This window comes from Nonomuraea sp. NPDC003201, from assembly GCF_053590415.1.
The window spans coordinates 13,474-114,192 of record NZ_JBSFTC010000007.1; the positions used below are offsets into that span (position 1 = coordinate 13,474).

Sequence of the window (100,719 nt, forward strand, 5' to 3'; positions counted from 1 at the left end):
GCCCGTCACTCACCAGGCCCGTCACTCACCAGGCCCGTCACTCACCAGGCCCGTCACTCACCAGGCCCGTCACTCACCAGGCCCGTCACTCACCAGGCCCGTCACTCACCAAGCGCGCCACCCACCAAGGTGGTCACTCACCAAGCCCCACCCCACCGAACCGATCGGACCCCGCCCAATGCTCGAATGGCTCTCCGCCTTGCTCACCGGGTTGGCCATATGGCTGTGGTTCTCCCCCCGAACCCCAGCAGAGCGCCTCTCCCGACTACGTCCGCCAGCCAAGCCCAAGCCTCAAGAGCCACATCCACACCAGCAAACGCAAGCGCGCACTGACGAGCCACTCTGGCAAGATTCCCCACCAACCGGAATCACCCGCAAGACGATCACCATCGCCACTTGCACCGGCCTGTTCACCGCACTCCTGATCGGCGGCATCCCCGGAACCATCGCCGGCCTCCTGATCACCCCAGCCGCCGCAGCCTTCCTCCACAAGAAACAACCCCAGCAGACCCACCCCGACCGCCGCCGAATCGCGGCCGACCTCCCATTCGCCGCCGACTTGATGACTGCATGCCTGCTCGCCGGCCGCCCGGCGAGCGACGCCACGGAAATCGCCGCCAACGCGATCGGCGGGCCCCTCAGCCAACGGCTGAAATGGGTCAGCACCCAACTACGCCTGGGCGCCGATCCTGACCCCACCTGGGCCACGCTCGCCAAGGACCCAGCCACGGCCCAACTCTCCCGAGCCATGAGCCGAGCGGCTCAAAGCGGCGCACCGGTAGCGGACGTACTAACCCGCCTGGCCGACGACGCCCGCGAAGCAGCCAAAGCCGATTCCGTCGCCTCAGCCAGAAGCGTCGGCGTAAAAGCAGTAGCCCCGCTCGGCCTCTGCTTTCTCCCGGCATTCGTCCTGCTGGGAATCATCCCCGTAATAGCCGGCCTGGCCTCCACAATCATCATCCCCTGAAGCTCCTACACTTCCAGAACAAGCTGATCAGGAAGAGCCGTAGAATCACCCTCGCCAACCCCGGACTCGCGAAAATCAACCCTCAACATCAAGTCCGCCCAGCACATCGGAAGAAAGCCCACACAACCCCACCCTCTTCCGAGTTCCCCGGACCACGGGGTCGCTGATCACCAATGAGGGGTAACACCTGCGGCCCAGCAGCAAGCCTCGCGATCGAGGAACACAAGGCCATCCAGACAAACGACCACGCCAGGCCGCCTCACGCCACCCACCGGCATCGAGTCCTCACCGAGGCAGCGACCGCCGAAGAATCCTTCCAGGCCAGCGCGCCGTCGCATGGGCAGCCGACCAAACGCAACCACCCCCATATCGGGTATGGCCTGAGCTTTCAGTGCAGGTCGGAGAGATCAGGCCAAGCTGCATGCAGGTTCGGCGAGCGATTGAGTCTGAATCCTCAGCCGATCACTGCGCACGATCGTGAGTGGGGTCTTTGCAGCATCGTGGTCGGTGGGATGCGAAGTGCTCGTTCATATGCCGTCGTAGAGCTGCCATCTCGTCGCCCTCGCTGCCAAGAGCGGCGAGGTCTTGTCTTATCTCGATCTGGACGTTGCTGATCTCGGCCTTCAACTGAGCCATGCTGGTCGCGGTGCCGTCGTTGCCGTGGCACTGGCCCGCTTTGAGCGTGCGGAGGTGCAACAGCAACTCGAGGATCTGTGCCTCTAGGTCCATGAATTCCTGCCTTTGTGCCAGCTCAGACGGATTGTAGGGTCTGGTGACGGGCCGGATTTGACTGTATGAGCACACGATGACAGAAAGCCCACGCCCATGGCAGTCATCGCTGGTAGCAAGGGTGGAGTTCTTCATGCGCAAGCTGATGTTGTTTCTCCCGCAGGAGATAATCGGACACCGCAGGTGTGGACGTAAATAGGCCCATGACCGGCGGAAGCGGAGAGAAGTGACGAATTCGTAGCCTGGCGGCGTATCGAAGATCCACAACAAAAAGGGTCTGCGCCGGATACGTCAATGAGCAAGAGGCCCATCCGCCGAAGACCTCGCCGACACCTTGAAGACCGGTCTACGCGGAAAACCGACTGGCACATCGTCGGTGGCGAGGCAGGGCGGATCTGACCGATGTAACAAGCGGCAGCGTTGGAGCGGCCGCCCGCCCACGGATCTCTGCAACGCTCTTTCTGGATGCTTCCCGCGCGTCCAACCCCGCCTCTAAGCCGCAACGACGCTTCTCGCGTCCTCTATATCGCCTTCTGGGCACTTAGCCCCGGGCTCTAGCGGCCAAACCCATCCATCTGCCCTTTTGCGCTTCTTCCCGCACAATTAACACCCCTCTGGACGAGCAACTCGTTCCTCAGGGTTCTCTATATCTCCGCGCGTCTACCCGATGCCGCTCCTGATGAGAGAGTGCCGTCGTTGGGCCCGGGCAACGCCGTCTCCAGGGTCCGGGCAGCGCCGCGTCCGAGCACAGGCAGCACCGAGTCCGGACAGCGCCGTCTCCGGGCTCAGACAACGCCGCCGCCGAGGCACGCAACTCGTTCCTCAGGGCTCTATACGTCGCCGCGTGTCTACCCGATGTCGCTCCTGACGAGACAGCGCCATCTCCGGCCCAGGCAACGCCGTCTCCGCGGTCCAGACAGTGCCGCGTCGGAGTCCAGACAGTGCCGTATTTGGGTCCGGGCGGCGCCGTCTCTGGTGCGGGCAACGCCGTATCCGCGGTCCAGGCAGCGCCGCGTCCGAGCCTAGGCAGGGCCGTCTTCGAGTCCAGACATCGCCGCGTGGCGGGCTCAAACAACGCCGCCGCCGAACTCGCAACCCGTTGCCTGGGCTCTCAATGCCGCCAACACCGTCTCCAAGCCCGCGACGTGACCTCCAGGCCCAACTAAGTGCTCTCCGGGCCCAACCCCACGCCGTGATCCGCTCCGAGACGCTTCATCCACAAACGCTGGGCCGCGGAAACTCGTCCATCCACAGAACGCCGTTCGGTCCATCTCCTGCGACCCTGCTTCGGCCAACCTAAGGACTCCCGCCGGACAAGACCCCGGCTCCGAGCACCACCTGGAGGCACGATGCACAGTCCCGCCACCATGCCAGACGACATCAAAGCCACCCCAGAACGCAGTCACACCACATCGAGCAACAAAACAGCCGGCAAGTTCTCACTCAGCCGCATCCACATCACCCGAAGCGCCCCATCAGCCCTCAACACCGCCGCAGAGGCCACTGCTCAGACCGCCTGGCCGTCAGGGGAGACCTCGGCCAAGTCTCTGAGGGAAGCCTCGACCCCGCTCAAGATCAGCGCGAGCATGCAAAACGGATCATCCGAGCCGGCCTCGGTCGGGCTCGCCACCCGCCCCGCTCCGACGCGACCCAACCGATGGCTTCATTACGCGACGGTCAATCGTGAGCGCGGTATGTCCACAGCCGAATACGCCGTAGGCACGATTGCAGCCTGCGCCTTCGCCGCACTTTTGTTCAAGGTGGTGAGCAGTCCAGAGGTCCAGGAAATGCTGAAAGCCCTTATCGATCGAGCACTCAATACCACCACCGGATGACCGTCCGCCAAGCGCGGACCTCCCTGGGCAGGAAGCGGGCGGCATCGCGGGGCTCGGTCACGGCCGAGACCGCCGCGATGCTGCCCGCGCTCATGGTCGTCCTCGCAGCCGCGCTGTGGGCCGTCCAAGCCGTCAGCGCCCAGCTCGAGTGCGTGGACGTGGCCCGCGCGGCGGCACGAGCCGCGGCCAGGGGCGAGCCCCTCGACCAGGTCATCATCCGAGCCCGTACGGCCACCCGCCCGGGGGCGCAGGTAGCCGTAACCCGCGACACGGAAACCACAAAGGTTCAGATCACTGTAGAAGTACGACCACCCTGGGCCCAATCATTGCCCGCAGTACGAATATCCGCCGCGGCTGTCGCCGACACCGAGCCTGGATATTCCCCATAGCCACAGGCAAACGAGCCCGGCAGGCGAGGAGGTCCCCATCAATACTAAAGAAAAGGGCTCAGCCACACTCTGGGGCGTAGCTCTCATGGGTCTTCTGATGGCGGTGGCCACGGCGTTCGCCACGCTGGGCTCGGTACGCGTGGCACGCCATCGCGTAAACAGTGCCGCTGATCTGAGCGCCCTTGCCGCGGCCAAACTAGCGATAATAAATCCAGAAACCGCCTGCGCCCGAGCCGCTACTCTGGCCAGCCAGAACGGCGTGAAGTTGGCCCAGTGCAAAATCACTGACGAAATCGCCGATGTTTGGACCTCGCTGTCGATCTCACTACCGGTATTAGGCCCCCGTACGCTCATGGCCAGATCTAGGGCCGGTCCAGCGGAAATGGCTCCTTGATCGTCGTCGGTGGCGTACACGCCTGGTGATCAAGCGCGCATGCCGGAAAGCAGGAGAAACAACGGCACGCGACGCCGCCGCGCCAACTCATCAGCATCCCCAGCGAAGCGATCCTCGAAAGGTGCACACTCGCGCAGCGAGGTCAGCGAAAATCCTGCCTTCGTGAGCGCGACAACATAATCCTCTACAGTGCGGTGGAACCACGTGACGGTGCTGCCCATCCACTCCCTTTCCCGCGGTCCTTGGAGAAAGTAGTCATCCACAACCCAAGACGTTCTCTTCTCCCGAAGGCCGGAGTCGTGCGAGGTCAGAACCGGATGAACGACCGTGAGAATGATGCGTCCGCCGGGTGACAGGCATCCATGGAGGGTGGCCAGCACCGGCTCGATATCCTCGACATAGTGAAAGGCCAGCCGCGAAACAACCAGATCGAACGAAGAGGGTGGAGCGGAGAAGTCCTCGATGTCAGCCATCTCGACGCGGCCGGCCGTTCCGCCTAACGCTGTGTTGGCAGCCTCGACCATCGCCGCGGAGCCGTCCAAGCCCAGGTAGCTACGACAGCCGGCCTCCAGCAGGACTTGTCCGATGGCCGCATCCCCGCACCCGAGATCCAACACCCGAAGCCCCGCGACCTCACCCAACTCCGCCAGGAAAGCCGGTTCCTCCATCACATGGTTGGGGCTCGACACGCCACTATGCCGATGATCGAGGTACCGCCCGACGACTTGGGGTGCGTCGTAGAAGGACCCACCGCGCTTGGTTCCAGTCACGGCCTCGAAGTGTAGATCGGTGACCCTGTCGGAGCCCTCGTTGCCGAGGATCTGGTGGCGGAGGGTGGGGCGGGCTGGCTGGCGTGGGAGCTAATGGCGAAGGAGGGAGGTGGGTGGGTGGGGAGTCGGGCGCGAAGATGAGGTCGGTGTTGTCTGAGGAGCAGGTGGCGAGGGCCGAGATCGCTCTCGGTCTGTGCTTGAGGTCGTCTGTGCTTGAGGTCGTCTGTGCTTGAGGTTGTCAGCGTCTGAGGTTGTCAGCGTCTGAGGTCGGTCTGTGCCTAGGGTCGGTCTGTGCCTAGGGTCGGTCTGTGCCTAGGGTCGGTCTGTGCCTGGGGTTGGTCTGTGCCTGGGGTTGGTCTGTGCCTGGGGTTGGTCTGTGCCTGGGGTTGGTCTGTGCCTGGGGTTGGTCTGTGCCTGGGGTTGGTCTGCGTCTGGGGTCGGTCTGTGCCTGAGGGCCGCTTCGGGTGAGTTGCCCCGCGTTGCGCCTTCCTTGTCGCGTTCGTGAGCCGTCGACCGGGTGTGCTTCGCTGGCGAATGGGTGGCATGGTCTTTGGGGCGTAAATGTGGTGAATGGCGACATTTCGGTTGATGTGAAACGCGCGAATGAATCGACTGATTGGCCGAAAACGGGTGTGGCGGTTGGGGATTGCGGGGTTAGGTCGCGATCCCGTCACGAGTTCTTAGACGTGGTGTCCAAGAGTTGTGTATGTACCGTAAGGTTCCGCTTACCCTCAGTCCATGCCCTATGTGACAAGGCGCCTGTGAGCGCCGGAGCGAAGTCGCTAGGGTGCGGGGAGGGGGACGGTCGGTGACCGTATCGGCCGGGCGGACTGCACTTCCGGTCGTCGCGTGAACGCCCCAGGGTGGTCAGGCGGCGCGAGGCTCTCGATGGAGGGAAGCGTCGTGACGGTAGTCGGCAGAGTGGTGGCCACAGGGATGATCGTGGCCGGCTCCATCGCGCTTGGCGGGACCGCTCAGGCCGCCGCGGTGACCTGGCGGGCCGACACGTCCGGGCAGATCACCTCGCCCGCTGACGGCCAGGTGCTTTCGAGCTCGTCTGTGACCGTTTCCGCGCAAACAGGCGTGATACAGCTGACCGTGGGCCTCTACGTCGAGGGGCCCTCCACGCCCAGCCAGAAGGTCGCCGGAGGGGGAGCGAGCCAGACGATCTCCGGCACGTTCGACGCCGGCAACGCCCCGAACGGGACCTTCACCGTGACCCTCAAGGGAGAGCTCACGGGGAGCCAATACGCGAGCAGCACGTTCAAGCTCCGGCGGCCGCCCGGGGCGCCGGGCAACGTGAACGCGACCCGGCAGGGCAGCGCCAAGGTCCGGCTGACCTGGAGCAAGGGTTCGGAGCCCGACCTGCAGTCGTACGAGGTCTCCAACAGCCAGTCCGGCATCGTGGGAAGGTTGCCCGCCGACAGCGCGTGCGCCGGGTCCACGTGCCAGGCGGTGCTGGCCGTGCCGGCCAAGGCGAAGGGCCAGAAGGTGGGGTTCACGGTCAAGGCGTTCAGGGGTGACGGCGACGGCGGGTCGATCGGGTCTGGCAATTCGGCCGCCGCGTACGTCGCCTTCCCCGCCGCGCCGACGCCCACGCCGACGAAGAAGAGGACCACCGGCACCCGGACCCCGAAGACCACCAAGAACGTCGACCCGCTCCCCACGCTGCCTGCCAAGAGACAGACCCTGCCGACGACGAAGCCGACGACACACAAGCGGACGACAGCCAAGCTTCCGGAAATACCCGACGCCGACCCGAACGGGAACCTGCCGATCCCCACGGCCGACGAAACGGGCGGTCTGCGCCCATCTGACGTGAAGGGTGGCGCGGACACCGCTCCCGTCCAGCCCGACGTGAAGGCGCAGTCGAGCGAGTCACCGATCGGGAACCTCGGCCAGTACGGCCTCTACGTCGCAGCGGGCGTCCTCCTGTTGCTGTTCGGCGCCCATGCGGGGGCCTGGGCGCGGCGGCGGGCGCTCGCCACGGGTGAGAGCTCCACGCCTGGTACGACGGCAGCGGCCACGGGTGTGAGCACGCCGCCGGTCGGCGGGGTTCAGGCCGCTCACGCGAACGAAAGCGTTTCGGTCACCACGGCCCCGCCCCGGCGGCGGCCCGCCGTGATCCTGGCCGTCGCCAAGACTCGGGTTCCCGATCAGTCCCGGGATCAGCGGCCGGTGTCGGATGAGAGTTCCGAAGGGGTGACTCCGGAACGGTCGTCGGCACCGCCCGCGCTCGACCGGAAGCGTGAGGAGGCCTCCGCCGCGTTCGGGGTGGTGGAGGAGGTGCGAGACGTCCCGGAAACCCGCCAGGGGCCCGTTCGCATCACCTTGCCCAGTTCCGCGGTCACGGATGTCCCCAAGCCCGATGTATCCCCCGTTCGGCCCGCCGCGCGGATGGAGGATCGCTGGGACGATTATCTGCCGCCGTCTCCTCGGTCAATGGAGGACAGCGGATTCTGGGAACGTCCGCAGCCGGGGGCGGCCGATTTCTGGTCCGGCGAAGATGATGACAAGGGTGAAGGCGAGGAACGCGCCTTTGTGGGTCCTCGGCATAGGGACGGCGAAAGCTAAATCGGCTATTTGATTCGGCTTATCGATCGACCGGGTCCGAGGTCTTGGTTGGCGTGCGATAGCGCAGGTGGAGACGGGTTCGGGGCGCTCGGGATGGCAGGTCCAGAGGGTCGCGGGGTGCTCGGGACAGCCGCTCCGGAGGGGTTCCAGGTGATCGGGCTAACGGGTCCGGCGGACCCGCTTTACGGGCGGCAGGCGCTTGCTCGCGCGGGAAAATGAGCGCCAGGTGACGCGCTCTCGGTGGCAGTTCTTGTGTGGATGTCTTGGCGTTTTACTGAGAAGACAGCAGGGTGTTGAGGAGGCGGACGGCGCCTCGTTTGTCGAGGGGTTCGTTGCCGTTGCCGCATTTCGGGGATTGAATGCAGGAGGGGCAGCCGCGTTCGCATTCGCATGAGGTTATGGCTTCGCGTGTGGCGGTCAGCCACTCGGCCGCACGGGCGTAGCCGCGTTCGGCGAAACCCGCCCCGCCCTCGTGGCCGTCGTACACGAAAACGGTGAGCAGCCCCGTGTCGGCGTGCAGTTCGGTGGAGACGCCGCCGATGTCCCAGCGGTCGCAGGTGGCGAAGAGGGGGAGCAGGCCGATGGAGGCGTGTTCGGCGGCGTGGGCGGCGCCACCGAGGTCGATGCCCGCTTCGGCGAGCGGCGCGACCGCCGAGGCGGGGAGCGTCCACCAGACGGCGCGGGTGCGGAGGGTGCGGGGTGGCAGGTCCAGGGGCTCGTCGCCGAGCATCTCGCCTGATTGGAGGCGTCTTTTGAGGTACGAGACCACTTGCCGGGTCACCTCCACCTCGCCGAAGTGGAGCGTGCCTGGGCCCAGGGGATGGGAGCGCTGGGTGGCGAGGATGGAAATGTCGGTGATGTCGCGAGCGAACGTCGTGAAATCCGGGGTCGCGCCGGACACCAGGGCGACTCCGGCCTCCAGGTCCAGAAGCTCCACCAGGAAGGTCTCGCCCTGATGGAGGTAGACCGCGCCCGTGTGCACCGTCGTGTGCGCGGACGGCTCGTCCACGCTGCCCAGGAGGCGGCCGGTGGACGACTCCACGACCTGGATGGGAGCGCCTCCGCCGCCTCGGATGTCGGCGAGGTCGGTGGCACGCTCCCGCCTGGTCCAGAACCAGCCCGCGGGGCGCCTCCTGAGCAGCCCCTGGGAGACCAGGTCATCGAGGACCGTTGAGGTGGTGGTGCCGAAGATGGGCAGGTCGTCGTCGGTCAGCGGGATCTCGGCGGCCGCGGCGCAGAGGTGGGGGCCCAGGACGTACGGGTTGTCGGGGTCGAGGACGATCGCCTCAACGGGCTGGCCGAACAGGGCCTGGGGGTGGTGGACGAGGTAGGTGTCCAAGGGGTCGTCCCTGGCGATCAGCACGGCGAGCGCGTCCTGGCCGTCGCGGCCCGCCCGGCCCGCCTGCTGCCAGAGGGAGGCGCGGGTGCCGGGCCAGCCCGCGATCAGCACGGCGTCGAGGCCTGAGACGTCCACGCCGAGTTCGAGGGCGTTGGTGGTGGCCAGGCCCATGATCGTGCCGGAGCGGAGGGCCTTCTCCAGGATCCTGCGGTCTTCGGCGAGGTATCCGGCGCGGTAGGCGGCGATCTTGTTGGGGAGGTCGGTCCAGTCGGGCTGGGCGGGGGCGTCTGGGAGTGCCCACCTGAGGGAGCTCTCCGAGGCCGGGGCGGCTGCCGGGCCCTCATGCTTTGACGTGCTGACCGCCGGGGTTGTCGCGGAGAGTCCGCTGGTGGTCCGGGATGGTTCCGGCGTGGCGGGGCCTGTCGGCTCGGCTGTGCCCGGCTGGTGGCTGAGAGCGGGATCCGCTTCCGGCTGGATGGCGCGGGCTGGTGGTTGGTGGTGGGTGGTGAGGTCTGCTTCCAGCAGGCCCGGCTGGGTGGTGTCGGCTGTGCCCGACCGGTGGTTGAGGGCGGGATCTGCTTCCGGCGGGGCCGGCTGGGTGATGCGGGGTGGCTTCGCTGCGTCCAGGTGGTGGTTGAGGGTGGGGTCCGTTTCCGGCGGGGTTGTGTTCGGCTGGCGGGGGGTGGAGGGGCGGGGGTGACGGGTGGAGAGGGAGAAGGCCACGTCGGCGAGCTTGGCGCGGGCCGTCAGGGCGACCGTTTCGGCGCCGCGGCGGGAACGTACGAAGGCGAGTGTGCGGACGTCGGCCAGGACGAGGTCCGCCAGCAGATCCGCCGCCTCCGCCGTGGCCGTCCGCCGCACAGGAGCCCCTCCCTCGCCCCGTAGCTCGGTCAGGGGCGGCTCCCACAGCGCGATGGTGGTGGAACCCTTGGGTGAGGCGTCCACGGTCACCTCGTCCATCTCAAGCCCCGTCAGCCTCATCCCGAACGCGCCCGGCTCGCTGGCGGTCGCCGACGCGAGCAGGAACGTGGGACGCGAGCCGTAACGGGCGCAGACGCGGCGCAGGCGGCGCAGGATCTGCGCGACGTGGGAGCCGAAGACGCCGCGGTAGCCGTGGCACTCGTCGATGACGACCATGCGCAACCGGCGGAAGAACGAGGACCACTGGGCGTGGCGGGGGAGGATGCTGCGGTGCAACATGTCTGGATTCGTCAGGACGTAGTTGGCGTGCTGGCGCACCCACGTACGTTCCTCGAACGGCGTGTCGCCGTCGAAGCAGGCCGCGCGGAGCTGGGTGATGCGCAGCTCGCGCAGGCCGCGCAGCTGGTCGGCGGCCAGGGCCTTGGTCGGGGTCAGGTACAGGATCGTGCCGCCGTCGAGGCAGGAGGCGACGGCGGGAGTGAGGTACGCCAGCGACTTCCCCGACGCCGTACCCGTTGAGATGATCACGTTTCGGCCACGGAATGCCAGGTCGGCGGCCTCGTACTGGTGAGGCCAGAGTCCTGTCACCCCGCGGTTCGCCAAGCGCGTAACAAGTACTTCTGGCGTCCATTTGGGCCATCCCGCTTGACCCGCCCGACGTGCTGGAACATGCTCCACATGGGTGACACGCTCATGACGTGCGGGAACACCGAGCAGGTGGCGGAGGAGTGGACCCGCCTGTTGTGGGGAGGATGCGGAGGAAGTCACTGTTTCCAGTCTTGCATCGATGGGCAAAGTCGCCGGGAATCGTGATTTCGTATAGACACAAGCCAGACGCATGGTTGAATGCCGCGCGTCAGGGTCGGACGATCTGGGGCCACGCTCCAGATTGCCAGTCCCAAGAGAGTAGTTTCGCAGGCGAGGCGCTGGAGGATCTGTGGATCTGAAGTTGGATCACCGCACCGAAGACCGACTCACCATCGTGGAGGTCGAGGGTGAGATCGATGTCTACACGGCGCCGAGATTGCGTGAGCTCCTCATCGACCTGGTGAACAAGGGCAACTTCCACCTGCTCGTCAACATGGAGAAGGTGGATTTCCTCGACTCCACGGGCCTTGGCGTCCTGGTCGGGGGGCTCAAGCGGGTTCGTGCGCACGACGGCTCGCTCGAGCTTGTCTGCACGCAGGAGCGCATCCTGAAGATCTTCCGGATTACCGGTCTGACCAAGGTCTTCGGGATCTACGCTTCGGTCGACGAGGCCAAGGAAGCTCACGGCAAAGACAAGTAGCATGGCTACCGTCGAGCTGACGTTCAGCGCTCTTCCCGCCCATGTGCGGACCGCGCGGCTGGTGGCGACGGCGATCGCTCGCCGCACCGGCGTGGAGGAGTCCCTGTTGGACGAGGTCAGGCTCGCTGTGGGTGAGGCCTGCTCCCGGGCAGTCGAGGCGCACCGCGTCCACTGTCCGGGCGAGCCCATCCGCATCGAGCTGCGTGACGACTCCGGGCGTTTCGAAGTCACGGTCAGCGACCAGGCCCCCAGCGATGAGATCAAGCAGGAGCAACCCCTCGATCTGGGCATGCTCTCTGACTCGTTCATGTCAGGCTTCGGCCTTGCGGTCATCGAGGGCCTGGCCGACGACGTCGAGATCTTCCCCAGCCCGAAGGGCACGAACATCCGCATGAGCTGGCCCGCGACCGCCAAGGTCTGAGCGGGCTCCGCCGTCCCGCCTCGTTCCGCCGGGCGTCCCTTTGTGGCGCCCGGCGTGCGGCCGTTCTGTGATCAAAAACCCCATCTTGTACGGCGGAGCACGGGCGGCGCCACCCGCCGCACGTGGCTGAGCGCCTCCAGGGAGACGCCCGCTGACCCGCACGTGGCCGGCCACCGTCACGGCGCACGGGCACCGTGGCTTCCGCCTTTCGCCGGCCCGACGGGGCGAGTGGGGTTCGTGGAGCGGAGTCGGCCTTACTGGTGGCCCCGACGGGCAAACCGGGTTTGTAGGCGGGCTGTCGCGTGGGGTGAGTGGGTTCGTGAGGCGGAGTCGGCCCTACGGGTGGCCGCGACGAGCGGTCGGAGTTCGTGGGCTGGCTGTCGCGCGGGGCGAACGGTTCGCGGGGAGGCCGGTCCTATGGGTGGGCTTAGCAGGCGGGCAGGCGGACAGGCGGACAGGCGGGTTCGCGGAGTGGGCGGGTTCGTGGTGGGGCGGCCGCGTGGCAAGCGGGTTCCCGAGGCGAGCGGCCCTGCGGGATGCGACGAGGCTGGCCATAGCGCGACGGCCACTCCGAACGAAGGCCTCAGCGCGTGGACCGGCTCGTGGGGCTGACACGCCCATGGCATGGACGGTCGTATGGCGTGAGCATGCCCGTAGCGGGGCGGCCAGTGGGGGAACATGTCCCCGGCATGGACGGTCATATGGCGTGGACGGTGGTATGGGTGAACACGCCCGTGGCGGTGGGGCGGTCGTATGGCGTGCAACACGCCCGTAGCGTGGGGCGGTCGTATGGCGTGGACAAGCCCGTGGCGTGGGGCGGTCATGTGGGGTGAATGAGCCTCTCGCGGGAACGCGGCCGCGGTGTGGGTGGCCATGTGGGTGAATGGGTGCACAAGGCGGACGGTGGTTCCGGTCGTCGCGTGGCGGGGCCCTCGACGGGGGCGGTGGGCGATTCCGGTCGTCGGATGAGGTGTGGTTCGCGGCGTGGGCGGGCCCTCGATGTGGCCTTGTTCACGGGGACCCGGTGGGGTGGTCGCGGGTAGGGGGCCCGCGTGCCGTGTCCTGGGCGGCGGTGCCGTGGTCGGGTGGCGGTGGTAGGTGGCGGTGACCATGGTGGGCGGTCGTTTCGGTGGTCGGCCTCCGCCTCTCAGGTCCCTCCAGCATCGCTCCAGGCGGCCCAAGTTTCGGTCCGTCACTATCCAGAGGTTTTCATGACCTTAAACCCGGGGAAATTTCGCCTGTCAGGCCGCAAACCGGCCCGCTGTCAGGGGATTACTGGACGCGCGCACAAATAGCCACCTCGAGAGCCTTCATATCCGTTCAGTGCCTGCGTAGACTCCCGGCACCGGCCAAGGTGATCCGGCGGAACGCGGATTCAACCGGAAGCGGCACCCACAACCCGGATGGTGCCGCAACACCCGCCGAGGAAAACTGCAGCACCGCCCGGGCAGGACGACCGGTCTTGCCGAGGAGAACGATGAGCAGGCACATGCTGGCAGCGGAGCCAGCGTCCAATCTGGCCCTGAGTGGAAACAATCTCACCATCGTGATCGTGGTCGCCGCGGTCGCACTGATCGCACTAGCCGTCGCCGGCGGCCTGGTGCGCGAAGTGCTGTCCGCCGGCCAAGGCACGGAGCGCATGCAGAACATCGCGCGTGCCGTACAAGAAGGCGCCGCCGCTTATCTGGCGCGCCAGTTCCGCACATTGGCGATCTTCGTCGTCGCAATACCTATCCTGTTGCTCCTACTACCGGGGGAAACGGACGTAGTCGTCGGACGTTCGATCTTCTTCGTGGTTGGTGCGGTTTTCTCCGCGCTGACCGGGTTCATGGGCATGTGGCTGGCCGTGCGCGGAAATGTCCGTGTCGCCGCCGCGGCCAACGATTCGGGCGAGAAGCGCGCCATGCGCATCGCGTTCCGCACCGGCGGCGTGGCCGGGATGTTCACCGTGGGCCTCGGCCTGTTCGGCGCGGCCGTGGTCGTGTTCATCTACCAGGGCAACGCCCCTGGCGTGCTCGAGGGGTTCGGGTTCGGGGCGGCGCTGCTCGCGATGTTCATGCGAGTCGGCGGCGGCATCTTCACCAAGGCCGCCGACGTCGGCGCCGACCTGGTCGGCAAGGTCGAGCAGGGCATCCCGGAGGACGACCCGCGCAACGCCGCGACCATCGCCGACAACGTGGGCGACAACGTCGGTGACTGCGCGGGCATGGCGGCCGACCTGTTCGAGTCGTACGCGGTCATGCTGGTCGCCAGCCTCATCCTGGGCAAGGTGGCCTTCGGCGAGCAGGGGCTGGTCTTCCCCCTGATCGTCCCCATGGTCGGCGTGATCACGGCGATCATCGGCATCTTCGTCACCGGAATGCGCGACCGCGACCGCAACGGCATGTCGGCGATCAACCGCAGCTTCTTCATCTCGGCCGCGATCTCCGCGGTGCTCGTCACCGTGGCCGCGTTCCTGTATCTGCCCGACAGCTTCAGCGGCCTGACCGGCGCCACCGAGCAGTCCGACGCCAACCCGCGGCTCATCGCCATCGGCGCGGTGCTCATCGGCCTGGTGCTGGCCAGCGCCATCCAGCTGCTGACCGGCTACTTCACCGAGACCAACCGCCGTCCCGTACGCGAGATCGGCGAGAGCTCGGCCACCGGCCCGGCCACCGTCATCCTGGCCGGCATCAGCGTCGGCCTGGAGTCGGCCGTCTACTCCGCCCTGGTCATCGGCGGCGCGGTCTACGGCGCGTTCCTGCTCGGGTTCGGGAACGTGACGATCGCGCTGTTCGCAGTGGCACTGGCGGGCACCGGTCTGCTGACCACGGTCGGCGTCATCGTCTCCATGGACACGTTCGGGCCGGTCTCCGACAACGCCCAGGGCATCGCCGAGATGTCGGGCGACGTCGAGGGCGAGGGCGCCCGCGTGCTCACCAGCCTGGACGCGGTCGGAAACACCACCAAGGCCATCACCAAGGGCATCGCGATCGCCACGGCCGTGCTGGCGGCGACCGCGCTGTTCGGCGCCTTCCGCACCGCGGTGGAGGGCGAGCTGGCCAAGGCGAGCGGGGCGGTCAAGTCCGCGCTCGGCGAGTTCGCCACGTTCAGCCTCAGCGTCGACCAGCCGAACGTCCTGGTCGGCCTGATCATCGGGGCCGCGGTCGTGTTCCTCTTCTCGGGGCTCGCGATCATGGCGGTCGGACGGGCCGCGATGCGCGTGGTCTTCGAGGTACGCGACCAGTTCCGCAACAAGCCGGGCATCATGGACGGCTCGGAGACGCCGGAGTACGGCCGGGTCGTGGACATCTGCACCCGTGACTCGCTCCGCGAACTGGCCACGCCCGGTCTGCTGGCGGTCATGACGCCGATCGCGGTCGGGTTCGCCCTCGGGTACGCGTCGCTGGGCGCCTTCCTCGCGGGGGCCATCGCGTGCGGCACGCTGATGGCCGTCTTCCTGTCGAACTCCGGTGGCGCGTGGGACAACGCCAAGAAGCTGGTGGAGGACGGTCACCACGGCGGCAAGGGCTCGGAGGCGCACGCCGCCACCGTCATCGGCGACACGGTCGGCGACCCGTTCAAGGACACGGCCGGGCCTGCCATCAACCCGCTGATCAAGGTGATGAACCTGGTGGCGCTGCTGGTCGCGCCCGCGGTGGTGCTGTATGCGGGCAACCCGGCCCTTCGGATCGGCGTCACGGTGGTGGCGGTGGCCGTGGTGGTCGGGGCCATCGTGGTGTCCAAGCGGCGCTCCGTGAGCACCGAACCGGCCAACAACGACAACCGCGAGCACCAGCCCGTGGCCTCGTAACACGCCGCAATACCCTGGAGAGACGCCCGCCCTACTGCGTAGGGGCGGGCGTCTCGTCTTTCCGGGCTCCTCCGGGCCTTCGGACGTCCGGGGCCGCTGGTCGTCGGCTCCTGCGCTGGGCGACGCGGTCGAGGGTGTCTCGTCGGGTGGGATGAGGTGTGGCGAGGGGATGAGGTGGGGGTGCTGTGGGGCGCGGACGTCGACGTGGGAACTGGCGGGACGAACGGGATGCGGGCGGATCGGGTGGGGTGTGATCGGCTCGTCGGGCGATTCGGGGCCGGGCAGGTGCGGTTTGCGGCGCGTGGACAGTGGGCGTCTTGGTGGCGGGCGTGCCGGGGTGCGCCGGGTGCAGGCGTGCCGGGGTGTGCGGGGTGAAGGCGTGAGGGGGTGTGCGGGGTGTGCGGGGTGCGGGCGTGCCGGGGTGTGCGGGGTGCGGGCGTGCAGAGGTGCGGGCTCGGCGGTGGTGGGGGCGTGCAGGGGCACGAGGGCGATGGGAGGGTGTGCGCGGCGTCTTGGGTGTGGTGGCGATATGCGGGGTATGTGCTGCGCGGCGTGCGGCGGGTGCAGGTGCATGGGCCTGCGGGTTGCGGACCCGGCGGCAGGGGACGGGGTGGTGGGGGTGAAGGCGGGAGTGGGGGCGGGGTGGCTCGGTGGGAAACTGGGCGCGTGAAAGGTGACAAGCAGCCCAGCGGTGGGAAGACCCTGGGCCTCATTCTGCTGGGGATGCTCGTCATCCTGGCCGTGATCGTCGGGCTGGCCGTCTGGGCCTCGAGGACGGGGTGATCTGGTGCGGACCTTGATTGTGCTGCGGCATGCGAAGGCCGCCCACGTTCCCGGGCTGGCCGATCGGGAGCGGCCGCTGACCGGGCGGGGCGAGCGGGACGCCAAGCGGGCCGGCGACGAGATACGGGCGGCCGGGCTCAACCCGGACGTCGTGCTGTGCTCGCCGGCGCTCAGGACCAAGCGCACCGCCGAGATCGCCTTTCCCGAGGCGGAGATCGGCTACGAGCGGGACATCTACGAGGCGTATCCCGATGAGCTGCTGGAGCTGGTCCGCCGGGTCGATCCCGAGGCGAGCACCGTGGTGCTGTGCGGGCACAACCCGGGCGTGCACGAGCTGGCCGTGGGGCTGGCCGGAGGGGAGTACGTGTTCCGGCCGGGCGCGTTCGCGGTGATCGAGGTGGAGTCCGACTGGGATGAGCTCTGGATGGGTGAGGGGCGTCTGGTGACGCTCTGGGACCCTAAGGAGCAGGAGGGCTGAAGAACACCAAGGGGCGTGTGAAGGCCCGCAATGGACACGAAGGCTCAGGGCAGAGGCTCACAGGGGGCGCGGAGACCCAAAGGGCACCGAGGCCCTCAAGAAGCACCGAGGGCCCACAGGAGTGCCGAGGGCCCACCAGGGGGCGCTGGAGCCGGCTGGAGGGCTGGAGGGCCCATCCTGGGGCCCCAGGATGGGCATTGCCGGGTGAGGGTCAGCCTGCGGTGAGGGTGGCGCCGTCCTCTGCGTCCGCCGCCTCCACCTCGTCCCTGGAGATCCCCAGCAGGTAGAGGATCGAGTCGAGGTAGGGGGTGTTGACCGCCGTGTCGGCCGCCTGCCGCACCACCGGCTTGGCGTTGAACGCCACCCCCAGCCCGGCCACGGCGATCATGTCGAGGTCGTTGGCCCCGTCCCCGATGGCCACCGTCTGCGAGATCGGCAGGCCGGCCTCCTTCGCGAACCGCTCCAGCGCCCGCGCCTTACCCGGCCGGTCCACGATCTCGCCCACGACGCGACCGGTCAGCCGGCCGTCGATGACCTCGAGGACGTTCGCCGCCGAGTAGTCGATCCCGAGCTCCTCCACGAGCCCGTCGGTGATCTGCGTGAACCCGCCGCTGACGATGGCGAAGCGGTAGTCGAGCCGCTTGAGCGTGCGAACCAGGGTGCGGGCGCCGGGCGTGAGCACGACCTCCTTGCGCACCTCCTCGAACACCTCGGCCGGCAGCCCCTCCAGCAGTGCCACCCGGCGCCGCAGGGACTCGGCGAAGTCGAGCTCGCCGCGCATGGCCTGCTCGGTGACCTTGGCGACCTCGTCCAGGCAGCCGGCGTGCGCCGCGAGCAGCTCGATGACCTCGCCCTGGATGAGGGTCGAGTCGACGTCCATGACGATCAGCCGCTTGGCGCGCCGCGACAGGCCGGTGCGCTGCACGGCCACGTCCACCGCCAGGACGGCCGCCTCGGCCGCCAGTTCGACCCGCAACGAGCTGGGGTCGGCGCCGGAGACGGACAGTTCGATGCAGGTGACGGGCCATTGGGCGAGGCGTTCGATGCGGTCGATGTTCGCGCCGGCGGCGGCGATGCGCCCGGCGATGCCCGCGATGGCGGCGGGCTGGAGCGTGGCGCCCAGCACGCTGACCGACAGGCGGCCGCGGCGGCGCTGCTCCTTGGTCTGGGAGCCGGTGGAGAGCTCCACCTCCATGCCGAGGTCCTCGGCCACCTGCTCGACCGCGGTCCACATGGCGCCGAGGGTCGTGCCGGTGCCTGTCGGGGGGCCGCCGGCGTACGTGACGAGCACGCCGAGCGTGAGCCGGCCGCGAATGACGACCTGTTCGATGTCCGCCACAGTCACCGGAAAGGCAGACAGAACGGAGAAAAGCCGCGAGGTGACGCCGGGCCGGTCGGGGCCGGTCAGGGTGATCAGGAGGCTGCGCTGGTCCACATCCAGCCACGGTACTGCGCCCGGCCCGATGCTCGCGAAGCAGGGCGGGCATTCGGGCGCGGGCGCGACCGTGGCTGTCCTGGCAGGTGACGCCTAGGTGAACGTCCTGCGGACGTACGGACAACATTTCATCGGCCGTAACGTTCCAAGGGACGCGAAGAGCGTCGGGTTAGCGGACGATCTTGGTCTTGACCGTCTTCACGTAGCCGTGCTCGGGGATGCCGAGCCGGTCGAGCTCTTCCTTGCTCATGTTCTCCATGCCCGTCTGGACGTCGTAGGAGATCACGCCGAGCTTGGCGATCTGCGTGCCGGTCGCCGTCTTCTTGAGCTTGGTCTCGAAGATCAGGGAGATGGCGTCACCCTTCTCCAGGACCTTGGGCAGGAAGCAGAAGAAGGCACGGCCCTCGAGCCCGCACTCGGTGCCCTTGACGCTCGAGCGGTACATGATCCGCCTGAGGTCGACCCCCTTGGGGAACTCGCCGCCGACAAAGTAGGCGTCGGCCTGGTAGGGCCCCTTGTTGGTGGCGATGATGCCGAAGTTGAGCTTGCCGCCGGCCTTGGCCGTCTTGGCAGCCTTCACTTTGACGTCGAAGGCCGAGAACGGCTCGCCGGCGGCCGTCGTGGCAGAGGCGGAAGCCGGAACAGCCGGGACAAGCAGGGCCGCCGCCAGCAATGCCAGCGACGCGGCCTTGGTCAGGTTACGCATTAAACGTCTCCGGTGAGGAAGTGGTCACGGGGAGGCGTACACACTTGAAGCCCCCGTAAATGCCCGCTGTTCCTATCATGTTGGCAAAATCTATGTAAAGGCTATTTCTTCAGAATCAAGTGCGTGTCACCGAACTCGTGCCACAGATATGCGTTCTGTAGCGCCTCCCCGTAGGCCCGCGCGAGCGCCGTCTCGCCCGCGATCGCGGTCAACATGAGCAGGTGGCTGGAGCGCGGCTCGTGCAGCCCGGTGATCAGCCCCGTGACGGCCCGTACGCCGCTCTGAGGCGTGACGATCCGCCTGGTCCACCCGGCGGCCGCGCTGACCAGCCCGTCCGCCCCCACGGCCGTCTCCAGCGCCCGTACGACGGTGGTGCCCGCGGCCACCACCCGGTTGCCGCTCTCGTGCGCCAGGTTGACCAGCCGCGCCGTGGCCTCCGGCACCTCGTACCGCTCGGCGTAGGGCGGCTCGTCCTTCTCCGGCGAGGCCACCCCCGTGTGCAGGGTGATCGGCGCGATCCCGATCCCGCGCGCCACGAGCGCCGTCACCAGCTCCGCGGTGAACGGCCGCGCCGCGCTCGGCATCTCCGCGCTTCCCGGCACGGTCGCGAACACGGTCTGGTACGCCTCGATCGGCCAGTCCCCGCTCACGTACGAGTAGCGGATCGGCGCCCCGTGCGCCCGCAGGTACGGCTCCACCTCCTGGTCCAGCGACGCCCGCCACAGACGCGGCGTCTCCCGCTCGATCAGCCGCAGCGTGGCCCGCCCCGGCAGCGGCAGCCACTCGCCGGGCTCACCACCGCCGTAGGGCTCGGAGGCGGTGGCGGTACGGCGGCGCAGCTCGACCAGCCAGGTGCCGTCCTCCCTGGCGGTGGAGAAGTGCACGGCCAGCCGGTCGAGCCGGACGGCCGCGGGCAGGGTCGCCGAGTTGTTCACGACGATCAGGTCACCGGGGTCGAGCAGCCCCGGCAGGTCGACGAAGTGGTGGTGCGAGGGGGCGAGGTCGCCGCGCGAGACCATCAGGCGTACCGCGTCCCTGGACATCCCCCGCGCCTCGGGCGGCTCGCTCGCCGACAGGCCCGGCGGCAGCGCGAAGTCGAGCGCGACGGTCATTGCAGGCTCACTCTGCCGCTGGCCGGACGGGACCGCACCAGGTCGTGCAGCGCCGCGGCCACCTTGGCGGGGTCGGTGGCGCCCGCGGCCTCGTCGGCGCCCACGGCGTCGGCGAGCATGCGGGTGTTCATCTCGCCGGGGTCGGCCCACCAGACCCGGACCGCGGGCTCCTCGGCCGACAACACGTTGGAGAGCTGCTCCAGGGCCGCCTTGGTGGCGCCGTAGCCGCCCCAGCCCTCGTACGCGCCCGTGGCGGCGTCCGAGGTGATGTTCACGACGGCCCCGCCCGCCGCGCGCAGGGCGGGCAGCGTGGCCTGGATCAGCGCGAGCGGGGCGGTGACGTTGGTCTCCAGCAGCACCCTGAACGCCTCCAGCGGGTAGCCCGCCAGCGGCGGCAGCGGCGTCACGCCGAGGTCGCTGGCGTTGTTGACCAGCAGGTCCAGCTCGGGTGCCGCCCGGGCCAGCCGCTCGACGTGCGCGGGCTCCGTCACGTCGCCGGGGATCGCGACGGCGCCCAGTTCGGCCGCGGCCCGCTCCAGGTCGTCCGCGCCGCGGGCGGTGAGCACGAGGTTCCAGCCGGCGCCCGCCAGAGACCTCGCCAGGGCGAGTCCGAGACCGCGGGAAGCGCCGGTGATGAGTGCGGTGTTCGTCATGGTGCCGACGTTAGGAACGCCGCGGGCCGCGCACATCGGGCCGAGGTCCCGCCGCCGCCTGGGCACATCGTCCTAGGACCATAAGCTGGGTCCCGTGACCTCCGACCGAGACGAGATCCTGCAGGCGGTGAGCTCCGCGGTGCTCGCGGTCACCCGCCATCTGTCGGTCCGGGAGGTGCTGCAGGTCATCGTACGCTCGGCGCAACGGCTGCTCGACGCCCGCTACGCCGCGCTCGGCGTGCCCGACGACGAGGGGTCGTTCGGCGAGTTCGTCGCCGAGGGCATCACCGACAAGCAGTGGGACGCGATCGGGCCGCTGCCCAGACAGCATGGCATGCTCGGCGCGATGCTTCGCGAGGGGAGTCCCGTCAGGCTGCCAGACCTGCGCAAGGACCCGAGATTCGAGTGGTGGCCGAAGGCCCACCCGGTGATGAAGGACTTCCTCGGCGTCCCGATCCGCGACGGCGACCAGGTGCTCGGCATCATCTTCCTGGCCAACAAGCGCACGCCGGGCGGCTTCACGCAGGCCGACCAGGAGCTGCTGACGCTGTTCGCCGCGCACGCGGCCATCGCGCTGGCCAACGCCAGGCTCTACGAGCGCGGGCGCGAGCTGGCCATGCTGGAGGAGCGCAACCGGGTGGCCCGCGAGCTGCACGACGCCGTGACGCAGAAGCTGTTCTCGCTCAGGCTCACCGCGCAGGCCGCCTCCGCCATGCTCGACCGGGCGCCCGAGAAAGCCGCCGCCGAGCTCGAACGCGTCCAGCGCCTGGCCGGGGAGGCCCTGTCCGAGCTGCGGGCGGTGATCGTCGAGCTGCGGCCGGCCGAGCTCGACCGGCACGGCCTGGCCGAGACGCTGCGCAAGCACGTGCGCCTGCTGGACCGGCTCCATCCGTCCCTGGTCACGTTCGAGTGCGTGGAGCTGCCGCCGGTCGACCCGGCGGTCGAGGTGGCGGTGCTCAGGGTGGCCCAGGAGGCGCTGCACAACGCGCTCAGGCACGCGGAGGCCGCGAGCGTCTCCGTGCGCCTGGCGTACGCGGATGGCAGGCTGGTGTTGATCGTGCACGACGACGGCAACGGCTTCGAACAGGCGGAGTCGCGCGGCCTGGGCCTGGTGTCGATGCGCGACAGGGCGGAGTCCGTGGGCGGGGCCATGACCGTCGAGTCGGCCCACGGCCGGGGGACCACGGTACGTGTGGAGGTGGGCGTTTGATCCGGGTGCTGATCGCCGACGATCATCCGGTGGTGCGGCAGGGGCTGCGTACGTTCCTCGACCTGCAGGACGACATCACGGTCGTCGGTGAGGCGGGCGACGGGGCGCAGGCGGTCGAGCTGGTCGGGGAGCTGGCGCCCGACGTGCTGCTGCTGGACCTGAAGATGCCGGTGCTCGACGGACTCGGCACGCTCGAACGGCTGGCCGGGTCGGCGACCAGGGTGGTCGTGCTGACGTCGGTGAGCGACCGGTCCGACGTCGGCCCGGCCATGCGGGCGGGGGCGTCGGGGTTCCTCTACAAGGACGTCGATCCGACCGCGCTGGTGCAGGCCGTGCGGTCCGTGCACGGAGGGCAGGTGTTACTGGCGCCCGAGGCCGCCGAGGCGATGCTGTCGGCGCCGGACGGCCCGCCACCGGTGCCGCTGACCGACCGCGAACGCGAGGTGCTCGCGCTCATCGCGGCCGGCCGGTCCAACCGGGAGATCGCCAGGAGCCTGGCCGTCGCGGAGAAGACGGTCAAGACCCACGTCTCCAACGTGCTGATGAAGCTGGGCGTCCAGGACCGCACCCAGGCCGCGCTGTACGCCGTACGGCACGGCCTGGGGTGAGGGTCAGGTGTCCTTCTTCTTGTTGCTCTCTTCGTGGCTGGCAGGCGGGTTGTACGTCTTGACCGGCGGAGGCGGCGACCAGCTGCGGCCCGGCCGGCGCGGCGGGGAGACGATCTTGGTGTTGACCTTCTTGAGCCAGTAGTAGCCCTTGATGCCGAGGCGCTTGAGCTCTTCCTCGTCGATGTTCTCCATGCCCTGGTCGACGTCGAACGACATCACGCCGACCCGCGCCGTGGCCGTGCCCTTGGTGCCCTTCTTCAGCGTCACCTGGAAGTTGAGCCAGTCGGTCTTGCCCTTCTCCAGCCGCAGCGGGCCCCAGCACCAGAACCAGCGGTCCTCCCAGGTGCACTTGGTGCCCTTCGCGGCGCCCCAGCGCAGGGTGGGCACGACGCCCTTGGGCACCTGGCCGCCGATCCAGTAGTAGTCGGCGTAGTAGGGGCCCAGGTTCTTGGCGCGGACGTAATACGTGATCTTGCCGCCGCGCTTGGTGCGGCCGCTGTGCTTGACGGAGATCTTGAAGCTGGAGTACGGCTTCACCCGGGCGACCGTCGCGGTGGTGGGGGCGGCAGCGGTGGCGGCACTCGCCGGGGCGGGTACGGCCAGCGGCGCGGCGGCCAGACCGCCGGCTAAGAACAGGCTGAAGCTTCTGCGCATATGACGGCTCCCCGTGCGGTGCTGGAAATCCCCGATCTTCTCCACGATTATTGCGTAGGGCAAATTTTTCGCAAAGAGCGATGATCTTTCGTGACCTGGGGTGGTTTGTGGGTTTTTGCCCGCGCCTATCCCACTTGTGAACGGGGGTCTAGGACAACGGGGAGGGCCAGGTGCCGGAAACGCACCCCTTACAGCCGACCGATCCGCGAACACTGGGCGAATACCGGCTGCTCGGCCGCCTGGGCAAGGGGGCGCAGGGGATCGTTTTCGAGGGTGAGTCGCCGGACGGGCGGCGCGTGGCGATCAAGCTCCTGAACACCCGGCTGGACAAGCCCGGACTGGACTCCGAACGCTTCCTGCGCGAGGTGGCGGCCGCGCGGCGGGTGGCCCAGTTCTGCACCGCGCAGGTGCTTGGGGCCCACATGGACGGCGAGCATCCGTACATCGTCAGCGAGCTGGTGGACGGGGTCTCCCTGCAGGCGGTGGTGCAGCGGGACGGGCCTCGTACGGGCGGCGCGCTCTACCGCCTGGCCGTCGGAACGGTCACCGCGCTGGCCGCCATCCACCGCGCCGGGATCGTGCACCGCGACTTCAAGCCCAGCAACGTGCTGCTCGGCCACGACGGGCCGCGGGTGATCGACTTCGGCATCGCGCGGGCGCTGGACTCGGCCATGACGATCAGCAGCGGGGTCGTGGGGACGCCCGCGTACATGTCGCCCGAGCAGATCTCGGCCGAGCGGGTGGGGCCGGCCAGCGACATGTTCAGCTGGGCCCTGACCATGGTGTTCGCGGCCACGGGGCGGCCCGCGTTCGGCCAGGACAGCCTGCCCGCGGTCGTCTACCGGGTGATGCACGAGGAGCCCGACCTCTCGGCGCTGCCCGAGACCCTGCGGCCGGTCGTGGGGTCATGCCTGCGCAAGCGGGCCGACGAGCGGCCCGTGGCGGTCGACGTGCTGTTCGCGCTGCTGGCGAACGAGGGTGAGTCGCCGCGGCCCGAGGACGCGCTCAACACGGGCTCGCAACTCGCGGCCGAGCAGACCCCGCCGGATCCGCCCGCGCCTGCCGGCGGCTGGGCGAACCCCGGGCCCGCGCCCGAGCCTCCGGTGGGTGGCAGCGGGTGGGCGAATCCCGGTGGCCCTCCGTCGTCCGCCCCTCCTGGCGGGTACGGGTGGGCGAACCCGTCGGGGGAGGCATATCCCCCGTCCCACGGCCCTGCGGCCGGACCACCTGCGGCGCCTTACGTGCCGCCGCAACAGGGCGGCGGGCCGAGGCGGGGTGGAGTGCCTGGGCAGGGTGCGACGCCCGGCTACGGAGGCGGGCCGCAGCACGGGGGCGGGCCGCATGGGGTGCCTTACGTGCCTCGGCAGCAGCCTCCGTCGGGTCCGTCACCGGCGCCGCCGCCCTATCCGATGAGCGCCACGCCCCACCCGGCCGCGCCCCGTCCACCGGCGCCCGGCCCGGTGGCGCCGGGGTCGGAGGCGGTTGCGGGAGGGGAGGGGCCGCCCTCATCCCAGAAGCCGTCGGCGCGGGAGGGCGGCGGGCGGGGGGACAATGACGCGTTCTTCAAGCATGCGCCGGCAGAGGAGCGGCCCGACGAGACCAACGCCAGGCGCAGGCGGGCCGCCATGGTCTCCGGCGCGCTCGTCGTGGCGCTGGCCCTGGCCGGGAGCGTGCTGTACTTCGGGCCGAAGATGTTCGGCACCGGCGCGCCGACCGGCGGGAACGCGGCCCAGGCCACCACCTCCGTGAGCGCGGGCCCGGCTCAGACGCAGGCCCAGCCGCAGACCGAGACCCCGACGCCCACACCGACCCAGGTCACACCCACCCCGACGGTCACCCCGACGCAGAAGGTCGTCCCCGTCCTCGGCAAGCAGGACGGGAAGTCGTTCAAGGGCCACACCAAGGGCGTCCAGACGATCTCCGCGATCTCCGCGGGCGGCAAGGCGTGGCTGGTCACCGGCGGGCAGGACGGCCGGGTGCGGCTGTGGGACCTGGCCGGGCACAAGTCGCTGGCCACGATGAAGGGCCACAGCGAGGAGGTGTACGCCGTCGCCTGCGTGATGGTCGGCAAGACCCCCATGGCCGTCTCCGGCGGGTACGACGGCAGCGTGCGCCTGTGGAACCTCAAGACCCACAAGGGCAAGGTGCTCGGCTGGCACGGCGACGCCGTCTACGCGGTCGCCGTCACCAAGGTGAAGGGCAGGTACGTCGCGGTCACCGGCGACGCCGACGGCTATCTGAGGTTCTGGGACCTGAAGAAGCGCAAGTCCACCGGCAAGATCATCAGAGCCCACCGCAAGCCGGTCAACTGGCTCAGCGCCACCCACATGGGCGACCGGGCCGTCGCCATCTCGGCCAGCGAGGACGAGACGGTGCGCATGTGGGACATGGCCCGGCGCAAGGCGTACGGGAAGGCGTACAAGGGCCATTCCAGGGGCGTGTACTCGGTCGCGGTCGGCAAGGTGAGCGGGAAGACGGTCGTGGCATCTGGCGGTAAAGACGGAAAAATCAGGCTCTGGGATCCGAAGAGCCGCAAGACCGTCGCCACCCTCTCCGGCCACAAGAAGATCGTTTACTCGCTCTCCTTCGGCACCCTCGACGGCCGCACGGTGCTGCTGTCCGGCGGCACCGACGGCACGATCAGGCTCTGGGACCCCGAGACCCGCAAGACGCTCGGCAAACCGGTCAAGGCCCACAAGAAGGGCGTGTACGCCGTGGGCATCGTCCCACTCGACGGCGACGCGGTCGTCATGTCCGCGGGCAAGGACAAGGTGGTCAGGCTGTGGAAGATCGCGAGCGGCTCCTAGTGGGCCGGCTACGTGCTCCTGAGCGGTTCGAAGATCGCGTGATGGGCGGCCACGACCGCACGGCGTACCGCCCGGTCCAGGTCACGCAGGGCCATGGCGCGGGCGGCGACCTGCCCCGACGTGAGCCCGCGCTCGTCGGCCAGCCGCACCACGGTGGCCAGCCGCGTGGCGAGGGTGGAGACGCGGTGCGCCCGCGCGGGGTAGCCGGGCGCCAGCTCGCCGCCCCGGTGTCCGACGGACGAGGGGCGGGACTGCAGGGGGCCTTCGACGGCGGACAGGGTGTCGGTGGCCGAGCGCATGGCCTCCGACAGCTCGCGTTCGGCCTCCGACAGCGACGGCAGATCATGGCGTACGGGCCCGGAGTCGTGGATCTCCAGGCGTACCCCGACATAGGACGATCCGCGCAGGTCGGGCACCGGCACCAGGCCGAGGTTGCGGCCGTCGAGCACCGCGATGGCGGCCTCCCCGGCGTCCACCGCGGCCGAGTTGAACGGCGCGGGCCCCGACAGCCCCAGCGGATCGCCGGGCGCGGGCAGCGCGAGCCGGAACTCGCGCAGGCCGTCGGAGCGCAGGTTTGCGAGGTATTTACGCAACGGGGCGTCGTCGGCCACGGTGGGACCGCCGGTGGCTTCCACGTGGTCAGCCGCCTCGTCGAGACCGACGTGACCGGCGAGCCACGCGTTGCCCCAGGCGACCAGGGAGGGACAGACAGGCGATTCAGGGCGCACCGATCCACGATATGCGCTCGCCCTGCAATAGGTTTGTCCCGAGCGTGACTCCTAAGGAGGTATCGGGGATGGGTGGTCAGGTGCTGCGGCTCCAGGACGTCGCCGTCAGGCGGGACGGAGCGGCCCTGCTGCGCGGCATCGACTGGACGGTCAACGCCGACGAGCGTTGGGTCGTCGTCGGCCCCAACGGCGCGGGCAAGACCACGTTGCTGCAGGTCGCGGCCACGTTGCTCTACCCGAGCGAGGGCCTGGTCGAGGTGCTCGGGGAGCGGCTGGGACAGGCGGACGTCTTCGATCTGCGCCCGCGGATCGGGCTGGCGAGCTCCGCGCTGGCCGAGCGCATCCCGCCGGAGGAGAAGGTCATCGACCTCGTGCTGACCGCCTCGTACGGGATCATGGGCCGCTGGACGGAGGAGTACGACTCCAACGACGTGACCAGGGCGGTCGAGCTGATCGACATGATGGGCGCGGCCCATCTGATCAGGCGGCGGTTCGGCACGCTGTCGGAGGGGGAGCGCAAGCGGGTGCAGATCGCGCGCGCCCTCATGCCCGACCCCGAGATGCTGCTGCTCGACGAGCCCGCGGCCGGGCTCGACCTGGGCGGGCGCGAAGACCTGGTGCGCCGGCTCTCGGTGCTGGCGGGCGACTACCGTTCGCCGACGCTCATGCTGGTGACGCACCACGTGGAAGAGGTGCCGATCGGGTTCACGCACGGGCTGCTGCTGAGGCACGGCTCGGTGGTGGCGCAGGGGCCGCTGGAGCACGTGATGACGCCCGAAAACCTGTCGCAGACGTTCGGGGTGCCGCTCTCGCTGGAGCGCAGCGCCGAGGGCCGCTGGTACGCGCGCGCCCACTAATCCCCCTATTTATCCACATAAAAGCCGCCGAAAGCTGAAAGGAAATAGGATCAACGGAGTCGGTCCCCTCGACTTCGGAGCGTCGCCATGTCCGTCGAGCAGCTCATCGTCGCCCTTGTCGTGGTCGCGGCCGTGGGCTTCGGGGTGGCCCGAACGGTCCGCATCATCCCCCAGGCCACGGCCGCCATCATCGAACGCCTCGGGCGCTACCACCGGACGCTGACCCCGGGGCTCAACCTCGTGGTGCCGTTCATCGACCGCATCAAGGACATGATCGACCTGCGGGAGCAGGTGGTCTCCTTCCCGCCGCAGCCGGTGATCACCTCGGACAACCTGGTCGTGTCCATCGACACCGTCATCTACTTCCAGGTCACCAATCCGAAGGCGGCCACGTACGAGATCGCGAACTTCCTGATCGGCGTCGAGCAGCTCACGGTCACGACACTGCGGAACGTGGTCGGCGGCATGGACCTGGAACGCACGCTGACCTCGCGCGAGGACATCAACACCGCGCTGCGCGGCGTGCTCGACGAGGCGACGGGCAAGTGGGGCATCCGGGTCAACAGAGTCGAGCTCAAGGCCATCGACCCGCCCTCCTCCATCCAGGACTCGATGGAGAAGCAGATGCGCGCCGACCGCGACAAGCGCGCCGCCGTGCTGACCGCCGAGGGCCAGCGCCAGGCGGCGATCCTCCAGGCGGAGGGCGAGAAGCAGGCGGCCGTGCTGCGGGCGCGCGGCGAGGCGGAGGCGGCCGTGCTGCGCGCGCAGGCGGAGGCCGAGGCCCAGGCCATGCGGGCCAAGGGCCAGGCGGACGCGATCGGCATGGTGTTCAAGGCCATCCACGAGGGGCAGCCCGACCAGCACCTGCTCGCCTACCAGTACCTGCAGACCCTGCCTGAGATCGCCAAGGGCGACGCCAATAAGATCTGGATCGTCCCATCAGAAATGGGCAAAGTTCTGGAGAATCTGGGCGGCCTCTTCACACCCCCTAAGAGCCCGGACACGTAAGGAGGGCTTGTGACGGGGTGGGAGCTGGCCGCGGTCTGCGTGGCCGGGATGGTGGCCGGTGCGATCAACGCGGTCGTCGGGTCAGGCTCCCTGATCACGTTCCCCACGCTGCTGGCCATCGGCGTCGATCCCGTCACCGCCAACGTCTCCAACACCATCGGGCTCGTGCCGGGCTCGTTCACCGCCGCGTACGGCTACCGCCCCGAGCTCCGGGGCCAGCGCGAACGCCTCCTGCGCCTGGGGCTGGCCTCGGCCCTCGGAGCGCTGGCCGGCGGGATCCTGCTGCTGTTCCTGGACCCGTCGGTGTTCCAGGTCGTCGTCATCGCGCTGATCGCGCTGGCCTGCGTGCTGGTCCTGGTGCAGCCCAGGCTCAACCGGTGGCTGGCCGACCGGCGGCGGCACGCGCACCCGCACGGAGGGCTGGAGCTGTGGTTCGGCGTGCTGGCCGCCGGGATCTACGGCGGGTACTTCGGCGCGGCGCAGGGCGTGTTGCTGATCGGGCTGCTCGGCAGCTTCCTCGACGACGACCTCCAGCGGGTGAACGCGGCCAAGAACGTCCTCGCGCTGATCGTCAACGCCGTGGCCGCCGCGCTGTTCATCGTGGCCGCCGCGCTGTTCATCGTGGTCGCGCACGTGAACTGGCTCGCCGTGGCGGGGGTGGCCATGGGCGCGGTGGCGGGCGGCTTCCTGGGCGCCAGGGTGGGGCGGCGCATCCCGGCGCCCGTGCTCCGGGCGATCATCGTCTGCGTCGGCATTGCGGCGATTTTCGTACTGGTGTACGGATAGAATGTCGCGTTTGCGGGTATGAATCCGTACATGAAGGGCGACTGGGTAGAGATCGTCATCGATGCCGGAGGCACACCGCGTACGTACGAGATCAGGGCCACTCGCGCCGGGCGGCGGGTCGACGTGACCACGAGGCGGGGGCTCGTCGAGGTGAGCGAGGTCACCCGCACCGGCACGCCGGTGCGCACGGCCAGGTTCATGTCCAGCCGCATCCTGGCCCTCGTGGAGCATCCCGTGGACGAGGTCAGCTGAAGTCCGCCACGTGGTCCTCCGCCCACTGACCGAACGTCAGAGCGGGCCTGCCGAGCAGCCGCTCCACGGTGTCGGTGGCCTGCTCGGGAGCCGCCACGAAGCTGCCCCACGCCTTCAGCGCGCTCTCGACGAAGGCCGCGTTCCCCCAGGCGGCCATGAGCTGCTCGCGGGCCTCCTCCGGCGGCTGCTCCTCCCAGCGCACCTCGCGCCCGGTCGCCGCACCGATCACGCGCACCTGCTCGGCCTGGGTGAGCCGCTCGGGGCCGGTCAGCACGTATGTGGCGCCGTTGTGGCCCGCCGAGGTGAGCACGTGCGTGGCCACGGCCGCGATGTCCCGCTCGTGGATCAGGGGCCTCGAAGCCTGCCCGTACGGCCAGCGCACCACGCCCTGCCTGATCTGCCCGGCCCAGCCCAGCGTGTTGGCCGCGAAGCCGCCGGGCCGCAGGAACGTCCACCCGAGCCCCGAGTGCCGGATCAGCCGCTCGATCTCGTGGTAGTGCGTCACCGGCTCGTCCGCCACGTTGGCCGACAGGTAGACCACGCGCCGCGCGTGCCCGGCGATGGCCGTGACCACCTCGGCGGCGCCGTCCGCCGTGAAATGGGGCCACAGCAGGAACACGCTCTCCACGCCTTTCAGCGCGGGCTCCAGCGTCCCGGGCGCGGACAGGTCGCCGCGCACCACCTCCACGTGTTCGGGCAGCCTTGCCCGCGCGGGGTCCCTGACGAGGGCCCGCACCTCCAGCCCCGCTCCCGCGAGCTGGGACACCACATGCCTGCCGACATTGCCGGTCGCGCCGGTCACCAGAATCGTGCTCATGGGGCCGACGGTAAAACCTCAAGCGAACTTCAGGTCAACCCCGGCCGCACCTGGAGCGTGCCGTCACGCCGGATCCGCGTCTCGAACATGGGCGCGGGGGCGGTCGCAGGACCGTGCCGCACCGAGCCGTCGGCCAGCCTGAACGTGCTGCCGTGCCACGGGCAGACCACGCACGCCTCTCCGTTCTCGATGACCAGCCTGCCCTGGTGCAGCGGGCCGGCCAGGTGCGGACAGCGGTCGGCGAGCACGGTGACGGCCTCGCCCTGGCGCAGCACGAAGAGCTGGATGTAGCCGAGCCGCCGCGCGACGGGCCGGCCCTCCGGCAGGTCCTTGAGCAGGCACAGGTCGTGCCAGCCCAGCGGCACCAGGTGGGAGACCTGCGGGGCGTGGTTGGCCCCGGCCGCCTGCCGGTAGGCCATGTGGCCGCCGAGATAGCCGCCGAGCCCTGCCAGGCCGAGCCCGGCCAGGGTCAGGGTGCGGCCCATCTGCTCGCGCCCGCGTACCCGGGCCAGCAGGGAGCCGGAGAACAGGCCCAGCGCGGCCACGTTCGACAGCATGTGGACGAAGCCCACGCGCTGCTGCTCGCGGTGGAGAGAGGACCAGTCGGTCAGCCCGGCCGCCGCCGTGGGCAGCGCGTTGGCGATGCCCGTGGCCAGCAGCACGCGCGAGGCCCGCGGATCGCCATCGGTGAGGTCCAGCACCGCCGCGGACAGCCAGCAGCCCAGGCTGACCGTGGCCAGCGGCGGGTGCAGCGGTTTGCCCGTGGGGACGCCGTGCAGCAGGTCACGTAGCCGGCCGGGACGGATGCGCTGGCGTACGGTCTTGGCCAGCACTCTGATCGGCGTGTCCAGGGCCTTGGACTTCTCGAGCCGGTCGGCGAGAGCAACCGGCCCGGCCAAACCCCGCAACGGCCGACGTTTCGCTCGCACTTCCTCTTTCACGACAAGTCCCCTACCCCGCCCATGTGGGGATCACTCGGACAGGTGTCCCCTGGCCACGGAGAGTTCGACCAGCTCCAGCGCGTACGCGCCGAGGGACGGCGAACCTTCCTCGATGATCCGTACCTTCTCCCTGACCTGTGCGGCCTTGACCTTGAACAACGGCCACGTGCCACCCTCGGTGAGGTGGTTGGCCAGGATCGGGGAGAAACGGTCGAGCGCCTTGGCGAACCTGGCCTCCGGCGTCTTCCTGGCCTCGAACTCGTCCCACAGCTCCCGCATCCACTGCCCCTGGTCGGCGGGCAGCAGTCCGAAGATGCGGTCGGCGGCGGCGCGCTCGGCGCCGGCCTGCGCGGCCACCTCCACGGGGTCATAGATGAACGTGTCGCCGGCGTCGATCTCGACCAGGTCGTGCACGAGCAACATGGCCACCACCCGTTGGAGGTCGGTCCCGGGTGGGGCATGCTCGCCGAGGATCATCGCCAACGTGCCCACGTACCAGGAGTGCTCGGCGGTGTTCTCCCGCCGCGAGCCGTCCATCAAATGGTTGCGGCGGATGATCCGCTTCAACTTGTCGATCTCGATGGCGAAGGCGATCTGGGCGTTCAGGCGGTCCTCTTCTGGCGCGATAGTCACGCGCGACACCCTATTGTGCGATGATCACCCCGGTTGGTGAAATCGTGACCGGAACTCCGTTGAACACTGCGTTACCACTCAGTACATCGACGGTGGATTCGTCGGTGAGCGTGTTGACGCTGACCCCCGCGTGCTCGGCCGCCACGCTCTGTGAGCTGCCCGCGTGGCCCCAGCCGTGCGGCAGGCTGACCACCCCCGGCATGATCGTGTCGGTGGGTTCGAGCGGCACCGTGAGCTGCCCCTTCGCGGAGCGGACCACCGCCTCGCCGTCGAGCCCGAGCCTGGTCACGTCGGCCGGGTTGATCTGCAGCGTGCAGGTGTTGCTGCCGCCGACCAGCGGGCCCACGTTGTGCAGCCAGCTGTTGTTGGAGCGCAGGTGGCGCCGCCCGATCAGGACGATCTCCGGCGGGTCCTCCTCCAGCTTGCCGCGCAGCCGTTCCACGTCCTCGACGATCTGCGGCGGCGCCAGCTCGATCAGGCCCGAGGCGGTCTTCAGCACCTCGCCGAGCCGGGGCTCCAGCGGGCCGAGGTCCAGGCCGTGCGGGTTGTCGAGCAGCTTGCGCAGCGACAGGTCGCCCTTGCCGGCCCACTCGCCGTAGGGGCCGAGCTTGAGCATGAGGTCCAGCCGGCGCTCGCCGCCCGTCTCGCCCTCCAGCCCGGCGCGCAGCCCGGCCACGTCCCGTCCCTCGACCCCGGAGCCGGGCGTCTCGGTGGCCTTGCGCAGCATCTCGCCGATCACGAACTCGTCCAGGTCCCCCTCCAGGCCCGAGGCGATCATGGCCAGCCTGGCCAGGATCTGGGCCTCGGAGGGCTGCCCGTCCAGCGGCAGCAGCGGCGGCGAGTAGCGGGCGTAGTTGCGGACCGCGAACCCGAGCAGCGCGAAGTCGTAGTGGCCCGACTGCAGCATCCGCGGTGGCGGGAGGATGACGTTCGCGTGCCTGGTGGTCTCGTTGAGGTACGGGTCCACGCTCACCATGAAGTCGAGCCGCCCGAAGGCCGCGTCGAGCCTGGCCCCGTGGGGCGCCGAGAGCACGGGGTTGCCCGCCACCGTGATCAGGAACGTGACCTGCCCCTCGCCGGGCGTCTCGATCTCGTCGGCGAGCGTGGCCACCGGCAGCTCGCCGTTGCTCTCCGGCAGTCCCCTGACGCGGCTCTTCCACCGCCCCACCGTGTACGGCCTGCGTCGCGCGCCGAACTCGGTCGCGGGCTTGGGGAACATGGCGCCGCCCGGCCGGTCGAGGTTGCCGGTGAGCACGTTGAGCACGTCCACGAGCCACTGGGCCAGCGTGCCGAACTCGGCCGTGCAGGTGCCGATCCTGGCGTAGACGGCGGCCGTACGGGCTGCCGCCAGCTCCCTGGCCAGCCGCACGATCACCTCGGCGGGCACCCCGGTGCGCCCGGAGACCGCCTCCGGCGGGAGGTGCTTGGCCGCCTCGCGCACCTCGGCCAGCCCGTTGACCTGGTGTGACGGCTTGACGAGATCCTCGGCGAACAGCGTGTGGACGATGCCGAACAGCAGGTAGGCGTCCGTCCCGGGGCGGACGAAGACGTGCTCGTCGGCCAGCGCGGCGGTGCGCGTACGGCGCGGGTCCACCACGACGAGCCGGCCGCCGCGGCCGCGCAGGGCCTTCAGCCGCCCGGGGAAGTCGGGCGCGGTGCACAGCGAGCCGTTGGACTCCAGCGGGTTGGCCCCCAGCATCAGCAGATAGTCGGTCCTGTCCAGGTCGGGGACCGGGATGGCCAGCGGGTGCCCGAACATGAGCCCGCTCGCGACATGCTTGGGCATCTGGTCGGCGGTGCTGGCGGAGTAGACGTTGCGGGTGCCGAGCGCCTTGATCAGGGGCGCGCCGTACAGGGCGCCCGCCATGCTGTGGGCGTTCGGGTTGCCGAGGTAGATCGCGGCGGACCGGCGGTCGGCGACCCGGTCGAGGCCCGCCTTGACGGCGGCGAACGCCTCCTCCCAGCCGACCTCGCGCCACAGGTCGCCCTCCCTGATCAGCGGCCTGCTCAGCCGGTCGGGGTCCTCGTCGAGCCGGCCGAGGCTGGCCCCCTTCGGGCAGATGAACCCCTTGCTGAACGGATCGTCCTTGTCACCGCGGACGCTGGTCACGTGCCCGCCCTCGTCGAGGGTGAGCGTCAGGCCGCAGACGGCCTCGCAGAGGGGACAGGTCCGGTGGACGGTCGACGTCATCACGACTCCTGAGTTCGCCAGCTGAACTCATCTTGGCCCGTACCGCGCACATGGGGAAGCCCCGGAGCCCCCGCGGTCTCCGGGGCTTCCCACCCGGGGAAATGTCCCGGATTCCCCCAGGTCCTCAGCCCGCCTTGGCCAGCGCGGCCGGTGCGCGCAGATCAGGCGGCTCCTCGAGGTCGGGTCTCAGCGAGAGCCAGGCCCGTCTGCCGTACAGCCGGTCGAGTCCGGGAGAGGTCGCCCCCGGGACCTCGTCGCGCCTGACGATCTCCACGATCACGAACTGCGCCCGGCGCCGGTGCCGGTAGACGTTGGCGCTCCTGGCCCAGCAGGCGGCCGCGATCTCCTCGCGGTACGCCTCGAACTCCTCGGCGGAGATCCCGGCCCTGGTCATGATCAGGGCCTTCTCGCCCGTGGTCGTCGGCGTGATCCAGAGCACCAGCGGGATCCGCCCGGCCCTGGTGTGCATCGTGGTCTCCAGGCAGACCCGGTGCAGGCGGTGCCTGGAGACCACGCACCAGAAGTGCGCGCTCACCCAGTTGCGCCCGCTCCTGGTGGCGGCCGGCACCGAGACGGCGCTCGTCAGCAGGACGAACGGCCACCACCGGCCCTCCTGGGTGGCCCCCAGCAGGGTGAGCGTCAGCAGCGCCAGCGCGGCGAGCAGCATCAGCTCGGTACGGACCCGCCACAGCCTGACCAGCGGCCCGCCGCGCCCGGCGGCGGGAAGGTCCTCGTTGGCGGGGTAGATCTGGTTGCGCGGGTTCCTCGGCACGTCAGGACACCTCCTCCGTCACGCGCTGTGGCACGCTGAGCTGGTCGAACCGCGGGTCGCGGTAGCGACGTGAGCCGAATCCGGTCCTGCTCACGGTCCATCCGACGTGGTGGGCGAACTCGTCGGGCTCCATGCAGATCTCGCGATCGGCCCAAGCCATAAGCTCTCGGATCCGGCACTTGATTCGGGCGAGTCCCTTGGTACCTTGTGAGTACATGAGAAGACCCCTTTCGCGGCATTTTCAGAGGTGGCTTCTTCGCCGGACCGACGGCTGATGACCGGTATCGCCGCAGGGTGGCAGCCCGAATGCGGCGCGCTGGTGGTCAGCCGCGGCCCGGTTTTTTCCAGGCTCGAATGAGCGGACTCTCGCTGAGTTCTTCAGGCGATTCCGAAGTCCTTCCGGCAAGCGGCCTCCCTGGGGCGGAGTTTCGTATCCGGGGCGGCGACGTTGCCGGCGAGGCGGCCTGGGCGGGGCCGCGCGATCGAGGTCGGAAGGCCCGATGTGTACGGCCGTGTCGTCATGCCCGGCCTCCTCACCACTCGAGAACCCTCCTGGAACCGATCGTCCCCCGAGGTGAGCGATGCTGCAATACTTTAAGCAAGGGAAGATTTACATTTCTTAACCTCTTGCCGTGCAACTTGCACCAGAAGTGTCATGCACGGTGTGCAACGGGAGATGTTCCACCCCAGGCCCACCCCTGACCGGAGTTCGTCTTGCCCCTACGCTCTCCCCATGAAAGCCTTCTGACAAGGACGAGCGGCACTCCACATGCAACTTGCAGTGTAAGATTGGGCGAACGGCCCCAAAAGCCGGGCCCCAAACGATCCCCACCGGCTACACCTTCATTCCCGAACAAGGAGAGTGGCGGTGCCATCGCAGCAGGGCAGTCCGACTGTACGCAGGCTCCGGCTCGGTCAGGAGCTGCGCCTCCTCCGGGAGCGGAAGAAGCTCACCGGGGCCAGGGCGGCCAGCGAGCTCGGCTGGTCCGCGAGCAAGGTCAGCCGCATCGAGGCCGCCAAGACCATGCCCAGCGCCGACGACATCAAGGTCATGGCGCAGCTCTACCGCGTGGACGAGGAGAAACTTGACGAGCTCTTCGGCCTGTTGCGGGATGCGGAGCAGCGCGGCTGGTGGGAAGATTACGAGGACGCCCTACCTGAGGAGTACACAAGATTCCTCGGGTTAGAGGCCGAGGCGAAATTCCAGCGCAACTGGGAACCCCAGATCGTGCCTGGCACCTTGCAGACCGAGGACTATGCCAGGGAGGTCATCCTGGCGACCCGTGGCATCGCGCGCATCACGCACAGCGGTGTCAGGAGCCGGGTCGAAGCCCGCCTCGACAGGCAACAGCGGGTGTTGCACCGGGCGGATCCCTGCGAGCTGACGGTGGTTCTCGACGAGTCGGCGCTGACGCGCCGTTTCGGCGAGCCCTCGGTCATGCGCGAGCAGATGGAGCATCTCCTGGAGGTCTCCCTGCTGCCGCACGTCAGCATTCACGTCCTGACCCTGGACTCACTTCATCCGGTTAACACCGGCGCGTTTATTCATCTTAAGTTTGCGGCATTTGATGATGTTGTGTACCTAGAGCAGCTGTATACTGCTCACTTCGTCGATGATCTCGAACGGGTGGCCGGGTACGAAGCGGCTTTCGACCATATCAAGTCGGAGGCCCTGGATGAGGACGAATCACGCGTTCTTATCCAGCGGAAGGCCATGCTGTGGAGACGTTAACGGCGAGACCTCAGGAAGGGGCAACGGAGCCCCTTTACGCATTTGGGGAGAGAATGTACATCCACACTACGGCGGCCGCCTGGCGGAAGAGCAGATTCTGCAACGGCGCATCGGCCTGCGTCGAGGTCGCCCCCCTGGCTGACGGCAACGTTGCGCTCAGGGACAGCAAGGAGCAGGACGGGCCCGTTCTCGTCTTCACTCCTGAGGAGTGGGCCGCCTTCACCGCGGGAGTGCGTGAGGGCGAGTTCGACTTGGCCACGCTCGTACCAGGTGCCTGAAAAACCGTAACCGCCGCAGCATTTTTTCTCGCGCGGCAGGACGGCTCAGGGATATTTCGCAGATTGAGGTTTCTTTCCGGGAATTCTTTTCCCGGAGTGCATAAGACGGCCCGCGTCCCCGGTAAAGGGGGCGCGGGCCGTCTTGCTTCGTGGGAGTAATTCCCGGCCCCGGTTTATACGGCCGGTACGCGGCGCCGTACGAGGAAGAGCGAGCTCAGCCCCGCGACCACGGCGAGGCCCGCCATGGCGATGGAGGAGACCAGCGAGGCGGACACCGTGCCGTGGCCCTGGCTCAGCGTGATGAACAGCGTTCCGACCGTGGAGACGCCGATGACCTGCCCGAGCTGCATCACGGTGAGCAGCGCGCCGCTCGCGTCCGCGGCGTAGGCGTCGTCCACCTGCTCGGTCGCCATGTTCGTCACCGCGACCTGCACGCCGAGCCCGGCGCCGACGAGGGCGCTCATGACCGCGTACGGGAGGCCGCCGCCGGCGGCGAGCCCCAGCCCGAGATAGGCGGGGGCGGCCACCACGTAGCCGAAGGGCACCAGCGGGCGCTGCAGGCGGAGCGGGAGGCGCGGCCAGAGGAGCCCGACGAGGCCGAAGGCCAGCGCGCACGGCACCAGCATCATGCCGGAGGACAGCGGCGTCAGGTGCAGCTCGCCCTGCAGGTGCAGGGCCGAGGTGAACAGGAACGCGCCCCAGGTCGCCGGGCCGAACAGCAGGATCGCCAGCCCCGGCCGCATGCCGGGCGCGCGCAGCACTCGCGCGTCCACCAGGGGACGCCCGCCGCGGGCCGTCACCCAGCGCTCGATGCGGACGAACGCGAAGAACGTCACCACGCTCAGCGCCATCGAGATCCAGCCCCACGCCGGCCACCCGAGCTCGCGGCCCAGGACCAGCGGCACGACGAGCAGGAGCACGGCCGCGGACAGGGACACCAGGCCCCACGGGTCGAGGCCCGTCCGGCCCCCGCCCTCGTCGGCGGGCAGCACCTTCATCCCGGCCACCATCAGCAGCGCGCCGATCGGCACCAGCACCAGGAACACCACTCGCCAGCCCGCGCCCAGACCCAGCAGGATCCCGCCGAAAGCCTGGCCGATCACGATGCCACCGCTGATCACCAGCGACCACAAGCCCATCGCCCGACCTCTGGCCGCGCCGTGGTAGTTGCGCTGGATCAACGTCAGGACCTGCGGCATCATCATCGCCGCCCCGGCGCCCTGCAGCAGGCGGGCGGCCACCAGCCAGCCCGTCGAGGGCGCCAGGCCCGCGCCGAGCGTGGTCACCGTGAACAGCGCCAGCCCGCCCAGGAATGCGTTGCGGTAGCCGAACAGGTCGCCGACCCTGGCTCCGGTGATCAACAGGACGGCATAGACAATGGTGTATCCGGCGACGATCATCTGCAGCCCGGCGCCTGAGGAGTGCAGGTCGGACTCGATGGTCGGGGTGGCCACGTTGACGATGTTGACGTTCAGGATGGCCAGGAACTGCCCCACGAGGATGATCGCAAGGAGCAGGCCGCTGGCCCGGTTCCCTTCCTGCGGTTTGGTGTCCACAGAAGGGGAAATAGCGGCAGTTTGCGTCATGTGTAGCAGTCTGCCGGGGATCCAGTACCAGTAACGAGAGCCCACTTATACTGGTACTGGCGGTAACTGGATAGAATTTGGTGCTTCGCCCCATAGTGGAGACATGAGCGTGGCAGAGGCAAAGCGCATCGACCTGTCGGCGTTCCTGCGTACGCGTCGCGAGCGGATCACCCCCGAGATGGTCGACCTCGCGCCGGGACCGCGCAGGCGGACGCCCGGCCTGCGGCGCGAGGAGGTCGCCCAGCTCGCGGGCGTCGGCGTGACCTGGTACACGTGGCTGGAGCAGGGTCGGCCTATCAACGCCAGCGCCCAGGTGCTGGACGCGATCGCCCGTACGCTCAGGCTTGACGCCGCCGAGCGCCAGCACCTCTACCGGCTGGCGGGCCAGGCGCTGAGCCCGGCCGACACCGACTCGGGCCAGGTGACGCCCGAGATGCGGCAGATCCTCGACCGGCTCGGCGACATGCCCGCCGTCGTGACCAACAGCCGGTGCGACGCCCTGGCCTGGAACGCCGCCTACGCCGCCGTGTTCCCCGAGCTGGTCAGCGCGCCGGAGGGCGAGCGGAACTCGCTCTGGTACACCTGTCTCACCCCCGCCCCCGCGACCCTGCTGCTCAACCGCGACCAGGAGCTCGCGCGGGCCGTGGCGGTGTTCAGGGGCGCCTACAGCCGCCACGTGGACGACCCGTGCTGGCAGGACTTCGTCCGCCGGCTCAGCTCGGAGAGCGCCGAGTTCGCGCGGTTGTGGGCCAGGCAGGACGTGGCCGAGCCGGGGCCGAGGGTGAAGCGGTTCAAGCACGTGGAGCTGGGGGAGCTGCGCTTCAGCACGACCAGCCTCACCGCCGTGGCCGAGATCCGGCTGGTCGTGTACACGCCGATGGACGACGCGACCCGGGAGGCGATGCGCAGGTTGCTGGAGAAGGGGGAGCCTGCGCGGTAATCCGCCCTGCATGGCATGCTCAATCCCTAAACGACCGGATTCGAGCGGAAGTGGCGGCAGATGAGATTCCCCCGTGCCCTCCCGGTGTTCGCCGTCGCCGCGTCCTTGGTGGCCTGCTCATCGGCCCCCGAGAAAGAGCCGCAGAGCAAGCCGGTGGACCAGCAGGTGGCCGAGTCGCCGACGGCGAAGCCCAAGCCGAAGCGGCGGCCGTACACGATCTCCTTCGGCGGGGACGTGCACTTCGAGGGGATGCTGCGGGGACGGCTGGCCGGCCCGAGCACGGCGCTCGGGCCGATCGCGAGCGTGCTGCGCAAGTCCGACTTATCGATGGTGAACCTGGAGACGGCGATCACCACGGGCGGGACGCCGGCGCCGGGGAAGCAGTTCACGTTCCGGGCGCCGCCGACCGCCTTCACCGCGCTGAAGGCCGCCGGGGTCGACGTCGTGTCCATGGCCAACAACCACGGCATGGACTACATGGAGACCGGCCTGGCGGACACGCTGGCGGCGATCAGGACCAGCAAGTTCCCCGTGGTGGGGATCGGGAAGAACGCGGCGCAGGCGTACAGGCCGTTCCGCAAGACCGTGAACGGCAACCGGGTGGCCATCATCGGGGCCACGCAGGTGCTGGACGCGGAGTTCATCCAGTCGTGGACGGCCACCGCCGACAAGGGCGGGCTGGCCTCGGCCAAGGACGAGGCCAGCCTGTTGCGGGCGGTGCGGCAGGCGCGGAAGAACTCCGACACCGTGATCGTCCACCTGCACTGGGGCACCGAGATGCAGAAGTGCCCGAACCCGGCGCAGCTCTCGCTGGCCCCCAAACTGGTCGAGGCGGGCGCCGACGTGGTGGTCGGCGGGCACGCGCACATCCTGCTCGGATCCGGGTACCTGGACAACGCGTACGTCAACTACGGCATGGGCAACTTCGTCTTCTACAACTCCACGCCCGGCACCACGGGCCGGACCGGCGTCCTGACGCTGACCATCAACGGGCGGAAGGTGCTCAAGGACAGCTGGACCCCGGCCACCATCCAAGGCGGCGTGCCCGTCCCGATGACGGGGCCCGCGCGGACCCAGGCGGTCGCGGACTGGAAGGCGCTGCGCGCCTGCGCCGGGCTGGCCGCGCGTCCTTGAACGATCTATGCTACTGGACGATTCGTCCAATAGGAGGTCGCGATGCGATGGGTCGAGTCCGGTGACGTGCGGCTGGCGGTCTTCGAGGAGGGCGACCCGGCGAACCCGACGGTGCTGCTGCTCCACGGATACCCCGACACGCACCGCGTCTGGGACGAGGTGGCCGCGCTCCTGCGCGACCGCTACCACGTCGTCCGGTACGACGTGCGCGGGGCGGGGGAGTCCACGGCGCCACGGGACAGCCGGGACTACGACTTCGACCACCTGATCGCCGACCTCGACGCCGTGATCGATGCCGTGATCGACGCTGTGATCAACGCTGGGGGCGCCTCCAGGGTGCATCTCGTGGGGCACGACTGGGGGTCGCTCCAGGGCTGGGAGGCCATCGGGCGGGCCGGGATCCGGGAACGGATCGCGTCCTTCACGAGCCTGGGCGGGCCCGGGCTGCGGCAGGCCGCTCATTTCCTGCGGCACGGGAAGCGGCGGGACGTCACGGCGCAGCGCATCAAGTCCTGGTATATCGGGGCATTTCAGGTTCCGGTGGTGCCGGAGTTGGCGTGGGGCTCGGTCATGCCGGGGATCATCTCCCGTACGCTGCGGCGCGAGGGCATCGCGCCACGGCCCGGGCATCCGGCGCCGACGCTGGCCGAGGACGGGCGCAACGGGCTCTGGATGTACCGGCGGAACATGGGCGCGGACGGCGATCCGGGTGTCGGCGACGTGCCCGTGCAGATCATCGAGGCCACGCGGGACGCCTTCGTGACCCCGGCGCTGCTGGCCTCGATCGGACAGTGGGTGCCCAGGCTCCGGCACCGGAAGGTGGCGGCCGGGCACTGGGCGCACCGGAGCCGTCCCGAGGCGGTGGCCCGGATGATCGCCGAGTTCGCCGACGGCGCCCACGCCGTGCGGGGGTCGCGGCGGGCCTTCGACGGGCGGCTGGTGGTGGTCACCGGCGCGGGGTCCGGGATCGGGCTGGCGACGGCGCGGGCGTTCGCGGCCCATGGCGCCGAGGTGGTGTGCGCGGACATCGACGCGGACGCGGCGGCGCGGGCCGCCGACGCCATCGCCGAGGACCTCGGGGGTACGGGGCACGCCGTGCAGGTCGATGTATCGAATATCGGCCAAATGGAAGATTTTTCGCGAAATATCATCGCTCAATATGGAGTGCCGGACATTGTGGTGAACAATGCCGGGATCGTCGTCGCCGGGTCTTTTCTTGATCATACGGTGGACGACTGGCGCAGGACCGTCGACGTCAATCTGTGGGGCGTCATCCACGGATGCCGGCTCTTCGGCGCCGCCATGGTCGAACGCGGCGAAGGCGGCCACATCGTCAACGTCGCCTCTCTGGCCGCGTTCGCGCCGTCCCGGCTGCTGCCCGCGTACTCGACCTCCAAGGCGGCCGTGAAGATGCTCAGCGACTGCCTCAGGGCCGAGCTGGCCGGGCACGGGATCGGGGTGAGCGCCGTCTGCCCGGGGTTCGTCTCGACGCCGATCGCGCGCAACGCCACGTACGTGGGCGCTGACCTGCGCGAAGAGGCCGTACGGGGCCTGGCGCGGCGCGGCTATCCCGCCGAGCGGGTGGCCGCCCACATTCTGCGCGCCGTACATCGGAATCAGGCCGTCGTACCGGTCAACCTGGAGGGGAAAATCGGGTATGCCCTTTCCCGGATTTCGCCTGGAACGATGCGCGCGCTCGCGCGTCGGAGCGGAACCATAAGAAATCCAGGAATTGGCAGGTAACGATCGCCCATCCGGGAGAAGATGACTGCGTGTCCTCGCCGCAACTCGATGATGATTGCGCCCAGCCCAGAGCACTCAGGCGCCAGCCGGCCCAGCGCCGCAGCGCACGCCGCGTGGAGCGGATGCTCGACGCGTGCGCGGAGCTACTCGACGAGACCGGATACGAGGCCCTGTCCACCACTCGCATCGCCGAGCGGGCAGGGGTCGCGATCGGGTCGATCTACCAGTTCTTCCCCGACAAACGGGCCGTCACGCAGGAGCTCACCCGGCGCAACGTCGAGGAGTTCGTGCGCAGGGTCGACCGCAGGTTCCTCACGGAGGAATATCGCGGCTGGTGGGAGGCCATCGACGCGATCATCGACGAGTACGTCGACATGCACAGGACGGTCCCCGGCTTCAAGAGCCTCCACTTCGGCGACGCCGTCGACCTCAACCTGCTCGACTCCGACTCCGACAACAACACCGTGATCGCGGGGCGGTTGCGGGGGTTGCTGCTCAAGGAGTTCGGGCTGGCCGACAGCCCGGAGCTCGACCTGGCCGTGCTGGTGGCGGTCGAGGCCGGCGACGCCGTGCTCAAGCTGGCCTTCCGCCGCGACCCCAAGGGCTCGCCGGAGATCATCGACGCGGCCAAACAGCTGATCCGGGGCTTCCTGTCGCGCCAGCTGCGGTCCTGGCCGGTCCGCTAGTCCGGCCTGAAGTCCGCCACTTCCTTGATCAGGCCTGCCAGCCAGGCAGGCACCCGTCTCCCGTGCTCGCCGAGGGCGATCGCGGGCACCTGCTGGAACCGCGGGGTGGCCGGCGTCCGCAGGCATGGTGACGACATCGAGGCGGGACGCGCTTCCCTTGCCTCGCGGACATGCAGCCTTGCCTCCAGGGCATGCAAGTTGCGCTCCGCGGATTCGATGGCCTCCAATCGGGCCGACAAATAACCCGCCACACCGGGGACGAGGGCCGCCAACACGACGACACAGGCCAGTGTGAAGGTCATCTGCTTGGACACGCCCATCACAGCCCCCTTGCTCGCGTAGCAGCAAAGCGACCCGTATATGCCCTGTCACCTGGGCGGACACGCTCAGGGTCAGCACTATTGGACGCGGCGTTACCGAATTTGTGACTGACCGGCGATGCGCATTGACCGGGCAAAGCGCCGACTGGCTCGGTAGTCTCGCGGTGTGGCGCATGTGACCCGTGAGCACCTTGATCGTCTGCTTGAGCAGGCCCTATTGGCCGACGACCACAGTTCCCTGGCCAGTCGGCTGTACGACGTAGCGCTCGGCTATTCGTCGGGCGACGTCTCCAGGGCGTCCATCCTGGTCCTCGCTGCCGAAGAATGGCGGGCGGCAGGCCAGCCGGCGCGCGCTATGGAGTGTTTCCAGCGCGCGGTCGAGGACGGCGGCGAGGCGGGCTTCGACCCGCGCGCCGGCATCGCCGACACGCTCTTCGAGCTCGACCGGCCCGATGAGGCTAGGGAGGTCATCGAGACCATACGCGCGGAGGGCGGCGTCTCCACGGCGACCGCTCATACGATCGCCGAGACGCTGGTCGCCTACGGGGACCTCCAGGGAGGGCTCGAATGGGCCACCCAGGCGGTCCTGGGATGCGACGAGAACGATCCGGAGCAGGGGGCGCTCCTGCGCACCCGCTACCGCATCCGGGTCGACCTCGGGCTTCCTGAGGACGAGCTGGACGCCCTCGCCCGCTGACCACCCCACCACCCGGCCCGCCTCGGCTCCCAGGACGGCTCAGAGCCCTCTGGGGCGCCTTCGGGCGGGTCGGGTGGTGTGGACCGCTTCGGGGCGGCCCGGCTGAGGGTGAATCAGGTGTGGGTGGTTCAGCGCAGCCCCAGCTCCCGCGCCAGCCCGGTGAACCCGTCCACCGCGGGCTGGCCGCCCGGCAGCATCGAGGTGCCCTCGACGCTCTGCACCGCCTTGGGCAGCAGGATGTCGACCACCTGGGACCCGACCTCCGCGACCGGCTCCTTCAGGTCCAGCGGCGACTCGACGGCGGAGCCCGCGACGCGGTTCTGGTACGGAGCGGCGTTCCCGAGCGGCATCTCGGCGGGCAGCTTGGCCACCAGCGGCGTCTGCGGCAGCACAGGGAGGGCGGGCAGCGCGGGCACCTCGGCCGCGGTCGCCAGATCCTTCATCGAGGTCGAACCCGGCACCACGGGGAACAGCGCGGGCGAGGCCGAGAACAGCGAGGGCATGCCCCAGTTCGCCGCCAGCCCGCCCAGGTCGGCGATGCCGAGCGCCTCGCGCCCGGTGGCCAGCCCCGTCAGGCCGAGCTGCCTGGCCATCTCCCCGGCCGCCATGGCGAGCTTGTTGCTCTCGGTGGTGACCAGCTTGCCGCCGCGGGCGCCGGTTTCGTCCAGGCGCACCTGGGTGCGCTCCTCACAGTACGTGGCGATCGACTTGGGCGACAGCAGGGCCGGCTCCCCGCCCTTGCACATGTCGGCCGTCGAGGGGGTCGCGGCCAGCCAGGTGATGCCCGCGGTCAGAGTGGCCACCGCGATGATGCTCCGGATCTTCTGAGATGACACGTCACGTCCCTGATCGTTTTCGGTGATCCGACGAACGCTGAACGTAGCCACACATTCGGCCGCGGGCGTGCGGCTTGTCCGAAGAGTGGACCGGACCTTACCAAAGACGTGGCCGGATGACCGGGACATGACACGCCGGCCAGGGCCACCACGTGCCGGAAGCACAACGGAAGACGACAGAGCCCGGGGACCCGCGTAGGGTCCCCGGGCTCGAAGGAACGCCGTCAGGCGCGCTGGATCAGGAGTTCGTCGTCCCCGAGGTCGACCTTCACCTTGTCGCCGTCCACGACCTCGCCCGACAGCACGGCCTTGGCCAGCTTGTCGCCGATGGCGGACTGGACCAGGCGGCGCAGCGGACGGGCGCCGTACAGCGGGTCGTAGCCCGTCAGGGCCAGCCACTCGCGGGCGGCGGGGGTGACCTCCAGCGCCAGCCGGCGGTCGGCCAGGCGCCGCGCCAGCCGCTCGACCTGCAGGTCGACGATCTGCGCCAGCTCCTCCGTGCCCAGCGCGTCGAAGAGGATCACGTCGTCGAGCCGGTTGAGGAACTCCGGCTTGAACGCGTTGCGCACCGCGCCCATGACGGCCTCGCGCTTGGCTCCGTTCTCCAGCTTGGGATCGATGAGGAACTGCGACCCGATGTTGGAGGTGAGGATCAGGATCGTGTTGCGGAAGTCGACCGTGCGGCCCTGCCCGTCGGTCAGCCGCCCGTCGTCGAGCACCTGGAGGAGGATGTCGAAGACCTCGGGATGGGCCTTCTCGACCTCGTCCAGCAGCACGACCGTGTACGGGCGCCGCCGGACGGCCTCGGTGAGCTGGCCGCCCTCCTCGTAACCGATGTAGCCGGGAGGCGCGCCGACGAGCCTGGCCACGCTGTGCTTCTCGGAGTATTCGCTCATGTCGATCCGGGTCATCGCCCGCTCGTCGTCGAACAGGAACTCCGCCAGCGCCTTGGCCAGCTCGGTCTTGCCCACCCCCGTGGGCCCGAGGAACAGGAACGAGCCCGTCGGCCGGTCGATGTCGGCGATGCCCGCCCGGCTGCGGCGTACGGCGTCGGAGACGGCCTGTACGGCCTTCTGCTGCCCGATCAGCCGCCTGCCCAGCTCGTCCTCCATGCGCAGCAGCTTGGCCGTCTCGGCCTCCAGGAGCCGCCCCGCGGGGATGCCGGTCCACGACGAGATCACCTCGGCGATGTCGTCGGCCCCGACCTCCTCCTTGACCATGGCGTTGTCCGGCGGCGCGGCGTCGGAGGCGGCCTTCAGCGCCTGCTCCAGCCGGGGCACCTCGGCGTACATGAGCCTGGAGGCGGCCTCGAAGTCGCCGTCGCGCTGAGCCCGCTCGGCGGCGCCGCGCGCCTCGTCGAGCTGCTTCTTCAGCTCGCCGACCTTGTTGAGCCCGGCCTTCTCGTGCTCCCAGCGGCCGACGAGGGCGTTGAGCTCCTCCTGGCGGTCGGCCAGCTCCTTGCGGAGGCGTTCGAGCCGCTGGACGGAGGCCTCGTCGGTCTCCTTGGACAGGGCCAGCTCCTCCATCTTCATCCGGTCGACGTTGCGCTGGAGCTGGTCGATCTCCACGGGACGGGAGTCGATCTCCATGCGCAGCCGCGAGGCGGCCTCGTCGACCAGGTCGATGGCCTTGTCGGGGAGGAAGCGGTTGGTGATGTAGCGGTCGGACAGCGCGGCGGCGGCCACCAGCGCGCTGTCGGCGATCTGGACCTGGTGATGGGCCTCGTAGCGGCTCTTCAGCCCGCGCAGGATCGCGATCGTGTCCTCGACCGAGGGCTCGCCCACGTAGACCTGCTGGAAGCGGCGCTCCAGCGCCGGGTCCTTCTCGATGCGCTCGCGGTATTCGTCGAGCGTCGTCGCGCCGATCATGCGCAGCTCGCCGCGGGCCAGCATCGGCTTGAGCATGTTGCCCGCGTCCATCGCGCCCTCGGCGGCCCCGGCGCCCACGACGGTGTGCAGCTCGTCGATGAACGTCACGATCTGCCCGTCGCTCTCCTTGATCTCGGAGAGCACGGCCTTCAGCCGCTCCTCGAACTCGCCGCGGTACTTCGCGCCGGCCACCATCGCGCCCAGGTCGAGCGAGATCAGCCGCTTGTTGCGCAGCGACTCGGGCACGTCGCCGGCCACGATGCGCTGGGCCAGGCCCTCGACGACCGCGGTCTTGCCGACGCCGGGCTCGCCGATGAGCACCGGGTTGTTCTTGGTGCGCCGGCTGAGCACCTGGACGACGCGGCGGATCTCGGAGTCGCGGCCGATGACGGGGTCGAGCTTGCCGGCGCGGGCGCGCTCGGTCAGGTCGACGCCGTACTTCTCCAGCGCCTGGTAGGTGTCCTCAGGGGTCTCGCTGGTGACGCGGGCGTGCCCGCGTACCTTCTCGAACGCGTCGAGCAGCCCCTGCGGCGTCGCGCCCTGGGACCTGAGCAGCTCGGCCACCTGGCCGCCGTCGGCGGCCAGGCCGACCAGGAGGTGCTCGGTGGAGACGTAGAGGTCTTCGAGCCGGTTGGCGTGCTGGGCGGCGGTGTTGAGCACCGTGAGGAGCTGGCGGGAGCTCGACGGCGCCCCCACCGTCGCGCCCTGCGCCTTCGGCAGCGCCGCGAGCTGCTCCTCGGCCCGCGCCCGCAGCGTGCGCCAGTCGGCGCCGACGGCTTCGAGCAGGGGTGCGGCGGTGCCGCCCGTCTGGGAGAGCAGGGTGGTCAGCAGGTGGGCCGGGGAGATCTCAGGGTTGCCCTCCGCGGCGGCACGCCGCATGGCACCCGAGAGCGCTTCCTGGCTCTTCTGGGTGAGCTTGTAGTCCATTCTTTCTATGCCCCCGGTGGCAGCTCATATCGGATCAACGCTCTGACCATGCGCATCTCGGCACGCAGGCGGTGAACCTCCTCACGCAGCCGCAGAGCTTCGTTCTCGAGTTCGAGGATCCGCTTGATGCCCGCGAGGTTGATGCCCTCCTCCTGGGAGAGCCGCTGCACCTCGCGCAGCTGGATGATGTCGCGGGTCGAATAGAGGCGGCCGCGCCCCGCCGTGCGGCCAGGACTGACCAGGCCCAGCCGGTCGTACTGGCGCAGCGTCTGCGGGTGGAGCCCTGACAGCTGCGCGGCCACCGAGATCACGTATACAGGTGTGTCATCTGACAGGTCGAAATAATTGGCGTCCATCGGCTACTCGCTTCTGGCTCGCTGAATCAGCTCAGCGCGCGGGTCTTCACCCGCGGTCGCGGTGTTGAACTCGTTGAGGAGCTCACGTGACTTGTCGTCGAGCGTCTTCGGCACCACCACCTCGACCATGGCGAGCAGGTCTCCCTTGGTGCCGTCTTTGCGGGTCACGCCCCTGCCGCGCACGCGGAACGTGCGCCCGTTGGGCGTGCCCGTGGGAATGCGCAGCGTGACCGGCATGCCCTTGAGGATCGGCACCTTGATCTCCGCGCCGAGCGCCGCCTCCGTGAACGTGACCGGCACGGTGATCGTCAGGTTGTCACCCGACCGGCCGAAGACGGCGTGCGGCTTGACGTGCGTGAGGATGTAGAGGTCGCCGGCGGGCCCGCCGTTCTCGCCCGGCGCCCCCTTGGCCTTGAGCTTGACCCGCTGGCCGTCGGCCACGCCGGCGGGGATGCGGGCCTGGATGGTGCGGGTGCTCTTGGCCCGGCCGCTGCCCTCGCACACGGGGCAGGGGTCGTCCACGATCAGCCCGCGGCCCTTGCAGTCGCGGCAGGGCTCGGAGAAGGCGAAGTTGCCCAGGTTTCGGCTGGCCGCGCCCGTGCCTTCGCAGGTGGGGCAGACCCTGGGGGTCGTGCCCGCCTTGGCGCCGGTGCCGGTGCACGCGGCGCAGGCGGCCGAGCTGGTCAGCCTGAGCGACACCGTGGTGCCCTCGACCGCCTCGGTGAACGTCAGCGTGACCTCGGACTCGATGTCCTGGCCACGCCTCGGCCTGGACGTGGTGGTCGTGCGGGTGGTGCCGCCGCCACGGTTGAACAGCCCGCCGAACAGGTCGCCGAGCCGCTCGCCCGCACCGCTGCCGGTGTTCTGTCCGGTGCCGCCGAACAGGTCGCCGAAGTCGAACGGGAAACCGCCACCACCGGGCCGCTGGCCGCCCACCCCGGACCCGAACAGCGTGCGCGCCTCGTCATATTCCTTGCGGCGCTTGGTGTCGGACAGGACGTCGTAAGCCTCGGAGACCTCCTTGAACTTGGTCTCCTTGGTCACGTCGCCCTGGTTGGTGTCCGGGTGGTACTGCCTGGCCAGCTTCCGGTAGGCCTTCTTGATCTCTTCGGCGGTGGCGGTCTTGGGCACACCAAGGACGGCGTAGTAGTCCTTCTCCAGGAAGTCCTTGGTGCTCATCTACGGCCCTTCGTCCTCGTTGTCAGTTTTCGTCGTCGTCATTGGACGCGGGAGTGGCGTCCCCGGGCTCCGCGACGGCCACCCGCGCCGGGCGCAGCACCCTGTCACCCATCCGGTATCCAGGCTGCAGCACCTCGATCGCGGTCGGCTCGGTGACCTCGGATGAGTAGCTGTGCATCAGCGCTTCGTGGACGGTCGGGTCGAACGGCTCGCCCTTCTGCCCGAAGGCGCTGAGGCCCAGCTTGGTGACGGCCGCCTCCAGCGACTCGGCCACCTTCGCGAAGCCCCCGGTGAGCTCGCCGTGGTCGCGGGCCCGGCCGATGTCGTCGAGCACGGGCAGGAGCTCCACCAGCGCGCCCGCGACAGCCTGTTCCCTGACCGCGGCGCGGTCGCGCTCGACCCGCTTGCGGTAGTTCACGTATTCGGCCTGGAGTCGCTGCAGGTCCGCGGTCCGCTCGGCGAGCTGGGACTCCAGCTCGCCGTTGGCGAAGACCTCCGCCGCCGGCGGCTGGGCCGCCTGGTCGGCGACGGTGGTGTCCCTGACCTGCCCCGTGTCCGGGTCGATCTTGCGGTTGTCGCGGATCACCGGCTCGTCATGCCCGTTGTCGCGCGGCGGCATCACTTGTCCTTCTTCGGCTCGTCGTCGACGATCTCGGCCTCGACCACGTCCTCGTCGGCCTTCTGGCCGTCACCGGCGGCGGCGTCCTGCGGGGCGCCCTCGCCACCGGCCTGCTGGCCCTGGCTCGCGGCGTAGATCGCCGAACCCATCTTCTGGCTGACCGTGGCGAGCTTCTCCGCGGAGGTGCGGATGACGTCGGTGTCGGTGCCCTCCAGAGCCTTCTTCAGCTCGGACAGGGCGTCGTTGACCTCGGTCTTGATGTCGCCGGGGACCTTGTCGTCGTTCTCGCGGAGGAACTTCTCCGTCTGGTAGGCGAGCCCGTCCGCGTTGTTGCGGACCTCGGCCTCCTCGCGGCGCTTCTTGTCCTCCTCGGCGTACGACTCGGCCTCGCGCATCATCCGCTCGATGTCGTCCTTCGGCAGCGCGGAGCCGCCGGTGATCGTCATCGACTGCTCCTTGCCCGTGCCCAGGTCCTTGGCGGAGACGTTGACGATGCCGTTGGCGTCGATGTCGAAGGTGACCTCGATCTGCGGGATGCCGCGCGGCGCCGGCGCGATGCCGGTCAGCTCGAAGGTCGCCAGCTTCTTGTTGTACGAGGCGATCTCGCGCTCACCCTGGAAGACCTGGATCTGCACGGACGGCTGGTTGTCCTCGGCCGTGGTGAAGACCTCGGAGCGCTTGGTCGGGATCGTCGTGTTGCGCTCGATGATCTTGGTGAAGATGCCGCCCTTGGTCTCGATGCCCAGCGACAGCGGGGTCACGTCGAGCAGCAGGACGTCCTTGACCTCACCCTTGAGCACGCCGGCCTGCAGGGCGGCGCCGATGGCGACGACCTCGTCCGGGTTGACGCCCTTGTTGGGCTCCTTGCCACCGGTCAGCTCCCTGACCAGCTCGGTCACGGCGGGCATCCGGGTCGAGCCGCCGACGAGCACCACGTGGGCGATGTCGGAGACCTTGATGCCGGCGTCCTTGATGACCTGGTGGAACGGGCCCTTGGTCCGCTCGAGCAGGTCGGCCGTCAGCCGCTGGAACTCGGAGCGCGTCAGCTTCTCGTCGAGGTGCAGCGGGCCCTCGGACGAGGCCGTGATGTAGGGCAGGTTGATGTTGGTCTCGGACTGGCTGGACAGCTCGATCTTGGCCTTCTCGGCCGCCTCGCGCAGGCGCTGGAGCGCCATCTTGTCCTTGGACAGGTCGACGCCGTGCGCGTTCTGGAAGCGCTTGACGAGCTCGTCGACGACGCGCTGGTCCCAGTCGTCACCACCGAGGTGGTTGTCACCGGAGGTGGCCTTGACCTCGACGAAGCCGTGGCCATCCTCCTGGCCGACGTCGAGCAGCGACACGTCGAAGGTGCCGCCACCGAGGTCGAAGACCAGGATGGTCTGGTCCTGCTCCTTGTCGAGCCCGTAGGCGAGGGCCGCCGCGGTCGGCTCGTTGATGATGCGGAGCACGTTGAGGCCCGCCACCGTGCCGGCCTCCTTGGTGGCCTGGCGCTGGGCGTCGTTGAAGTAGGCGGGAACGGTGACCACCGCGTCGGTGATCTTCTCGCCGAGGTAGGCCTCCGCGTCCTGCTTCAGCTTCTGCAGGACGAAGGCGCTGATCTGCTGGGGCGAGAACTTCTTGCCGTCGATCTCCTGGGACCAGTTGGTGCCCATCTCCCGCTTGACCGATCGGATCGTCCGGTCCACATTGGTGACGGCCTGCCGCTTGGCGACCTCACCGACGAGGACCTCGCCGTTCTTCGCGAAGGCGACCACGGACGGCGTGGTCCGCGAGCCCTGCGCGTTGGCGATGACGGTGGGCTCACCGCCCTCGAGGATCGAGACGACAGAGTTGGTCGTCCCAAGGTCGATACCTACCGCACGTGCCATGAGTACGTCCTTGTAGTCAAAGTTGAGTCTTGTGGACTCAAGGTACGAATGCCGGTCGTCTTTGTCAAACGACTTGAGCCTACTCGACTCAAGCCTCGTGAGCGCACCGGCATTCCCTCTAACGGCGGTGGATCCGCGGAAGGTTCCTGGGCGCGAAGACGCCCCGGCACCGGGCCGGGGCGTCGGGCTACATGGCGCCCTACTTGGCGCCGTCGACGATCTTGCGCTTGCCGATCGGCTTCTTGAGCGTGATCGTGGTGGTCTTCTCGATCGCGATCATGATGCACGACACGTTCCTGGCCTTGGGCGCGGTGCCCTCGTACAGGGTGACCGTGACGAACTTGGGCGTCTCCTTGACCTTGACGCGGTCCAGCACCGTGCACGGGGCGACGCCCGACCACCAGGTGAGCTGGACCTTCCGCTTGGACACCGCCCTGGCCTTGGTCCAGCGGACCTTGTGGACGTTGATGGCGTTGCCGGTCGGCTTGACCGGTTGTGGGCCCTTCTCGGGGCTCTTCGTCGGGGTGGTGGTGACCGGCTCGGCCACGGCGGGCGGCTTGGCCGGGACCGCCGTGGAGGCCCGCTCGGCGGGCGCCGCCGCGCCGCAACTCGTCGCGAGCACCAGACAACCGGCCAGGAGAGTCGCAGTCATTGCACGCATACCCATTCGACGGACAGGAGTGTTCCGCGGTTCATCATGCCCCGGTTTAGTGTGGTTCACGTGCTCCGTCAGGCCCTTATTGCCATATCCAAGAGCGAACGCGCCGAGCGCCTCATCTCGACGTCGCCGCTGACCGCGGGCGTGGTCGGGCGCTTCGTCGCCGGCGACGTGCGCGGGGTGATCGGCGAGCTGACCCGCAAGGGGCTGCTCGTCACCGTCGACCACCTCGGCGAGGAGGTGACCGAGCAGGCGCAGGCCGAGGAGGGGGTCGCCGAGTACCTGCGGCTGCTGGCCCTGCTGCCCGCCGGCGCCGACGTGTCGGTCAAGCTGACGTCGCTCGGGCTGCGGCTGTCGGAGGGGCTCGCGTTCGACCACGCCGCCGCGATCTGCCGGGCCGCCGCGGCCCGTAACGTCACGGTGACGCTCGACGCCGAGGAGCACGACACGATCCCGGGCCTGCACTCCGTGCACGCCGCGCTGCGCAAGGACCATCCCGACGTGGGCGTGGTGGTGCAGGCGTACCTGCCGGACTCGCTGGATCGCTGCGAGAAGCTCGGCGGGGCCCGGGTGCGCCTGTGCAAGGGCGCGTACACCGCCCCGGGGGCCTACACCAGGCCCGCCGACATCGACCGCTCCTTCGTACGGTGCCTGCGGGTCCTGATGGCCGGCACCGGCTACCCCATGATCGCCACCCACGACCCCAGGCTCGTGCGGATCGCCTCCACGCTCGCCGTCCTTGAGGGCCGCGACGCGACCGGCTACGAGCACCAGATGCTGTACGGCGTGCGCCCCGACGAGCAGCTCCGCCTGGCAGGGCAGGGCGCCAGGATGCGCGTCTACGTCCCCTACGGCTCCGACTGGTACGCCTACCTCATGCGCCGCCTGGCCGAGCGCCCCCGCAACCTGGCCTTCTTCCTCAGGTCGCTGGTGAGCCGACGGTAGGCTGCCCCAATGATTGCGATTCTGGGCACGGGCAAGATGGGCGAGGCCCTGCTGTCCGGTCTGCTGCGCGCCGGGTTCAAGCCGGGCGACATCATGGCGACCAGCCGCCGGACCGAGCGGGCGCAGGCGCTGCGCGAGACGTACGGCGTGCGCACCGTCTCCAACTCCGAGGCAGCCAAGGTCGCCGACACCCTCATCCTGGCCGTCAAGCCGCAGGACATGGCCACGCTGCTGGCCGAGATCGCCCCGTACGTGCCCGCCGACCGGCTCGTGATCACCGCCGCGGCCGGCATCACGACGGCGTTCGTGGAGCAGCGGCTCGGTGTGGACGTGCCCGTGGTCCGGGTGATGTCCAACACGCCGATCAGGTTCGACGAGGCGATGAGCGTGATCTCGGCGGGCGCCCACGCGGGCGAGGAGCACCTCAAGCGCACCGAGGGCCTGCTCAGCCCGGTCGGCAAGGTGCTGCGCATCCCCGAGTCCCAGCAGGACGCCGCCACGGCCCTGTCCGGCAGCGGCCCGGCCTACTTCTTCTACCTGGTCGAGGCCATGGTCGACGCGGGCATCCTGCTCGGCATGCCGCGGGCCGCCGCGCTCGACATGGTCACCCAGTCGATCGTCGGGGCCGCCGTGATGCTGCGCGACTCGGGCGAGCACCCGGTGATCCTGCGCGAGGCCGTCACCTCGCCGGGCGGCACGACCATCGCCGCCATCGCGGAGCTGGAGCGGCACAGCGTGCGGGCCGCGTTCCTGGCCGCGATCGAGGCCGCCCGCGACCGGGGGCGCCAGCTCGCCTCCGGCTGAGAGACCGGCCGGCCTCACTCCTACGATGGGTCGGGTGACGTTACGTCGCGGCATCGCGCCGCTGCTCGTCCTTTTCGTACTGACGGGCTGCTCCTCCGAGGAGCGGCCCGCGGTCCAGGTCGGCGAGGTCGGCCGGGGCCCGGTCACGGAGGTCGTGGAGGCCCCCGCCACGATCGGCGCGCGTGCCTCCGCCACACTGCGCTCGCCCGCCCAGGGCACGATCGCCAAGCTGTACGTCCGCGAGGGCGACCGCGTGCGCAAGGGCCAGATCCTGGTCAGGATCAGCTCGCCCCAGGCCCAGAGCCAGCTCCGGCAGGCCCGCCAGGCCTCCAAGGCGGCCACCCCCGCGAGCTTCAGCACGCCGGAGGTCCGGCTGCCGTCGTTCGACACCCGGGCGTTCGACCGCAAGGTGGCCGCCCACTTCGCCAGGGCCCGCAAGGAGGCGAAGAAGGTCGAGGACGCGAAGACGCGCCGGCAGCTCCTGAACGCCATCGACCTCGCCCAGGCCCAGCACAAGGCGCAGACCAGGGCCCTGGCCTCGATCACCGTCCAGCTCAATCGCTCGATCAGCGGCCTGATGTCCGGCGTGACCGGCGGGCTGTCCCGCTCCATGGCCTCGCTGCAGGCGGCCTCGAAGTCGCAGGCCAAGGCCGCGGTCAAGGCGGCGGAGAGCACGGTCAGGTCGCTCACGATCAAGGCGCCGTTCGGCGGCGTCGTCACGCTCGGCCGCGCCTCGGGCGGCGGCGGGGCCGGGAGCGGCGTCGAAGGGCTGCTCAGCCAGCTGCCCGGCGGCGGGCAGCAGCTCCCGTCCCTGCCGTCGACGGGCGGCTCCACCTCCGGCAGCCCGGTCGTGGCGGGCGTCCCCGTCTCGGCGGGCGACTCCATCGTCACCGTCACCGACGTCTCCAAGCTCATCCTGGACGCCGACGTCGACGAGACCGACGTGCTGCTGGTCAAAAAGGGCGTGCGGGCCGGCGTCGAGCTGGACGCGGTGCCGGGCGCCACGTACACGGCCGTGGTGACCGGCATCGGTGTCACCCCCAAGGAGGGCACCACGGGCGGCGTCAGCTACCCGGTGCGGCTCACGCTCGGGCCCGGCGCCTTCGACGACGGCTCCAAGGCGCCCACCCCCAAGCCGGGCATGAGCGCCGTCACGCGGCTGACCGTGCGCGAGTCGCCCTCCGCCGTCTCCGCCCCGGCCTCGGCCATCGTCTCCAGCGGGCGCGAGAGCGTGGTCTGGGCGATCAGGAACGGCGCCGCGGAGCGCCGCGTGGTCAAGCTGGGGGCCCAAGGAGACGCGGTGGTCGAGGTGCTGAGCGGGGTGTCCGTGGGCGACCGGATCGTGGTCAAGGGCGCGGACTCCGTACGGCAAGGGCAGCGGATCCCATGACGGCCGCCATCGAGGCGGTGGACCTCACCCGGCGCTACCAGCTCGACGGCGTGGCCGTGGAGGCGCTGCGCGGCGTGTCGCTCCGGATCGACCCGGGCGAGTTCGCCGCCATCGTCGGGCCCTCCGGGTCCGGCAAGTCGACGCTCATGCACCTGCTCGGCTGCCTCGACCGTCCCAGCTCGGGCGTGCTCAAGGTCAACGGGGTGGAGATCTCCGGATTGTCCGACACCGAGCTGGCCGAGCTGCGGAACAAGACCATCGGATTCGTCTTCCAGTCCTTCCACCTGCTGGCCAGGACGTCGGCGCTGGACAACGTGGCGCTGCCGCTGGTCTACCGGGGGGTCGGCCGGGCCGAGCGGCGCGCGCGGGCCCGTACGGCGCTGGAGGCGGTCGGGCTCGGGCACCGGCTGGAGCACCGGCCGTCCCAGATGTCCGGCGGCGAGCAGCAGCGCGTCGCCATCGCCAGGGCGCTGGTCGGGGAGCCCAAGGTGCTGCTGGCCGACGAGCCCACGGGCAACCTCGACACCGCCAACGGGGCCGAGGTCATGGCCATCCTCGACCGCCTCAACGGCGAGGGCGGGGTGGCGGTGGTGCTCGTCACGCACGAGCCGGAGGTCGCCGCCCACGCCCGGCGGCAGATCCACGTACGGGACGGGTTGATCGAGAAGGACACGGCGTGAAATCCAGCGAGGCGTTCGCGATGGCGCTGGAAGCTCTGCGGGTGAACCGGCTGCGCAGCGTGCTGACCATGCTGGGTGTGATCATCGGCGTGCTGGCCGTGGTGATCCTGGTGGCCATCGGCACCGGGGCGAAGGACGAGATCGAGAAGCAGATCTCTGGCCTCGGCACGAACATCATCCTCGTCGTCCCCGGCCGCATCAGCCTGGGCGCCGCCCCGACGCAGAGCAAGCTGGGCCTGGCCGACGTGGCCTACCTGCGGCGCGTGGTGGGCGACCCGTCGAAGGTGACGGTCTCGCTGCAGTCGGGCGAGACCGTACGCGTCGGCAGGGCCGAGGCGTTCGTCACGGTGATCGGCACCGACCAGAACCTCGTCAACATCTTCGAGCGCCCCCTGGACAAGGGCCGCCCGCTGAGCGAGACCGACGTGGACACCCGGCGCAGGGTGGCGGTGCTCGGCTCGGAGGTGGCCGACCGGCTGTTCGGCGACCTGGACCCGATCGGACGGCAGGTGACGGTGTCAGGGGCCAGGTTCCGGGTGGTGGGCGTGTACGCCGAGATCGGGCAGACGTTCGGGCTCTCCCGCGACCAGGAGATCCACATCCCGGTGACGACGGCGCAGCGGCTGCTCGGGATCGAGCGGATCAACGGGCTGGCGGTCGGCGCGTCCGGGCCGGACGAGATCGATCCGCTGTCGGAGAAGGTGACCGCGGCGCTGCGGGCGCGGTATCCGGGCGAGCAGTTCTCGGCGGTCACGCAGACCGCGCTGCTCGGCACGATCGGCAGCGTGCTCGGCATGCTCACCGGCGTGCTGGCCGCCATCGCGGGCATCTCGCTGCTGGTCGGCGGCGTCGGCGTGTCGAACATCATGCTGGTCAGCGTCCGCGAGCGCACCCGGGAGATCGGGCTGCGCAAGGCGCTGGGGGCCAGGCAGCGCGACATCCTGGCCCAGTTCCTCATCGAGGCGGTGCTGCTGACCACGATCGGCGGGCTCGCCGGGATCGTGCTCGGGGTGGGCGGCGCGCTGGCCATCACGGCGTTCACCGAGGTGCCGGCGTCGATCACGTGGTGGTCGATCGCGCTGGCGTTCGGGGTGTCGGCGGCGGTCGGGGTGTTCTTCGGCGTGGCTCCGGCGCGGAGGGCGGGCCGGCTGGACCCCGTCATCGCCCTCCGCGCCGAGTGATCTCAGGCGTCCCGCCTCTGCATCAGGACGGCCCCCGCGATCACGGCGATCACGACCCAGACGAGGTAGACGCCGAACCCGTCCCACGGGCCGAGCGAGTTGCCGCCCCGGGGCATCACGATCTGCGAGCCCGCGTTGGTGGTGAAGTAGTCGGACACGGTCTTGCCCCACTGCCCGGGCAGCATGGTCGTCACCTGCGGCAGGACCAGCATCAGCGCGATGGCCGAGACGATCGCGCCCGGCGTGTGCCGGACGAGCGTGCCCAGCCCCAGCCCGAACAGCCCGCAGGCCGTCAGGTAGAGGCCGCCGCCGAGCACGGCCTGGACCACGTCACCCGTCTCCAGCGCCGGCGGCTGCGTGACCATCAGGCTGACGAGGACCGAGGCCCCGGACGCGACCGTGGAGACGACCAGCGACACCGCCGTGAACACCACGATCTTGCCGGTCAGCAGGCTCATGCGCTTGGGCACGGCCATCAGCGACGTGCGGATGCCGCCCGTGCGGTACTCGCTGGAGATGACCAGCACGCCCAGCGTGGCCATGGACAGCGAGGCGAACATGGTGCCGACCAGCCCCATCATGATCGCCTGCGGTGCGTCGATCGGCCCGTCGGCCGAGTTCTTCGCGGCGATGCTGATGAGCGCGCCCATGCCCAGCATCAGCAACGCGGTGACGGCCAGCGTCCACACCGTCGAGCGGACCGAGCGGATCTTGGTCCATTCGGACCTGAGGATGTCGATCATGACGAGAACTCCAGGCTGTCCTTGGTGAGCTCCATGTAGGCCGCTTCGAGCGAGGGCTGCACGAACGTCAGCTCCTCCAGCGGGATCCCGGCCCGCGCGGTGAGGGTGCCGATCTCGAGCGTGTTCATCGCGGTCACGCGCAGGTGGTCGGGGTGCAGCTCGCCGACCTTGACCAGCTCGGCCACCTCGGCCAGGCGGGGCGAGCGGACCCGTACGTACCCCTGCGAGCTGCGCCCGATGAACTCCCGCACGCTCGTGTCGGCGATGAGCCGCCCCTTGCCGATCACGATCAGGTGGTCGGCCGTCTGCGCCATCTCGCTCATCAGGTGGCTGGAGACGAACACGGTCCGGCCCTCGGCGGCCAGCTTGCGCATGAACGTGCGGATCCACAGGATGCCGTCGGGGTCGAGCCCGTTGACGGGCTCGTCGAAGATCAGGATCTCCGGGTCGCCGAGCAGCGCCGCGGCGATGCCCAGCCGCTGCGACATGCCCAGCGAGAACCCGCCGACCCGCCGCCTGGCCACCTCGCGCAGGCCCACCGCGTCCAGCACCTCGTTCACGCGGCCCGCGGGGATGCCGTTGCTCTGGGCGATGGCCAGCAGGTGGTTGTACGCGCTCCGCCCGCCGTGCACGGCCTTGGCGTCCAGCAGCGCGCCCACCTTGCGCAGCGGATGCCTCAGCTCCCCGTACGGCCGGCCGTCCACGAGCACCGAGCCGCCGGACGGCCGGTCGAGCCCGAGGATCATGCGCATGGTCGTCGATTTGCCGGCCCCGTTCGGCCCCAGGAATCCGGTCACCTGGCCCGGCTCGACGTCGAAGGACAGGTCTGAGACGGCCGTGGTGCCGCCGTAGCGCTTGCTCAGGTTCGTAGCTCGTATCGCGCTCATGATCCCAGCGTGCCGTCGCGCGTGCCCGGTTTCCTCCTGCCAGGGAACCGTCTCCGGCGAGGGGGTCTGGGAGCGTGGTCCTACTCTCCTGGGCGGATCAGCCCCGCCTCATATGCCACGATCACGGCCTGCGCCCGGTCCCTGACGCCGATCTTGGCGAACAGGCTCGTCACGTGGTTCTTGACGGTCGAGGGGGAGACGGACAGATCCTGGGCGATCTCGGTGTTGGACCTGCCGCGGGCGATCAGCACGAGGACCTCCCGCTCGCGGTCGGTCAGCCCGTCCAGCTCGGCGGGTACCGGCCTCGGCCGGGACACGTGAATGAACGTGCCGATCAGCCGGGTCAGCAGGCGCGGCGCGACGGCCGACTCGCCCCGGTGCACCACGCGCACGCCCTCGATGAGCTCCTCGGGGGAGACGTCCTTGGGCAGGAACCCGCCGGCGCCCGCCCTGAGCGCCGCGACCACGTTCTCGTCCAGGTCGAACGTGCTCAGCGCGAGCACCCGCACCTCCGGCAGCTCCGCGGTGATCAGCTCGGTCGCGCGCACCCCGTCGAGACCCGGCATGTGCAGGTCCATCAGCACCACGTCCGGCCGCAGCCGCCGGCACAGCTCCACCGCCTCGGTCCCGTCCGCGGCCTCGCCGACCACGCCGAGGTCGGGCTGCGCGTCGAGCATCAGCCGGAAGCCCTTGCGGACCAGCTCGTGGTCGTCGGCCAGCAGTACCTTGATCTTCACGGCGCCTCCAGGGGGATGCGGGCGTGCACGCGGAAGCCTCCTTCTGGGCGGGGCCCGGTCGAGAGCTGGCCGCCGCATAACGCCACCCGCTCGGCCATGCCGCCGAGCCCGAACCCCGGCGTGCCGCCGCCCGCCGCCAGGCCGTCGTCCACCACCTCGACCTCCACGGCCCGGGGCTCGTACGCCAGCCGCACGCTGGCCCTGGCGCTGGTCGCGTGCTTGCGGGTGTTGGTCAGGGCCTCCTGCACGATCCGGTAGACGGCGTGGTCGACGGTCGCGGGCAGGGCGACGGGCTCGCCCGTCACGACCAGGCTGGCGGGCAGCCCCGCCGACTTCGCCTCCTTGATCAACGAGGGTAGCCGGTCCGCGCCCACCCCGGTCGCGGCGTCGGGGCCCTCGCTGCCGTCGGCCCTGAGCACGTCCAGCAGGCGGCGCATCTCCGACATCGCCTGCCGGGCGGTCTGCTCGGCGCTCTCCAGCGCGTTCCTGGTGACCTCCTGCTCGGGCGGGAGCGTCGCCCGCGCGCCGCCGACCAGGGCGTTGATGACGGTGATGTGGTGGGCGACCACGTCGTGCAGTTCCCTGGCGATGCGCCGCCGCTCGGCGCGCACGGCCGCGTCGGCGGCCTCGCGCAGGCCGCGCTCGGCGAGCTCGGTCCTGAGCCGGACGATCAGCCCGATGCCCACGGGCACGCCGACGGAGAACAGGGAGATCACCCAGCCGCCGGTGAACTGCCTGAGCACTTCCGCCGCCGTCGCGTACGCGGCGAACACCGCCGCCGTCGCGATCGCGGTCGTGCGGCCCGCGGTGTAGCGGCCCACGCTGTAGAGCGCGATGGACGCGGCCACGCCGCTGTTCATCGCCGTTACGGTGGCGATGCTCGCGATGTCCACCGCGGTCACCAGCGCGACGGTGACGAGCGGCCTGCGGCGGCGCATGAGCAGGAGCGGCATGCCCGCCAGGTAGAACACCGCGCTCGGGACGGACGTCATGTCGCCCCGGCGAAGCATGAAGAACAGCGCGATCAGGGCGGGAAGCGACAGCACGACCACGAGGGTCGTGTCGAAGACCTTGGGACGTCTGAAGTAGCGCACGATCTTGAGGAAGGTTCGCCGCACGCTACGACCCTAATCATGAAATTTCTAGATCGGTTGGCCGGCTCTGGGCTACAAGGCGGCGTCTGCCCTGCGGTAACGTCGCCCCAAGGACGCGAGGGAGCGCCGTCGCCTGGACTGAGGAGCGTCGGGAGCGCAGCGGCCAGAGCGACGAGGGAAGGCGACGGCTCCCCAGCGACCGAGCCGCCTCCACGGAGTGGAGGCCATGAACACGAAGGGACAGGGATGAGCCGGTCGGCGCGGGTGATCTGGGACGACGCTCTCACCTCCTACAACTTCGGCCCGAGCCATCCGCTCGCCCCCGTGCGCGTCGAGCTGACCATGGCGCTCGCCCGCGCGCTCGGCGTGCTCGACAAGGTCGAGATGGCCGGCTGCGAGCCCGCGACGGACGCCGAGCTGGCCATGGTCCACACGAGCGACTACATCGAGGCCGTCAAGCGCGTGTCCGCCTCAGGGCGGCCCGATCTCGGCGCCGGGCTCGGCACCCCGGACAACCCCGCGTTCCAGGGCGTGCACGACGCCTCCGCGCTGATCGCCGGCGCTTCGCTGGCCGCCGCCCGCGCGGTCTGGGAGGGCTCGGCCGAGCACGCCGTCAACGTCGCCGGCGGCCTCCACCACGCGATGCGCTCCGCCGCGAGCGGCTTCTGCGTCTACAACGATCCCGCGCTGGCCATCGCCTGGCTGCTGCGGCAGGGGGCCGGCCGCATCGCGTACGTGGACGTGGACGTCCACCACGGCGACGGCGTCCAGGCGGCCTTCTACGACGACCCCAGGGTCCTGACGATCAGCCTGCACGAGAGCCCGCGCACGCTGTTCCCCGGCACCGGCTTCCCGGAGGAGACCGGGGCGGAGGGCACGTCCGTCAACGTCGCGCTCCCCGCGGGGACCGGCGACTCGGGGTGGCTGCGGGCCTTCCACGCGGTCGTGCCGCCGCTGCTGCACGAGTTCCGGCCGGAGATCCTGGTCACCCAGCACGGCTGCGACAGCCACGCGCTCGACCCCCTGGCCAACCTGATGCTCAGCGTCGACGGCCAGCGGGCCGCGTACGCCGCCCTGCACCACCTGGCCCACGAGACCGCCGGCGGCCGGTGGATCGCCACCGGCGGCGGCGGTTACGAGCTGGTGCAGGTGGTGCCGCGGGCGTGGACCCATCTCATCGCCGAGCTGGCGGGTCACCCGGTCGATCCGGCCACCCCGACGAGCGAGAGCTGGCGCCAGTTCGTCAGGGAACGTACGGGCGAGACGCCGCCGCTCACGATGACGGATGGCCGCAATCCGGAATTTCGTGACATCTCTGGTGGTTATGACCCAGCGGACCCCATTGACCGTGCTGTCATGGCGACCCGACATGCGGTGTTCCCCCTGCACGGCCTCGATCCAATGCCCTAACGAGGAAGTGCTGTGCTTAGCCGCGACCAACTACGAGAGCACCTTGTCCGGACTCGAATAGCCGGCGACGTCGCGACCCCCCGAGAGAACAACCTCGACCACTACAGTTCGCTCGCCAACGGCGACCCGCACTACAAGCTGGGCCTGACCTTCGACCAGCCGTGGTCGTACCGCGACATCCTGGCGCTGATGGCCAAGTCGGCCGGCGTGGTCTCCGACCCCGACCACCGCTGGGGCCAGGACACCATCGACCCCGACCTGACGATCGACGCGCTCGACGACATGGCCGAGTCCATCGCCGCCGTGCTGTCGCGGGAGAACCCGCGCGTCCTGCTCGCCACCGGGCACCCGACCGGGCTGCTCGCCGTGCACCTGCCGCTGGCGCGGCTCTGCGCCGAGCGCGGGGCCGAACTGCTCGCGCCGGGCGAGGGATGGTCGTACTCCGGGGCCAATTTCGGGCGTCGGCGGAAGATCCGCTATCTCCAGGACGTCGCCATGCTCGACGACCGGGGCGCGTTCGTGCACACCCACGACGCCACGCCCATGTGCCACATGATCGACGAGCTCGGCGGGGAGCTTCCTGACCTCGTGATCGCCGACCACGGCTGGGCGGGAGCGGCGGGAGAGGCCGGTGCGCACACAGTGGCGTTCGCCGACAGCAACGACCCCGGACTCTTCCTCGGCGAAGCCGAAGGAAAGATTGACGTGGTCGTACCGCTCGATGACAATGTGCTACCGCGCTTTTACGCTCCGCTGACGGAGCGGATCGTCACTCAGGTCTCACGAGCCCTTTGAGTCGAATTCGGCCCTCCCGATACCGTCTTTTCGCGCCTGCATTCCAAGAGGCTCGCTGTCCCTTTGCCAACTTTTGATGGGGCTCCGGCGACTCTTATGTGTGGCAACTTGGACAGTTCCAACGTCCAGGTGAGGTGCTCTGCCCGGCTGCTCACCAGCGATTTCGCTGGTTCGGCTGACAGGCGGCTCCGGCGACTGAGAAACTAGGGGGTTTGCGCACCCGGAGTCCCGACTTACGCTGACGGCAGTACACGTGCGTGAGCAATGGCACCAGTGGGGATAACCCGGAAACACGTGCGGAAGAGGCGTCCGATGGGTGCAGGCGAAAGACCTCTCAGTGAGGTGAAGTTCCTGACCGTCGCGGAAGTGGCGACGGTCATGAGGGTGTCCAAGATGACGGTGTACCGGCTCGTCCACTCTGGCGAGTTGCCGGCCATCCGTGTCGGCCGGTCGTTCAGGGTGCCTGAGCAGGCGGTACACGACTATCTGCGGGAGGCCTACATCGAGGCAGGCTGAAGTAGCGACGTGACCCGTCATGTCGTGAATGTCGTGAAAGCTGTCCCGGGAGGGGCCCGGCCGCCGGAAGGCGCGACCGGGCTCTCACCCCCCGGTGGGGCGATCCACCGTCGATCGCCGGTAGTCTGTGAGCCGGTGTGCGCTCGCACTCCGGTCAGACTTGCTATCAGTACCTGGGGGTCCCGTGGGCTCTGTGATCAAGAAGCGCCGCAAGCGGATGGCTAAGAAGAAGCACCGCAAGCTGCTCAAGAAGACGCGCATCCAGCGGCGTAACAAGAAGTAACTTACGCAGCTGCGAGGCGCTGATGACCCACACCGTGCTGGTCACCGGAGTCTCGCGCCATATCGGCGCCCGGGTGGCGAGCATTCTCTCGTCCGACCCGGACATCAGCCGCGTCATAGGAGTTGACACCGTGCCGCCCCCCTGGCTAACACGGGACGGCGGCATCTCTCTCGGCCGGACTGAGTTCGTTCGGGTGGATTTGCGCAGCCCTGACATCGCTCAGGTGATCGCGGCTGCCGACATCGACACCGTTGTGCACATGAGCCTGGTCAGCGCTCCGTCGAGGAGCGGTGGCAGGGCAGCCATGAAAGAGCACAACGTGATCGGCACCATGCAACTGCTCGGTGCCTGCCAGCGGTCGGCGACCGTGCGGCGCGTGGTGGTCCGCTCCACCACCGCCGTCTACGGCTCGTCGCCGCGGGATCCCGCGGTGTTCACCGAGGACCTGGAGCCCCACGACGGCCCCACCCACGGCTACGCCAAGGACGCTGTCGAGGTCGAGGGCTACGTCCGGGGCTTCGCCCGGCGACGTCCCGACGTGACGGTGTCGATGCTGCGCTTTGCCAACTTCATGGGTCCCGGCGTCGACTCGCCGCTGACTCGTTACTTCTCCCAGCCGGTGCTGCCGACCGTGTTCGGCTTCGACCCGCGACTGCAGTTCATCCACGAGGACGACGCGGTCGAGGTGTTGCGCCGGATGGCGACGGAGGAGCACCCCGGCACGTTCAACGTGGCCGGGGCAGGCGTGCTGCTGCTGTCGCAGTGCGCCAGGCGGGCGGGCCGGCCTTCGATGCCGCTGCCCTCGCCCGCGTTCAAGGTGCTGGGCAACGCCGTACGCAGGATCGGGCTGGTCGAATACTCGCCCGAGCAGGTCAGGCTGATGTGCCATGGGCGCGCGGTCGACACCTCCGCGCTGGAGGCGGCGCTCGGATGGAAGCCCAAGTTCACGACCGGGGCGGCGTTCGACGACTTCTTGCGCTCGCACGGCCTGCACCCGCTCGGAGGTGTGCGCAGTTGAGCGTTCCCCAGGAACAACAGGACGCCGTGGTGATCCCGATCAGCGCGGCGCCGTCGTTCGAGGAGCCCGATCGGGTGGCCAGGCTGCTGGCCTTCCTGCGCAGGCGCGTCGACGGCGACTACGAGGTCGACGAGTTCGGCTACGACGCCGAGCTGACCGACAAGGTGGTCCTGGAGCTGATCAGGCCGCTCTACACCGACTGGTTCAGGGTGGAGACGGTCGAGCTGAAGAACATCCCCGACGAGGGCGGGGCGCTGGTCGTCGCCAACCACTCGGGCACGCTGCCGGTCGACGCGCTGATGCTCCAGGTGGCCCTGCACGACGAGGCGGCCCGGCCGCTGCGGCTGCTCGGCGCCGACCTGGTCTACCAGCTCCCGGTGCTCAGCCACCTGGCCCGCAAGACCGGCCACACGCTGGCCTGCCCCGAGGACGCCGACCGGCTGCTGCGCAAGGGTGAGCTGGTCGGGGTGTTCCCCGAGGGCTTCAAGGGCGTCGGCAAGGCGTTCGGCGACCGCTACCGGCTGCAGCGCTTCGGCCGCGGCGGCTTCGTGGCCTCGGCCATCCGCGCGGGGGTGCCGATCGTGCCCACCGCGATCGTCGGGGCCGAGGAGATCTATCCCAAGGTCGGCGATCTGAAGTTCCTGGCCAGGATGCTCGGGCTGCCCTACCTGCCGATCACGCCGTTCTTCCCGCTGCTCGGGCCGCTCGGGCTGGTGCCGCTGCCGTCCAAGTGGATGATCGAGTTCGGCGAGCCGATCCGCACCGACGAGTACGAGCCGGCCGCGGCCGACGACCCGATGCTGGTCTTCAACCTCACCGACCACGTACGCGAGGTCATCCAGCAGATGCTCAACGAGCTGCGATTGCGCCGAGGGCACGCCTTCCCGCCCTTCGTGTGAAACCTGCGTGGTGCCTCCGGTGTTCTACGGGCGACAAAGACAAATTCGCCGAACATCGGGAGGAATCCCATGGATCTTCAGCTTTCCGGCCGCGTCGCCGTCGTCACCGGCGCGTCCAAGGGCATCGGACTGGCCGTGGCCACCACCCTGGCCGAGGAGGGCGCCCATGTCGTGGCGGCCTCGCGGACCCGTACGGACGAGTGGCCCGACAAGGTCGTGCACGTGCCCGTGGACCTGATGGACCCCGAGGCGCCCGCGCGGGTCGTGGCGCGGGCCGTGGAGGAGTTCGGCGGGGTGGACATCCTGGTCAACAACGCCGGCGGTCCGCCGCCCGGGGCGACGCTGCCGCGCGCCGGGTTCCTGACGCCCTCCGACGAGGACTGGGCGGCCATGTTCGAGTTCAACCTGTTCGCGGTCGTCCGCATGATCCGGGCGGCCCTGCCCGTCATGCTGGAGCGGGGCGGCGGCTCGATCGTCAACGTCTCCTCCACCATGAGCAGGCAGGCCGGCCCCGTCAACGTCGACTACGGCGCCGCCAAGGCGGCCGTCAACCAGCTCACCAAGTCCCTCTCGGAGGAGTACGGGCCCCAGGGCGTCAGGGTCAACACGGTGATGCCCGGCGCGGTGCTGACGGACTGGTGGACCAAGGAGGGCGGCGCGGCCGAGGTCTTCGCGGGCATGGCCGGCTCCGACAAGGAGAGCGTGATCAACGAGGTCGCGCCCACCATGATGAAGATGGTCACGGGTCGGCTCGTCCACCCGCAGGAGGTCGCCGACGCGATCGCCCTGCTCGCGTCGCCTCGCTCCGGCAGCACCGCCGGCGCCGAGTTCGTGATCGACGGGGGTCAGCTCAAGGAGCTGTGAACCCTCTGGGCGGGTTGTGGCAAGACATCCGTGACCGATCCCCCCAAAGAAGGGCGGAGATGATCACGCAACCCGCCACCAGGGGTGCGGATGCGGAGCTCGTGAGCGCCTCGTGGACCGAACCCGAGGCGTTCGCCGAGCTCTTCGACCGCTACTCCGCGATGCTCTACCGGTACGTCTCCAAACGCCTCGGCCCAGAGCCGGCCGAGGACCTCGTCGGCGAGACGTTCCTGGTCGCCTTCTCACGCAGGAAGAGCTACGACCTGGCGTACCCGGACGCCCGGCCGTGGCTCTTCGGCATTCTCACCAAGCTCATCTCCCGGCACCACCGCAAGGAGGCGGCCCGCTACCGGGCCCTCCTGCGCGCCCCTGTCGACTCCGACGTGGAGTCGCCCGCGGACCGGGTGGCCGCCGGGGTCACCGCCCAGGCCGTCCGCGCCGAGCTGGCAGGGGCCCTCGCGGCGCTGCCCGCCAAGGACCGGGACGTGCTGCTGCTCATCGCCTGGGGCGATCTCACGTACGAGGAGGTCGGGCGGGCGCTCGGCATCCCCATCGGGACCGTGCGCTCCCGCCTCAACAGGGGCAGGCGGAAGGTGCGGGCCGCACTCGGCGACACCAACCCCATGGAGGAGGAGTGACGATGGACGACCTGAAGCTGCTCCGGGACCTCGGGGAGGAGATCGGGCACGAGCCGCCCGCGACGCTCGTCCGCCAGCGCGACCGCCTGCTGCGCGCGCGTCCCCGCCGCCGGTGGGGCGGCTGGTGGACGGCGGGACTGGTCGCGGTGGCCACGGCGAGTGCCGTCGCCGTGCCCGCCGTGCTCGTCAGCGGTCGGCACACGGCGGCGCCGCCCGCCGGTTCGCAGAGCGTGGACATGAGCGGCGCGCGGAACGTGCTGGTGATCGGCTCCGACACCCGTGTGGGCGACGGCAACGCCAAGTACGGCCCGCTGCTGGCCAGACAGGACGGCGGTGGCGGCAGGCGGTCCGACACCATCATGATCGTGCACGTCCCGGCCGACCGCGGCCGCGCCACCGTCGTCAGCGTCCCGCGCGACTCGATGGTCACGATCCCCCGCTGCGGCTCGTCGCCCTCCAGGGTCGACATGATCAACTCCGCGTACGACACCGGCGGGGCGGGCTGTCTCAAGCGCACGCTGGAGTCTCTGACCGGGCTGCGGATCCAGCACTCGGTGGAGGTGGACTTCTCGGGCTTCAAGGGCATGGTGGACGCGCTGGGGGGCGTCGAGGTCACGCTGCCCAAGGCCGTGGACGACAAGGCGTCGAAGCTCAAGCTGTCGGCCGGCAAGCACCTGCTGAACGGGGAGGCCGCGCTGGGCTACGTGCGGCTGCGGCACTACGGCGACGGGTCGGACATCCAGCGGGTGAAGCGGCAGCAGACCCTCGTGCTGGCGATGCTGAAGAAGGCCCGGTCGGGGTTGTCCTCGCCCGAGCGGCTCAAGCCGTTCCTGGAGATGGTGCGCGAGTCGGTCAAGACCGATCTGAACCTGGAGTCGATGTACGAGCTGGCCACCGAGCTGTCGGGCACCAAGCTGGACCTCACGACGGTCCCGTGGGAGCCGTATCCGGAGGACAAGAACCGCCTGCAGTGGAGCCAACCGGAGGCCGAAAAGCTCTTCAAACGCCTCGGAGGGTGACGACTCGCCGTAACGGCTAGATCGAGTTGCGGTAGTGGCGGCGGAGGGCGATGCCGGCGGCGATCCCGCCGGCAATGGCGCCCACGCCGGCCGCGATGGGCAGGGCCGTCAGGGTGGCCTTGCGGCCGGTGCGGAAGTCCTTGATGGGCCAGTCGTGCTTCCTGGCGTGCTCCCGCAGCTCGCTGTCCGGGTTGATGGCCACCGCCGAGCCCACCAGGGACAGCATCGGCAGGTCGTTGGCCGAGTCGCTGTAGGCCGTGCAGCGGGTCAGGTCGAGCCCCTCGCGGCGGGCCAGGGCCCGCACCGCCTCCGCCTTGGCGGGACCGTGCAGGAGGTCGCCCACCAGGCGTCCCGTGTAGATCCCGTCACGGGTCTCCGCGACCGTGCCGAGGGCGCCGGTCAGGCCGAGCCGCTGCGCGATGACGCGGGCCAGCTCCACGGGGGTGGCGGTGACGAGCCAGACGCGCTGGCCCGCGTCCAGGTGGCTCTGGGCGAGGGAACGGGTGCCGCCCCAGATGCGGTCGGCCATGACCTCGTCGTAGATCTCCTCGCCGAGTCGTACGACGTCGTCGACCTTGGCCCCCGCCACGAACGCCAGCGCCGTCTCCCTGGCGACCGCGATGTGCTCGGGGTTCTCGTTGCCGCGCAGCCTGAACACGGCCTGCCCGACCGCGAACTTCATCAGGTCGGACGTCGTGAACATGCCCCGCGTCGCCAGCCCCCTGGCGAAGTGGTAGATCGAGGCCCCGCGCATCATCGTGTTGTCGACGTCGAAGAACGCCGCCGCCTGCAGGTCCGGCTCGACCGGCGCGACGGTGGCCGCCGCCTGCGCCGCGGCCTCGCCGGCGGCCTCGGGCGCCACCTCGTGTCCTCGTCGAATTAGCCGCCACATGGCGCTCAGCTTACTTTCCTAGTCAGGCGCGACCAGACCCTCGATGTAGTCAAGGTATCCCTCCGCCTGGGCAAGTTGTGAGTCGTCGAGCTGCGTGAGTATCGGCCCGACCACCTTCTTCTGGTCGCGGGCGAAGGTCTTGATCTTAGGGGAGCGCGGCTCCGCCCGCTCCAGCCTGCTGATGCCCGAGCGCGTCGACTCCTCCATGTCCTTCAGCGTCCTGCCGACCAGCGGGCCGTCCTCGGCCGAGCCGAGCAGGGTGGCGACCTCCCTGGCCCGGGTCTTGGCCGAGTCGAGCTCGCGTTCGCCGCGTTCGGCGTCGTCGCTGCTGAGGCGTACGAGCGTGCTCTCCGCGGCGCGCTTGAGCGGGTAGAGGGAGTCTCCCGGCACCGACCGGTACGTGGCGAAGGAGGAGATCATCAAGACCGCCGCCAGCCCCAGCGTGGCCAGCTGCGGCAGCAGCGGCCGCCGGCGCGCCGGACGGCGGCGGGCGGGTGCCTCCGGCTCGGGCGCTTCCAGGAGCGCGCCGGACAGGATCTCCGCGCGCAGCCGCTCGCGGAAGGCGGGCTCGGGCATGCCCCCGAGCGGCAGGCTGCGCAGCTCCGCGAGGTGCTCGAGCACGAGCTCCCGCTCCCTGCGCGCCCTACCCATGACAGCTCCCTGACTGATCCGGCAGTGACATCTGACTAACGAGATGCGGATGGGGGAAGTTACGCCAGATCGTGCTTAAGTGCCCTGGCCAGCGCCCGGACGGCGCGGAACTGCAGCGCTTTGATCGCTCCACTCTTCTTCCCCATGATCAGCGCGGTTTCCGCGAGCGAGAGGCCGTGCAAAAAGCGCAGGACCACACACTCCTGCTGCTCGGGATTGAGATCTCGTACGGCACGCAGCACCCTGTCGTTGATGATCGCGTTGACCACGGCGTTCTCAGGGATGTGCGAGCCGTCGAGCGGTACGTCGATGATCTCGCCCGTCGGGATCTCCAGCCGGTAGCGACCGGACTTGAAGTGGTCGGTGACCAGATTTCTGGCGATGGTCACGAGCCACGCGCCGAAGTCGCGTCCCTGCCACGTGAAGTCGCCGATCCTGCGCAGCGCGCGCAGGAAGGTCTCGCTGGTGAGGTCTTCGGCTAATTGGTGCGATCCCACCCGGAAGTAGATGTAGCGGTAGACGAGATCCACATACCGGTCGTAGAGCGTGCCAAAGGAATCGGTGCAGCCACTTTTGGCATGCAGCACCAGCGTGCGAATGTCGTCGGGCACTTCTTCGCGCACGGCGGGCTCGCCCGTCCGGGCAGGCACAGCGACCGTTGGCGCAAGCAGCCCGGCGAACGGTGACGAGTCAGGCATCCGGTATCCCTAGGGGTAAGGGGTGCGGCGTGCTCGAACACTCTAGAAATCAACCGGAAATTCCACAATCCACAGCGTGCTGGCATGACTAGGCGTAATCGGCAGATACCGTGTCTCCCGACCCGTTCCCTCTTCGGCTACCGGTCTGGGAGGTTCGTCCGGCAGCATTGGAGTCATCATGGAGATCCTCGTTGCTGTCATAGCTTTCGCCGGTGCGCTCCTGGCCGCGATCGCGGTGGGCGCCCTGATTCAACGACTTCGCGACGAGCCTGAGGGGTGGTTGATCGCCTGGACCGTTGCAGTCGTGTCTCTTTGCCTGTCACTGGCCGTGATCGGCATCGGCTACGTCTTCGGGTTCGGCTCGGTCACGTTCCGGATCTACCAGATCACGGGATCGCTGCTGGCGCCGCTCTGGCTGGCCGTCGGCATGGTCCAGCTGCTGGGGGAGAAGGCGCCGCCGAGATTCCTCGCATGGCTGATCGGCATCGCCCTGACGGTCGTGTCGGTGGCCATCCTCATCTTCGACCCGCTCAAGAGCGAGGAGATGGGCAAGTCGCTGCCGACGGCCGCCAACTTCTGGGCGATCATCCCCGACAAGCTGCTGCTCGGCGTGCACGTCGTCGCCGTCCTGACCATGCTCGGCATGCTCGTCGTGGCGGGGATCAAGTGGCGCCAGGGTGACGAATACGACACCGACAACCTGCACGCGTCGGCGGTCATCGTCCCCTCGGGGATGGCGCTCGTGGGCGCGATGAGGTTCACGGTGCCGGCGCTGTTCACCACGGCGCTGCTCGCCGTCGCCGCGGCGGCCGTCTGGTACACCGTGCTGCGGCCCCTGGCGCCGTACGAGGACGACGACGAGGACGATTTCGACTCCGACCGCGACGAGCGGCCTTCGCGCCGGGACGATCGCTCTCAGCGTCGCGAGGAGCGCGCGCAGCACCACGACGAGCGCCCCATGTTCCGCGACGAGGCGCCCATGCAGCCCCCGCCGGGCCCCAGAGGCATGCCTGAGCCCGTTCCCGGCGGTCCCGGGCTCCCGCCCTCCCCACCGCGCAGGTCGTCGGGCCTGGGCGATCTGGTGGCCGAATACCGCGCGGGCGACCAGGGGGTCGACTACGCCGCGCGCATGTCACCGCCGCCCGACTCGGGGCCCTCGACCGGCTACATCATGAACGGCGCGCCGCCCGCCGCCCAGGCGCCGCCGCAGCGCCCCGACTTCGCGATGCCGGGGACCGGCGCGGTCTACCCGGGCGCCGAGCTGTTCTCGCCCGCCCAGCAACAGCAACAGCAGCCCGGCTCCGGCAAGCCCTCGCCGACCATCTACGGCCTGCTCACCGTCTTCACGATCATGGACGGGGCCGGGGAGGCGTTCGACCGGCTGGCCGAGGCGACCGTCGAGGCCGTGCGCCGCGGCGAGCCCGACACGCTCGTGTACGCCTGCCACGCGGTCAAGTCGGCCCCCCTGCAGCGCATCGTCTACGAGCTCTACCGCGACGAGGTCGCCTACCGCGACCACCAGCGCCAGCCCCACGTCGAGAGGTTCGTCAACGAGCGGCAGGCGATGGTGCTGGCCACCAACGTCATCGAGCTCAACGTCAACGCCGCGAAGGTGGTGCCGCTCCCGACGGTCACGTACTGAGGGCCGCCCGCAGGCGGGTCTCGTCGACCCGCCAGAAGTCGTGCTGCACGCCGTCGATCAGTGTGACCGGGATCATCTCCCCGTACTTCTCCTGAAGCTCCTCGGAGGACTCGATGCTGATCTCCTCCCACGGCACCCCGAGCTCGCCCGCCACCTTGGCGATGATCTCTCGCGCGTCCTCACACAGGTGACAGCCGGGCTTCCCGAGCAACGTGATGCGATGCATGGGCACACGCTACCGCCGCGACTTTGTGCATCGGTTCACAAAGGGATTAACCTGAAAGACGGTTCGATTCCGTTCACGCGGTCCCCACACCGCCCGTCCCCTGGAGCTCCGGCACGTGAAGAGCCCGTCCCAGCCCCGTGACCGCGGCATACCCGAGGCGACGGTCGCCAGGCTTCCGCTGTACCTCCGGGCGCTGCACGGGATGGCCGAGCGGGGCATCGCGACCGTCAGCTCCGAGGACCTGGCCGTCGCCGCCGGCGTCAACTCGGCCAAGCTCCGCAAGGATCTGTCACACCTCGGCTCGTACGGCACGCGCGGCGTAGGCTATGACGTCGAGTACCTCGTCTACCAGATCTCCCGCGAGCTCGGCCTGACGCAAGACTGGGCGGTCGCGATCGTCGGAGTCGGTAACCTCGGCCGCGCGCTGGCCAACTACGGCGGCTTCGTCTCCAGGGGCTTCCGCGTCGCCGCGCTCGTGGACGCCGACCCCGGAGTCGTGGGCGACACCATCGCGGGGTTGAATGTTGAGCACATCGACGAACTGGAAGCCGTCATCAAGCGGCGTGGAGTCTCGATCGTGGTTCTGGCGACACCGGCGGCAGCGGCGCAGGAAGTGTGCGATCGTGTGATTTCCGTGGGCGTGACCAGCATCCTGAACTTCGCCCCAGTTGTGCTTTCCGTCCCGGACGGCGTCGATGTCCGTAAAGTCGACCTATCTATCGAACTGCAGATTCTCGCGTTCCACGAGCAACGCAAGGCTGGGGGGCCACTCATGGCGGTGGACAGTCAATGAGTGTTCTGGCTATCGGACTCAGCCACCGGACCGCTCCGGTGGCGCTTTTGGAGCGCGTCTCGATCACGGGTGACGCGCTCGCCAAACTCCTGTACGACGTGCAGCAGGATCCCTGCGTCGCGGAGGCCATGGTGGTCTCGACCTGCAACCGGGTCGAGGTCTACGTCACGGTCGACCGCTTCCACGCCGCCGTCACCGCCGTCAGCGGCCTGCTCGGCGTCCACTCGGGCGTCCCGGTCGAGGAGCTGACGCCGCACCTCTACGTGCACTACGAGGAGCGGGCCGTCGAGCACCTGTTCTCCATGGTGTGCGGGCTCGACTCCATGGTCCTGGGCGAGGGCCAGATCCTCGGCCAGGTCCGCCAGGCGCTCAAGCTGGCGCAGCGCCACGGCACCGTCGGCGCCACCCTCAACGAGCTGGTCCAGCAGGCGCTGCGGGTCGGCAAGCGGGCGCACCACGAGACCGGCATCGACAAGGCGGGCGCCTCCCTCGTCTCCGCCGGCCTGGCCCTGGCGGGTGACCTGGCCGGGCGGCGGGCGCTGGTGGTCGGGGCGGGCTCCATGAGCTCGCTGGCCGCCGCCACGCTGGCGCGCGCCGGGGTCACCGACATCGTGGTGGCCAACCGTACGTACGAGCGCGGCGCGCGGCTGGCCGAGTCCGTCGGCGGCCGGGCGGTGGGCTTCGCCGCCGTGGCCGACGAGCTGGCCGGGGCCGACATCGTCATCACCTGCACGGGCGCCGGGCGCCACGTCATCACGGCCGACATGCTGAGCCGGCCCGCGTTCCTGCTGGACCTGGCGCTGCCGCACGACATCGACCCGGGCGTCCGGGCCGTCCCCGGCGTCACGCTGGTGGATCTGGAGACCATCCAGGAGTCCGGGATCGGCTCCCGCGGCGGCGACGCCGTCGAGTCCGTCCGCGCGCTCGTGGCCGAGGAGCTGCGCGCCTACCTCGACGCGGAGCGGGCCGCCAAGGTCACCCCGACCGTGGTGGCGCTGCGCAGCAAGGCGGCGAGCGTGGTCGAGTCGGAGCTCGGCCGCCTGCTCATGCGGGTGCCCGACCTCGACGAGAAGGCGCGCGACGAGGTCGCCATGACCGTGCAGCGGGTCGTCGACAAGCTGCTCCACGAGCCCACCGTGCGTGTCAAGCAACTCGCCACCTGCCCAGGCGGCGATCATTATGCGGAAGCGCTGCGTGAGCTGTTCAATCTCGATCCGAAGATGCCCGAGGCCGTGAGGGAGGTGGAGCTGTGATGTCGGGAGCTCTGCGGCTGGGGACGCGCCGGAGCCTGATGGCCACCACGCAGTCCCAGATGGTGGCCGACGACTACACGCGGCTCACCGGGCGCGCGGTCGAACTGGTGGGCGTCACGACCTTCGGCGACGTGACCAAGGCCCACCTCGCGCAGCTCGGCGGCACGGGCGTGTTCGTCAGCGCGCTGCGCGACAAGCTCATGGAGGACGAGGTCGACTTCGCCGTCCATTCGCTGAAGGACCTGCCGACCAAGCAGGACCCGCGCTTCACGCTGGCGGCGATCCCGGCCCGGCACGACCACCGCGACGCGCTGGTCGGCCCGCGCAAGTTCGCAGACCTGGCGCCCGGCGCCCGGGTCGGCACCGGATCGCCGCGCCGGATCGCCATGCTGAGCGCGCTCCGGCCCGACCTGGAGTACGTCCCGATCCGCGGCAACGCCGACACGCGTATCGGCAAGGTAACCTCAGGTGAGCTCGACGCGGTCGTGCTGGCCTCGGCCGGCCTGACCAGGATCGGCCGTGACGCCGAAATCGCACAGATCTTCGAGGTGGAGGAGTTGCTGCCGGCTCCCGGTCAGGGCGCGCTGGCCGTGGAGTGCAGGTCCGACAGGGCCGACCTCATCGAGTTCCTGAGTGTTCTCGACGACCCGCGCACGCGCTCCGCGGTGACCGCCGAGCGAGCCGTGCTGGCGGCTCTCGAGGCTGGTTGCGCCGCTCCGGTGGGTGCTTTCGCGGCCGATGACGGGCACACTCTGAACCTGACCGCCGTGGTCGTCGCCATCGACGGCCGCGAGGCGGTCCGCAAGTCCACCGCCGGATCTCCTTCGGAGGCCGCGAACCTGGGCCGCCTCCTGGTGGCCGAGATGATCGCCGAAGGAGCCGACAGATTGATGGGGGAGCATTCCCATTGAGCTCCGATAGTCCAACCTCCGGATTCGTCGCCTTCGTGGGCGCGGGGCCCGGCGATCCCAACCTGCTCACGCTCCGCGCCGCCGAGCTGCTCGCCAAGGCCGACGCCGTGGTGCTCGGCGACGAAGAACACCGCCCCTTGCTGCGCCACTGCCGCGAAGGCGTCGAGGTCGTCGAGGACGACCTGGTCAAGCGGGCCAAGCACGGGCAGCTCGTGGTGCGCCTGTGCGAGGGCGACCCGATGCTGTTCTCCTCGATCACCGAGGAGGTCGCGGCCTGCGCCGCGGCGGAGGTGGACTTCGAGATCGTTCCCGGCGTGCCGCCCGCGACCGCCGTCCTCACCTATGCGGGCATCCCGGCCGCGAGCGCCGTCCCCGAGTTCCGGGTCGTGGACGCCGCGCAGGACCAGGACTGGGCCGCGCACGCCGCCTGCCGCGGCACCCTGGTGATCTACAACGGCATCGGCGACGCCGTGGCCATCGGCAAGGCGCTCATCGCGGGCGGCAAGCCCGACACCACGCCCGTCGCGGTCAGCAGCGGCGGCACCACCACCGAGCAGTACACCGTCGTGTCCTCGCTCGGCCGGCTCCAGCCCGACCTCAAGCACGCCGGGTTCACCGAGCCGGCGCTCATCGTGGTCGGCGAGGCCGTGGGGCTGCGTGACAAGCTGTCGTGGTTCGAGACCAAGCCGCTGTTCGGCTGGCGGGTGCTGGTGCCCCGCACCAAGGAGCAGTCGCGCAGCCTGTCCGAGCAGCTCGTCGCGTACGGCGCGGTGCCCGAGGAGGTGCCGACCATCTCGGTCGAGCCGCCCCGCACGCCGCAGCAGATGGACCGCGCCATCAAGGGGCTCGTCACGGGCCGCTACGAGTGGGTGGCCTTCACCAGCGCCAACGCGGTCAAGGCGGTGCGCGAGAAGTTCGAGGAGTACGGCCTCGACGCGCGGGCCTTCGCCGGGCTCAAGGTGGCGGCCGTGGGCGAGGCGACCGCGCAGGCCCTGGTCGAGTTCGGGGTCAAGCCCGACCTGCTGCCGTCGGGGGAGCAGTCCTCCGAGGGGCTGGTGGCCGAGTGGCCGCCGTACGACTCGATGCTCGACCCGATCAACCGGGTGCTGCTGCCGCGGGCCGACATCTCCACCGACACGCTGGTGGCCGGGCTCACCGAGCTGGGCTGGGAGTGCGACGACGTCACCGCGTACCGCACCGTGCGGGCCGCGCCGCCGCCCGCGCCCATCCGTGAGGCGATCAAGGGCGGCGGCTTCGACGCCGTGCTCTTCACGTCCTCGTCCACCGTGCGCAACCTGGTGGGCATCGCGGGCAAGCCGCACAACGTCACGGTGATCGCCGTCATCGGGCCGCAGACGGCCAAGACGGCCGAGGAGTTCGGGCTCCGGGTCGACGTGATGGCCGACAAGCCGTCGGCCTCCGCCCTGGCCGCCGCGGTGGCCGAGTACGGGGCCAAGCAGCGCCAGGCGGCGCTGGCGGCGGGCGACACGCCGCGCCGGCCGTCGCAGAACCGCCGGGGCGCCAGGAGAAGAGCCAGGTGAATTCTTAGTCTTCGCGTTCTCGCGATTGAGGAGTGGCGTATGACCGCGCAGTACCCTGTGGCCCGGCTGCGGCGGCTGCGTCGCAGCCCCGCCCTGCGCCGGATGGTGGCGGGCACCAGGTTGCACGCCGCCGACCTGATCCTGCCCGCCTTCGTCAAGGAGGGCCTCGCCGAGCCGCACCCCGTGGCCTCGATGCCGGGCGTCTTCCAGCACACCCGCGACTCGCTGCGCAAGGCCGCGCACGAGGCGGCGGAGGCGGGCGTCGGCGGGATCATCCTGTTCGGGATCCCCGCGGTGAAGGACGCGCGGGGCTCGGCCGCCGACGATCCCGACGGGATCCTGCAGGTGGCGCTGCGTGACGTGAACGCCGAGGTCGGCGACGCGGTCGTGGTCATGGCCGACACCTGCCTCGACGAGTTCACCGACAACGGGCACTGCGGGATCCTCACCCCGTCCGGCGACGTGGACAACGACGCCACGCTGGAGCGCTACGCCTCGATCGCGGTGGCCCAGGCCGCCGCGGGGTCGCAGATGGTGGCGCCGAGCGGGATGATGGACGGCCAGGTGGGGGCGATCCGCTCCGCCCTGGACGGGGCCGGTTATGAAAATGTCCCGATTTTGTCCTATTCGGTGAAGTACGCGTCCGCCTTCTTCGGGCCGTTCCGCGAAGCCGCCGAGTGCGCGCCGCAGTTCGGCGACCGCAGCACCCACCAGCAGGACCCCGCCGGGCCGCTGGAGGAGGCGCTGCGCGAGGTCCGGCTCGACCTCGCCGAGGGCGCCGACGCCGTCATGGTCAAGCCGGCGGGGGCCTACCTCGACGTCATCACCCGCGTGCGTGACGAGGTGGACGTCCCGGTGGCGGCGTACCAGGTGAGCGGCGAGTACGCCATGATCGAGGCGGCCGCGGCCAACGGCTGGGTGGACCGGGACCGCATGATCACCGAATCGCTGGTCGCGATCAAGCGCGCCGGGGCCGACATGATCCTCACGTACTGGGCGACGGAAGTGGCACGGCGCATCTGATCGGCGGGTTTCCGCTCTGGACGTCCTCGCTTCGCCGCGGATCCATCGCGCATCTGATTGGCGAGCTTCCGCTCGCGTGCCGCGATGGATGTCCTCGCTACGCTGCGGATCCATCGCGCATCTGATTGGCGAGCTTCCGCTCGCGGTGCCGCGATGGATGTCCTCGCTACGCTGCGGATCCATCGCGGCTAACCAAGGGGTTTCCCGTCAACTCGTGGGGCGTGTGCGTTAGAGTGCGATGACAAGTGCTGGTGTGTCCCGCGTGGCGCGTATGGCTGCTGCCCGGAGCCGGGACCTCTTCAGGCACTGTGGGGACTCGACGGGAGACACCAATGGTGGGGGTACCACTGGCTCGGCGTACCAGAAAACGGTCGCGGCCGACACGCATCGGCACCGTGCTCGAATACGCCGCCATGGGGTGGCCCGTCGTGCCGGGGGCTTATCCGCTGCGTCACGGGCCGCGCGCCTGCTCCTGCGACCGCCTCGGCTGTCCCGACCCGGGCGCCCATCCGCTCTCGCCCGCCTGGCACCTGCAGGCCACGACGGACACGGCGCTGCTGACGCGCTGGTGGCAGGTCGAGCCCGAGGCCAACGTGATCCTGCCCACCGGACGCGTGTTCGACGTCTTCGACGTACCGCTCGCCATCGGCCTGTCGGCCCTCACCCGGATCGACAACGCCGGAGCACACCCGGGCCCGGTCGCCGCCAACGGCGACCGGGTCCTGTTTTATGTGGCCACGCGGGGCAATCCGGAGGACGAGGACGAGTGGTGGTCGTGCCAGCTCGACTGCGATCCCGCCACGATCGACGACACGCCGGGGCTGCGGTGGCACTGCCGCGACAGCTACGTGCTCGCGCCCCCCTCGACCCTCCCCACGGGGCAGCCCGTCTCCTGGCTCCGGCCCCCGAACGGGCAGCCGCTGCCCGACCCGCTGCGCATCCTGGAGTGGCTGGCCGACTGAGCGCGGCCCTCGTGGTGCCCGCTCCGGAGACCGCTGTGCGTCCCGGCTAACCTGGGTCGGGTGAGCCGTACACAGAACTCCGAGGACCTGTTCGCCCGCGCCCGCCGGATCGTGCCAGGGGGTGTCAACTCGCCGGTGCGCGCGTTCGGCGCGGTCGGCGGGACGCCGCGCTTCATGGTCTCCGGCCAGGGCCCCCACATCACCGACGTCGACGGCAACCGGTACGTCGACCTGGTGTGTTCCTGGGGCCCCATGATCCTCGGGCACCGGCACCCCGCGGTCGTCGAGGCCGTGTCCGGGGCGGTGGCCCACGGGTTCTCCTACGGCACCGCCACCCCCGGCGAGGTCGAGCTGGCCGAGGAGATCGTCGCCAGGGTGGCGCCGGTCGAGAAGGTGCGGCTGGTCAGCTCGGGCACCGAGGCGACGATGAGCGCGGTGCGGCTGGCCAGGGGGTTCACCGGGCGGTCGAAGGTGATCAAGTTCGCCGGGTGCTACCACGGGCACGTCGACGCGCTGCTGGCCGCGGCCGGGTCCGGGGTGGCGACGTTCGGGCTGCCCGACACGCCGGGCGTGACCGGGGCGTCGGCGGCGGACACGATCGTGCTGCCGTACAACTCCATCGAGGCCGTCGAGGCGGCCTTCGCGGAGGCCGAGGTCGCGTGCGTGATCACGGAGGCCTGCCCGGCGAACATGGGGATCGTCCCGCCCAAGGACGGGTTCAACGCGCGCCTGCGCGAGCTGTGCACGGCCCACGGCGCGCTGCTCATCGTCGACGAGGTGCTGACGGGGTTCCGCGTCTCGCCCGCGGGCTGGTACGGCCTGGAGCCGGTGGAGGCCGACCTGATGACGTTCGGGAAGGTCATGGGCGGCGGCCTGCCCGCCGCGGCCTTCGGGGGACGGGCCGAGGTGATGGCCCTGCTCGCGCCCGAGGGCCCCGTCTACCAGGCGGGGACGCTGTCCGGTAACCCGCTGGCCTGCGCGGCCGGCCTGGCCACGCTGCGCGCCCTGGACGCCGAGGCCTACGCGCGCGTGGACGCCGCGGCCCTCGCCGTCGGCGACGCGGCCTCCGAGGCGCTGTCGGCCGCCGGGGTGCCGCACCGGCTGCAGCGGGCGGGCAACCTGTTCTCGATCTTCTTCACGGACGCCGAGGTGACGAACTTCGCCGAGGCCAAGACGCAGAACACGGCCGCGTTCACCGCGTTCTTCCACGCGATGCTCGACCAGGGTGTCTATCTGCCGCCGTCGGCGTACGAGGCGTGGTTCCTGTCGGCCTCCCACGACGAGGAGGCGCTGAGCCGCGTGGCCGAGGCGCTGCCCGCGGCGGCGAAGGCGGCTGCCGCCGTGCTCTAAGAGGTGGTGGTGGCGAGTGCGCGGCGGGGCTTCGTGCCCGCGTACAGGACGCCCGAGATGACCAGGGCCGCCGCCACCAGCTTCGGCCAGGAGATCGGCTCGCCGGTCACCAGCGCCGCCGACGACATGCCGAACACCGGCACCAGCAGCGTGTACGGCGCCACCGTTGAGGCGTCGTACCGGCGCAGGAGCCAGCCCCAGACGCCGAAGCCGCCGAGCGTGGAGACGAACGCCACGTACAGGAGCGAGAGCCGGCCCTCAGCGGCCGGGTCCAGCACCGGCACGCCCTCCAGGCAGAGCGACAGGAGCAGGAGCGGGATCGCGGAGAAGGCGCTCACCCAGACCATGAAGCGGAACGAATCGGGCGGCGCGGCCTTGCGCTGAACCACGTTGCCGAGGCCCCAGGCGGCCGCTGCGGCCAGGCAGAGGGCGAAGGCACCGAGCGGGCCCGACACCCCGAAGTCGAGCGCGACCAGGGCCAGGCCGCCGAAGGCGACGCCCAGCCCGAGCACGCGGCGGGCGGTGAGCCGCTCCTTGAGCAGCGTCGCCGCGAACAACACGGTGAAAATCGCCTGCGTCTGCAGGACGAGGGCGGGGAACGCCGCCAGGGCGAACCTGATGCCCGCGTACAGCAGCGGCGGGAAGTGCCGCAGGCCGGCCTGCATGACCACGAAGTTGAAGCCCCACCCCGAGCGCAGGAGCTCGCCGCGAGAGAGCGACGGAGGAGCCAACGAGTGGCGAAGCGGGCGCGACCATAAGCACGGCGGCGAGGCCGATGGCTAGGGCCAGGTGGCGGGACCGCACTCAGCGAGCGGGCTTCTCGTAGCGGATGCGCTGGTCGCGAGCCTGCTCGGCCAGGACCTTGAGGTAGGACACGGAGCTCGGCTGCTGCTTCTTCGTCTTAAGGATTCTCATGCATCTATTTTCATCCGCTACACATTCAACGACAAGCGAGACTTTCTACGCTAAACCATTTAGGATGACTTACATGTTGGACTTGAACCGGCTCAAGGCACTTCATGCGGTGCATGTCTACGGGTCGGTCGGCGCGGCCGCCGACGCGCTCATGGTCACGCCTTCGGCGGTCTCCCAGCAGATCGCCAAGCTGGAGCGCGAGACCGGCGCCAGACTCATGGAGCGCAACGGGCGCGGCGTGCGCCTCACGGACGCGGCCGGCCTCCTGGCCGAGCACGCCGAGCGCATCCTCGCCCTGGTCGAGACCGCGGAGGCGGACTTCGAGGCGCTGCGCGGCGAGGTCGTCGGCCGGCTGAACATCTCGGCCTTCCCCACCGCCGTGCGCGGCCTCATGCCCGGCGCGCTCGTCTCGCTCCGCGAGCGCCATCCCGACCTGTGGGTCCAGCTCAGCGAGCGCGAGCCGGAGCGGGTGGTGCGCGAGGTGTCCAGGGGCGAGCTGGACCTGGGCGTCATCCAGGACTGGCTCAACCGGCCCATGGCCCTGCCCGAAGGCCTGTCCAGGGCCACGCTGCTCGACGACGTGGCCGACATCGCGCTGCCCGCCGACCACCCGCTGGCCCACAGCAGGGAGCTGGAGCTCGCCCAGCTGCGCGACGACCATTGGATCAGCGGGTCCCCCGGCACCGTCTGCCACGACTGGCTCGTCTTCACCCTGCGCAACGCCTCGGTGGAGCCCGTGATCGCGTGCATGGCCGACGAGTACCCGACCCAGCTCGCGCTGGTGGCGGGCGGACTGGGGTGCGCGATCGTGCCGCGGCTCGGCCGGGACTGCGTGCCGGACGGCGTGCGGCTCGTGCCGATCATGCCGCGCCAGACGCGGCGGATCTACGCCGTGTGGCGCACGGACGCGGCGCGCCGTCCCGCGATCAGGGCCATGGTGGAGGCGCTGGCCGAGGCGAGCAGGAAGCAGGAGAACGCCTGGGCCGTCAACTGAGCCGCCGGGCCTCACGCTGCTCATAGAGGGGGAGCGGATAGGCTGGGCCACACCATGGCTGAAACCACCGTCGTCCACCTGCTGCGCCACGGCGAGGTGCACAATCCCGCCGGCGTCCTGTACGGCAGGCTCCCGGGCTACCACCTGTCCGAGACGGGAAAGCTCATGGCCGAGACGGTCGCCAAGGCCGTGGGCGGCCGTGACATCGTCGCCATCTACAGCTCCCCGCTCGAGCGCGCCCTCGAGACCGCGGCGCCCCTCGCCGAGAAGCTCGGCCTCGACGTCGTCCAGGACGAGCGCCTGATCGAGGCGGGCAACCTGCTCCAGGGCCGCCCGGTGGGCCAGGGCCTGGCGATCCTGCGCAACCCGCGCAACTACCGCTATTTCTGGAACCCGCTGCGCCCGTCCTGGGGCGAGCCGTACCCGTCGATCGTCAGGCGCATGAAGTCGGTGATCGACGACGCCAGAGCGGCCGCACGCGGGCACGAGGTGGTGCTCGTCAGCCACCAGCTCCCCATCTGGACGATCAGGTCGGCCGCCGAGGGCCGCCGGCTCTGGCACGACCCGCGGCGCAGGCAGTGCGCGCTGGCGAGCCTCACCACGCTCTCCTTCGACGGCGACCGCCTCGTCAGCATCGGCTACAGCGAGCCGGCGGGGTCGCTTCAGACCGGTCCGTCCGTTCCCGGGGCCTGATGTCCGGAGCGAGGGGGCTCGCCGGTAGAGTTGCAAGCTCTACCGGTTGTAGTACAAGGAGATCTTCCTCCGTGCGCGCCAAGTCCATCTCTCTCGTCCTCCTGGGTCTGCTGGTCGCGGGCTGCGCGGGCAACCAGGGCGGCCTGCCGCAGGCCGGCGACACCCGTTTCGTCGCCGGCGACGGGAAGATGCAGGTGTTCGACGCGGCCGATCGCAAGGCCGCGCCCGCGATCCAGGGGCCGACCCTCGACGGGGCCACCGCCTCGCTGGCCGCGCACAAGGGCAAGGTCGTGGTGATCAACTTCTGGGCGTCGTGGTGCGGGCCGTGCCGGGCGGAGGCGCCGGTGCTCAAGGAGGTCGCGGCCAAGACCAAGGCCGGCGGCGTGGAGTTCATCGGCGTCGACTTCAAGGACCGCCAGGCCGACGCGCTGGCGTTCGAGCGCACCGAGAAGACCGGCTACCCGCACATCTTCGACCAGCCGGGCAAGGTGGCGCTGGCCTTCCAGGGCACGGTGCCGCCGGCGGCCATCCCGTCCACCCTGATCATCGACAAGCAGGGCAGGGTCGCCGCCAGGGCGCTCGGCGCGGTCAAGTACACCGACCTGCTCAACACCGTGACCAAGGTGCGCGATGAGTGACGTCGTGGCCTCGGGCTCGCTGCTGCTCGCGGTGCCGATCGCGGTGCTGGCCGGGGTCGTGTCGTTCCTGTCGCCGTGCGTGCTGCCGCTGGTGCCGGGCTACCTGTCGTACGTGACCGGCATGAGCGCCGACCCCAAGCGGGGGCGGCTGGTGCTGGGGACGGTGCTGTTCGTGGCCGGGTTCGGGCTGGTGTTCGTGCTCAGCGGGGCGCTGTTCGGCGGGCTCGGCTCGGTCATGCTGGGCCACATCGAGGTCATCACGCGGGTGCTCGGGGTGCTGACCATCCTGCTCGGGCTCGCGTTCCTGGGGCTCGTCCCCGGGCTGATGCGCGACGTGCGCATCCACAAGGTGCCCGCCGCGGGGCTGGCCGGGGCGCCGCTGCTCGGCGTGGTGTTCGGGCTGGGGTGGACGCCGTGCATCGGGCCCACGCTGGCCGTCGTGCTGGCGCTCGGGCTCAACGAGGGCAGCGCCGCGCGTGGCGCCCTCCTGGCCGTCGCGTACGCGCTGGGCCTCGGGCTGCCGTTCGTGGGCGCGGCGCTCGCGTACAGCAGGGCCCTGCGCACGTTCCGGGCCATCCGCAAGCATTCGCGCCTGATCACCAGGATCGGCGGCGGCATGATGGTGGCCGTCGGGGTGCTGCTCGTGACCGGGCTGTGGGGAGAGATGATCGCTGCCATGCAGGGCCTCATCGGCGGATTCGTACCGGTGATCTGATGAGCGTCAAGGAGCTGGAGGAGAGGGAGCGGGCGGCGCAGCTGGCGGGGTTCGGCCTGGTCGCCTGGCTGCGGTGGGGCTGGCGCACGCTCACCTCGATGAAGACGGCGCTGATCCTGCTCTTCCTGCTCGCGCTCGCCTCGGTGCCGGGCTCGCTGGTGCCGCAGCGCGGCGTCGACCCCGACAAGGTGGCGCAGCTCTACCAGAAGAGCCCCACGCTGGCCGAGTGGTACGACAGGTTCCAGCTCTTCGAGGTGTTCACCTCGGTCTGGTTCGCGGCGATCTACCTGCTGCTGTTCACCTCGCTGATCGGCTGCATCATCCCGCGCACCGCCACCTACCTGCGCGAGCTGCGCCGCAAGCCGCCGGCCGCGCCGAAGAACGTCTCCCGCCTGCCGCACTTCGCCTCTTTCGAGGGCGACCTGGAGGTCGGAAGGGCCGCCGCGCGGCTGCGCAAGCTGCGCTTCCGCGTCGTGACCGGCGACGGGTGGGTGTCGGCCGAGAAGGGCTTCCTGCGCGAGACAGGAAACCTGTTCTTCCACGTCGCCCTGCTGGGCATCCTGTTCGCGGTCGGCTTCGGCTCGCTGTTCGGCTACCGCGGCAACGTCCTGGTCGTCGAGGGTGACGGGTTCGCCAACACGGTGGCCGCCTACGACCGGTTCATCCCGGGCAGCCAGGTCTCGGCCGAGTCGCTGGAGCCGTTCTCCTTCCAGCTGGAGGACTTCAAGGTCGCCTACCAGGTGACGGGCGAGAAGCGGGGCCAGGCGCTCGACTACACGGCCCGGCTGAAGGTCAACGACTCGCCGGGGTCGCCCGCCCGCGAGTACGACCTCAAGGTCAACGACCCGCTGGAGATCAACGGCACGCAGACGTACCTGATCGGCAACGGCTACGCGCCCGTCTTCAAGGTCACCGACGGCAAGGGGCAGGTCGCCTTCGATGGCCCGGTGCCGTGCCTCATCGAGGCCAAGGGCACGATGACCTCGGGATGCGTGGTCAAGGTGCCCGACGCGCAGCCGTCGCAGCTCGGGTTCCTGCTGCAGTTCCTGCCCACCAGCGTGCCGCTCACGGACGGCACGTACGCCTCGGCCTTCCCCGGCTCGCTCAACCCCGAGGTGCAGCTCGTCGGGGCCTTCACCGGCGACCTGGGGCTGCGCTCCGGCCAGCCGCGTTCGGTGTACGAGCTCGCGCCGCCCGAGCTCATGAAGAAGCTCACCCCGCTGATCATGGGCACGAGCGTGCCCAAGCCGCTCGCCGTCGGCCAGTCGATCGACCTGCCCAAGGGGGCGGGCAAGCTGGAGTTCACCGGGGTCAAGGAGTGGATCACGCTCCAGACGGCCTACGACCCCGGCCGCATGCCGGTGCTGGTCTTCGCCGCCACGGCCGTCGTCTCCATCGCGCTGTCCCTGATGATCCGCCGCCGCAGGGTGTTCGTGCGGATCGGGAACGGCGTGGTCGAGGTGGGCGGCCTGACCCGTACCGAAGGCTCCGCGGCGGGCTTCGCCGAGGAGTTCGCCGACATCGTCAAGGTTCTAGCCGCAGGAGAAAAGGATGTCCGCTGAGCAACTCGCGGAGCTGAGCGACCTTTTCGTCGTCGCCGCCGTTCTGCTCTACTTCTTCGCCATGGTCGGGTTCGCGATCGAGCTCGCCTTCGGCAGGTCCCGGCCGGACAAGGCGGCCGCCGTCGAGCGGTCCGAGGTCAAGCAGCCGGTCGCGGTCGGAGCGGGCGGGGCCGACGCGGCGCCCCCGGTCGACGGAGTGGTCGCCGCCACGGAGGCCAAGGAGCCGTCAGACGGGGCGCACAGGGCCGCCAAGGTGGCCCTGGTGCTCGCCTGGATCGGCTGGGCGGCCAACTTCGCCGCCATCGCCACCCGCGGCATGTCCGTGGACCGGTGGCCGTGGGGCAACATGTACGAGTTCGTGGTGGCCATCTGCTTCGCCGCCGTGACCGCGTTCCTCGGCACCCAGATCCGCTACAACGTGCGCTTCCTCGGCGCCTTCGTGATGATCACGGCGGCCCTCGGGCTCGGCCTGGCGGTCAAGTTCTTCTACACGGCTGCCGGGCCCGTGGTGCCCGCGCTGGACTCGTACTGGATCGCCATCCACGTCACCGCCGCGATCATCGCCAGCGGCCTGTTCACGCTGGCCGGCGTCGCCGGGGTCCTCTACCTGGTGCGCGGCGACGGGATGTCACGCCTGCCCTCGCGGGCCGACCTGGAGCGGGTGGCGCACCGGGCGATCGTGTTCTCGTTCCCGCTGTGGACGTTCGCGGTCATCGCGGGGGCGCTCTGGGCCGACCGGGCGTGGGGCCGCTACTGGGGCTGGGACCCCAAGGAGGTCTGGTCGTTCATCACCTGGGTGGCCTACGCCGCCTACCTGCACGCCAAGGTGACGGCCGGATGGCGGGGCAGGGCCGCGACGATCGTGCAGCTGGTGGCGTTCGCCTGCCTGATGTTCAACCTGATCGGCGTCAACATCTTCATCAGCGGCCTGCACAGCTACGCCGACGTCTGATCGGCTCAGACGTCGTCGCCACGCATGCGGCGGTCGAGGTCGCGCAGGAAGTCGGGGTCGTCGTCCGGCCCCTTGGGCATGCCCGGACCCGGGGGCACCGGCCACGCGGCGCGCGGGGCCCTCGGGCGGCCGCGCGCCATCCAGACGAGACCGCCGAGCACCGGGATCAGGACGACGATCAGGATCCACAGGGCTTTTGGTACGTTCCGAACCTCATCTTCCGGTGCGGTGACCACGTCGAACAGCGAGAAGAGCCAGAAGACCAGCAGCGCCAGGCCGATCAGTACACCTGCCATTCCTGAACTGTAAGCCATCCGCGACGTGATCGTGCTTCCCGATGTCCCGTTTCAGGTGACTAGGGGAAGACATGCGTCGTACCGTGGAGGCCGATGCGGCGAAGTCGCCGGACTCCACGGGCGTTGAGAGGTGCGATGGCCTTTTCTGACTCCAAGGCGTCTGGCGACAAGGGCCGTCATCGGCGCGGCCGTTGGTGGCGGCGCGGGTCCTACCTTTTCTCGCGGCGCGGCGAGGCGCCCCCGGACGCGGACCGTTCCGTCTGGTTCAACGCCCGTGAGAAGCCTTTTGAGAGCCGCGCGGAGGCCAAGGCACGCAAGAAGCGCGGGCGGGGGCCCGACGTGCCCAGAGGCCAGCCTGAGCGACCCGGAGAGCGCGATGGTTCGAGATGGCCGGGTAATGAGCGGGGTGAGCGGATGGCGTGGCCGGGCGACGAGGTACGACGGCCCTCCGAGACGAGCTGGGACGGGTTCTCGTTGCGCGAGCGCGGTGAGCGACTGCCCGCCGCGGTGGTCGAACGCCCCCGCTACACCTGGTACGACTTCGAGCTCGACGACCAGCCCAGGGCCCAGCCCAACCGGCCCGGCATCCCGTCCATGGGCGACGGCCTGCGCCACTGCGGCAAGCTGGAGTCCATCCTGCACCGCCAGTGGGACGCCAGGCAGGGCCCGCCGTCGGCGGACGTCGTACGCGCCGTGGAGAGCCTCGCCCGCCTGCCGGAGCGGCTGAAGGAGAAGCTCGCGGCCGGGCTGGAGGGCATCTACGTCGGCCGCGGCGGCGTCCCGGACCTCGACGACATGGGCTACTTACGCGGTGCCCCGCTCCCGTCGGGCCGCGCCACCTGGGACATCTGCGCGGGCGCGTACGGCGACCGGAAGATCGTCGTGGGTGACCGCCCGTCACCGACCCCGGACGTTATGATGCACGAGGTCGGCCATGCCATCGACGACATCGACTCGGCGTACGGCGGCTGGGTCTCCGACTCCCCTGAGTTCGTCCGCCTCTACGACACGGCCATGCCGCTGCTGGCCTCGACGTTCCACCGCCAGGGCGGGGGGCTCGGCCGTAAGGAGTTCTTCGCCGATGCCTTCGCCGCCATAGCCTCCCGCCAGCGTCCGGCCCTCGTGGACATGCTCGGGGGAGACACGCGGATGGCGCTGGACATCATGCTCTTCTTCAACCGGCGCTACGGAATCTAGGTGATCGGACATGTACGTCATCCGGCTCGCGGACGGGACCCTGCGCGTGCCGCAGAGCCTGACCAGCGAAGACGGGCGTCTGATCGGGAACGCGTACGTCGAGGTGCTGCCCGGTGATCCGGACTACGACCAGTTGTTGCCGGAGGCGCTGACAGAGGAGGAGCTGGCCGAGCGCCGCAACGAGTGGGAGAAGGAGAACGACGAACTGGAGCGTGAGTTCCTGGCCTTCAAGGCGCGGCAGGAGGACGCCTGAGGCGACCAGACAGGCGCCAACCACGGTCGGCGGTTGGCGCCGCCTCATGCTGCCGGACGGAAGTGTGGCCGAAAGCACGCGAACAGTGGGGCGCGCCGGCGGTGATCCTGCCGTCGCAGGATCACCGTCTGCACGGTCAGACGCGCGGGGACTCACCTGCCGGCCTGTCGGCCGTCAAAACGTCCTCGCCACGTAGAAGGGCGTGCACTTCCGACTCGCGGAACCGCCGGTGCCCTCCGGGGGTGCGGATACTGCTGATGCGGCCTGCCGCAGCCCAGCGTGTAACCGTCTTTGGGTCTACCCGGAAGAGGGCGGCAACCTCTCCTGGGGTCAGCAGACGCTCGCTGCTACTCTCCACCAATCTCTCCCCCTCGCATCCCGCTTCCTGCCAGCGGGCGGACAGGTAACCAGTGTGTCGAGCGAAGCCTGATTTATCCGTGGTTTTCTGCAAAGATCACGGGTTGTTATCAGCTGACTGCCCGATTGTTATATGATAGAGCCTCTTTGGGGCTCTCGTGGGTGTTTCTTTACGAAACTCCCTGACTGGGAACAGTAGCATCGCTCGCGTTCGATGCGAAGAGCGACCGGTCCACGGGTCCGAGTAACCTCGAACCTGTGCCTCCTGTTCTCGTTTACACACTGTCGCGCATCGGCATCTTTGCGGTCACTCTCGGGGTGCTGTGGCTGCTCGGCCTGCAAAACCCGTTCGTGCTGATCCTGGTGTCTTTCTTGATCAGCGGCATAGCGAGCTACGTCCTGCTCAGCAAGCAGCGTGATGCCGTGAGCGAACGCATCAGCAACAAGATCGACCGGCCGAAGCCGCAAGACGACTAGGGCAGGGGGAACATGCCAATCCGGGCATGGTACTCCCGTCCGAGTCTGGTTGTGTCGCTACCGACAAGTAGTCCACTGCGATGCGCGTAAAACGCCTTCACACCGATGCCGCGCTCGCGTGTGGGATTCCAACTGAGGGCCATTCCCGTAGTCGGATGAATGGCGCTGATCCCCGGGCGTGAGACCGCTCCGGGGCCGGCGGAGTCACGCCCCTGCGGATTGTTCAGCCAGCGCTGATGTCCGCCGACGTAGACCGCCGCGCCCGTCACGGAAACCGCGTAGAGCGAGTCGCCTCCGGTGGCGTTCACCCAGGTCGGCCTGATGGTGGAGCCCTTGGAGTACGTCTCGAACCTGGCGGCCGTGTCGCACATCCCGCCCTTGGGGCCGCCGGTGGTGACGACCGCGAAATAGTGGCCGTCGGGTGAGAAGTCCAGGCCGCGCACGTACGAGGGGAACTCGCTCATGCACGGGCGCGCGTACGCCTCCGTCCGCCAGGGCGCGAGCCTGGCGGTGGGGCCGCTGATGTCGATGAGCCCGAGCTGCGGCCTGGACTGGCCGGCGAGCGTGGTGAACGAGCCGTCCACGGCGAGCCGGTAGCGGGTGGCGGCGATCGCGTAGACCTTCACCCTGGGCGTCAGCGATCCGCCGGGCGTGATGCCGAACGCCGGGTCGGCCGCGCCCGTCGTCACGTCGATCCTGGCCAGCGCGGTGCGCGGGCTGGTGAAGTCGCCGCCCACGTAGAGCTTGGAGCCCTGCCTGGCCAGCGTGGCGACCATGCCGCCGCCGATGTGCGGCGCGAAGCCGGTCACCAGCGTGCCGTCGGAGAGCTTGAGCCTGGCCAGCGACCTGGCGGGCGAGTCGTTGACGCCGATGAACTCGCCGCCGACGTAGACGGTGCCCTGGTCGCCGGCGGCCAGGCCGTACACGGGGCCGGGGACGATCGGCGCGAAGCCCGGCAGGACGCGGCCCGTGGTCAGGTTGTAGGCGAAGAGGTTGGAGCGCGGGTAGGCGGTGGTGCGGGCGGCGTCGCTCACCTCGCTGAACGAGCCGCCGACCACGACGGTGTCGCCGACGACCGTGATCGCGTTGACGATGCCGTCGAGCACGTGCGGGGTGTTGTCTACCGGGTCGGCCGAGACGACGCCGAAATGCGCCGTGGGAGCCGAGGCGATGATCGCCGCAAGGGCGACACGGGCAAGCATTCGCCAAGTTTTAGCAGACGTTCAGTAGTCTCGTAGTTACTTTCCGTTGAATGTCCGCGTTCATGGCCGCGGATACGGGCCTGGAGGGCCTCCCATAGTCTTGGCCTATGACGCGCGCTCAGTTGGACAAACAGCCGGACGAGGTCGCCGCGATGTTCGATCGCACCGCCCGGCGCTACGACCTGGTCAATGACGTGATCTCCCTCGGGCAGGTCAGGATGTGGCGCAAGGCGGTGGCCGCGGCCATCGACGCGGGCCCCGGGGAGCTCGTGCTCGACCTGGGGGCCGGCACCGGCACGTCCACCGACGCGTTCACCACGCTGGGCGCGCGGGCCATCGCGTCCGACTTCTCGCTGGGCATGCTCCGCACCGGCGTGCGCCGCCACGGCGGCAACGCGCTGTCGGGTGAGGGGGTGCCCTTCATCGCGGGCGACGCGCTGCGCCTGCCGTTCGCCGACGACTCGTTCGACGCGGTGACGATCTCGGTGGCGCTGCGCAACGTGCACGACACCCGGCAGGCGCTGCGGGAGATGCTGCGCGTCACCAAGCCGGGCGGCCGACTGGTGATCTTGGAGTTCTCCCACGTGACGTTCGAGCCCTTCGATCTCGTCTACCGCGAATATCTGATGAAGCTGCTGCCAAAAGTGGCCAAGGTGTTCGGCTCGAATGACGATTCCTATGAATATCTGGCTGAGTCGATCCGGGATTGGCCCGACCAGCGCACACTGGCCCGGACCATTCAGGACGCCGGCTGGGAGCGGGTCGCCTGGCGCAATCTCACGATGGGCATCGTCGCCCTGCACAGAGGGTTCAAGGCGGCGTGAGACCACACGCGACACACCGTTCCTCTTGGATCACAGAACAGCACCCCGACTGCCACTATGTACTGGAAAAGCAGTAGACTGCGGGCCGACAAGTTTGTGAAGGGGTTCACAAAGGAACGAAGGCAGCACACCACCCCCGAGGCCTTCGAGCGTGTAGGACAGGACAGTCCAGTGACCGTGCCAACAGCCACCCGCCGAGCGCAGGAGCTCGTCGCGAGAGAGCGACGAAGGAGCCAACGAGTGGCGAAGCGGGCGCGACCATGAGCCCCCGAGCGCAGGAGCTCGTCGCGAGAGAGCGACGAAGGAGCCAACGAGTGGCGAAGCGGGCGCGACCATGAGCCCCCGAGCGCAGGAGCTCGTCGCGAGAGAGCGACGAAGGAGCCAACGAGTGGCGAAGCGGGCGCGACCATGAGCACAGTTGACGCTGACGTCATCGTCGTCGGCGCAGGTCCCGCCGGTTCCGCGACGGCCTGGTACCTCGCTCAGGCCGGACTCGACGTGCTGCTCCTGGAGAAGACCAGGTTCCCCCGCGAGAAGGTCTGCGGCGACGGCCTGACGCCGCGGGCGGTCAAGCAGCTGCTCAACATGGACGTCGACATCGACGCTCCCGGCTGGGTCAGGAACAAGGGGCTGCGCGTCGTCGGCGGCGGCCTCCGCTTCGACCTCGACTGGCCCCAGCTCGAGCGCTTCCCGGACTTCGGCCTCGTACGCACCCGCCAGGACTTCGACCAGATCGTCGCCGCCAACGCGGTCAAGAACGGCGTGCGCCTGATGGAGGGCGTGACCGTCACGGGGCCCGTCCTCGACGACCGCAGCGGCCACATCGTCGGCGTGACGACCAAGGACGGCCGCGAGTACCGCAGCCGCGTGGTGGTGGCCGCCGACGGCAACAGCACCCGGCTGGCCCTGGGGATGGGGCTGCACAAGCGCGAGGACCGCCCGATGGGCGTGGCGGTGCGGACGTACTTCGAGAGCCCGCGCCACGACGACGACTACCTCGAGATCTGGCTGGAGCTGTGGGCGCAGGAGAAGCTGCTGCCCGGCTACGGCTGGATCTTCGGCGTCGGCGACGGCACCGCCAACGTGGGCCTCGGGCTGCTCAACACCAGCGCGCAGTTCAAGAACATCGACTACCGGGACCTGCTGCGGACCTGGTGCGAGGCCATGCCTCCCGAGTGGGAGTTCACCGAGGAGAACATGACGGCCCCCATCCGCGGCGCCGCGCTCCCCATGGCCTTCAACCGGCAGCCGCACTACACGCGCGGCCTGGTGCTCGTGGGCGACTCGGGCGGGTCGATCAACCCGTTCAACGGCGAGGGCATCGCCTACGCCATGGAGACCGGTGAGATCGCGGCGGAGGTCATCGCCAAGGCCCTCAGGGGCACCACCCCCGCGGACCGGGAACGCGCTCTGAGGACCTATCCTCAAGTGCTGAAGGACGCCTACGGCGGTTACTTCACCCTGGGCAGGCTGTTCGTCGAGCTCATCGGAAAGCCGGGCGTGATGAGCTTCGGCACCAGGCACGGTCTCCCTCACCCGAGGCTGATGCGCTTCGCCATCAAACTCCTTGGTAATCTCACCGACCGGCGAGGCGATGCGTCAGACATGATCATTAACGCTCTCTCGAAGGTCGCCCCACCAGCATGAATCTCAGAACTGACAGATCCGGCTGCGCGCCCGCGCGCGCGGCGACTCCGGAGGAGGCGTAGCGATGGACCTTTACGTGCCCATCCTGGTGCTCGCCGTTCTCGCGGGGGGCTTCGCGATCTTCTCGGTCGCCATCGCTCCCTTCACCGGCCCCAAGCGCTGGAACCGCGCGAAGCTTGACGCCTATGAATGCGGCATCGAGCCGACGCCCCAGCCCGTCGGTGGCGGACGGTTCCCGCTCAAGTACATGGTCACCGCGATGCTCTTCATCGTGTTCGACATCGAGATCATCTTCCTCTACCCATGGGCGGTCTCGTTCGCGCCGCAGACGAACGACGCCGGCCAGGTGCTCAGCTCCGGTCTGGGGCTGTTCGCGCTCGTGGAGATGGTGCTGTTCATCGTCACCGTGCTCGTCGCCTATGCGTACGTGTGGCGCCGCAAGGGTCTGGACTGGGACTGAAAATGGGACTTGAAGAGAAACTCCCCAGCGGGTTCATCCTCAGCACGGTCGAGGCGGCCGCCGGATGGGCGCGCAAGAACTCCGTGTGGCCCGCCACATTCGGCCTCGCCTGCTGTGCCATCGAGCTGATGGCCACCGGCGGCCCCCACTACGACCTGGCGCGCTTCGGCATGGAGCGCGCTTCGGCGTCTCCTCGCCAGGCCGATCTCATGATCGTCGCCGGCCGCGTCTCGCAGAAGATGGCGCCCGTCCTGCGGCAGATCTACGACCAGATGGCCGAGCCGAAGTGGGTCATCTCCATGGGCGTGTGCGCCTCCAGCGGCGGCATGTTCAACAACTACGCGATCGTGCAGGGCGTCGACCACGTCGTGCCCGTCGACATCTACCTGCCGGGCTGCCCGCCGCGGCCCGAGATGCTGATCGACGCGATCGTGAAGCTGCACGACAAGATCCAGAACATGAAGTTCGGCGCCCACCGCGCCAAGCAGATCGAGGAGCTCGAGCTGCAGGCGCTGCGGCCGCTGCCGCTGATCGACCAGGGAGCCTCGAAGTGACCTCGCCCGACAACCTCCCCGGTAGCCCGGAAAGCGGTGAGACCCCCGAGGCCGCGGTTCCCGCCATCCCCGAGGCGCCCATCGCCCGGCACGGCATGTTCGGCACCCAGGACTCCGGCGACACCTCCGGCTACGGCGGTCTCGTCGTGCGCCGGGCGCCGCAGCTGTCGACGCCCCGCCCGTACGGCGGCTACTTCGACGAGGTCGTGGACGGCCTGGCGCTCGACGACGCCATCGAGCGCGTGGTCGTCGACCGCGGCGAGCTGACCCTGCACGTCAAGCGGGACCGGCTGGTCGAGGTCTGCCAGAAGCTGCGCGACGACCCGGCCCTGCGCTTCGAGCTCTCGCTGGGCGTCACCGGCGTGCACTACCCGCACCTGACGGGCGAGGAGCTGCACGCGGTCATCCACCTGTGCTCGATCACCTACAACCGCCGCGTACGCGTCGAGGCCAGCGCTCCCGACTCCGACCCGCACATTCCATCGACCGTGGGCGTTTACCCTGGTCACGACTGGCATGAGCGTGAGGCGTACGACTTCTTCGGGATCATCTTCGACGGTCACCCCGCGCTCACCCGGATCATGATGCCGGACGACTGGGACGGCCACCCTCAGCGCAAGGACTACCCGCTCGGCGGCATCCCGGTCGAATACCGCGGCGCCACCATCCCCGCGCCCGACCAGAGGAGGAGCTACTCGTGAGCACCGCTTATGACGAGGCGACCGAGGGCAAGGTCTATTCGGTCAACGGCGGCGACTGGGACGAGGTCGTCACCGGAGCGCGCGACACCGAAGAAGAGCGCCTGGTCGTCAACATGGGCCCGCAGCACCCGTCCACGCACGGCGTGCTCCGCCTGGTCCTGACCCTCGACGGCGAGACGGTGACCGAGGCGCGCAGCGTCATCGGCTACCTGCACACCGGTATCGAGAAGAACATGGAATACCGGACGTGGACCCAGGGGACCACGTTCGTGACCCGCATGGACTACCTCTCGCCGATCTTCAACGAGACCGCCTACTGCCTGGGCGTGGAGAAGCTGCTCGGCGTCGAGGACCGCATCCCGGACCGGGCGCAGGCCATCCGCGTGATGATGATGGAGCTCAACCGGATCTCCTCGCACCTGGTCGCGATGGGCACGTTCGGCATGGAGCTGGGCGCGACCACGCCGTTCCTCTTCGGCTATCGCGACCGCGAGATGATCATGGATCTCTTCGAGTACATCACCGGTCTGCGCATGAACCACGCCTACATCAGGCCGGGCGGCGTGAGCGTCGACCTGCCCGCGGGCGCGGTCGACAAGGTCGGTGAGTTCCTCAAGGAGATGCCCAAGCGGATCAAGGACATCCGCAAGCTCCTCGACGCCAACCCGGTCTACGTGCGCCGCACCAAGGACGTGGCCTACCTCGACCTGACCGGCTGCATGGCCCTGGGCATCACCGGCCCGATCATGCGCGCCGCCGGGCTCCCGTGGGACCTGCGCAAGTCGCAGCCCTACTGCGGCTACGAGACGTACGAGTTCGACGTCGCCACCGAGCGTGGCTGTGACGTCTACTCGCGCTACCTCGTGCGCATGAAGGAGATGGAAGAGTCCCTCAAGATCATTGAGCAGGCGCTCGACCGCATCGCCGGCCCGCTCAAGGGCGACCCGGTGATGATCGAGGACAAGAAGATCGGCTGGCCCGCGCAGCTCGCGCTCGGCCCCGACGGGTTCGGCAACTCGCCCGACCACATCGCCCACATCATGGGCTCCTCGATGGAAGCGCTCATCCACCACTTCAAGCTGGTGACCGAGGGCTTCCGGGTGCCTGCCGGGCAGGCGTACGCCAGCATCGAGTCGCCCAAGGGCGAGCTCGGCGCCCACGTGGTCAGCGACGGCGGCACCCGCCCCTACCGCGTGCACTTCCGCGAGCCGTCCTTCTGCAACCTGCAGGGTTTCCCCGCGATGGCAGAGGGCGGCCAGGTCGCCGACGTGATCGCCGCGGTGGCTTCTATCGACCCCGTCATGGGAGGTGTGGACCGGTGACTTATTCACCGGAGATCCGTGAGCGTCTCGAAAGGGATGCCAAGGAGATCATCGGGCGTTACCCGAAGACGCGCTCCGCACTGCTGCCGCTGCTCCACCTCGTGCAGTCGGAGGACGGCTACGTCTCCGACGACGGGCAGGAGTTCTGCGCGGAGATGCTGGGCGTCAGCAAGGCCGAGGTCACCGGCGTCGCGACCTTCTACACGATGTACAAGCGCAAGCCCGCCGGCGACTACCACGTCGGCGTGTGCATCAACGCGCTGTGCGCGGTCATGGGCGGCGACCAGATCTGGGACGAGCTGTCCGAGCACGTCGGCGTCGGCCACGAGGAGACGACCGCCGACGGCAAGATCTCGCTGGAGCGCCTCGAGTGCAACGCGGCCTGCGACTTCGCCCCCGTCATGATGGTCAACTGGGAGTTCTTCGACAACCAGACCCCCGAGTCGGCCAAGCAGCTCGTCGACGACCTGCGTGACGGCAAGGACGTGCGGCCGACCCGCGGCCCGAAGAAGCTCTGCAGCTTCAAGGACGCCTCGCGCGTGCTCGCCGGCCTGCCCGACGACCTGGCGGGCGACGGCCCGTCGGCCGCCGGCGCCTCGCTGGAGGGCCTGAAGGTCGCCAAGGCCAACGGATGGAAGGCCCCCGAGGCATGAGCACGACTTTGACACCGGTCCTGACCGCGAACTGGGACCAGCCCAACTCCTTCACCATCGACGTCTACGGCGAGTACGAGGCGGCGAAGAAGGCGCTGGCCATGGACCCCGACGCCGTGATCCAGGCCGTCAAGGACTCGGGCCTGCGCGGCCGCGGCGGCGCGGGCTTCCCCACCGGCATGAAGTGGGGCTTCATCCCGCAGGGCGACGGCAAGCCGCACTATCTCGTCGTCAACGCCGACGAGTCGGAGCCGGGCACCTGCAAGGACATCCCGCTGATGATGGCCAACCCGCACTCGCTGGTCGAGGGCATCATCATCACGGCCTACGCGATCCGGGCCAACCACGCCTTCATCTACGTGCGCGGCGAGGTGCTCCACGTGATCCGGCGGCTGCACGCGGCCGTGCGGGAGGCGTACGAGAAGGGCTACCTCGGCACCGACATCCTCGGCTCCGGTTACGACCTCGAGCTGGTCGTGCACAGCGGCGCCGGCGCGTACATCTGCGGCGAGGAGACGGCGCTGCTCGACTCGCTGGAGGGCTTCAGAGGTCAACCGCGACTCAAGCCCCCGTTCCCCGCCGTGGCGGGCCTGTACGCCTCGCCGACTGTCGTGAACAACGTCGAGTCGATCGCCAGTGTTCCCTCGATCATCGGCAACGGCGCCGACTGGTTCGCCGGGATGGGCACCGAGAAGTCCAAGGGCTTCGGCATCTTCTCGCTGAGCGGCCACGTCACCAGGCCCGGCCAGTACGAGGCGCCGCTCGGCATCACGCTGCGCGAGCTCCTCGACATGGCGGGCGGCATCAGGGCCGGTCACCAGATCAAGTTCTGGACCCCGGGCGGCTCCTCCACGCCGATCTTCACCGACGAGCACCTCGACGTGCCGCTCGACTTCGAGGCGGTCGGCGCCAAGGGCTCCATGCTCGGCACCCGCGCCCTGCAGATCTTCGACGAGACCACCTGCGTGGTCCGCACGGTGCTGCGCTGGACCGAGTTCTACGCCCACGAGTCCTGCGGCAAGTGCACGCCGTGCCGCGAGGGCACGTACTGGCTCAAGCAGGTGCTCAAGCGCCTGGAGAAGGGGCAGGGCACCGAAGAGGACCTGACCACGATCACCGACATCGCGGACAACATCCTGGGCCGCTCGTTCTGCGCCCTGGGCGACGGCGCGACCAGCCCGATCCACTCCTCCGTGAAGTACTTCCGCGACGAGTACCTCAAGCACTTCGAGATCGGCGGCTGTCCGTTCGACCCGAAGAAGTCCACTCTCTGGGGTGAGCAGTGACAGTCGTAGAGACCGAGACGAACCTGGTGACCCTGACCATCGACGGGTTCCAGGTCAGCGTGCCCAAGGGCACCTTGATCATCAGGGCCGCCGAGCTCCTGGGCATCCAGATCCCCAGGTTCTGCGACCACCCGCTGCTCGACCCGGCGGCCAACTGCCGCCAGTGCCTGGTCGACATCCCCGACGCGGGCAACGGCCGCGGCTTCCCCAAGCCGCAGCCGTCGTGCGCGATCGAGGTCGCCGAGGGCATGGTCGTGCAGACGCAGCTCACCTCGCCGGTCGCCGAGAAGGCGCAGCGCGGGGCCATGGAGCTGCTCCTGATGAACCACCCGCTCGACTGCCCGGTCTGCGACAAGGGCGGCGAGTGCCCCCTGCAGAACCAGGCCATGTCCAACGGCCAGGGCGAGTCCAGGTTCCAGGAGCAGAAGCGGACCTTCCCCAAGCCGCTGCCGCTGTCCACGCAGGTGCTGCTCGACCGCGAGCGCTGCGTCCAGTGCGCCCGGTGCATCCGCTTCTCCGACCAGATCGCCGGTGACCCGCTCATCGAGTTCTTCGAGCGCGGGGCCAAGGAGCAGGTGCGCACCGCCGAGGGCAAGCCGTTCAACTCCTACTTCTCCGGCAACACGGTGCAGATCTGCCCGGTCGGCGCGCTGACCGGTGCCGCCTACCGGTTCCGGGCCCGCCCGTTCGACCTGGTCTCCACGCCGAGCGCGTGCGAGCACTGCGCCGCCGGTTGCGCCCAGCGCACCGACCACCGGCGCGGCCGGGTCACCCGCCGCCTGGCGGGCAACGACCCGCAGGTCAACGAGGAGTGGAACTGCGACAAGGGCCGCTGGGCCTTCACCTACGCCCAGCAGCCCGACCGGCTGAAGACGCCGCTGGTCCGCAACGAGGAGGGCGTGCTCGTGCCCGCCTCGTGGCCGGAGGCGCTGGCGGTGGCCGCCGAGGGCCTGGCCAAGGCCCGCGGCAAGGCCGGCGTGCTGGTCGGCGGCCGGGTCACGGTCGAGGACTCGTACGCGTACGCCAAGTTCGCCCGCCTGGCCCTGGGCGGCAACGACATCGACTTCCGCGCCCGGCCGCACTCCGCCGAGGAGGCGCAGTTCCTGGCCCACGCGGTGGCCGGCAAGGGCATCGAGGTCAGCTACACCGACCTCGAGAAGGCCCCCCACGTGCTGCTCGTCGGGTTCGAGCCCGAGGAGGAGTCGCCGATCGTCTTCCTGCGCCTGCGCAAGGCGTGGCAGAAGAAGGGCCTCAAGGTCACCTCGATCGCCCCGTTCGCCTCGCCCGGCCTGGTCAAGATGGGCGGCACGCTCATCCGCACCGCGCCCGGCACCGAGGCCGACGCGATCGGCGACCTGGTCGGCACGCTGGCCGAGGGCACGATCGTGTTCGCCGGCGAGCGCCTGGCCACCGTGCCCGGCGCCCTGTCCGCCGTGATACGGCTCGCCAACGCCTCCGGCGCCAGGCTCGCCTGGGTGCCGCGCAGGGCGGGCGAGCGCGGCGCGGTCGAGGCCGGCGCGCTGCCCAACCTGCTGCCGATCGGCCGCCCGGTCGACGACGAGACCGCCAGGGCCGAGGTCGCCAGGGCGTGGAACGTGGCCTCGCTGCCCGCCACCCCCGGCCGCGACACGACCGGCATCCTGGAGGCCGCCCGCGCCGGTGAGCTGGACGCGCTGGTCGTGGCCGGCGTCGACCCCTACGACCTGGCCGACCCGGCGGCGGCGCTCGACGCGCTCGAGCACACGCCGTTCATCGTCAGCCTGGAGATCCGCGCCAGCGCCGTCACCGACCGCGCCGACGTGGTCCTGCCCGTCGCCGCGGTTCAGGAGAAGGGCGGCACGTTCGTCAACTGGGAGGGCAGGGGCCGCTCGTTCGAGGCGCCGCTGAAGGTGCCCGGCCTGCAGAGCGACCTGGCCGTGATCGGCAACCTGGCCGACCGGATGGACGTCCACCTGGGCCTGCCGGACGCCAAGGCCGCCCGGCGGGAGCTGTCCGGCCTGGGCGCCTGGCGCGGCAGCCGCGTCACCGCCCCGCACACCGCCACCCGCGCCCAGGTCGCCCCGGCGGCCGGCGAGGCGCTGCTGGCGACCTGGCACCTGCTGCTCGACGAGGGCAGGCTGCAGGACGGCGAGCCGTACCTGGCGGGCACCGCCCGCGCCGCGGAGGCGCTGGTCTCCGAGAGCACGGCGGCCGAGCTCGGGGTCGCGGACGGCGACAAGCTCGTCGTCGGCGACAGCGTCACGCTGCCCGTGCGCGTCGCCGACCTGCCGGACCGGGTCGTCTGGGTGCCTGCGAACTCCGGCGGCTGCTCGGTCACCCGTGACCTGCACGCGGTGGCCGGCGACATCGTCACCATCGGGAGCGCCTCATGACCTACGTTCTCGCGGCCGATCCCACCCTCGCCGACTTCGGCAAGGACCCGCTGTGGATCACCATCATCAAGGCCGTGATGCTGTTCGCCTTCCTGATGCTGGGCATCCTGTTCGGCGTCTGGTTCGAGCGCAAGCTGATCTCCAGGATGCAGAACCGGTACGGCCCCAACCGGGCCGGTAAGTTCGGCCTCCTGCAGTCGGTGGCCGACGGCCTGAAGATGGGCCTGAAGGAGGACCTCTTCCCGCGGACCGTGGACAAGGTGCTCTACCTGCTGGCCCCGGTCATCATGGTGGTCCCGGCGTTCCTGGCCTTCTCGATCGTGCCGTTCGCGCCGATGGTCAACCTGTTCGGCGTGCAGACGCCGCTGCAGATGGTGGACCTGCCGGTGGCAGTGCTGTTCATGCTGGCCATGGGCGCGGTGTCGGTCTACGGCGTGGTGCTGGCCGGATGGTCGTCGCGCTCGCCGTACGCGCTGCTGGGCGGTCTCAGAAGTGCGGCGCAGGTGGTCTCGTACGAGATCGCCAT

99 protein-coding genes and 1 pseudogene are annotated in these 100,719 nt (G+C 69.6%); 64 read left to right on the forward strand and 36 right to left on the reverse strand.

The features are described 5' to 3' along the window. Positions 1–178: 178 nt before the first annotated feature. Complete coding sequence (locus ACWDX9_RS05315) at positions 179–967, forward strand: type II secretion system F family protein (protein WP_449949338.1); 789 nt, start codon at positions 179–181, stop codon at positions 965–967. A gap of 462 nt (positions 968–1,429) precedes the next feature. Here ACWDX9_RS05315 and ACWDX9_RS05320 read toward each other — a convergent pair whose 3' ends face one another. Further along, complete coding sequence (locus tag ACWDX9_RS05320) at positions 1,430–1,831, reverse strand: hypothetical protein (protein ID WP_449949341.1); 402 nt, start codon at positions 1,829–1,831, stop codon at positions 1,430–1,432. A gap of 1,232 nt (positions 1,832–3,063) precedes the next feature. Between ACWDX9_RS05320 and ACWDX9_RS05325 the strand changes: the two genes are divergently transcribed. Genes ACWDX9_RS05325 through ACWDX9_RS05335 form a run of 3 tightly spaced genes read left to right on the forward strand, consistent with a single transcriptional unit; the run spans position 3,064 to position 4,314 of the window. Next, complete coding sequence (locus ACWDX9_RS05325; protein WP_449949343.1) at positions 3,064–3,531, forward strand: DUF4244 domain-containing protein; 468 nt, start codon at positions 3,064–3,066, stop codon at positions 3,529–3,531. After that, a complete protein-coding gene (locus ACWDX9_RS05330; RefSeq protein WP_449949346.1) occupies positions 3,528–3,920 on the forward strand; it encodes a TadE family type IV pilus minor pilin in 393 nt (130 codons plus the stop codon). Before ACWDX9_RS05325 ends, ACWDX9_RS05330 begins: the two co-directional genes overlap by 4 nt. Before the next feature lie 37 nt (positions 3,921–3,957). Beyond that, on the forward strand, positions 3,958–4,314 hold the full coding sequence (locus tag ACWDX9_RS05335) for an Rv3654c family TadE-like protein (protein ID WP_449949493.1): 357 nt from the start codon (positions 3,958–3,960) through the stop codon (positions 4,312–4,314). Between the two features lie 29 nt (positions 4,315–4,343). On the opposite strand, the gene ACWDX9_RS05340 is transcribed toward ACWDX9_RS05335, so the two are convergent. Then, positions 4,344–5,084, reverse strand: coding sequence for a class I SAM-dependent methyltransferase (locus ACWDX9_RS05340; RefSeq protein ID WP_449949349.1), 741 nt, complete (start codon positions 5,082–5,084; stop codon positions 4,344–4,346). Positions 5,085–5,987: 903 nt separating this feature from the next. Here ACWDX9_RS05340 and ACWDX9_RS05345 point away from each other — a divergent pair. Next, positions 5,988–7,658: a hypothetical protein gene (locus ACWDX9_RS05345; protein ID WP_449949352.1), complete on the forward strand. Its 1,671-nt coding sequence runs from the start codon at positions 5,988–5,990 to the stop codon at positions 7,656–7,658. Between the two features lie 271 nt (positions 7,659–7,929). Here ACWDX9_RS05345 and ACWDX9_RS05350 read toward each other — a convergent pair whose 3' ends face one another. Then, entirely contained in the window at positions 7,930–10,446 is a 2,517-nt protein-coding gene (locus ACWDX9_RS05350) for a DEAD/DEAH box helicase (protein ID WP_449949355.1), read from the reverse strand. 409 nt (positions 10,447–10,855) lie between these two features. Between ACWDX9_RS05350 and ACWDX9_RS05355 the strand changes: the two genes are divergently transcribed. From ACWDX9_RS05355 to ACWDX9_RS05370, 4 genes are all read left to right on the forward strand, one after another. Continuing rightward, positions 10,856–11,206 (forward strand): STAS domain-containing protein, encoded by a 351-nt coding sequence (locus ACWDX9_RS05355; RefSeq protein ID WP_043629845.1) that lies wholly within the window; start codon positions 10,856–10,858, stop codon positions 11,204–11,206. A gap of 1 nt (position 11,207) precedes the next feature. Then, positions 11,208–11,627 (forward strand): ATP-binding protein, encoded by a 420-nt coding sequence (locus ACWDX9_RS05360; RefSeq protein ID WP_350739630.1) that lies wholly within the window; start codon positions 11,208–11,210, stop codon positions 11,625–11,627. 1,477 nt (positions 11,628–13,104) lie between these two features. Further along, positions 13,105–15,420, forward strand: coding sequence for a sodium-translocating pyrophosphatase (locus tag ACWDX9_RS05365; RefSeq protein ID WP_449949357.1), 2,316 nt, complete (start codon positions 13,105–13,107; stop codon positions 15,418–15,420). A gap of 787 nt (positions 15,421–16,207) precedes the next feature. Then, complete coding sequence (locus ACWDX9_RS05370; RefSeq protein ID WP_449949360.1) at positions 16,208–16,681, forward strand: SixA phosphatase family protein; 474 nt, start codon at positions 16,208–16,210, stop codon at positions 16,679–16,681. Positions 16,682–16,892: 211 nt separating this feature from the next. Here ACWDX9_RS05370 and serB read toward each other — a convergent pair whose 3' ends face one another. From serB to ACWDX9_RS05390, 4 genes are all read right to left on the reverse strand, one after another. Next, a complete protein-coding gene (gene serB, locus ACWDX9_RS05375) occupies positions 16,893–18,116 on the reverse strand; it encodes a phosphoserine phosphatase SerB (protein ID WP_350739638.1) in 1,224 nt (407 codons plus the stop codon). A 169-nt stretch (positions 18,117–18,285) separates the two neighbouring features. Further along, entirely contained in the window at positions 18,286–18,822 is a 537-nt protein-coding gene (locus ACWDX9_RS05380; protein ID WP_449949362.1) for a hypothetical protein, read from the reverse strand. A 101-nt stretch (positions 18,823–18,923) separates the two neighbouring features. Continuing rightward, positions 18,924–19,934 carry an S-adenosylmethionine:tRNA ribosyltransferase-isomerase gene (locus tag ACWDX9_RS05385; protein ID WP_449949364.1) on the reverse strand — a complete coding sequence of 337 codons (1,011 nt, stop codon included), beginning with the start codon at positions 19,932–19,934 and terminating at the stop codon, positions 18,924–18,926. Beyond that, complete coding sequence (locus ACWDX9_RS05390; protein ID WP_449949367.1) at positions 19,931–20,587, reverse strand: SDR family oxidoreductase; 657 nt, start codon at positions 20,585–20,587, stop codon at positions 19,931–19,933. Before ACWDX9_RS05390 ends, ACWDX9_RS05385 begins: the two co-directional genes overlap by 4 nt. Positions 20,588–20,681: 94 nt before the next feature. On the opposite strand from ACWDX9_RS05390, the gene ACWDX9_RS05395 reads away from it, so the two are divergent. Next, positions 20,682–21,797, forward strand: coding sequence for a GAF domain-containing sensor histidine kinase (locus ACWDX9_RS05395; RefSeq protein WP_449949369.1), 1,116 nt, complete (start codon positions 20,682–20,684; stop codon positions 21,795–21,797). Next, complete coding sequence (locus ACWDX9_RS05400; RefSeq protein ID WP_357751265.1) at positions 21,794–22,405, forward strand: response regulator transcription factor; 612 nt, start codon at positions 21,794–21,796, stop codon at positions 22,403–22,405. Before ACWDX9_RS05395 ends, ACWDX9_RS05400 begins: the two co-directional genes overlap by 4 nt. A 3-nt stretch (positions 22,406–22,408) precedes the next feature. Here the strand turns inward: ACWDX9_RS05400 and ACWDX9_RS05405 are convergent, their stop codons facing one another. Next, entirely contained in the window at positions 22,409–23,059 is a 651-nt protein-coding gene (locus tag ACWDX9_RS05405) for a hypothetical protein (protein ID WP_449949372.1), read from the reverse strand. Positions 23,060–23,229: 170 nt separating this feature from the next. Here ACWDX9_RS05405 and ACWDX9_RS05410 point away from each other — a divergent pair, with 170 nt between their 5' ends. Continuing rightward, the gene (locus tag ACWDX9_RS05410) at positions 23,230–25,866 is read left to right on the forward strand and encodes a protein kinase domain-containing protein (RefSeq protein WP_449949375.1); all 2,637 of its coding nucleotides are present in this window, start codon (positions 23,230–23,232) and stop codon (positions 25,864–25,866) included. 8 nt (positions 25,867–25,874) lie between these two features. Here the strand turns inward: ACWDX9_RS05410 and ACWDX9_RS05415 are convergent, their stop codons facing one another. After that, positions 25,875–26,594, reverse strand: a complete 720-nt coding sequence (locus ACWDX9_RS05415; RefSeq protein WP_449949378.1) for a hypothetical protein — start codon at positions 26,592–26,594, stop codon at positions 25,875–25,877. Positions 26,595–26,662: 68 nt separating this feature from the next. Between ACWDX9_RS05415 and ACWDX9_RS05420 the strand changes: the two genes are divergently transcribed. The 4 genes from ACWDX9_RS05420 to ACWDX9_RS05435 all read left to right on the forward strand — a co-directional run bounded on the left by ACWDX9_RS05420 (position 26,663) and on the right by ACWDX9_RS05435 (position 29,497). Continuing rightward, the gene (locus ACWDX9_RS05420; protein ID WP_350739664.1) at positions 26,663–27,451 is read left to right on the forward strand and encodes an ABC transporter ATP-binding protein; all 789 of its coding nucleotides are present in this window, start codon (positions 26,663–26,665) and stop codon (positions 27,449–27,451) included. An 87-nt stretch (positions 27,452–27,538) separates the two neighbouring features. After that, positions 27,539–28,459: an SPFH domain-containing protein gene (locus ACWDX9_RS05425; protein WP_350739667.1), complete on the forward strand. Its 921-nt coding sequence runs from the start codon at positions 27,539–27,541 to the stop codon at positions 28,457–28,459. 9 nt (positions 28,460–28,468) lie between these two features. Beyond that, positions 28,469–29,245, forward strand: a complete 777-nt coding sequence (locus ACWDX9_RS05430; RefSeq protein ID WP_449949381.1) for a sulfite exporter TauE/SafE family protein — start codon at positions 28,469–28,471, stop codon at positions 29,243–29,245. A 30-nt stretch (positions 29,246–29,275) separates the two neighbouring features. Continuing rightward, a complete protein-coding gene (locus ACWDX9_RS05435; RefSeq protein ID WP_350739673.1) occupies positions 29,276–29,497 on the forward strand; it encodes a hypothetical protein in 222 nt (73 codons plus the stop codon). Here ACWDX9_RS05435 and ACWDX9_RS05440 read toward each other — a convergent pair. From ACWDX9_RS05440 to ACWDX9_RS05465, 6 genes are all read right to left on the reverse strand, one after another. Next, entirely contained in the window at positions 29,490–30,314 is an 825-nt protein-coding gene (locus ACWDX9_RS05440) for an NAD(P)H-binding protein (RefSeq protein WP_449949384.1), read from the reverse strand. The genes ACWDX9_RS05435 and ACWDX9_RS05440 overlap by 8 nt on opposite strands. A gap of 29 nt (positions 30,315–30,343) precedes the next feature. Then, positions 30,344–31,222 carry a Rieske 2Fe-2S domain-containing protein gene (locus ACWDX9_RS05445; protein ID WP_449949386.1) on the reverse strand — a complete coding sequence of 293 codons (879 nt, stop codon included), beginning with the start codon at positions 31,220–31,222 and terminating at the stop codon, positions 30,344–30,346. Between the two features lie 63 nt (positions 31,223–31,285). Then, positions 31,286–31,897, reverse strand: a complete 612-nt coding sequence (locus ACWDX9_RS05450) for an HD domain-containing protein (protein WP_350739682.1) — start codon at positions 31,895–31,897, stop codon at positions 31,286–31,288. A 1-nt stretch (position 31,898) separates the two neighbouring features. After that, positions 31,899–34,079, reverse strand: a complete 2,181-nt coding sequence (locus ACWDX9_RS05455; RefSeq protein WP_449949388.1) for a molybdopterin-dependent oxidoreductase — start codon at positions 34,077–34,079, stop codon at positions 31,899–31,901. 124 nt (positions 34,080–34,203) lie between these two features. Continuing rightward, positions 34,204–34,851: a hypothetical protein gene (locus tag ACWDX9_RS05460; protein ID WP_449949391.1), complete on the reverse strand. Its 648-nt coding sequence runs from the start codon at positions 34,849–34,851 to the stop codon at positions 34,204–34,206. A 1-nt stretch (position 34,852) separates the two neighbouring features. Next, positions 34,853–35,011: a hypothetical protein gene (locus ACWDX9_RS05465; RefSeq protein ID WP_364253693.1), complete on the reverse strand. Its 159-nt coding sequence runs from the start codon at positions 35,009–35,011 to the stop codon at positions 34,853–34,855. Between the two features lie 708 nt (positions 35,012–35,719). Here ACWDX9_RS05465 and ACWDX9_RS05470 point away from each other — a divergent pair. Beyond that, positions 35,720–36,583 (forward strand): helix-turn-helix domain-containing protein, encoded by an 864-nt coding sequence (locus tag ACWDX9_RS05470; protein WP_350739694.1) that lies wholly within the window; start codon positions 35,720–35,722, stop codon positions 36,581–36,583. A 53-nt stretch (positions 36,584–36,636) separates the two neighbouring features. Beyond that, a complete protein-coding gene (locus tag ACWDX9_RS05475) occupies positions 36,637–36,861 on the forward strand; it encodes a DUF397 domain-containing protein (RefSeq protein WP_350739697.1) in 225 nt (74 codons plus the stop codon). 173 nt (positions 36,862–37,034) lie between these two features. Here ACWDX9_RS05475 and ACWDX9_RS05480 read toward each other — a convergent pair whose 3' ends face one another. Next, complete coding sequence (locus ACWDX9_RS05480; RefSeq protein ID WP_449949393.1) at positions 37,035–38,417, reverse strand: MFS transporter; 1,383 nt, start codon at positions 38,415–38,417, stop codon at positions 37,035–37,037. A gap of 133 nt (positions 38,418–38,550) precedes the next feature. Here ACWDX9_RS05480 and ACWDX9_RS05485 point away from each other — a divergent pair, with 133 nt between their 5' ends. The 4 genes from ACWDX9_RS05485 (at position 38,551) to ACWDX9_RS05500 (ending at position 42,950) form a co-directional block, all read left to right on the forward strand. Continuing rightward, complete coding sequence (locus ACWDX9_RS05485; RefSeq protein WP_449949395.1) at positions 38,551–39,387, forward strand: helix-turn-helix transcriptional regulator; 837 nt, start codon at positions 38,551–38,553, stop codon at positions 39,385–39,387. Positions 39,388–39,447: 60 nt separating this feature from the next. Continuing rightward, positions 39,448–40,521: a CapA family protein gene (locus ACWDX9_RS05490; protein WP_449949398.1), complete on the forward strand. Its 1,074-nt coding sequence runs from the start codon at positions 39,448–39,450 to the stop codon at positions 40,519–40,521. A gap of 42 nt (positions 40,522–40,563) precedes the next feature. Further along, positions 40,564–42,264, forward strand: a complete 1,701-nt coding sequence (locus tag ACWDX9_RS05495) for an SDR family oxidoreductase (protein WP_449949400.1) — start codon at positions 40,564–40,566, stop codon at positions 42,262–42,264. A gap of 122 nt (positions 42,265–42,386) precedes the next feature. Next, a complete protein-coding gene (locus ACWDX9_RS05500) occupies positions 42,387–42,950 on the forward strand; it encodes a TetR/AcrR family transcriptional regulator (RefSeq protein ID WP_350739856.1) in 564 nt (187 codons plus the stop codon). Here ACWDX9_RS05500 and ACWDX9_RS05505 read toward each other — a convergent pair. Next, positions 42,947–43,270, reverse strand: a complete 324-nt coding sequence (locus tag ACWDX9_RS05505; RefSeq protein WP_350739711.1) for a hypothetical protein — start codon at positions 43,268–43,270, stop codon at positions 42,947–42,949. The two genes, ACWDX9_RS05500 and ACWDX9_RS05505, sit on opposite strands and share 4 nt — an antisense overlap. A gap of 166 nt (positions 43,271–43,436) precedes the next feature. Here ACWDX9_RS05505 and ACWDX9_RS05510 point away from each other — a divergent pair, with 166 nt between their 5' ends. After that, positions 43,437–43,967, forward strand: coding sequence for a tetratricopeptide repeat protein (locus tag ACWDX9_RS05510; protein WP_313044179.1), 531 nt, complete (start codon positions 43,437–43,439; stop codon positions 43,965–43,967). Between the two features lie 128 nt (positions 43,968–44,095). Here the strand turns inward: ACWDX9_RS05510 and ACWDX9_RS05515 are convergent, their stop codons facing one another. The 7 genes and pseudogenes from ACWDX9_RS05515 to ACWDX9_RS05545 form a co-directional block, all read right to left on the reverse strand. Continuing rightward, complete coding sequence (locus ACWDX9_RS05515; protein WP_449949405.1) at positions 44,096–44,803, reverse strand: hypothetical protein; 708 nt, start codon at positions 44,801–44,803, stop codon at positions 44,096–44,098. 224 nt (positions 44,804–45,027) lie between these two features. Further along, entirely contained in the window at positions 45,028–47,598 is a 2,571-nt protein-coding gene (gene clpB / locus ACWDX9_RS05520) for an ATP-dependent chaperone ClpB (RefSeq protein WP_449949408.1), read from the reverse strand. Positions 47,599–47,630: 32 nt separating this feature from the next. Beyond that, positions 47,631–47,954: pseudogene (locus tag ACWDX9_RS05525) on the reverse strand (heat shock protein transcriptional repressor HspR); the annotation flags it as partial. 3 nt (positions 47,955–47,957) lie between these two features. Then, the gene (gene dnaJ / locus ACWDX9_RS05530) at positions 47,958–49,133 is read right to left on the reverse strand and encodes a molecular chaperone DnaJ (protein WP_363976823.1); all 1,176 of its coding nucleotides are present in this window, start codon (positions 49,131–49,133) and stop codon (positions 47,958–47,960) included. Between the two features lie 22 nt (positions 49,134–49,155). Next, positions 49,156–49,752 carry a nucleotide exchange factor GrpE gene (gene grpE / locus ACWDX9_RS05535; protein WP_449949410.1) on the reverse strand — a complete coding sequence of 199 codons (597 nt, stop codon included), beginning with the start codon at positions 49,750–49,752 and terminating at the stop codon, positions 49,156–49,158. Then, positions 49,752–51,620 (reverse strand): molecular chaperone DnaK, encoded by a 1,869-nt coding sequence (gene dnaK / locus ACWDX9_RS05540; RefSeq protein ID WP_350739729.1) that lies wholly within the window; start codon positions 51,618–51,620, stop codon positions 49,752–49,754. Before dnaK ends, grpE begins: the two co-directional genes overlap by 1 nt. 199 nt (positions 51,621–51,819) lie before the next feature. Beyond that, positions 51,820–52,272, reverse strand: coding sequence for a hypothetical protein (locus tag ACWDX9_RS05545; RefSeq protein ID WP_449949413.1), 453 nt, complete (start codon positions 52,270–52,272; stop codon positions 51,820–51,822). 69 nt (positions 52,273–52,341) lie between these two features. On the opposite strand from ACWDX9_RS05545, the gene ACWDX9_RS05550 reads away from it, so the two are divergent. Genes ACWDX9_RS05550 through ACWDX9_RS05570 form a run of 5 tightly spaced genes read left to right on the forward strand, consistent with a single transcriptional unit; the run spans position 52,342 to position 57,278 of the window. After that, entirely contained in the window at positions 52,342–53,223 is an 882-nt protein-coding gene (locus ACWDX9_RS05550; protein ID WP_449949416.1) for a proline dehydrogenase family protein, read from the forward strand. 9 nt (positions 53,224–53,232) lie between these two features. Further along, a complete protein-coding gene (gene proC / locus ACWDX9_RS05555) occupies positions 53,233–54,027 on the forward strand; it encodes a pyrroline-5-carboxylate reductase (RefSeq protein WP_350739738.1) in 795 nt (264 codons plus the stop codon). A gap of 34 nt (positions 54,028–54,061) precedes the next feature. Continuing rightward, complete coding sequence (locus ACWDX9_RS05560; protein WP_449949418.1) at positions 54,062–55,417, forward strand: efflux RND transporter periplasmic adaptor subunit; 1,356 nt, start codon at positions 54,062–54,064, stop codon at positions 55,415–55,417. Continuing rightward, positions 55,414–56,097: an ABC transporter ATP-binding protein gene (locus tag ACWDX9_RS05565; RefSeq protein ID WP_449949420.1), complete on the forward strand. Its 684-nt coding sequence runs from the start codon at positions 55,414–55,416 to the stop codon at positions 56,095–56,097. The genes ACWDX9_RS05560 and ACWDX9_RS05565 overlap by 4 nt, the downstream gene beginning before the upstream one ends. Continuing rightward, entirely contained in the window at positions 56,094–57,278 is a 1,185-nt protein-coding gene (locus ACWDX9_RS05570; protein ID WP_449949423.1) for an ABC transporter permease, read from the forward strand. Before ACWDX9_RS05565 ends, ACWDX9_RS05570 begins: the two co-directional genes overlap by 4 nt. A 2-nt stretch (positions 57,279–57,280) precedes the next feature. On the opposite strand, the gene ACWDX9_RS05575 is transcribed toward ACWDX9_RS05570, so the two are convergent. The 4 genes from ACWDX9_RS05575 to ACWDX9_RS05590 form a co-directional block, all read right to left on the reverse strand. After that, positions 57,281–58,021: an ABC transporter permease subunit gene (locus ACWDX9_RS05575; RefSeq protein WP_449949425.1), complete on the reverse strand. Its 741-nt coding sequence runs from the start codon at positions 58,019–58,021 to the stop codon at positions 57,281–57,283. Continuing rightward, positions 58,018–58,908 (reverse strand): ABC transporter ATP-binding protein, encoded by an 891-nt coding sequence (locus ACWDX9_RS05580; protein ID WP_449949428.1) that lies wholly within the window; start codon positions 58,906–58,908, stop codon positions 58,018–58,020. Before ACWDX9_RS05580 ends, ACWDX9_RS05575 begins: the two co-directional genes overlap by 4 nt. An 80-nt stretch (positions 58,909–58,988) precedes the next feature. Next, positions 58,989–59,645: a response regulator gene (locus ACWDX9_RS05585; RefSeq protein WP_449949431.1), complete on the reverse strand. Its 657-nt coding sequence runs from the start codon at positions 59,643–59,645 to the stop codon at positions 58,989–58,991. Then, positions 59,642–60,763, reverse strand: a complete 1,122-nt coding sequence (locus ACWDX9_RS05590; protein ID WP_449949433.1) for a sensor histidine kinase — start codon at positions 60,761–60,763, stop codon at positions 59,642–59,644. The genes ACWDX9_RS05585 and ACWDX9_RS05590 overlap by 4 nt, the downstream gene beginning before the upstream one ends. 222 nt (positions 60,764–60,985) lie before the next feature. Between ACWDX9_RS05590 and ACWDX9_RS05595 the strand changes: the two genes are divergently transcribed. The 9 genes from ACWDX9_RS05595 (at position 60,986) to ACWDX9_RS05635 (ending at position 68,181) form a co-directional block, all read left to right on the forward strand. Next, entirely contained in the window at positions 60,986–62,149 is a 1,164-nt protein-coding gene (locus ACWDX9_RS05595; RefSeq protein WP_350739760.1) for an acetoin utilization protein AcuC, read from the forward strand. Positions 62,150–62,161: 12 nt separating this feature from the next. Then, on the forward strand, positions 62,162–62,944 hold the full coding sequence (locus ACWDX9_RS05600) for a phosphatase (RefSeq protein ID WP_364253641.1): 783 nt from the start codon (positions 62,162–62,164) through the stop codon (positions 62,942–62,944). A gap of 312 nt (positions 62,945–63,256) precedes the next feature. Continuing rightward, positions 63,257–63,460 carry a helix-turn-helix domain-containing protein gene (locus ACWDX9_RS05605; RefSeq protein WP_026214222.1) on the forward strand — a complete coding sequence of 68 codons (204 nt, stop codon included), beginning with the start codon at positions 63,257–63,259 and terminating at the stop codon, positions 63,458–63,460. A 184-nt stretch (positions 63,461–63,644) separates the two neighbouring features. Further along, on the forward strand, positions 63,645–63,743 hold the full coding sequence (locus tag ACWDX9_RS05610) for a 30S ribosomal protein bS22 (protein ID WP_018654693.1): 99 nt from the start codon (positions 63,645–63,647) through the stop codon (positions 63,741–63,743). 22 nt (positions 63,744–63,765) lie between these two features. Next, positions 63,766–64,761, forward strand: a complete 996-nt coding sequence (locus ACWDX9_RS05615) for an NAD-dependent epimerase/dehydratase family protein (RefSeq protein WP_350739765.1) — start codon at positions 63,766–63,768, stop codon at positions 64,759–64,761. Continuing rightward, the gene (locus ACWDX9_RS05620) at positions 64,758–65,660 is read left to right on the forward strand and encodes a lysophospholipid acyltransferase family protein (protein WP_449949437.1); all 903 of its coding nucleotides are present in this window, start codon (positions 64,758–64,760) and stop codon (positions 65,658–65,660) included. The genes ACWDX9_RS05615 and ACWDX9_RS05620 overlap by 4 nt, the downstream gene beginning before the upstream one ends. Before the next feature lie 69 nt (positions 65,661–65,729). Beyond that, positions 65,730–66,524, forward strand: a complete 795-nt coding sequence (locus tag ACWDX9_RS05625) for an SDR family NAD(P)-dependent oxidoreductase (protein ID WP_449949440.1) — start codon at positions 65,730–65,732, stop codon at positions 66,522–66,524. Between the two features lie 59 nt (positions 66,525–66,583). Further along, complete coding sequence (locus ACWDX9_RS05630) at positions 66,584–67,162, forward strand: RNA polymerase sigma factor (protein ID WP_185069958.1); 579 nt, start codon at positions 66,584–66,586, stop codon at positions 67,160–67,162. A gap of 2 nt (positions 67,163–67,164) precedes the next feature. After that, positions 67,165–68,181, forward strand: coding sequence for an LCP family protein (locus ACWDX9_RS05635; protein WP_449949443.1), 1,017 nt, complete (start codon positions 67,165–67,167; stop codon positions 68,179–68,181). 16 nt (positions 68,182–68,197) lie between these two features. Here the strand turns inward: ACWDX9_RS05635 and ACWDX9_RS05640 are convergent, their stop codons facing one another. The 3 genes from ACWDX9_RS05640 to ACWDX9_RS05650 are packed head-to-tail and all read right to left on the reverse strand — an operon-like array spanning position 68,198 to position 70,422. Beyond that, the gene (locus tag ACWDX9_RS05640; protein WP_319711188.1) at positions 68,198–69,073 is read right to left on the reverse strand and encodes an HAD family hydrolase; all 876 of its coding nucleotides are present in this window, start codon (positions 69,071–69,073) and stop codon (positions 68,198–68,200) included. An 18-nt stretch (positions 69,074–69,091) separates the two neighbouring features. Then, positions 69,092–69,724: a DUF5667 domain-containing protein gene (locus tag ACWDX9_RS05645; RefSeq protein ID WP_449949446.1), complete on the reverse strand. Its 633-nt coding sequence runs from the start codon at positions 69,722–69,724 to the stop codon at positions 69,092–69,094. Positions 69,725–69,783: 59 nt separating this feature from the next. Then, the gene (locus ACWDX9_RS05650; protein WP_350739779.1) at positions 69,784–70,422 is read right to left on the reverse strand and encodes a sigma-70 family RNA polymerase sigma factor; all 639 of its coding nucleotides are present in this window, start codon (positions 70,420–70,422) and stop codon (positions 69,784–69,786) included. A 178-nt stretch (positions 70,423–70,600) separates the two neighbouring features. On the opposite strand from ACWDX9_RS05650, the gene ACWDX9_RS05655 reads away from it, so the two are divergent. Further along, the gene (locus tag ACWDX9_RS05655) at positions 70,601–72,064 is read left to right on the forward strand and encodes a putative quinol monooxygenase (protein ID WP_449949449.1); all 1,464 of its coding nucleotides are present in this window, start codon (positions 70,601–70,603) and stop codon (positions 72,062–72,064) included. Here the strand turns inward: ACWDX9_RS05655 and ACWDX9_RS05660 are convergent. Beyond that, complete coding sequence (locus ACWDX9_RS05660; RefSeq protein WP_449949451.1) at positions 72,054–72,290, reverse strand: glutaredoxin family protein; 237 nt, start codon at positions 72,288–72,290, stop codon at positions 72,054–72,056. The genes ACWDX9_RS05655 and ACWDX9_RS05660 overlap by 11 nt on opposite strands. A gap of 115 nt (positions 72,291–72,405) precedes the next feature. On the opposite strand from ACWDX9_RS05660, the gene ACWDX9_RS05665 reads away from it, so the two are divergent. From ACWDX9_RS05665 to hemL, 7 genes are all read left to right on the forward strand, one after another. Next, on the forward strand, positions 72,406–73,083 hold the full coding sequence (locus ACWDX9_RS05665) for a redox-sensing transcriptional repressor Rex (protein WP_350739785.1): 678 nt from the start codon (positions 72,406–72,408) through the stop codon (positions 73,081–73,083). After that, positions 73,080–74,336 carry a glutamyl-tRNA reductase gene (locus ACWDX9_RS05670; protein WP_449949454.1) on the forward strand — a complete coding sequence of 419 codons (1,257 nt, stop codon included), beginning with the start codon at positions 73,080–73,082 and terminating at the stop codon, positions 74,334–74,336. The genes ACWDX9_RS05665 and ACWDX9_RS05670 overlap by 4 nt, the downstream gene beginning before the upstream one ends. Beyond that, positions 74,336–75,247, forward strand: coding sequence for a hydroxymethylbilane synthase (gene hemC, locus ACWDX9_RS05675; protein ID WP_449949457.1), 912 nt, complete (start codon positions 74,336–74,338; stop codon positions 75,245–75,247). Before ACWDX9_RS05670 ends, hemC begins: the two co-directional genes overlap by 1 nt. Beyond that, positions 75,244–76,788 (forward strand): bifunctional uroporphyrinogen-III C-methyltransferase/uroporphyrinogen-III synthase, encoded by a 1,545-nt coding sequence (locus tag ACWDX9_RS05680; protein WP_350739792.1) that lies wholly within the window; start codon positions 75,244–75,246, stop codon positions 76,786–76,788. Before hemC ends, ACWDX9_RS05680 begins: the two co-directional genes overlap by 4 nt. 39 nt (positions 76,789–76,827) lie before the next feature. Continuing rightward, the gene (hemB, locus tag ACWDX9_RS05685) at positions 76,828–77,811 is read left to right on the forward strand and encodes a porphobilinogen synthase (RefSeq protein ID WP_449949460.1); all 984 of its coding nucleotides are present in this window, start codon (positions 76,828–76,830) and stop codon (positions 77,809–77,811) included. A gap of 332 nt (positions 77,812–78,143) precedes the next feature. Then, positions 78,144–78,773 carry a bifunctional DNA primase/polymerase gene (locus ACWDX9_RS05690; RefSeq protein ID WP_350739798.1) on the forward strand — a complete coding sequence of 210 codons (630 nt, stop codon included), beginning with the start codon at positions 78,144–78,146 and terminating at the stop codon, positions 78,771–78,773. Between the two features lie 60 nt (positions 78,774–78,833). Next, positions 78,834–80,123, forward strand: coding sequence for a glutamate-1-semialdehyde 2,1-aminomutase (hemL, locus tag ACWDX9_RS05695; RefSeq protein ID WP_449949463.1), 1,290 nt, complete (start codon positions 78,834–78,836; stop codon positions 80,121–80,123). On the opposite strand, the gene ACWDX9_RS05700 is transcribed toward hemL, so the two are convergent. Further along, entirely contained in the window at positions 80,120–80,788 is a 669-nt protein-coding gene (locus ACWDX9_RS05700) for a DMT family transporter (protein WP_449949496.1), read from the reverse strand. The two genes, hemL and ACWDX9_RS05700, sit on opposite strands and share 4 nt — an antisense overlap. Before the next feature lie 323 nt (positions 80,789–81,111). Here ACWDX9_RS05700 and ACWDX9_RS05705 point away from each other — a divergent pair, with 323 nt between their 5' ends. The 6 genes from ACWDX9_RS05705 to ccsB all read left to right on the forward strand — a co-directional run bounded on the left by ACWDX9_RS05705 (position 81,112) and on the right by ccsB (position 86,592). After that, positions 81,112–82,032, forward strand: coding sequence for a LysR family transcriptional regulator (locus ACWDX9_RS05705; RefSeq protein ID WP_449949466.1), 921 nt, complete (start codon positions 81,112–81,114; stop codon positions 82,030–82,032). Between the two features lie 54 nt (positions 82,033–82,086). Further along, positions 82,087–82,725 carry a histidine phosphatase family protein gene (locus tag ACWDX9_RS05710; protein ID WP_363976749.1) on the forward strand — a complete coding sequence of 213 codons (639 nt, stop codon included), beginning with the start codon at positions 82,087–82,089 and terminating at the stop codon, positions 82,723–82,725. Between the two features lie 71 nt (positions 82,726–82,796). Further along, positions 82,797–83,363: a TlpA family protein disulfide reductase gene (locus tag ACWDX9_RS05715; RefSeq protein WP_449949469.1), complete on the forward strand. Its 567-nt coding sequence runs from the start codon at positions 82,797–82,799 to the stop codon at positions 83,361–83,363. After that, on the forward strand, positions 83,356–84,078 hold the full coding sequence (locus tag ACWDX9_RS05720) for a cytochrome c biogenesis CcdA family protein (protein WP_397372720.1): 723 nt from the start codon (positions 83,356–83,358) through the stop codon (positions 84,076–84,078). Before ACWDX9_RS05715 ends, ACWDX9_RS05720 begins: the two co-directional genes overlap by 8 nt. Next, positions 84,078–85,640, forward strand: a complete 1,563-nt coding sequence (resB, locus tag ACWDX9_RS05725; RefSeq protein WP_449949472.1) for a cytochrome c biogenesis protein ResB — start codon at positions 84,078–84,080, stop codon at positions 85,638–85,640. The genes ACWDX9_RS05720 and resB overlap by 1 nt, the downstream gene beginning before the upstream one ends. Continuing rightward, entirely contained in the window at positions 85,630–86,592 is a 963-nt protein-coding gene (ccsB, locus tag ACWDX9_RS05730; protein ID WP_449949475.1) for a c-type cytochrome biogenesis protein CcsB, read from the forward strand. Before resB ends, ccsB begins: the two co-directional genes overlap by 11 nt. A 5-nt stretch (positions 86,593–86,597) precedes the next feature. On the opposite strand, the gene ACWDX9_RS05735 is transcribed toward ccsB, so the two are convergent. Further along, complete coding sequence (locus ACWDX9_RS05735; protein ID WP_185069979.1) at positions 86,598–86,888, reverse strand: PLD nuclease N-terminal domain-containing protein; 291 nt, start codon at positions 86,886–86,888, stop codon at positions 86,598–86,600. A 414-nt stretch (positions 86,889–87,302) separates the two neighbouring features. On the opposite strand from ACWDX9_RS05735, the gene ACWDX9_RS05740 reads away from it, so the two are divergent. Next, a complete protein-coding gene (locus ACWDX9_RS05740) occupies positions 87,303–88,085 on the forward strand; it encodes a hypothetical protein (protein ID WP_225963881.1) in 783 nt (260 codons plus the stop codon). Between the two features lie 10 nt (positions 88,086–88,095). Further along, positions 88,096–88,338: a hypothetical protein gene (locus ACWDX9_RS05745; protein ID WP_350739826.1), complete on the forward strand. Its 243-nt coding sequence runs from the start codon at positions 88,096–88,098 to the stop codon at positions 88,336–88,338. A gap of 136 nt (positions 88,339–88,474) precedes the next feature. Here the strand turns inward: ACWDX9_RS05745 and ACWDX9_RS05750 are convergent, their stop codons facing one another. Then, the gene (locus tag ACWDX9_RS05750) at positions 88,475–88,696 is read right to left on the reverse strand and encodes a BldC family transcriptional regulator (protein WP_026214226.1); all 222 of its coding nucleotides are present in this window, start codon (positions 88,694–88,696) and stop codon (positions 88,475–88,477) included. A 257-nt stretch (positions 88,697–88,953) separates the two neighbouring features. Here ACWDX9_RS05750 and ACWDX9_RS05755 point away from each other — a divergent pair, with 257 nt between their 5' ends. Beyond that, positions 88,954–89,172, forward strand: coding sequence for a DUF4229 domain-containing protein (locus ACWDX9_RS05755; RefSeq protein WP_350739829.1), 219 nt, complete (start codon positions 88,954–88,956; stop codon positions 89,170–89,172). Here the strand turns inward: ACWDX9_RS05755 and ACWDX9_RS05760 are convergent. Beyond that, positions 89,169–90,374 (reverse strand): hypothetical protein, encoded by a 1,206-nt coding sequence (locus ACWDX9_RS05760; protein ID WP_449949478.1) that lies wholly within the window; start codon positions 90,372–90,374, stop codon positions 89,169–89,171. The genes ACWDX9_RS05755 and ACWDX9_RS05760 overlap by 4 nt on opposite strands. Positions 90,375–90,481: 107 nt before the next feature. Between ACWDX9_RS05760 and ACWDX9_RS05765 the strand changes: the two genes are divergently transcribed. The 10 genes from ACWDX9_RS05765 to ACWDX9_RS05810 all read left to right on the forward strand — a co-directional run. Next, the gene (locus ACWDX9_RS05765) at positions 90,482–91,198 is read left to right on the forward strand and encodes a demethylmenaquinone methyltransferase (protein ID WP_449949481.1); all 717 of its coding nucleotides are present in this window, start codon (positions 90,482–90,484) and stop codon (positions 91,196–91,198) included. A 408-nt stretch (positions 91,199–91,606) separates the two neighbouring features. After that, a complete protein-coding gene (locus tag ACWDX9_RS05770) occupies positions 91,607–92,845 on the forward strand; it encodes a geranylgeranyl reductase family protein (RefSeq protein ID WP_350739837.1) in 1,239 nt (412 codons plus the stop codon). Positions 92,846–92,909: 64 nt separating this feature from the next. Next, complete coding sequence (locus ACWDX9_RS05775) at positions 92,910–93,305, forward strand: NADH-quinone oxidoreductase subunit A (protein ID WP_185069986.1); 396 nt, start codon at positions 92,910–92,912, stop codon at positions 93,303–93,305. 2 nt (positions 93,306–93,307) lie between these two features. Next, positions 93,308–93,859 carry a NuoB/complex I 20 kDa subunit family protein gene (locus ACWDX9_RS05780; RefSeq protein WP_185069987.1) on the forward strand — a complete coding sequence of 184 codons (552 nt, stop codon included), beginning with the start codon at positions 93,308–93,310 and terminating at the stop codon, positions 93,857–93,859. Further along, positions 93,856–94,560 (forward strand): NADH-quinone oxidoreductase subunit C, encoded by a 705-nt coding sequence (locus ACWDX9_RS05785; protein ID WP_397372726.1) that lies wholly within the window; start codon positions 93,856–93,858, stop codon positions 94,558–94,560. The genes ACWDX9_RS05780 and ACWDX9_RS05785 overlap by 4 nt, the downstream gene beginning before the upstream one ends. Continuing rightward, complete coding sequence (locus tag ACWDX9_RS05790) at positions 94,557–95,882, forward strand: NADH-quinone oxidoreductase subunit D (protein ID WP_449949486.1); 1,326 nt, start codon at positions 94,557–94,559, stop codon at positions 95,880–95,882. Before ACWDX9_RS05785 ends, ACWDX9_RS05790 begins: the two co-directional genes overlap by 4 nt. Then, positions 95,879–96,535, forward strand: a complete 657-nt coding sequence (gene nuoE, locus ACWDX9_RS05795) for an NADH-quinone oxidoreductase subunit NuoE (protein WP_350739842.1) — start codon at positions 95,879–95,881, stop codon at positions 96,533–96,535. The genes ACWDX9_RS05790 and nuoE overlap by 4 nt, the downstream gene beginning before the upstream one ends. Further along, a complete protein-coding gene (nuoF, locus tag ACWDX9_RS05800) occupies positions 96,532–97,821 on the forward strand; it encodes an NADH-quinone oxidoreductase subunit NuoF (RefSeq protein WP_350739844.1) in 1,290 nt (429 codons plus the stop codon). The genes nuoE and nuoF overlap by 4 nt, the downstream gene beginning before the upstream one ends. Next, complete coding sequence (locus ACWDX9_RS05805) at positions 97,818–100,193, forward strand: NADH-quinone oxidoreductase subunit G (protein ID WP_364253585.1); 2,376 nt, start codon at positions 97,818–97,820, stop codon at positions 100,191–100,193. Before nuoF ends, ACWDX9_RS05805 begins: the two co-directional genes overlap by 4 nt. Next, positions 100,190–100,719 (forward strand): complex I subunit 1/NuoH family protein (locus ACWDX9_RS05810; protein WP_449949490.1); only part of this gene is annotated, 530 nt, incomplete at its 3' end. The genes ACWDX9_RS05805 and ACWDX9_RS05810, both read left to right, overlap by 4 nt.

Coding starts and splice junctions, on each gene's coding strand:
- nuoF (WP_350739844.1), top strand. CDS start 96,532: ATGAGCACGACTTTGACACCGGTCCTGACCGCGAACTGGGACCAGCCC.
- ACWDX9_RS05505 (WP_350739711.1), bottom strand. CDS start 43,270: ATGGGCGTGTCCAAGCAGATGACCTTCACACTGGCCTGTGTCGTCGTG.
- ACWDX9_RS05765 (WP_449949481.1), top strand. CDS start 90,482: ATGACGCGCGCTCAGTTGGACAAACAGCCGGACGAGGTCGCCGCGATG.
- ACWDX9_RS05580 (WP_449949428.1), bottom strand. CDS start 58,908: ATGAGCGCGATACGAGCTACGAACCTGAGCAAGCGCTACGGCGGCACC.
- ACWDX9_RS05735 (WP_185069979.1), bottom strand. CDS start 86,888: ATGGCAGGTGTACTGATCGGCCTGGCGCTGCTGGTCTTCTGGCTCTTC.
- ACWDX9_RS05760 (WP_449949478.1), bottom strand. CDS start 90,374: ATGCTTGCCCGTGTCGCCCTTGCGGCGATCATCGCCTCGGCTCCCACG.
- ACWDX9_RS05385 (WP_449949364.1), bottom strand. CDS start 19,934: ATGACCGTCGCGCTCGACTTCGCGCTGCCGCCGGGCCTGTCGGCGAGC.
- ACWDX9_RS05315 (WP_449949338.1), top strand. CDS start 179: ATGCTCGAATGGCTCTCCGCCTTGCTCACCGGGTTGGCCATATGGCTG.
- ACWDX9_RS05365 (WP_449949357.1), top strand. CDS start 13,105: ATGAGCAGGCACATGCTGGCAGCGGAGCCAGCGTCCAATCTGGCCCTG.
- ACWDX9_RS05605 (WP_026214222.1), top strand. CDS start 63,257: ATGGGTGCAGGCGAAAGACCTCTCAGTGAGGTGAAGTTCCTGACCGTC.
- ACWDX9_RS05485 (WP_449949395.1), top strand. CDS start 38,551: ATGAGCGTGGCAGAGGCAAAGCGCATCGACCTGTCGGCGTTCCTGCGT.
- ACWDX9_RS05635 (WP_449949443.1), top strand. CDS start 67,165: ATGGACGACCTGAAGCTGCTCCGGGACCTCGGGGAGGAGATCGGGCAC.
- ACWDX9_RS05565 (WP_449949420.1), top strand. CDS start 55,414: ATGACGGCCGCCATCGAGGCGGTGGACCTCACCCGGCGCTACCAGCTC.
- ACWDX9_RS05490 (WP_449949398.1), top strand. CDS start 39,448: ATGAGATTCCCCCGTGCCCTCCCGGTGTTCGCCGTCGCCGCGTCCTTG.
- ACWDX9_RS05705 (WP_449949466.1), top strand. CDS start 81,112: ATGTTGGACTTGAACCGGCTCAAGGCACTTCATGCGGTGCATGTCTAC.
- ACWDX9_RS05325 (WP_449949343.1), top strand. CDS start 3,064: ATGCCAGACGACATCAAAGCCACCCCAGAACGCAGTCACACCACATCG.
- ACWDX9_RS05435 (WP_350739673.1), top strand. CDS start 29,276: ATGAAGGGCGACTGGGTAGAGATCGTCATCGATGCCGGAGGCACACCG.
- ACWDX9_RS05575 (WP_449949425.1), bottom strand. CDS start 58,021: ATGATCGACATCCTCAGGTCCGAATGGACCAAGATCCGCTCGGTCCGC.
- ACWDX9_RS05495 (WP_449949400.1), top strand. CDS start 40,564: ATGCGATGGGTCGAGTCCGGTGACGTGCGGCTGGCGGTCTTCGAGGAG.
- ACWDX9_RS05780 (WP_185069987.1), top strand. CDS start 93,308: ATGGGACTTGAAGAGAAACTCCCCAGCGGGTTCATCCTCAGCACGGTC.
- hemC (WP_449949457.1), top strand. CDS start 74,336: ATGTCGGGAGCTCTGCGGCTGGGGACGCGCCGGAGCCTGATGGCCACC.
- ACWDX9_RS05330 (WP_449949346.1), top strand. CDS start 3,528: ATGACCGTCCGCCAAGCGCGGACCTCCCTGGGCAGGAAGCGGGCGGCA.
- grpE (WP_449949410.1), bottom strand. CDS start 49,752: ATGCCGCCGCGCGACAACGGGCATGACGAGCCGGTGATCCGCGACAAC.
- ACWDX9_RS05595 (WP_350739760.1), top strand. CDS start 60,986: ATGAGCCGGTCGGCGCGGGTGATCTGGGACGACGCTCTCACCTCCTAC.
- ACWDX9_RS05700 (WP_449949496.1), bottom strand. CDS start 80,788: ATGCAGGCCGGCCTGCGGCACTTCCCGCCGCTGCTGTACGCGGGCATC.
- dnaK (WP_350739729.1), bottom strand. CDS start 51,620: ATGGCACGTGCGGTAGGTATCGACCTTGGGACGACCAACTCTGTCGTC.
- ACWDX9_RS05625 (WP_449949440.1), top strand. CDS start 65,730: ATGGATCTTCAGCTTTCCGGCCGCGTCGCCGTCGTCACCGGCGCGTCC.
- ACWDX9_RS05770 (WP_350739837.1), top strand. CDS start 91,607: ATGAGCACAGTTGACGCTGACGTCATCGTCGTCGGCGCAGGTCCCGCC.
- ACWDX9_RS05465 (WP_364253693.1), bottom strand. CDS start 35,011: ATGGCTTGGGCCGATCGCGAGATCTGCATGGAGCCCGACGAGTTCGCC.
- ACWDX9_RS05640 (WP_319711188.1), bottom strand. CDS start 69,073: ATGTGGCGGCTAATTCGACGAGGACACGAGGTGGCGCCCGAGGCCGCC.
- ACWDX9_RS05655 (WP_449949449.1), top strand. CDS start 70,601: ATGGAGATCCTCGTTGCTGTCATAGCTTTCGCCGGTGCGCTCCTGGCC.
- ACWDX9_RS05475 (WP_350739697.1), top strand. CDS start 36,637: ATGTACATCCACACTACGGCGGCCGCCTGGCGGAAGAGCAGATTCTGC.
- ACWDX9_RS05360 (WP_350739630.1), top strand. CDS start 11,208: ATGGCTACCGTCGAGCTGACGTTCAGCGCTCTTCCCGCCCATGTGCGG.
- ACWDX9_RS05425 (WP_350739667.1), top strand. CDS start 27,539: ATGTCCGTCGAGCAGCTCATCGTCGCCCTTGTCGTGGTCGCGGCCGTG.
- ACWDX9_RS05645 (WP_449949446.1), bottom strand. CDS start 69,724: ATGGGTAGGGCGCGCAGGGAGCGGGAGCTCGTGCTCGAGCACCTCGCG.
- ACWDX9_RS05775 (WP_185069986.1), top strand. CDS start 92,910: ATGGACCTTTACGTGCCCATCCTGGTGCTCGCCGTTCTCGCGGGGGGC.
- ACWDX9_RS05720 (WP_397372720.1), top strand. CDS start 83,356: ATGAGTGACGTCGTGGCCTCGGGCTCGCTGCTGCTCGCGGTGCCGATC.
- ACWDX9_RS05390 (WP_449949367.1), bottom strand. CDS start 20,587: ATGACGAACACCGCACTCATCACCGGCGCTTCCCGCGGTCTCGGACTC.
- proC (WP_350739738.1), top strand. CDS start 53,233: ATGATTGCGATTCTGGGCACGGGCAAGATGGGCGAGGCCCTGCTGTCC.
- resB (WP_449949472.1), top strand. CDS start 84,078: ATGAGCGTCAAGGAGCTGGAGGAGAGGGAGCGGGCGGCGCAGCTGGCG.
- ccsB (WP_449949475.1), top strand. CDS start 85,630: ATGTCCGCTGAGCAACTCGCGGAGCTGAGCGACCTTTTCGTCGTCGCC.
- ACWDX9_RS05670 (WP_449949454.1), top strand. CDS start 73,080: ATGAGTGTTCTGGCTATCGGACTCAGCCACCGGACCGCTCCGGTGGCG.
- ACWDX9_RS05440 (WP_449949384.1), bottom strand. CDS start 30,314: ATGAGCACGATTCTGGTGACCGGCGCGACCGGCAATGTCGGCAGGCAT.
- ACWDX9_RS05745 (WP_350739826.1), top strand. CDS start 88,096: ATGTACGTCATCCGGCTCGCGGACGGGACCCTGCGCGTGCCGCAGAGC.
- ACWDX9_RS05650 (WP_350739779.1), bottom strand. CDS start 70,422: ATGCCTGACTCGTCACCGTTCGCCGGGCTGCTTGCGCCAACGGTCGCT.
- ACWDX9_RS05500 (WP_350739856.1), top strand. CDS start 42,387: ATGCTCGACGCGTGCGCGGAGCTACTCGACGAGACCGGATACGAGGCC.
- ACWDX9_RS05420 (WP_350739664.1), top strand. CDS start 26,663: ATGGGTGGTCAGGTGCTGCGGCTCCAGGACGTCGCCGTCAGGCGGGAC.
- clpB (WP_449949408.1), bottom strand. CDS start 47,598: ATGGACTACAAGCTCACCCAGAAGAGCCAGGAAGCGCTCTCGGGTGCC.
- ACWDX9_RS05630 (WP_185069958.1), top strand. CDS start 66,584: ATGATCACGCAACCCGCCACCAGGGGTGCGGATGCGGAGCTCGTGAGC.
- ACWDX9_RS05615 (WP_350739765.1), top strand. CDS start 63,766: ATGACCCACACCGTGCTGGTCACCGGAGTCTCGCGCCATATCGGCGCC.
- ACWDX9_RS05660 (WP_449949451.1), bottom strand. CDS start 72,290: ATGCATCGCATCACGTTGCTCGGGAAGCCCGGCTGTCACCTGTGTGAG.
- ACWDX9_RS05545 (WP_449949413.1), bottom strand. CDS start 52,272: ATGACTGCGACTCTCCTGGCCGGTTGTCTGGTGCTCGCGACGAGTTGC.
- ACWDX9_RS05380 (WP_449949362.1), bottom strand. CDS start 18,822: ATGCGTAACCTGACCAAGGCCGCGTCGCTGGCATTGCTGGCGGCGGCC.
- ACWDX9_RS05320 (WP_449949341.1), bottom strand. CDS start 1,831: ATGAAGAACTCCACCCTTGCTACCAGCGATGACTGCCATGGGCGTGGG.
- ACWDX9_RS05710 (WP_363976749.1), top strand. CDS start 82,087: ATGGCTGAAACCACCGTCGTCCACCTGCTGCGCCACGGCGAGGTGCAC.
- hemB (WP_449949460.1), top strand. CDS start 76,828: ATGACCGCGCAGTACCCTGTGGCCCGGCTGCGGCGGCTGCGTCGCAGC.
- ACWDX9_RS05740 (WP_225963881.1), top strand. CDS start 87,303: ATGGCGTGGCCGGGCGACGAGGTACGACGGCCCTCCGAGACGAGCTGG.
- ACWDX9_RS05405 (WP_449949372.1), bottom strand. CDS start 23,059: ATGCGCAGAAGCTTCAGCCTGTTCTTAGCCGGCGGTCTGGCCGCCGCG.
- dnaJ (WP_363976823.1), bottom strand. CDS start 49,133: ATGAGCACCAAGGACTTCCTGGAGAAGGACTACTACGCCGTCCTTGGT.
- ACWDX9_RS05455 (WP_449949388.1), bottom strand. CDS start 34,079: ATGACGTCGACCGTCCACCGGACCTGTCCCCTCTGCGAGGCCGTCTGC.
- ACWDX9_RS05690 (WP_350739798.1), top strand. CDS start 78,144: ATGGTGGGGGTACCACTGGCTCGGCGTACCAGAAAACGGTCGCGGCCG.